This is a genomic window from Rathayibacter sp. VKM Ac-2801, assembly GCF_009834245.1.
Lineage (GTDB): Bacteria > Actinomycetota > Actinomycetes > Actinomycetales > Microbacteriaceae > Rathayibacter.
Genome location: NZ_CP047183.1, coordinates 3,384,352 through 3,496,147 on the forward strand (window position 1 = coordinate 3,384,352; position 111,796 = coordinate 3,496,147).

Here is a 111,796-nt window from a genome sequence, read left to right on the forward strand (position 1 = left end):
GCCGTTCTTCAAGGGCGTCTACTTCTACCTGCTCGCCGCGGTCTTCGTGCCGTTCCCGATCATCATGCTGCCGGTGGTGAAGGAGACGGCCCTGCTGGGCCTGGACAACCAGGCCGGGCTGATCCTGCTCTACGCCGTGTTCGGGCTCTCGATCAACACGTTCATCTACACCGCCTTCATCCGCTCGATCCCGATCGAGCTCGAGGAGGCGGCGCGCACCGACGGCGCCTCGACCTGGCGGACCTACTGGCAGGTGATCTTCCCGCTGCTCGGCCCGATGAACGCGACCGTCGGGATCCTGACCTGCGTGTGGGCGTGGAACGACTTCATCCTGCCGCTCGTGGTGCTCTCGGACCCGTCCGCCCGCACCCTGCCGCTGGCCGAGTACGTCTTCCAGGGGCAGTTCAACACGAACTACACCGTCGCCTTCGCGTCCTACCTGATGGCGATGGCGCCGCTCCTGATCGTGTACCTCTTCGCGCAGCGCTGGGTGGTCAGCGGAGTGATGCGCGGGTCGATCAAGTAGCGGTCGCGGCGAGCGCCGCCTCGAGCAGGTCGGTGAGCACGGTGCCGCGCGAGCCCGCGTCCTCCGGGTGCCACTGCACGCACCAGAGCGGCGCGGACTCGTGCTCGAGAGCCTCGACGGTGCCGTCGTCGGCGCGGCCGACCACGACGAGACCCTCGCCCGGACGGTCGACGGCCTGGTGGTGGGAGCTGCGGACATCGAGCTCGGCGGCGCCGAGGATGCCGGCGAGGGCGCTGCCCGGCTCGAGGGCCACGCGGTGGTCGACCATGCCGGACAGGTGCTCGCCGGGGACCGACCGGCCGACGTGACCGGCGCCGGGCAGGTGCTGCACGAGGTCGCCGCCGAGGGCGACGTTCACCAGCTGCATCCCGCGGCAGATCCCGACCAGCGGGGTCCGCGTCTCGACGGCGCGGCGGACGAGCGCGATCTGCGCACGGTCGGCCGCGGGGAAGGACTGGCCGCGATGCGGGTCGTCGGGTCGGCCGCCGTAGAGGGACGGGTCGACGTCCTCCCCTCCGGTGACCACGACGGCGTCCGCAGCGGCGAGCCGGCGCTCGAGCTCGGCGGTCCCGGCCTGCTCGGCGGCGACCCGGTCGACCACGAAGCCCGCGGCGGTGGCGGCCGAGACGACGCTCGCGGTCAGCAGCTGCAGCTCGATCTCGAACTCGGGATCCTCGCGGCCGCCGTCGGCGACGTCGACGACGAGCAGGACGGGGCGGTCGGAGGCCATGCGGACATCGTGCCACCCGGCCGGCACCTGCAGAACGTCGGCTGAGAGCACGGCCCCGTCGTCGACAGGCGAGGGACCCCGCTCTCGGCCGACGTTCTGCAGGACGCCGAAGACCTCTCCCGGGGTCTGGTCAGGATCCGCCCCCGGGATCTAGGATGTTCACGTTCACATTCCGTGCGAAGACGCACACCTCCGCGGCCCTGCGGATCGTGCCTCGACGCCGCACCCGATCACGAGGGCCATCTGCATGAGACGATCACGATCGGCGGTGAGGACCGCTCTGGCGGTCGCGACCGTCGCCGCCACGGCGCTGCTCGGCGCCACGGTCCCCAGCTCCGCCTTCGGAGCCACCGAGACCCCGCTCCTCCACTACACGTTCGACACCGCACCCACCGGCACCACGGTCGCCGACACCAGCGGCAACGGCTACAGCGCGACGCTGCGCGGCTCCGGTGCCCAGTTCCGCAACGGGCTCATCAGCCTCCCCGGCGGATCCGCCGCGGCCGCCCCCTACCTCGAGATCCCCACCGCCGGCCTCGTCGGCAAGAAGGACCTGACCTTCTCGACCTGGCTCTCCCACAAGGGCGGCACCGGCAACGTCGCCGCCGCGTTCGTCGGAGCGCCGGTCGCGTCCGGCGCCTCGTTCTCCTCCGGCTACTGGCTGCTCAACCCGAGCAACCTCTCCGGCTACACCAAGTCGGTCGTCACCAACTCGGTCAATGCGGGCGCTCCCTACAACACCGAGGTCGGCGCTGGAGCCACCGGCACCCCCACCCTCGGCGCGCGCACCCCCGCGGGCCTGTCGCTCTACACGACCGTCATCGACGGCACGACCGGCAAGCTCACGGTCTACGTGAACGGCGCGCAGATCTCGCAGACGGCGATCGCCCGCGACGTCGCGTCCTTCGGCTCGTCGCTGGTCGGCTACATCGCCCGCTCCACCTACAACGACCCGGGCTGGAACGGCGAGATGGACGACTTCGCCGTCTACGACAGCGCTCTCAGCAGCAGCTCCGTGCAGGCGCTCTACTCCTCGCAGGCCCTCGACCGCGCCGTCGCGTCGGTCACGGTGCCCACGGAGGCGACCGCCGGCTTCACGGTCCCCACCACCGCCAGCGGTGTCGGCATCACCTGGACGTCGAACAGCGCGGCCGTCGCGATCACCAGCGGCACCGCGACCGTCACGCGCCCCGCCGCGGGACAGACGGACGCCACCGCCACCCTCACCGCCACCTACAGGGTCGGCACCGAGACCCGCTCGGTCGACTACCCGGTGCGCGTCGCCGCGCAGCTGGACGACGCGACGAAGGTCCAGCGCGACCTCGCCGCGATCGCGATCCCGAACGTCGGCGACATCCGCACGAACGTCTCGGTGCCCTCCACCGGCACGCTCGGCTCGAGCATCGCCTGGAGCGTCGTCAGCCCGAGCGGAGCGACCGTCCGCGACGGCAGCGCCGCCGGCACCCGCACCATCGACGTCGACCGCCCCGCGACCGGGAGCCCCGCGATCGACGTGGTCGTCCGCGCGACCGCGACCAGCGGATCCACCACCCGGACCCGCGACTTCACCCTGCGGGTGCAGCCGCTGCCCGCCGGCACCGACGACACCGAGGCGTACGTCTGGGCGTTCTTCACCGGAGAGGGCGACGGCGCCGAGCGCATCAGCCTCGCCGCCTCGAAGGGCAACGACGCGCTGAGCTGGAACACGCTCAACGGCGGCAAGCCGGTCTTCACCTCGAACCTGGGGACGATGGGCCTGCGCGACCCGTTCATCATCCGCTCGCACGAGGGCGACAAGTTCTTCATGCTCGCCACCGACCTGAAGATCGACGGGCTCCCCGGCGGCTTCGACACCGCGCAGAAGTCGGGCTCGAAGTACATCGAGGTCTGGGAGTCGACCGACCTGGTGAACTGGTCCGCCCAGCGCCACGTCAAGGTCTCCACCGACTTCGCCGGCAACACCTGGGCCCCCGAGGCGTACTGGGACGACGAGCTCCAGACCTACGTCGTGTTCTGGGCCTCGAACATGTACCCGACCACGAACACGGCCGACCGCACCTCCGTCACCTACAACCAGATGATGTACGCGACGACCGAGGACTTCACCTCCTTCTCGGAGGCGAAGCCGTGGATCGACGTCAAGCGCGGCGCCGGCAAGGGCACCATCGACTCGACGGTCGCGAAGGACGGCGACACCTACTACCGCTTCACCAAGGACGAGGCGTCGATGACCCTCCGCGAGGAGAAGAGCACCGACCTGCTCGCCACCGTCTCGGGCTCGCTGCCCGGCACCGGCGGACCGGCGGACGAGTGGTCGCTGGTCAAGGAGAGGGTCGCCTCGGGCCTGCCCAACGGCGAGCCCGGCAAGACCTTCACCAGCGGTGAGGGCCCCAACGTCTTCCCCGCCAACGAGGGCGACGTGAACGGTCTCGACTGGTTCCTCTTCATCGACCAGCCGAACTACCACGACGGCCCGAACCACTACATCCCGTTCGGCTCGGACGACCTCGCGAACGGCGACTCGTGGGTGCCGCTCGGCAGCAAGCTCCGCACGGGCCTGCCGCAGAACGCCGACGGCGGCAAGCCGCGCCACGGCACCGTCATCCCGGTGACCCGCTCCGAGTACCAGAAGGTGCTCGAGGGCTACGCCCCCGGTCTGGCCGTCGCCTCGGTCGCTCCGCTGACCGCGACGACCACGGCCGGCACCGCGCCGGTCCTGCCCCGCGCCACGATCACGACCGCCGCCGGCACCACCAGCACGGTCGACGTGGCCTGGGACGCCGTCGCGCCCGCCGCCTACGCCTCGGCCGGGACCTTCACGGTCTCGGGCGTCGCGCAGGACGCGTCGCGCATGCCGGTGCAGGTCACGGTCACCGTGCAGTCCTCGCTGAAGGTGAGCGCGACCGCCACGTCGCGCTGCGTCGCCGGCAAGGTCGTGCTGACGGTCGTCGCCAAGAACGGCGACACCGTGCCGATGGACGTCTCGGTCAGCACCCCGGAGGGCGTGAAGACGTTCGCCGGAGTGAAGCCGGGCGCGTCCGCCTCCGCCGCCTACACGGTGCGCTCGACGCAGCTCGCCGCGGGCCAGGCGACGGTCACCGGCACGGCCACGGTCGGCGGCAAGACCGTCACCGCGACGGCCACCGCGCCGTACAGCGCGCGCAGCTGCGGCTGACGCACGGCACTCCCCGGGAGCCCGTCGCACCTCACCGGTGCGGCGGGCTCCCGTCGTTGTGCGGGGTGCGTGCGGGGTCGAGACACCGCCCTCTCGCCGAGACACCGCTCCGTCAACGGCGCCTCGACGTACAGCGCGGCGCCTCGGCGGATCCGGACTCGAGACACCGCCTGCGGGCCGAGACACCGCTCCTTCGACGGCGCGTCGGCGTGCTGCGCGGTGCCTCGGCGCACGGGCGGGCCCGGGGCCGTCCGCCCGGCGTCACCCGGCGACGGGCGCCGGCCCGCCCTCGAGCAGGTCGCGGACACTGCGCGGCTCGCGTCCGAGGAGGCGCCCGAGCTCGGGGCCGGTGCCCGCGAAGAAGCCGCGCTCGGCCGCCTGGTGCATCCCCAGCATGAAGCGCGCGAGGAACTCGGGCTGACCCGCCGCGACGCGCGCGGCCACCCACTCGTCGGCGGGGAGGACGCGCAGCTCGACGCTCCGCCCGCCGACCTCGGCCGCGATCCCGGCGATCTCCTCGAACGTCGGCGCCTCGGTCGCGGTCAGCGTGACCGGCCCGTCGTGAGGGCTCTCCGAGAGGAGGAGCCGGGCGGCCGCCTCCGACTCGTCCTCCCGCGCGGTCCACGAGACTCGGCCGTCGGAGGGGACCTCGATCACTCCCGACTCCCGCCACGGCCCGAGGAAGAAGTGCAGGCTGTGCGCGTAGAAGCCGTTGCGGAGCGACGTCCAGGCGAGACCGGACTCGTCCAGAAGGCGCTCGGTCGCGGCGTGGTCCCGGCTCGGGCCGAAGGGGGTGCCGTCGGCGGCGCCCTGGTGGCTCGTGTAGAGGACCCGCCCGACTCCGGCCGCGACGGCCGCGTCGACGGCGGTGCGGTGGAGGGCGACGGCGTCCGCCCGCGGATCACTCGAGGAGACGAGGAGCAGCTGATCGGCTCCGTCGAAGGCGGCCGGGAGGGAGGCGGGGTCCGCGTAGTCGCCGACGCGCACCTCCACGCCCCGCTCGGCGAAGCGGGCCGCCTTCGAGGCGTCGCGGGCGACGACGGCGATTCCGGAGGCGGGGACGGAATCGAGCAGATGGTCGACGGTGGCGCCGTTCAGAGCGCCGGTCGCACCGGTGACGATGATCATGGAGAGAGCCTTCCGATGAGGGGTATCAGCGATACCACTGCGAAGATAACCATGGAATTCCACCGATAGCAACAGTGCGCTACCGTCGATACGTGACCCCCACTCCTCCGACCGACACGCGGCTGCGCATCATCGAGGCGGCCGCGGGCCTCCTCCGCGATGAGGGCGCCGCGGCCGTCACCACGCGCGCGGTCGCCCAGGCGGCCGGGCTCCAGGCCCCCGCGATCTACCGCCTCTTCGGCGACAAGGACGGCCTGCTCGAGGCGGTCGCGGAGCACGTGCTGACCACCTGGGTCGACTCGAAAGCGCGCACGGTCGAGGCGGCCGTCGCCGGCGGCGTCGACCCGGTCGAGGATCTGCGCGCGGGCTGGGCCGCACAGGTGGAGTTCGGCCTGGCCAACCCCGCGCTCTTCCGCCTCATCGTCGATCCGGGCCGCGCCTCCGCATCACCGGCCGCGCTCTCCGGGAGACGGGTCCTCGCCGCGCGCGTGCAGCGGGTGGCCGCCGCGGGCCGCCTCCGCGTGCCGGAGGACCGCGCCGTCGGCCTCATCCAGGCGGCGGGCGTCGGTACGGTCAGCACCCTGCTCTCGACCCCTGCCGAGGACCGCGACCCCGGCCTCCCTGACGCCGCGCTCGACGTCGTGCTCGCGGGGATCCTCACCGATCCGCCCTCCTCCGGCGACGGCGGGCGCCTCACCGCCCTCGTCGGCGTCCGGGCACTCGCGCCGGAGCTCGCCGGCCTCACTCCCGCGGAGCGCCTGCTGCTCGCGGACTGGCTCGACCGTGCCCTCGCGGCCGCCGCGCAGGAGTGACGGACGCCCTCCCGCCGCAGGAATGACGGAGCCTCCGTTCCGCTGAGGACCGCAGCGATCCGACCGCGCGTCTAGGCGCGCTTGCCGTCGGGCGGGAGGATCGACGCCTGGATGAGCGGCACCGGGAAGTGCGACGCCCGCAGCGGGTCGAGCAGGCTGTCGGTGATCCCGGCGGTGAAGTCCTCCGTCCCGAAGACCTTGAACAGCGCCTCCCGACCGAATTTCGAGCTGTCGGCGACGAAGAACGCCTCGCGTGCGGACGCCATCATCAGTCTCTTGAGCTCGAGCTCGTAGCTGGTGGTGCTGTAGATGCCGTCGTCGCCCACGGTGTCGGCGCCGAAGATCGCGACGTCCACTCGCAGGTTCGAGAGCTGCTGCACCGAGGTGGGTCCCCACATCGAGAAGGCGTTCGGCAGGAGCTCGCCCCCGATGAAGACGAGGTGGATCGTCTGCTTGCGGGCGACGGCGAGGGCGACCCGGAGGTCGCCGGTCACGACGGTGAGGCGCTGGTTCTCGAGGTGCCGGGCGACCTCGAGCGTCGTGGTGCCGCCGTCGAGGAGGATCGTCTGCCCCTCGAGGACGCGCTCGGCCATCGCCCGCCCGATCGCCGCCTTCTCGCTGCGGTGCAGCTCCTCCTTGAAGTGGTGGGGAGTCTCGGACTGCTTCACCGGGATCGCGCCTCCGTGCGTGCGCTTGACCAGGTCCATCGCCTCGAGCCGCTCGAGGTCGCGCCGGATCGTCGACGGAGTGACGTCGAACCGCTCCGCGAGGTCTCGCACCGACTGGAAGCCGCCGTCCTGGAGGGCGTCGACGATCTCTGCTTGACGGGACATCCCACACCTCGATCCTGGTCTCGCCTCCGTCGAGGCTACGGGGCGGAGCGAGCAGGAGGCGCAGACGGCGCGCGGAAACGCGCAGATTGCGCGCATGCGCGGGTGACTGCACGCCGAATCCGCCGGGCGCGCGGGGAACCTGCGCGGTCTGGCGCAGCCGTTGCGCCGGCAATGCGCGATTCGCGCGCTTCTTCCGATGGATGCGCGAAAGAGTGCAGGCATCTGCGCGTTATCGCTTGACGGAGTGCTCGATCAGCGATTAGCGTCGGGCTCCTGCGACGGATTCCGACACAGCAGCGTCAGAACACCGCACCGGATGAAGGCCGAACGGCCGCCATCCTCTCGTTCACGAAGGAGTCAACGAATGGACCGCTCTCGACTTTTCCGAGGCATGACGCTCGCAGCGGGCGCCGCAATCCTCCTCACCGGATGCACGACCGTCGGCGCCGGCTCCGACACCGCCGCCGGCAGCGGCGGCTCGGCCGCCCCCGGCGACATGGTCATGGTGACCGTCGTCAAGGCGCAGACCATTCCGTGGTTCCAGCGCATGGCCGTCGGCGTGCAGGACTTCGCCGACGAGACCGGGATCGACGCCCGCCAGGAGGGCGCCGACGACGTCAGCCCCGAGAAGCAGACCGCGATCGTGCAGGACCTGATCGCGCAGCGCCCGACGGCCATAACCGTCGTCCCGAACTCGCCCGAGTCGCTCAGCAACGTGCTCGCCCAGGCCCGTCAGCAGGGCATCATCGTCGTCTCGCACGAGGCGTCCGGCATCGAGAACGTCGACGTCGACATCGAGGCCTTCGACAACGCGTCGTACGGCTCCGAGATCATGGACAATCTCTCGGAGTGCATGGGCGGCGAGGGGAAGTACGTCCAGTTCGTCGGCGGGCTGACCGCGAAGACGCACATGGAGTGGGTCGAGGCGGCATACGAGACGCAGCAGGCCGACTCCCCCGGCATGACCCGCGTCGAGACCCCCATCGAGAGCACCGACAACCAGGAGACCGCGTACGAGCGCGCGAAGGAGATCCTCGCGAAGTACCCGGACATCGCGGGCTTCCAGGGCTCGGCCGGCAACGACGTCCCCGGCATCGCGCGCGCGGTGCAGGAGGCCGGCCTCCAGGACCAGGTGTGCGTGATGGGCACCTCGATCCCGTCGGTGGCCAACCAGTACCTGGCCGACGGCTCCATCGACAAGATCTTCTTCTGGGACCCGGCCCTCGCCGGTGAGGCCCAGCTGTCGATCGCGAAGATCCTCGCCGACGGCGGCGAGATCACCGAGGGCACCGACCTCGGCGTCGAGGGCTACGACTCGCTCAAGAAGCTCGACGGGTTCGACAACGTCTTCGTCGGGAACGCGTCCGTCGCGGCCGACGCGGAGACCGCCGCGCAGTACGACTTCTGATCCCCCTCCACCCCCGCTCCGGGGCGCGCCGCCCGCGCGCCCCGGAGCACCCTCAGGAAGGTCGACGATGACCGACGCTCCCCCCGGCACCACCGCTCCGATCCTCAGCGCCCGCGGCATCACCAAGCGATTCGGCGGCGTCACCGCTCTCGACGGCGTCTCGCTCGACCTGATCCCCGGGGAGGTGCACTGCCTCGCCGGCGAGAACGGCTGCGGCAAGTCCACCCTGATCAAGATCATCTCCGGGGCCGAGCGCCCCGACGCGGGCGAGATCTCCATCGACGGGGACACCCGCTCCCGGATGGACACCACCTCCGCGATCACGAGCGGGATCCAGGTCATCTACCAGGACTTCTCGCTCTTCCCCAACCTCACGGTCGCCGAGAACATCGTGCTGACCTCGGCCGTCGCGGCGAAGCACCGCCTCTACCGCGCCGGCACCGCGCGCCCCCGGGCGAAGGCCATCGTCGACGAGCTGCAGCTCGACCTGGACCTCGACGCCGACGTCGCCGACCTCTCGGTCGCGGACAAGCAGCTCACCGCGATCTGCCGCGCCCTCGTCAACGACGCGCGCGTCATCATCATGGACGAGCCCACCACCGCGCTGACGCACACCGAGGTGGCGCGGCTGTTCACGATCGTGGAGCGGCTGCGCAGCCGCGGCGTCGCGCTCGCGTTCGTCTCGCACAAGCTCGAGGAGGTCCTCGAGATCTCGCAGCGGGTGACGATCATGCGCTCCGGTCGCGTGGTCACCAGCGGCCCCGTCGCCGACTTCGACCGCCGCTCCATCGCCGAGCACATGACCGGCCGCGAGCTCGACGAATCGCGGATCGTGAGCACGCTCGACGAGTCGGCGCCCCCGATGCTCGAGGTCGTCGGCCTCTCCCGCCCCGGAGCCTTCCACGACGTCTCGTTCTCGGTGCGCCCGGGCGAGATCCTCGGCATCACCGGGCTCCTGGGCTCTGGCCGCACCGAGATCGCGGAGGCCGTCTTCGGCTCCCAGCCCGCCGCCTCCGGGATCATCGCCGTGGACGGAGCACCCACCGCGGTGCGCAGCATCCGCGACGCCGTCCGCGCCGGGATCGGCTACGTGCCGGAGGACCGCCTCTCGCAGGGCCTCTTCCTGGAGAAGCCGATCGCGGACAACATCATCGCGGGCTCCCTCGACGCGCACCGCACGCCGTGGCGCTCGCTCGACAAGCGGCGGATCCGCGCGACCATCGACCGGCTCTTCGCCGAGCTGTCCATCAAGGCCCCGAACCCCCAGGCGCCCGTCCGCTCCCTCTCGGGAGGCAACGCTCAGCGCGTGGTGATCGCGAAGTGGCTGGCGACCGACCCGAAGGTGCTGATCCTCAACGGCCCCACGGTCGGTGTCGACGTCGGCTCGAAGTCGCAGATCCTCGAGCTGCTGCGGCGCGAGGCCGCCCGCGGTATGGCCGTCGTCGTGATCTCGGACGACGCCCCCGAGCTGGTCGCCTGCTGCCACCGCGTGCTGGTGGTCGCCCGGGGCCGCATCGCGCACGAGCTCCGCGGCGACGAGATCACCGCAAAGAACCTCCAGAACAGAATGGCGGTCTGACGTGTCCACGCTCCGATCCCTGCGAGGCGCGAACAACGAGGGCGTCCTCGCCCTGGTCCTGGTCGCCCTCGTGATCGTCATGACGGCCGTGAACCCGGTCTTCTTCAGCGCGACGACGGGTCTGTCGATCCTCCGCAGCGCCACCGTGCCGCTGATCTTCGCGCTCGCGGTCCTGATCGTCATCGTCTCCGGCGGCATCGACGTCTCGTTCGCGGCCGTCGCGATCTTCTCGGCCTACACAGCGGTCAGCGTCACCCTCGCCACCGGGCAGGACCTCCCCGCCCTCGCGATCATCGCGATGGCCGTGGTGATCGGCGCGGTGCTCGGTCTGGTCAACGGCTTCGTGATCGCGCGGTTCCGGCTTCCCACGCTGATCGTCACGCTCGGCACGCAGGGCGTGTTCGTCGGCGTGATGTACACCTTCGTCGGCGCCCAGTACTACGCGCAGCTGCCCCCGTCGCTCGCGGCACTCTCCTCGGTCAACGTCGTCGACGTGGCGACCTCGGGCGGCCGCGCGGCCCTCCACCTGATGACGCTGCTCGCCGTCGTGCTCGCGGTCGTGGTCTGGCTGATGCTGACGCGCACGATGTTCGGACGCTCGCTCTACGCGATCGGCGGCGACATCGAGGCCGCCCGGCGGGCCGGCTTCCGCGTGGTCAGGACCCAGCTCTCGGTCTACGTCCTCGTCGGCGTCCTCGCCGCCCTGGCCGGGATCGCGCACATGGTCCTCGGCCGCAGCGCGAACCCGCAGGACCTGGTCGGCGACGAGCTCGACATCATCGCCGCGGTCGTCCTCGGCGGCGCGTCGATCTTCGGCGGCCGCGGGTCGGTGCTCGGCACGGTGCTGGGCGTCGTCCTGATCCAGGTGATCAACAACAGCCTGCTCCTCGCCGGCGTCCCCAGCGCCTGGCTGCGCGCCGCGGTCGGTGTCCTGCTGATCGTCGGAGTCGGCGTGCAGGCGATCGCCGCGCGCCGCAAGGCGAAGCGGGTCCGGCCTGTCGACGACGACGTGAGCCACGAACGAGAGAGCGCGAGGGTCGCATCATGACCGACGGATCCCGGACCACCTCCGAGCACCCGGCTCGGCGCATGAACGACCGCCTCGACGCGTTCACCCGCGGTGTCGTCGGACGCGCGTCGGGCAACCGCGGGACGGGCCGGATGCTCATCGCGCTCGTCGTCGCGGTCGCGATCTTCGCGATCGCCAATCCCCGCGTGTTCCTCAGCCCGCTCAACCTGCAGAACATCGGCGTCGCGGCTCCCGAGATCGGCGTGATCGCCATCGCGATGATGCTCGCCATGCTCACGGGCGGCATCGACCTCTCCCTCGTGGCGATCGCCAACCTGTCGGCGGTGACGATGGCGACGATCTACTCCCAGGTCGCCGCCGCCGACCCCGCCGCCGCAGAGGCGATGACCGTGCCGATCGTCCTCGCGGGCCTGGTCGTCGGAGTCCTCTGCGGCGCCCTCAACGGGTTCCTCGTGAGCGTCGTCGGGATCACCCCGATCCTGGCGACCCTCGGCACCATGCAGATCCTCAACGGAATCGCGGTGGTGTGGACCGGCGGGACCACGCTCTACGGAGCACCGTCGGCCCTGACGACCTTCGGCATGATGGCCGTCGGGCCCGTCCCGGTGCTGTTCCTCGTGCTGCTCGTGGTGGCCGTCGCGGTCGCCCTGCTGATCAACACGACCTCCCTCGGCCGCAAGGTGCAGCTGGAGGGGGCGAACCCCGAGGCCGCGCGCTTCTCGGGCATCCGCAGCGTCAGCGTCCTCTCGCGCAGCTACATGATCGGCGGGCTGCTCGCCGGCGGCGCCGGGGTGCTGTTCCTCGCCCGCAACCCCACCGCCTCCGCCGACTACGGCTCCTCCTACGTGCTGCTCGTCATCGTCATCGCGGTGCTGGGCGGGACGAACCCGTCGGGCGGCTTCGCCTCGGTCGCCGGAGTCGTGCTCGCCACGCTCACCCTCCAGGTCGTCTCGAGCGGATTCACCGCTCTGCGGTTGACCTCCTACGAGTACGCCATCGCCCAGGGCGTCCTCCTCATCGCCGTCATGGTCCTCGACTCCGTCACCGCGAACCGGCCGCGCCGGCAGCGGGCGACGACCCCGACCCCTCCCGCGCCCGCGCGGCCCACCGTGGACGCGTCCACCAGAACGGAGCACCAGTGAAGAAGATCATCAACGAGCCGAAGGACTTCGTCGACGAGTTCGTCGAGGGCATCCTGCTCGCTCACCCGACCCTGGTGAAGACGCCGGGCACCGACCTGCGGATCCTCGCCCGCGCCGACGCCCCGGTCACGGGGAAGGTCGGAATCGTCACGGGCGGCGGCTCCGGTCACCTGCCGCTGTTCAAGGGCTACGTCGGCACGGGGCTGTGCGACGCGGTCGCCATCGGCAACGTGTTCTCCTCGCCGTCGTCCGCGCAGATCCTGGAGGCGACCAAGGCCGTTGACGGTGGCGCCGGCGTCCTCTACCTCTACGGCAACTACGGCGGCGACGTCTTCAACTTCGACCTCTCGGTCGACATGGCCGAGCTCGAGGGGATCCGCACGCTGACCGCCCTCGGACGCGACGACGTCGCCAGCCAGCCGAAGGAGCGGGCCGCCGACCGCCGCGGAGTCGCCGGCATCTTCTTCGCGTTCAAGGCGGCCGGTGCCGCCGCCGAGCGCGGGGACTCGCTCGACGAGGTCGCGGCCGTCGCCGAGGACATCATCGAGCACACGGCGACCATGGGAGTGGGGCTCTCCCCGACGATCCTCCCGATGACGGCCAAGCCCAGCTTCGAGCTGGCCGAGGACGAGATGGAGATCGGGATCGGGATCCACGGCGAGCCCGGCATCCACCGCGGCGCCCTCGAGTCGGCGGACAGCATCGCCGAGCACCTCACGGAGCGGCTCGTCGCGGACCTCGGCATCGGCGAGGGCGACCGCGTGGCCGTGCTCGTCAACGGCATGGGCGCCACTCCCCTCGAGGAGCTGTACCTGCTCTACCGGCGGGTCCACGGGCTCCTCGCCGAGCGCGGCGTCACCGTCGCGAAGAACTACATCGGCGAGTACGCGACCAGCCTCGAGATGGCCGGAGCGTCGATCTCGCTCCTCGCCCTCGACGACGCGCGCCTCGAGCTGCTGAACGCCCCCGCCCAGTCACCCTTCTTCAGAGAGGTCTGATCACGATGAACGGAACCGAACTCACCTCCGCGATCGCGAAGTGCCTGGTCGTCTTCCCCGAGCACGCCGACGAGCTCGGCGACCTGGACCAGGCGCTCGGCGACGGCGACCTGGGCATCACGGTGTCGCTCGGCGCCAAGGCCGCCCGCGAGGCGCTCGCGCAGCTCCCGGACACGGCGACGCCGACCGAGGTCGTGCTCGCCTGCGCCAAGGCCTTCGCCAACGCGAATCCGTCGACCATGGCCGCGCTCGTCGCGGGCGCGCTGCTCGCCGGCTCCCGGGTCTGGGGCGACGCCGCCACCATCGGCTCCGACGACGTCAGCGCCTTCGCGCTCGCGGCCGCCGAGTCGATCAGCCAGCGGGGCAAGTCGCAGGTGGGCGACAAGACGATCCTCGACGCGATGTTCCCCGCGGCTGAGGCGCTGCGCACGTCGGAGCCCGGCCCCGCCGCCCTCGACGCGGCGATCGCGGCCGCGGAGCAGGGCGTGATCAGCTCGAAGGAGCTGCAGTCCCGCCGTGGTCGCGCGTCGTGGCTGCAGGACCGCAGCATCGGCCTGCAGGACCCCGGAGCCACCGCCTACCTGCGGTTCCTCCAGTCCTGGAGGGCCGCCAATTCGGAGACGACCTCCGACACAGAGATGAAGGTGCACTGAGATGGCGAGAATCGGATTCCTCGGACTGGGGACCATGGGACGCGGGATGGCGGACAACCTCGTGAAGGCGGGGCACGACGTCACCGTCTGGAACCGCAGCGCGGTGCCCGAGGTCGCGGGAGCAGCGACGGCGGAGTCCGTCGCCGACGCGGCGGAGGGCGCCGACTTCGTCCTCTCCTGCTTCGCCGACGACACGGCCGTGCGCGAGGTCGTCCTCGCCGAGGGCGGGCTCGCCGGCCTCGTCGACCCGTCGACGATCGTCATCGACCTGTCCACGATCAGCCCTGAGGCGAGCGACGAGGAGCGCGCGGCGTTCGACGCCCGCGGCGTCCGCTTCCTGGACGCCCCGGTGTTCGGCTCGAAGGGCGAGGCCGCGGCGGGCGGTCTCTGGGTCGTCGTGGGAGGCGACGCCGAGGTCTTCGCCGAGGCGCGGCCCGTGCTCGAGGCGATCAGCGAGACCGTCCACCACATCGGCCCCGGCGGCTCCGGTGCGCGGATGAAGCTGGTCGGCAACCTGATCGTCGCGTCGCAGCTGCTCGCGCTCGGCCAGGCTCTCACCCTCGCCGAGAAGGGCGGGCTCGACCTGCACAAGGTCCTGGAGGTGCTCGCCGTCACCGACTTCAAGTCGCCGATCTTCGACGGCGTCGGTCCCTCCGTCCTCGCCGGCGACTACTCGCCGTCCTTCGCCCTCGCGCTGATGCAGAAGGACGCGGGGCTGATCCAGGCCTACGCGGACAGCGTCGGCGCGCCCGTCCCCGGCGTCGCGACGGCCCGCCACTACATCGACGAGGCGATGGCCGCCGGCTTCGGCGGGGAGAACGCCTCGGCGCTGATCAAGGCGATCGCCGCCGAGGCCGGCGTCGACCTGACCCGGCGCTGACCCTCGGCCCCGGGGGAGCCCCTGCCCGGCCGCCACGGCCGCCGCACGGGCTCCTCCGGGCCCTCCCCGCCCCGGCCGCGCCGCGTGCTTCACTGGACGGATGACCACGCGTGACGACCACATCGCCGACTTCGCCGAGTTCCTGACCGCCTCCCCCTCCTCGTACCACGCGGCAGCCGAGGCGGCACGGCGCCTCGAGGGAGCCGGATTCACGGGGCTGGACGAGACGCAGGCCTGGCCGGCGGACTCCGGCCGCTACTACGTCGTCCGCGACGGCGCGATCATCGCCTGGCACCTGCCCGAGGGCGCCGGGTCGACCACTCCCTTCCGCATCCTGGGCGCCCACACCGACTCCCCCGGCTTCATGCTCAAGCCCCGGCCGACGATCGGCTCGAAGGGCTGGCTGCAGGCCGGCGTCGAGATCTACGGCGGCCCGCTGCTCAACTCCTGGCTCGACCGCGAGCTCGAGCTGGCCGGGCGCGTGGTCACCCGCGACGGCTCGACGCGCCTGCTCCGGACCGGTCCGCTGCTGCGAATCCCGCAGCTCGCGATCCACCTCGACCGCACGGCGAACGAGGGCCTCACCCTCGACCGCCAGAAGCACACCGTCCCCGTGTTCGGCATCGGCGACGCCTCCGAGGTCGACCTGATCCAGCTGCTCGCTGCGCACGCCGGGCTCGACGACGCCTCCGACATCGCCGGGTACGACCTGCTCACCGCCGACACGCAGGCGCCGCGCCGCTTCGGCCTCGACGAGATGTTCCTCGCCGCCGGGCGGATGGACGACCTCAGCTCCGTGCACGCCGGCCTGGTCGCGCTCCTCGCGGCGAGCGCCGATCCCGCGGCGTTGCCCGCGCACATCAGCATGCTCGCCGCCTTCGACCACGAGGAGCTCGGCTCCGCGAGCCGGTCCGGAGCGAGCGGGCCGTTCCTCGAGGACGTCCTCTCGCGCATCGGCTCGGCCCTGGGCGCCGGCGTCGACGAGCGCGCCCGGGCGATCGCCGCCTCCTGGTGCCTCTCGGCCGACGCGGGCCACTCCGTGCACCCCAACTACTCCGAGAAGCACGACCCCGCGAACCAGCCGGTCGCCGGGAAGGGGCCGCTGCTCAAGATCAACGCGACCCAGCGCTACGCGACGGATGCGCGCGGCGCGGCGCTGTGGGCGGGCGTCTGCGAGCGCGCCGGCGTCGGGTACCAGGAGTTCGTCTCGAACAACTCGGTGCCGTGCGGATCCACGATCGGCCCGCTGACCGCGACCCGCCTCGGCATCTCCACGGTCGACGTGGGAGTCCCGCTGCTCTCGATGCACTCGGCGCGCGAGCTCGCCCACGTGGACGACCTGGTCGCCCTGACCGCGGCGATCGAGGCGTTCTTCACTCCCTGAGCCGAGTCGGCGCACGCCGGGCAGCGACGCCGGGCCCGCGCACGCAAGGCTGAGACGCCGGACCTGCGCACGCAAGGCGGGGAGGCCGGATCCTGCTCCCGGCGGGCCCGCGGCCGCTCTCAGCCTCGATCGTGCAGGTCTCAGTCGCCGGGCGGCCGCCGGCGCTGCTGCTTCGTCTCGGAGCGCTGCTGCTTCGCGGCGAGGCGTCGGCGGGTGGAGCCGCGCGTGGGCCGGGTCGGGCGCCGCGGGGCGGAGGGAGGCGCGAGGGCCGCCGTGACGATCCCGCGGAGCATCTCGAGGGCCGTCTCGCGGTTGCGCAGCTGGGAGCGCTCCTGCGCCACCGTGACGGTGACCGCTCCGGAGACGAGCCGCCGCCCGAGGCGCTCGAGCAGGCGGGAGCGCTGCTCGTCCGAGAGGGCCGTCGACTCCTCGACGTTCCAGGTGAGCTGCACGCGGCTGTCGGAGGTGTTCACGTGCTGCCCGCCGGGGCCGGAGGAGCGCGAGAACCGCCACTGCAGCTCCGATGCGGGGACGACCAGTCCCGGCCGCACCTCGAGATCCATGCGACAAGCCTGGCACGCGCCCGCCGCGGAGGGGGAGCGCCCGCGATCCGCTCCCGGGTGCGGTGTCCTCTTCCGGACATGTCCGCTACAGGCTCTTGTCCCCGCGGTGGTCACGTCCGGACACTGGAGAGGTGCCCGGGCGGCGCATCGGCCGACTCCTCATCGCCACCCGAAGGCGTCGAGGGGCCGGCCGCACCCCGTTTGCGACGATGGCGGGCATGACGATCCTCGACGGTCTCCTCGCGCGCCTCGACGAGGAGGGCGCCCGCGACGGACTGCCGCCCGGCGCCGTGGAGGCGGCCCGGCTCGCACTGGCCCGTGCTCGTGACGCGCACGATCCCGAGGAGCGGGCCGCGGCACTCGCGCCGCTCGCCCGGCAGATCTCGGACTCCTGGCCGCACGCGTCGACGCTCGGCCGGGACGTGCTCGGGTACGTGCAGGGACTGCGCCGGTAGCAGGTGCGGCCCGGGCCTCGCGCGGGCCCAGTCCTCGCGGGGGCCGAGGCCTCGCTGGGCCCCGTCCCCGCTGTGGCCCGCGGCGTCTCAGTCCTCGCGCGGCACCGTCTCGGCGAGGTCGATCTCGCCGTCGTGCAGCGCACCCGGCTCGAGCGCCTCCGGATCGTCGAGCACCTGCTCACCGGCACCGGCGTCGCTGTCGCGGTTGTGCGAGTCCGCCGCCCATGCTGTCCCGAGCGCGAAGAGCGTCGCGACGCCGTAGTGCTCCATCGCGGCGGCCACGCGGCGGCGGCCGGTCCGCGGGTTCATGCCGAGCCGGTGCGACGCGGTCTCGAGCGTGACGCCCTGGCGCATCAGCCGGAGCAGCGGGAGCCAGCTCTGATCGACGGCTCCGATCGGCGCGGCCTGCCGCCACAGCACCTCGAAGTACGACTCGACCAGCCCCGCCAGTGCCGCATGGCGCACGCCGAGCACGCTGGTCGGCTTCGTCTCGCCCCACTCGAACGGGACGGCGAGGTGATCGCCGTCGACCCAGAACCAGCTCGGCGGGCTCTCGAGGAGCCGGTACTCGACGCCCGCCGCCTGGTACGCCTGCACCCGGGCGAGCACTCGCGGGTCGCGCGCGCCGGCGGCCGGCATGATCACGCGCACCCGGTCCTTCGCCGCGAGCGCGTGCCCGAAGCGGACCGCCCGCTCCGTCGGCGGGTCGAGGAACCGCTCCACGTTCGGGAGCACCGCCACGAGCGAGCCGGAGTCGCGGCGCACCAGGTCGAACCAGAGGTCCTCGGACGCGTGCGGCCCGTGGCGGAGGAGCGTCGGTACGGGATCCGTCGTGTCCTCGCCGACCCGCCAGGCGCCGAGCAGCATCGGCAGCCCCGCGACCACGCTCTCGATCCCGTCCAGCGACTCCCTGCTCGCCCGCCGCGCCGACTCGGTGTGCCGGGCGATGGCCGCGGCCGCCCACTCCATCGGCGCCGGGAAGTCGAGCTGCTCGCCCTCGCCGCCCATGAGCCCCCGGCCGCGGAGCCGCTCGATCGCCGCGTCGACCTCGGCCTCGTCGATGTGCGTCAGCTCCGCCGCGTCGGCCAGCGTCGCCGGCCGCCCCCGCAGCAGCGCGGCCAGGAGTCCGTCGTCGTCCATGCGTCTCCTTCGCTGTGGGCCGTCACCCGAGGGTGCCGTCTCCGGGGTCCGGGGAGCAAGGGACGCGCGGCTCGTCGAGCGCGACTCCGGGTTCGATGCCCGTCGCGCCGACCTCCGCGTCGAGCGAGGACATCGTGCCGAGCGCCTCACGGCACGCCCTACGCCGGAAGCCGCCGTGCACGCTCGACCCTCGGATCCGGCGTGCACGGCGGCTTCTGGCGTGCACGGGCCAGTCCTCCACAGCAGGCGGGTCGGGCGGGCAGCGGGGGCGGGACACTCGATCCGTCACCTTCAGCCCGACGCGCCTCGAGATGCACCGTCGCGGACGAGCAGGGCCGCGGCGAACAGCCCGCCGATCGAGCCGCCGACGATCCCCACGTCGAGCGGTCGCACCGCTCCTCCTGCTGCCATGTGCGCGACCGTACCGGCGCGCGTGCGGCGCCCGTTCCTACAGACGGCGGAACAGCGCCCCTCAGGCGCGGTCGTCCGCGCGCAGCGACCGGATCATCCCGCGGAGCAGGCGCGCCGCCGCCTGCCGCTCCTCCTCCGCGAGCCCCTCCAGCATCCGCAGCTCCACCCCGCGGACGGCGGCGGAGGCCTCGGCGAGGCTGCGGCGCCCGCGCTCGGTGAGCCGGGCGGGCAGCGCCTTGCCGACCGGAGCCGCATCCGGGCGGGTGACGACCCCGTCGCGCTCGAGGGTCTGCAGCAGCACGTTCATGGACTGGCGCGTGACGAAGGCGCCGCGGGCGAGCTCCGAGTTCGAGAGGCCGGGCCGCTGGGCGAGGAGCTCGAGGCAGGAGTAGTGGGTGACCGTCATCCCGAGCGGGCGGAGCACCGCCTCCATCGCCGCGCGCAGGGCGCTCGACGCCTCCTTGAGGAGGTAGCCGAGCGAGGTCTCGAGGTCGATGCCGTCTTGACTCATGTCAGTATTCTGACATACGCTTTTCCGTGTCAGAAAGCTGACACAACCGAGGAGGAACACCATGCCCGTCACCGGCCCCGACTTCGTCTCGCTCCAGGTCCGCGACCTCGATGCGTCCCAGGCGTTCTACGAGCACTACCTCGGCCTGGTCCGCTCGCCCGCCGGCCCGCCGCACGCCGTCGTCTTCACGACCACCCCGATCGCCTTCGCCCTGCGCGACCTCGCGCCCGGCACCGACCTCGACTCCGCCTCCCGCCCCGGGGTGGGCGCCGCGATCTGGCTGCACGCGACCGGCGTGCAGGAGATCCACGACGCGCTCGTCGCCGACGGGCACAGCGTCGTCGCGGATCCGATCGACGGACCCTTCGGGCGCACCTTCACGTTCGCCGACCCGGACGGCTACCACGTCACCCTGCACGACCGCGCCTGAGCGGGGCGGGGCGCCTCAGACCATCGACCGCAGCTGAGCGGCGAAGAGGTGCAGCGAGCGGTCGACCTCGGGCAGCGCCGGCGTCCGGTTCAGGTGCCCGTGCGGCATGCCGGCGGCCAGGTGCCCGGTCACGGCGACGCCCGCCTCCGCGAGCTGGCGCAGGAGCAGCTCGGCCGACCCGCGCAGCTCGTCGTACTCGTTCACGAGGACCGTGACCGGAGGCAGACCCGCCAGCGGCGCGGAGCCGGGCAGCGCCTCGACGGGGAGGTCGGAGATCCGGCCGAGGTAGGTGCGCACCATGCCCTCGATGCTCGACGGAGGGAAGCGGAGGACCGGCGGCAGCTCCCGCAGCTCGGCCGCGATCGCGTCGTCGACGGCGGGGTTGGGGAAGTGCGCGAAGGGGTAGGCCAGGAGCACGTGCTCCGGCAGCCGCGCGCCGGCATCGCGCTCGCGGAGGACCGCGCCGAGGGCCAGGGCGGCCCCCGCGCTCGCGCCGCCGATCGCGACCGGTGTCGATCCGGCCTGCGTGCTGCGGAGGTGCCGCCAGGCGGCGTGCACGTCGTCGAGGGGGACGGGGTAGCGGACGTCGGGGCCGGCGAGCCGGTAGTCGACGGAGACGACCCGGGCCCGCGCCCGGTCGGCGAGCTCCGCCGCGACGACGTGCGACTCGCTCATGTCGACGCTGCCGGCGGCGAACCCTCCTCCGTGCACCCAGAGCAGAGCGCGCTCGGGCGCGGCGGGCACGTACACGCGTAGCGGGACCGGTCCGTGCGGGCCGGGTGCCGTCTCCGTGACGACGTCGATCCCCTCGGGCAGCGCCCAGGGCCCCGGGTCCTCCTCGAAGGCGGCCATGCGGGCGGCCTGCTCCGCGTCGAGCGGATACGCGAGGCCGTCCAGGAGGGGCAGCCGATCGGCGAGGTACGGATCGAGCGGCATCGGCGCCTCCTGCGGGGTCGGGGTCGCGGACCACGCTAGCCCGACCGCGGCGCCCAGGTCCTCGAGCGGTGCCGGCTCAGCCGCGGCGCTGCAGCAGCAGCACGCCGTCCAGGAGCACTGCGGCCGTGCCGTCGGGGGCGGTCACGGCGCGCTCCCGCGTCTCGACGAGCAGGGCGGTCCACTCGGCCGGGTCGAGGGCGAGCTCGGCGAGCTCCTCCTCGGGGGCGACGAGGTGCGCGGCTCCGTGCCGGTGCTCGTCGGCGCTCGCCCACGGCGGAGGCGCGACGTGCGAGACGACGGCGAGGCGCCCGCCCGGAGCGACGACGGAGGCCGCCCGCCGCAGCACCTCGATCCGCGGGAACTCGGCCATCGAGTGCAGGAAGCTCGCCGTCACCAGATCGAACTCCCCCACGACCGGCCAGCCCTCGGCGAGGTCGGCCTGCACGAGCTCCACCTCGGCGCCGTGCTCGGCCGCGGCCGCGCGCGCCCGGCCCAGCGCCGTCTCGGAGAGGTCGAGCCCGGTCACGCGCCAGCCGAGCGACGCGAGCCACAGCGCGTCCGCCCCCTCGCCGGCGCCGAGGTCGAGGGCGCGGCCCGGCGTCAGCGAGCCGACCAGCCCGACCAGCGTCGCGTTCGGGCGGCCCGACCAGATCCGATCGGAGTCGGCGTAGCGCGCCTCCCACTGCTCGCGTGCGGTGCTCATGCTGCTCCTCGTCCCCGGGCGCAGGGGCACCCGGGTCGAGGATGCCGCGCCGCCGCTCCGGCCGCCAGCGGTCGTGCCGAAGCGGCACGGGCGCCCGCACCCGCGGATCGGACGGCCGGACGGAGCCGGACGCCGCGCGGACCCGCCGGACGCACTTCCCCGACACGCCCCGCGCCGATTAGCGTCGGTGCATGGCCCTCCGACTCGAAGAGATCATCGTCGACTGCACCGACTTCCGCACGCTCGGCCACTGGTGGCAGGAGGCGCTCGGCTGGGACGTCGTCGACGAGGACGAGGACGGCATCGAGCTGCTCGCCCCGTCGGGCCGGGGGCCGAGCCTGCTCTTCCTCGACGTGCCCGAGCGCAAGACCGTGAAGAACCGCCTGCACCTGGATTTCGTGCCGGACGACCAGGAGGCGGAGGTCGCGCGGCTGGTCGGCCTCGGGGCGACGCGGTCCGACGTCGGGCAGGGCGAGCAGTCCTGGGTCGTGCTCGCCGACCCGGAGGGCAACGAGTTCTGCATCCTCTCGGCGCGGGAGTGAGAGCGCTTCCTCTTTCCAGGACGGTTGTCGGGAAAGCGCTTCCATGCGCACGCATCGAAAAAGAATCTGAGAAGTCAAGGGTAGAACGCTCGTTCTCGACTCCCTAGCATCGCCTCCGACGCGTTTCCCGACCGGGAACGCGCGGACCCGAGGAGTCACCGTGACCACCTACGACAGACCCGTCGCCGCCGTCGGCATGACGCAGTCGCAGCAGCAGGGCGAACTGCTCGCCGGCCGCGCCCTCGAGAACCGCGCCCTCGGCCTCTACGCGTACGCCTACCGCCTCACGCTGTCGGACTCCGCGGCGAGCGCCGCCCTCCGCCACGCCGCTGTCACCGTCCGCACCGGACGGCCGCAGGGACTCGACGACACGGGCGCCCTCGACCTGATGCGCGCCGAGGTCGGACGCGCGAGCGTCCAGCGCGGCGGTTCAGCGATGGAGCGCGCCGAGCCGGCCGCCCCGGCGATCCGCGAGGACGACCTGCTGCGCTCGGGCTTCCACCGCCGCCTGCACGCCCTGCCGACGCTCGAGCGCCAGGCCTGGCTGCTCCGCCACACGGGCGGCCACGACGTCGACGCGATCGCGGCGATGCTGCAGGAGCCCGCGGAGCGCGTCCGCTCGGCCCTCGCCTCGGCCGCCCGCACGCTGGTCGCGGGCGAGCTGGCCGAGAGCGAGTCCGCGGAGTAGCGCGGGACGAGGAGCCCGAGAGACGCCGGGTCCAGCCGGCGGCGCCCCTCAGGCGTCTGATACCCGGCCGCGACTCGGCGCGACCGGGAGGTCGGGGTCAGTCGAGGTAGTCGATGTCGTCCCACGGCTGGTGGACGTCACCGGTGTCGCGGTCGTCGTCCGGCACCTCGAGCTCCTCGAAGATCACCGGCACGCCCGTCGAGATCAGCACGCTGACCTGGCGGTTGCCCACGATCACGAAGTCGACGAGGCCTCCTCCGGCCTGCGTCGCCTCGGTGGCCGACCGCTTCAGCTCGGCGACGTCGGTCCCCTGGGACAGCCCGTAGGTCTTGCCCTCGATGGTGACGGTGGTGCGGATCATGTGGCGCTGCTGCTCCTCGGCTCGACGGATTCAGCGTACGAATCGCGGGAGAACGCTGCCAGGCCTTGCGGTGGAGGCCCGCGGCTGGCACGAGGGCTCGTGCGGGCGGCCCCCTCGACCGAGGTCAGGACGAGCGGTCGGGGCCGTTCCGGGCGGATCCGACGCTCCCGGCCTCGGTGGGACACCGAACGGCGGCGGAGTCAACCCGGGGGCGGCGTCCGAGGCGCGCCGCCTAGCGTGGACCTCGTCCGCACGATCCGCACCCAGCGACAAGGAGGATCCGATGACCGAGAAGAACACTCCCGAGGACCCGCAGACCACCGACCCCGAGCACGTCGACCCCGAGACGGGCACCGACCCCGAGGGCGACCCGGTCGAGAACCCGTCGGGCTGACGCCCGCACCGGAACGGCCCGCTGCCGCCGGGACACCGCTGAGAACGCGGCGTCCCGGGAGCAGCGGGCCGTTCCCGCGTCCGGCGCCGCCATACTGGCGGAGTGCAGGCCGAGGACGACGAGCGCAGGGATCTCGAGCGGATCCTGTCGGCCCGACCACGCGACGACGGCGCCGATGGGGACGAGCGGCGCGAGGCGCTGCGGCGGCTCGGCGAGCTGGACGCGCAGGACACGCCTCCGGGAGTGACGCGGTCCGGCGTGCAGACCGGCGCCGAGCTTCCCGGGGCGCAGCCGGGCGCGGCACCTCCCGAGACGGCGACCGACTCGCGTCTCCCCCTGTCCGAGACCGCACCCCCGCTGTCGGCGACCGCCGGATCCGGGACTCCGGAGTCGCCCGCCGAGCACCCCGACCGGCGGGCCCCGCGCGCGCAGCACCCCCGCCGCCGCCGCCTCGTGCTCGCCGCCGCGATCGTCGGCGCAGCCGCGGTGGGCGCGATCGTCCCCACCGCGCTCCTCCTCCCGCCGCCGGCCGATCCCGTCGCGTCGCCGACCCCCTCTGCGGATCCCGCCGACCGCTTCGCCACGCTCGTCGAGGGCTGGGAGCCGACCACCGACGTCCCGCCGGGCCTCGCCCTGCTCGCCGGGGAGGCCGTCGTCTACGGCTCCGGCTTCGACACCGCCGAGAACGACCGCCTGCTGATCACGGAGCCGAACGGCACCACGGTGTGCCTCGCGGTGCAGCGCCCGGACGCGTCCTTCTTCGCCGGCTGCACCGGCTCCGACGCGTTCTTCGCCGGCGAGCCTCTCCGGGTCAGCGGCACCACGCTCCGCAGCGGCGCCCCGGTGTACACGCAGATCCTCCTCCGTCCCGACGGGACGATCGAGGGCGGCTACCAGCTGATTCCGGAGTCGCCGCAGCCCGAGGCGGCGGAGCCCGGAACGGCGGAGCCCGGAACGGCGGAGCCCGGAACGGCGGAGTCCGGCACAGCGGTGCCCGGATCCGCGGAGCCCGCGACCAGCGAGCCCTGATCCGCTAGGCGCGCGTCGCCTCCGCCGCGTCCGCGATGACCGCGGCCGGGGACGCCGTCCGCTCCCACACCGCGCGCTGCCGCTCGGCGCCCGTGCCCCGCGCCAGGACCCTCTCGACGCCGCGCACCGCGACCTCCTCGTCGCCCGCCTCCGCCAGCGCCCGTCCCGCGTGATCCAGCAAGCGCGCCAGCACCGCGGAGGCGGGGGCCGGGCAGCCGTCGACCGGATCGACGAGGTCGCCGGTCGTGCCGTGGCGGCTCGCCAGCCAGGAGGAGACGGCGATCACCGGAGTGGGCAGCGGCACGGGCGGGACCCCGGCGCTCGCGTCGCGGACGGCGGTGTCGGCGAGCGCGCGGATCAGGACGGCGATCAGCGCGGAGTCCTCGGCGTGCAGCGGGACGTCGGAGATGCGCACCTCGACGGTCGGGTGCGCGCGCGAGAGGCGGGCGTCGAAGTAGAGCATCCCCTCGTCCAGCAGCACGCCGCACGAGGTGAGGGACGCGACGACGCGGCGGTACTGGGCCAGGTCGCCCCAGATCCCGACCGGGCCGGCGGTGGGCCAGCGCCCCCAGGACTGGTAGCGCCAGCTGGCGAATCCGGTGTCGACGCCGGCGCTCAGCGGGGAGTTGGTGCTCAGGGCGAGGAGGGCGGGCAGCCAGCCGCGCAGCCGGTCGAGGACCGCGATCCCCTCCTCCGGCGACCCGATCCCGACGTGGACGTGCAGGCCGCAGGTGAACTGCTCGCGGGCGACGAGGCCGAAGCGCTCGGCCATCCGGTCGTAGCGCTCGTCGGCCGAGAGATGCGGCTCGAACGCGGCGGGGCTGGTCGCGACCGCGACGGCCCGGGCGCCGACCTCGCGGGCGGAGTCGTCGGCCAGGCGGCGGCCCTCGCGCAGGCCCGCCAGCAGCGCGTCGTGCGAGCGGGCGGGTGCGCCGACCGCCTCGATCTGCTCCGCCTTGAGCTCGGCGGCCAGGGCGACCGCCGCGGAGCCGCGCACGGAGCCGAGCAGCAGTGGCGCCGCGGGCGTCGGGAGGAACGAGCCGGCGTCGACGAGGAGGTACTCCTCCTCCACCCCGAAGGTGCGGGCGCTCATCGGAGCGCCTTCCGCTCGAGTCCCCCGCCGCAGCCCACCCGGTCATCCCACCGCGCCGGGCGCCCGCCGGGCAACCGTCCTCGGCCGATGTTCAGCGTCGGGGCACGGTCGGGGACCCCCGTCCGCGTCCGGGCTGTCAAGGCCGGGTGCGGCGGGGCGCGGAGCGGCAGGATCGAAGAACACCCAGAACCGGAGGTCCCCGTGCCCGACAGCACTCCCGAGCAGGCCGAGTACGACGTCGCCGTCATCGGCGCAGGACCCGCGGGGACGGCCGCCGCCCTCCGTGCCGCGGAGCTGGGAGCGCGCGTCGTCGTGCTCGAGGCCGCGCGCGTCGGCGGCACCTGCGTCAACACCGGCTGCGTGCCCACCCGCGTCCTGGCGAAGACGGCGCGGATGATGCGCGAGACCCGCTCCGCCGGCGACTACGGGATCGAGATCGGCACTCCCGTGCTCGACTGGGCCGCGACCGTGCGCCACGTGCACGAGCGCGTCGACCTGGTGCGCTCGATCAAGCGCGAGGCGCAGCGGTTCGAGGAGGCGGGGGTCGACCTGATCCACGAGGGCCGCGCCCGCTTCGTCGACGAGAGCACCCTCGTGCTCGACAGCGGGCGGCGGATCCGCGCGCGCTCGATCATGGTCTGCGTCGGCGGGCACTCCCGGCGGCTGCCGATCCCGGGCGCCGAGCTCGCGACCGTGCCGGAGGACGTGCTCGGCCTGACGGAGCTGCCGCGCCGCGTCGCGGTGATCGGCGGCGGCAACACGGGTGCCCAGCTCGTCACGGTCTTCAACGCCTTCGGCTCGGAGGTGACGCTCCTCGACGTCGCCCCGCGGATCCTGATGACCTCCGACTCCAGCATCTCCGAGCACGTCGCCTCCGCCTTCGAGCGCCAGGGCGTCCGCGTCCGCACCGGGATCGAGACGGTGTCGGGCATCGAGCGGCAGGACGACGGCTCGCTCGCGATCGCGTGGCGCGAGGGCGGCGAGGACCGCGCGGCCGAGGTCGACGTGGTGATCATGGCCACCGGCTGGCCCGCCGACGTCGAGGACCTCGGACTCGAGAACGCGGGCATCGAGGTCGTCCGCTCGGCGATCCCCGCCGACCAGTACTTCCGCACCGTCGTGCCGCACATCTTCGCGGTCGGCGACGCGAACGGGCGCGACATGCTCGTCCAGGCGGCGCAGTTCGAGGCGGAGGCCGCCGCCGAGAACGCGGTGCTCGGCGCGAACCGGCGCACGCCCCAGTTCCTCCTGCCCGCCGGCGGATTCACTGACCCGGACTACGCGGGCGTCGGCTTCACGCAGGAGCAGGCCCGCGAGCGCGACCCGCAGTGCGTCGTCGCCTCGGTGCCGTTCTCGCACCTGGACCGCGCCGTCATCGACGACCGCGAGAACGGGTTCCTCACGCTGATCGCCGACCGGCGCCGCGAGCTGCTGCTCGGCGCGCACGCGGTGGGCGAGAACGCGATCGAGGTCGTGCAGTCGGTGACCACGGCGATGGCGGCCGGAGTCGACCTCGCGACCCTCGCGAACGTCCGCTTCGCCTACCCCACCTACAGCGCGGTGATCGGGATGGCGGCGCGCGCGCTGCTGGCCGAGCCGGCGCGGCCGTCCGAGCTGGACTGACCCGCTACCCGATCCCCGGAGCCGGCGCCAGCCCCGAACCGGCACCCCGTCGCCTCCGAACCACTGATGACGGGCACTCCCGCCCGACCCTCCGAGAGGAACCCCTGTGCCGATCCCCGCTGTCGACTACAACCACGTCCGACTCACCGTCCGCGACATCGCCGTCTCGCGTCCGTTCTACGACTCCGTCTTCGGCTTCGACGTCGCCTTCGAGGCGCCGCCGGCCGACGCGTCGCCGGAGGAGAAGGAGCAGCTGGCGTTCGTGTTCGGCGGAGTGATCTACAAGTTCCCGGGTGGACTGCTGGGCCTGCGCCCCGTCGCCCCCGGCGACGACCGCTTCGACGAGGACCGGGTCGGACTCGACCACGTCAGCTTCACCGTCCCCGACCTCGACGCGCTGAAGGCCGCCGCGGCCGTGCTCGACGATCTCGGCATCGCGCACGAGCCGATCAAGGACGCCGGCGGCATGAGCCTCCTCGAGTTCCGCGACCCCGACAACATCGCGCTGGAGATCACGTCCCCGAGCTGATCGGAGCCCGCTGATCAGATAGCGCGCGCAGCGAGATCTCCCCTGCACAAAAAGGGGAGGTCTCAATGCGCCGTCGCACGGCTCCTCGACCAGCGGGGGCGCACAGCCGGCTTCTCGAGATCCGCGGCGGTACGAAGACGGCGCCCGATCTGAGCACGCGCTTGCGCTATGAGGTCGATGGCCCCGGACGCACCGCTGTTCGGTCGAGCGATTCTTCAAGGGGCCGTGCAGAGCTGCGCCAACCCCTCTGCGCCTCGTTCGCGGGTATGGTGCTGCTACTCGCCGGCCCTCCCGTGGGCAGGTCGCCCTCGTTCGTCATCCCCGCGTCCACGGGCGCTCCGGGGTCGGTGGTGACGACCTCGTACAAACGCAACGTGCTCGACGCGACCCGTGATTCGCGTGCAGCTCGCGGGGCCGTGTGGGTGTTCGATCCGCAGCGCGTCGCGGTCGAGCCGTTCCCCTGTTGGTGGAACCTCCTTTCCTCCGTCACCGACGACACCAAGGCCGCGAAGCTCGCGCAGCACTTCGCATCCGGATCCAGCGAGGTCGGCGCCCGCGCGGATGCGCACTTCGAGCCCGGCGGGCGGGAGCTGCTGGCGGCGCTGCTGCTGGCGGCGGCGGCGCTGGACGGGCGCCCGATCACCGACGTCTATGAGTGGACGACCCAGCCGGAGGACGAGACGGCAGCGAAGATCCTGTCGGCAAGCGAGTTCCCGCTGATGGCGCGGAGCCTGCGGGGCTTCCTGCGGTTGGAGCACCGAGAGCGCGGATCGATGTTCTCGACCGCCCGCCGTATGGCGTCCTGCTTGAAGGACTCCGGCACCCGCCAGTGGGTGAACCGGCAGGGTGAGAGCGACACCCGGCCGGAGTTCGATCCGGCGGCGTTCGTGCGCTCCACCGGGACGCTCTACAGCCTGTCCAAGGAGGGAGCCGGCAGCGCCGGCCCCCTCGTCCTCGCGCTGACCGCTGCGACCGTCGAGGCCGCGGAGGAGCTGGCAGCGGTGTCGCCCGGCGGCCGGATGCAGACGCCGATGCTCGGCGTGCTCGATGAGGCGGCGAACGTGTGTCGCTGGCGCGACCTCCCCGACCTCTACAGCCACTACGGCTCGCGGGGCATCCCGATCATGGCGGTATTCCAGTCCTGGTCGCAGGGCATCGGCGTGTTCGGCAAGGAGGGCATGTTCAAGCTCTGGTCGGCCGCGAACGTGAAGCTCTACGCCGGCGGAATCTCCGAGCCGGAGTTCCTGCGCATGGTGTCCGACCTGATCGGCACCTACGACCGCGAGACGACCTCCGCGAGCATGAACAAGGGCGTGCGCTCGACCACCAGCGCGCTGAAGCGCGAACTGATCCTCGACGTCGCGGAACTGGCGAACCTCCCCACACCGAGGAAGGGCCGCAAGATCGGGCGCGCGGTGATGATGTCCTCCGGTAACCGTGCCGCGATCCTGCGCACCGTCCCGTGGTTCGACGGACCTAAGGCGCTGGTGGAGTCGATCAACGCCTCCATCGCGAACCACAAAGCGGGCAAGCCCGCACCGACCACGCCGCCTCTCGTCACTACCGCAGCTATGGAGGAAGCATGACCGCAGAGAGCTTCGACCCGTTCGGCGGCGAGGACTCGGCACCCGCCGCGGAGCACGCTCCGGCGCAAGACGAGGAGGCAGTAACGACGCACTACGGGTCCGCGGATGAGTTCGTGCGCAAGCAGCTCATCAGCACATACCGCCGCCGCGTGATCGCCTACGGCTCCGGGGGCGGCATGCGCTGGAAAGCGGCCTGGTGGGAGAGCAAGGAGGCGGTGCAGCGCATCGAGGCCCTGTGGAGGGCGTGGGAGGGCGTGGGAGGCCGCGCGACGAGACGAGACGGACGGGCCGAGCACCTGGTGGATCAACCACTGCGACCCGCACATGAACGTGCTCCTGTCGATGGAGGGGCCGTTCGCGGACTCTCGCGACGAGAACGACGTCGGGGATCCGCTGCCCTACATGCCGCCACCGGTCGGCATGTTCGAGGACGACAACCAGCCCCCGCACTACACCGAGCAGATTGTCTCCTGAAGTAGACGCGGACCTCGTCGTACCGGGTCTCGTTCACGGCATGAATCAAGAGACAAGCCGAATCGCTTACGACAGCGCCGCACTCACAACGCGAAGACGTTGCTCGACGCCGGCGCGTGATTCGGTTGCGCGGGCTCGCACGTCGGTACCTCTCACCAGCGCGGCCCGTGCGCAGGGCCGCACGATCGAGCCGCCCGAGCAAGAGCCGTCAAGAAGCAGTGCAGGCTGTGGTCCCTGGGCAAGAAAAAGACCCGCCCTCACATGGAGGGACGGGTTGGTGGTGAAACCATACCACGCCCCATCCCGTTTGTCTCACCAAGCAGTAGGTTTGTTGATCCCAGCCACAGGATCGGGGAGTTGGGATTGGTGGAAGGCGGACGCGTCGAGTCGGCGCCACCAGTGCTGTCCAACACCGTCTGAGCTGAGGCCCTTAAGTGCACCGGCGGTCGGCTTCTTCCCCGGGTTCAGCAGCCCCACTGGCACGTGCTTGCGCGCGATGGTGATGGGCAGCGCCAGATCCGAATCGTTCGAGATGACGATGGCCGCGTCAACCTGGCCCTGTAATACGTCGAAGAGGAGATGGGTCGCAACGTTCACGTCAGAACCCTTCTCCTCGCGCTTGCGGACCGTCGCAAACATGGTCCCGTCTGCTTTCCTGCGTACGCGAAGCCCGGGTGACCAGTTGAACTGTGCCTGCGAGTCGACGAGAACAGTCGGGGTCCGGGTGCCCGCCGCCTCGGCCGTCATCACCGATTCCTTCGACCAGGATGCGTAGTACCCCTCTTCGATCACGTCCGCAGAGCCATGGAGCAGCAGAGCCTTCAAGTAGAAGTAATGTCGCTGAATTTGAGCGGGGTCGGTGGCGTCGTTGACGCGGGCGGTGCAGTAGACGACGCGATCAACTACAGCTCCGCTCCAGGACGGTAGCGGGTCGCGAGTGCGCGTAGATCGAGCCACTTCCAGCCAGGCGAGTCGCCGAGGTGCGCCTGTCCGCCGTAGTGAAGCTTGAATCCGTCGACGTAGACACCAACTCGCATGGGCGTCACGCTAGTGCACCGAAAACTTCTAAGCGACTGCTGGGGGGTAGACGATGAGGTGTCTACATACGATGTGACGTCGCAACGCACGTTGGGACTTCGCAACTTGACGTTGAAAGGCTCCAGTTCCTCATGATGCCCGGCGAGCACAACTCAGCTTCCCGGGGTGAGCTCTCGGCTACGGCGGAAGCCGCCGAGGTTGATGAGCTCCGAGAGAAGCTCGATCGCCTGCAGGGCGACAAGGCACTTCTCGAGGATCTGCGAGCAGACGGGTTCGATGGTCGGAAGTACACCGTGTTCGTCACCGTGCTAGCGAAGTATGGGATCGCCGTAATCAGAGGGTGGATCCGTAGCGGTGTGATTCTCGCGAAGGTGCGCGAGCGCGGGTTTGGTGGCTTGCCCCCTGAGCCGCGCCCTAGAGCAATGAACGAGGACGAAGACACCGCCGAGGAGTTGGCGAACGAAACGGTGGCTCTCGCGCTGGTGGCCTTCAAGGACCGCGTGCTCGTGCCAGGTCGATGGGACCCCACGAAGGGCGCCTCGCTGAGCACTTTCTTCGTCGGACAGTGCTTGATGCAGTTCGGGAACGTCTACAAGCGCTGGCACACCGAATACTCCGGCCGCCCCATCGCAGTTGAGCCAGACCACCATGTCCTCGAGTCCCACATCGAGGACATCACGCACCAGACCACCGTTCGAGATGAGGCGCGACGCGTGCTGGTCCTCATCGAGGATCCTCGAGCGCGTGAAGCGTTCTGGCGTCACGCCGTGAACGGCGAGACATTCGGATCGATCGCGACCACCTTGGCGATGACCGAAAAAGCCGTCGAAAAGATGATCGCTAGAGCACGCAAGCGCGTGAGAGATGAGGGAGCAGCATGACAAGCTTCAACGCAAAAATTGAGCAATCGTCGCTGGGGGCCAAGAAGGCGGTGCAAGCTCGTAATACCGTACCGACTCGAACAGCCGCCTCAGTTGTGCACCGGGCCATCGTGATCCGCACATCGAGAAAAAGTCCGTCCGAGCGTGGGGGGAAGTGAGCGGACGACCTACATACACACAAGCGTCAGCACGCGTTGCTGATGGATGTACAACGAAAACCGGCCGCCCCCTTCGCAGTGGGACGGCCGGACGCCCTGAGGATCGTCAGGACCTGTAGCAAGAGATGACGATACCCGGAGTTGTCGGCCACCGCCATGGTGTCCCTCCACCCTCAGGCGGGAGCTCGAGGGAAGGAGGAGCCATGGCAGTTCACCGCCAGACGAGAACGGTCCGACGCGGACCCATCAAGGTCACGACCACGACCACGACCACGACGCGTCGCGTCCCCGTCAAGCGCATCCCGCGCTAAAACGACAACGAAGGAGGCCCGAAGTGGCACGGAACAGTAAGCAGACGAGCAAGCCCGCGGCGAAGGCGGCATCCAAGGTACTGCGCGGCAACTACAGCGCAACAGCCAAGAAGGCGGCCGGGAGCGCTCTGTCGCAGACCCCGGCGCACCGCCGAGGAAAGTAGCACGCTGGGGTGGGGTGGCAAACCGCCGCCTCACCCCAGTTGCGTGCGTAGACACAAATCGTCGATTGCCGGGAGCAGCCCCGACGGCGCCGATAGCAGCGGGGTCCACTCGCCGAAGAACAAAGAGCCTTGAAGCTCATGGCTTCCCGATCGCCGTCTCCAAAACCGCTCGAGAGGTATGGACGTGAAGATGAAATGGAACCCGAACGCCGACCAGATGCTCGGGCAGATGGTGGCTAACATCGCACGCGCGGTCGACGAGGTCGTCCACGAGTACGGCGGAAGACCCGTCGAAGAGATTCGACCCGTACTTGCCGCTCGATGGGCAGCGGCAAACGACGGAGCCTCGATCACTGAGCCAGACTTGACCAAGGTCGCGATTCTCATCAGTCAGGGCAAACGCGTCTGGGTCGAGCCGAACGGCAAGATCATGGCAGACGACTAGAAGCGACACCGGCAAACCAAGCCTCAGCATGGTTTGCACGCCAGTTCAGGCTTCGGGGTGGCATCATTCCACCCCACAGCCGCTCGGGCGCCCTCGCAATGAACAGGCATACGCACCCGCGCACGCGCGCGTCGGCACATCGCAGGATGTAACGCAGCCTCCCTAAGAAGCGGCGTATCGCCGATAACTGATATTATGTCATGTTTCGGTTTGAGCGCGGTTTTTGCTGCTCGCTCCGACCTGTACTCGTGCGTCCTCTGAAATCACCAAAATGTTCTGGCACGGGTGATTCAGCCCTGCCAGCCTCCTGGTGAGGATCGCGCTTCAACGCCGATGGCCGGCGGCCGATAGAGCACGCGTCGTGGATGCACCGTGTAGAGGGCGCTTCACAAGGCGAAAGAAGGACACGAGTGATCCGAAGGTGAGGATGGAGTTTTTATCGTCCGTCGTAGCTCACTGCGTATCTCGGACGTCGCGTGTCTGCGCCGGGCCGGTGTCGTTATCGCTTCAGCAGCGCTGGCGACTGAGCCAAAAACTTAAGGTTCGGGGTGGGCGGTGAGTGGCTCGGAACCGATGACCTCCAGCAGCGCGAGGTTCTCGGCGTCGCGTGAGCCTGCTGGTGCGGTGTAGAGCACGAGGTGCTGGTCGCGTTCGGTGATGGCGAGAGAATCGCAGTCGACGGTGATCGGCCCCACCAGTGTGCGGCGGAACGTCTTCCGCAGGGGTGGCGGCGTCTGGACGTCGTGCCGTTCCCAGAGCCGTGCGAACTCGGCGCTGCCGGTCTGCAGGTCGTCGATCAGTTCCGCGACGACGGGGTCTGAGGGGTACGTGGCTTGAGCGTTGCGGAGCTGCGTGACGACGCCCTCTTGAAACGCGATCTCGTCCGAGATGCCGTAGATCGCTTCCCGTGGCTGCTCTGCGGCGAGGAAGGTCTTCCTCGCGAGGTTGCGGTCGCGCGGCGGCAGCAACGAGAAGTCCTCCATGAGGGCTGCTGCGAGCTCGTTCCACGCGAGCACCTCGAAGGTGGCGGACAGGACGATGCCGGCGGTATGCGGGAGTCGTTCGAGGAGCGCGAGGACGCTCGGTCGAACGTCGCGACGGTGCAAGCCCGACGGGGTCGGAGCGGTGCCGGCGAGCCGGTGCAGGTGGTCGGACTCCTCGGACGTGAGACGGAGAGCACCTGCGATACCACCGAGGACGACGTCCGAGGGTCGAGGAGCGCGGCCCTGTTCGAGACGGGCGTAGTACTCGGTGGAGATGTGCGCGAGAACGGCGATCTCCTCCCGGCGCAGTCCCGGTGTTCTGCGGCGGGGTCCCGATGGCAGTCCGAGGTCTTCCGGCCGAAGACGCTCGCGGCGACTTCGGAGGAATGCTGCGAGCTCACCCTTGTCCATGCCCCCAGTGTGCGCCCGAGCCGGCGATGGATCCTCGTACCGTTCGTGCCTGGATGCGGATTCTTCGGGCGGCGACGGTGTTCGTATGACACACACCAACGAATCCACACCGATCGGCCTGCTGACCGGCAAAGTCATCTTCATCACCGGAGCCAGCCGTGGCATCGGCGCCGCAGCAGCTCGCCTCTTCGCCGGCGAGGGTGCCGCTGTCGTGCTGGCGGCGCGCAGCACCGGAGCGCTCGGCTCGATCGTCGACGAGATCCGCGGTCAGGGCGGCACGGCTGATGCCGTCACCATGGACCTCGCTGACCGGGCGAGTATCCGCGCCGCCGTGGACCACGTCGAGGAGTTCCACGGACGCCTCGACGGCGCCTTCAACAACGCCGGCGTGAATCAGCAGAGCATCGGTCCCCTCGACACCACTTCCGACGACGACATCGACGAGCAGTTCGCGGTGAACTTCCGTGCTCACTGGGTCGCGATGCTCGCCGAAGCAGCCCTCATGCGGAGATCCGGAGGCGGTGCGATCGTCAACACCTCCAGCATCGGCAGCCGCCGCGCCGTTCCGCCCCTGCCCGCGTACGGCGCGATGAAGCGAGCACTGAACAGCATCACCGAGACCGCGGCCGTGACCTGGGCCGGGGAAGGCATCCGCGTCAACGGGATCACGCCAGGTGGAACCGCAACGGAAATGATGGACGAGTGGGAGAAGAGGACGCCGGGCATCATCGAGGCGAACAACGCAGCCAGCCCCCTCGGCCGCATGGCGACCGCCCTCGAGGTCGCCGAAGTCGCCGGATTTCTCCTCAGCGACCGAGCCTCAGCCGTGACGGGCGCCATCGTGCCCGTTGACGGCGGCGCCGGCGCCTGAGGCAGGGGGAACGCGCGTAATAGCTTGTCTGTGCGAGGCGGATCTTCCTGGACTGGCCTCGATGTGGCGTCACGCCTCCCTTCAATCATCTGTTCCTGAGGGGGGCGGTCGACGCTACAGTCGGGCTGATTTGGAGCGTTGTTCAACCTGTGTGCAGGTCCGCAGCTTGCGATGCTGTCAGAGGTCGGGTTTGGTGCCCCTGCAGCAGGAGGAAGATTTTCGCCGTCTCTTCGAGCTCCTCGGTCGCGTCCATAGCGGCGCTCAGTGATGTTCCCGATACCACTGGGCCGTGGTTACTCAGCAGGAGCGCACGGTGGTCGCGAGCGGCACGTTCCGCCAGGCTCCCCAGTGATGCGTCGCCGGGTGCGTGGTAAGGCAGGAGTGGTAGCCGACCAATGCGCATGGCGAAATAGGCGGTGAGCGGGGGCAGCGCGTCGTCGGGATCAATATTGGCTAGGCACGACACTGCCGCCGCGTGCGTCGAGTGCGTGTGCACGACGGCGTTGGCGGTAGGTCGAGCGCGGAGTACTGCAGCGTGGAGGAAAGCCTCTTTCGAGGGCTTCGGGCCGTCGACGTGTGTGCCTTGTGCGTCGATCACTGAGAGCTCGTCCTTGGTGACGGTGCCAAGACTCGACCCTGTCGGGGTTACGAGGATGTTCGCGCCGAACCGGGCGCTGATGTTGCCGGTGCTCCCATGGGTGAGGGATCGCGTGAACAGCGATCGGGCTGCGGCGACGATGGAGCGTTTGACTTCACTCTCAGCGCTCATCGATCGATCCCGCCCTCTTGTGCTCGCGTACGGCTCACGGCGTCGTTGAGCATCTGAGGGTCGCCGAAGTTGCCCGATTTCAGGAGCAGAGCGACCGGTTCCGGATCCGAGGTATAGATCCAGGGAACGCCAGGAGCGATCTCATGACCGATCAGCCCTCCGTCGACTTTGAGGGCCGTCACGACTGATCCTGAAGTCTCTCCGCCGGCGATGACGAGGCGACGGATTCCTCGCTCGACGAGGCCGCGAGCGATAATCCCCATGGCTGCCTCGTTGAGAGCTGACGCGCGATCGCGTCCGAGAGCTTCCTGCGCTCGGCGCAGTTCCTCGGGCGGTAGCGAGGAGTAGATCAAGGGGGCTGTTTCGTCTTCCAGACTGTCGAACCAGGCGAGAGCCGCCGCGGCGAGCGAGGCAGAATCGGGAGTGGTGACGGCATCCAGGTGGAACGATGCGTGTTCGGTCTTCATCTGATGGATCTGCTCAAGGGTGCGTGCCGAGCAGCTTCCGGCCAGGACCGCGGCGGGCACTTCTCCGACGAGATCGAGATCGGCTTCCGCTCGAGTCTGGGCGCTTCCTGATCGGGCGGCATAGGCCGCCCCGAGGCCGCCGGCGAGGCCGGCTGCTCCTGTGATGAGGACGTCGTCGATGCAGGCCGCGCCGATCTCAGCCAGGTCGCGATCGTCGACAGCATCGATGACGACGTACCGCGCGCCCGTAGCGGTCTTGATGTCGAGCTCTGCGCGGAGCGCTACTCGGCCGGCTCGGACTGTTCGATGGTCGATGAGCTCGATGCGCCGCGGGGTCTGCGTTCCCAGAACGCGTGGGATGAAGGAGTCGGTCATGGGGGTGAGGGGGTGGTGCCGCATCGGTGAATCCGACAGCAGCTGCTGGTCGACGAAGAGGTGGCCCATGTACTGGCTTCGGAGGTGTTCGGGCGAGCTCGGGACGACGACGGCGCGAGCGGCGCTGAGGAGATCTGCGAGCGCGTCTGCGACGGGGCCGATGTTGCCGCGCGGGGTGGAGTCGAAAGTCGAGCAGTACTTGAAGTAGATCACTTCGGCACCGTGTTCCTGCAGCCACCGTGCTGCTGCGATCGACTGCTGCACGGCGTCTGCCGGCTCGACTGTTCGAGTCTTCAGAGCGATGACGACGGCGTCATGCGGGGGCAGGACTGTGCCTTCCTCTACTGAGCCGAAGAGAATGACGGTGCGCAGCCCTGCCCGGCGCAACGCGACAGCTACGTCCGTTCCTCCGGTGAAGTCGTCGGCGATGGCTCCGATCACGCGCTGGCCTCCGTCGACTTGGAATCGAGAATCTGGCGAAGCTCCGACACCGCTCGCTGCGGGCCGGCAAGAACAGGAAGCCCGGTGAGATCGGACAGCCGCTCAGCAGCCGGTGCGAGCGAGTACTGGCCGAGAAGAATGGCATCGGGCGACACTGCCGCGACGAGCACGGCGCGATGCACGGCATCCACGAGTGCTTCCACGTCGCCGGAAGCGGCCGCGGCTGCAGCGCGCGGAGCAACCACGCCGACTACATCCAGCAGCACTCCCCCGCGTACCGCGGTCTCGATCAAGCGCTCCTCCGAATCGGCGAGCGGGCCAGGTGCGTTCGAGACGACGAGCACGGTGTCGTAGCCCCCGTTCACGGCCGCGGCGAAGGCAGCGTCGTCCGGCGCGAGGATCGGGATGGACGATTCTGCTGCCATCGCTTGGGCGACGGCACCGTAGACCGAGCAGCTGAGCAGGATGCCGTCCGCGCCTTCCGCCTCCGCATGCTGGATCAGCCGCTTCATCCGCTCGTGCAGTGCAGGTGTGAGGCCGCCGGCGAGATCCGCCTCGGGGAGAAGCCGGTCATCCAGCAGGTTCCACACGTGGGCAGCCGGGAACTCCGCGGCGAAGGCCCGCTCTGCGGGCGGGATTGCGGTGGGCACGGCGCTGATCAGGGCAACCAAGGGGCCATCGACGACGGTGGTCATGGGCGTTTCTCATTTCCGGAACTCGTGCGCGAGCTGCGCGATGTCCCGCTCATCCTCTCTAAATGTGGTCGACCAGTCAACCAGATGAGGTGCGTATCGGAGGGCACCACCAAAAAGGGGCCCCGTGGGGCCCCTCCTTGGCGGTGCTCGTCAGTCCTGATGGTCCTCGAGGGTCGCGATCAGACGAGCGCCGGCCTTCTGCATGTGCGACTCCATTGCGGCGCCAGCTGCGGTCGAGTCGCGGTTGCGGATGGCCGCGAGGACGGGTTCGTGCTCGCGGATCGCGCGCTCGAAGGAGGATTCTTCGTCCATCACTCTGTGGATCCAGACGCGCAGAAGTGAAGAGATGCTCTTGAGCATGTTGGCGAGGACGGTGTTCCCGGAGGCGTCAGCGATCGCGAGGTGGAAGTCGACGTCGGCGTTCACCCATTCGTCCGAGGAGGTCACAGCCTGCATCGCCGCGAATTTGTTCTCGATGTTCGCCAGGTCCTGCTCGGAGCGTCGCGAGGCCGCGAGGCCTGCGGTGACCTTCTCGATGTGCTGGCGGGCTTCGACGAGGTCGATGGTGTGACGCTCGCCCAGCAGCAGGCCCCACTCGATGACACGTGGGAGCAGATCCGAGTTGGCGCCGCGGAAGTATGTGCCGCCCCCGTGCCGGAATTCGATCAGCCCGAGCAGACCGAGGGATTTGAGGGCCTCCCGAATGACCGATCTGCCCACTCCGAACGACTCGCTGAGCTGCCGCTCTGAGGGCAGCTTCTCCCCCGGCCCCACCTGCCCGGAAAGGATGTAGTCCAGTACCGCTCGCGCAATCTCGTTCGAGGGCGGCTCGTTGTGAACGATGTTCACGGAGCGAAGCCCCGTGATCTCACTGCCGTGAGCCCGCGCAGGGCGTCCGACCTTGGCACGCCGAGGGGTAGTGGCAGGTGCGATGTCTTCCGTGGAGGCGGGCTGGTCGGTCGTCACTTGTTCCTCCTGAGCATGATGGACCGATTCTAGGTCGAAGAGGATGACTGGTCGGCCAGTACGTCTTACCCCCTGGTACGAGGCGGCGAGAATTCGAGGCCCGATTGACGTTGCAGCCGGTCGCAGCGTGGGCCCGCTGGCCCTGGTCGAGGCCGTTGATAGCGGACTATACGACGGCTTGAGCTGGTGAGGCGATGCGCCGAGCGACAGAGCCCTCGCTGGAGAACGAGGCTCACGCGTCGTCCCCTTGGCGAGGGCTCTGCCCCGGCCGGCGCCGGGTGCTTGATGAGGTCCGCGGTTAGAACAGCGGGTAGGCGAAGGTGAGGCCACCGACGACGAGCATCACGATCGCGACGATGGCTCCGCGCCAGATGACCTTCTTGAAGTGGTCACCGAGGCTGACGTTGGCGAGGCCAATCAGTAGCAGGAATGAGGCGACGAGCGGACTGGACTGGTGCAGCGCCTGGCCGACGAGCGACGCGCGCGCCATTTCGACAGGCTCGAGGCCGAAGTTCACCCCGGTCGCCGAGAGGATCGGCAGGACGCCGAAGTAGAAGGCGTCGTTGGTCATCACGAAGGTGAGTGGGATCGAAAGGATACCGACGATGACCGCCATGAACGGGCCGAGCTCGTTCGGGATGATGGAGACCAGCCACTGCGCCATTGCGTCGACCATGCCGGTGCCGTTGAGGATGCCGGTGAGGACGGAAGCCGCGAAGACCATGCCGACGACGCTGATGACGCTGTCCGCGTGGGCCTTGATCTGCGCGGACTGCTCCTTGATCTTCGGGAAGTTCACGACCAGGGCGATGCTGGCCGCGGCCATGAAGATGATCGCGGGGAGCACGATGTCCATCACCAGGATGGTCATCACGGCAAGGGTGAGGACGAGGTTGAACCAGACCAACTTCGGACGGGCGTTGGGTCGGGTGGCGATCCCGCCGGTCAGGGTCATGTCAGCAGTGAAGTCGTTCGTGATGACGACACTCGATCCGCTCGGCTGCGGGTCGACGGCGACACCCCGATCACCGTTGGATGCGCCGCGGGTGCGAGCTTGTGCTGTTGCGTTCTCGGTGACGAAAGTCTCCTCGTCTGCTGCGGGGCGGCGCAGGAAGCCTCGGGATTCGCGCAGTTCGAGCTTGCCGATGCGCTTGCGTTCACCGCGGCCGAGGAAGTAGGCGAACACCAGCACGGCGAGCAGGCCGGTGATGATCGAGGGGATCATCGGCACGAAGATGTCGATGGGCGACACGTTCAGTGCGGCAGCTGCCCGGGCGGTCGATCCACCCCACGGAACGTTGTTCAGCACGCCGTTCGACATCGCGGCCACGATCGTGAGCGTGACCGGGCTCATTCCGAGACGCAGGTAGAGCGGCAGGAACGCTGACGTGACGATGATGAAGGTCGTCGACCCGTCACCGTCGAGGGAGACGATCGTCGTCAGTAGGGCGGTGCCGACGACCAGTTTCACCGGGTCATCGCCCACGAAGCGCAGGATCAGTCGGATCAGCGGGTCGAACAGGCCGACGTCGATCATCGTTCCGAAGAAGATGATCGCGAAGAACAGCAGTGCCGCCGTGGGGGCGAGCTTGAGGATGGACTCCTCGATCATGTCGCCCATGCCGAGGCCGGCGCCGGTGAAGGCGCCGAAGATCAGCGGCACGAGGATGAGAGTGACGATCGGAGTCGCCTTCTTGGCCATGACGAGGTACAAGAAGACGGCGATCATGCCGAATCCAAGCAGGACGAGCATCGTTGCTCCTTAGGAGAGGGAGAGGGAGGTGGGGTGCAGGCGTTCCGGGATCGAATCCGGGAAGAGAGGAGAGGCGTAGATGTTGTGCCAGGTGCCGTCGATGACGCACTCCGCGGCGACTTGCTTCCAGGCGGCGTAGTGAGGCGCGGCGCGGTGAGCGATCTCGAAGGACTCGCGGTCCACATAGATCTCGTAGAAGTGGAAGCGGTTCGGCGATTCCTCGGAGCGGTGGACGTCGAAGCGGATGCACCCAGGCTCGTCGCGGAGCGTGGCCTCCGCATTCACGCGGATACCTTCGGTGAAGGTTTCGAGCCGATCGGGATGCACGTCGAGCGTGACGATGACGGTGAACATCAGGAGTCCGTTCCGGTGGAGGAAAGAGGATGTGTCGTGGCGAGTCGCCGACGGAGCTCGTCGGCTGCCGACCCGGCTCCGACGAGCACCGGGATACCGAGCTCCTCCGTGAGGAACGGCACGGCCGGCGCGAGTGAGTAGTTGGCGAGCAGGACCGCGTCGAAGTCGCCGACGTCCCTGCGAAGCACCTGAGCGATTGCGTCAGCCGTGCCTTTCGCGTCCCCCAGCAGGCTCGGTTTGCGGGCATCGAGCGCGAGCAGCGGATTGATCGCGGAAGCGCCCTCGCCGAGACGGTCGCGTGCACGATCAGTGGAATCCTCCAGTGCGAGCGCGACAGAGGACACCAGAGCCACCGACTGGAATCCACGATCGAGGATGTCGGTGAAGGCTGCGTCATCCGGACCGACCACAGGAATGCCGAGGCGTTCCTGTGCCGGCTCCGTCAGCTGGGCGTACAGCGAGCAGCTGAGTAGTACGCCGTCCGCGCCCTCAGCTGCCGCATGATCGAGAAGGCGGTTCATCCGTGCCTGGAGGCCGACGGTCATCCCGCCCTGCTGGACGAGGTCAACGATCAAGCGGTCGTCGAGGATGTTCCACACAATCGCGCCGGGCAGACCGCGGCGTAGAGCCGCTTCCGCCGCGAGAATCGACGCACGGATCGCGCTGACCACGGCGATCAGCGGGGCGCGCTGTGCATCGAAAGTGTGCGTCATTGGACCGTTTCTTGAAGGAGGCGAAAGTGTCGCCCGCCACACTGCGAGCTCAAGGGGGATGAGGAGTGGGGGCGACGACGGCGAGTGTGCCATGTAAGTGGTCCACCAGTCAACCAGTCACTCGCGCCGCTCTCCCAGGCGAGGTGCGCGAAGTGGTTGTCTGGTCGACCACTTGCTGTAATACTGCGGAGGCGCCCGACGTCGGACTCCGAACACGGTCCAGCTGAACCAGGGCGCGACGGATTCGACAAGGAAGAAGCATCATGAAGATCGCCCTGCTGCCCGGAGACGACATCGGCCCCGAGATCTCTGCCGCTGTCCGCACTGTCCTCGACGACGTCGACCGTCGCTTCGGCCTCGATCTCTCCATCGACGAGCATGAGGTGGGCATGGCTGCTCATCGACGCTTGGGGACCACGCTCCCCGACGACGCCATCCAGGCGTGCCTGGATGCCGACGGCGTCATCCTCGGCCCGGGCGGAATGACGCTCTACCCGCCGGTCAGCGAAGGTGGAATCAACATCCCGGGTACCATCCGCAAGCGCCTGGACCTGTACGCGAACATCCGCCCCTCGAAGTATCGGCCCAACATCCCCAAGGCCGTCGAGGGTCTCGACGTCGTCATTGTGCGAGAGAACACCCAGGGCTTCTATGCCGATCGCAATCTCTTCCAGGGATACGGCGAGTTCCAGCCCACGCCCGATTCTGCAATGTCGCTGCGCCTGATCACCCGCGCTGCGTCGGAGAGGATCGCGCGAGTCGCCTTCGAGCAGGCCCGCCGGCGTCGCAAGCACGTCACCGTTGTCGGTAAGCGCCACGTCCTGCAGGTGACTGATGGGCTGTTCATCGGCACTGTCGAGGACGTCGCGAAGGAGTACCCGGATGTGACGCTGCGCGAGATCGACGTCGATGCGATGGCCGCCGATCTCTACACCCGACCCGGCTCATTCGACGTCATCCTGACCTCGAACATGTTCGGAGACATCCTCTCGAACGAGGCCTCCGCCTTCGCCGGCGGTCTCGGTCTGGCAAGTGCGCTGAACGTCGGCGACAACTTCGCCGCCGCCAACGCCGGACACGGCTCGGCGCCGGACATCGCCGGTCAGGGCATCGCGAACCCGACCAGCCTGATCCTCTCCAGCGCTCTGCTGCTGGACTGGTATGGGGCACGGACCGAATCCACCGCGTTCCGAACCGCTGCCGCAGCTGTTCAGAAGGCTGTCGACACCGCTCTCGCGACGCCGAGCCTGCGCACGCGGGACCTGGGTGGGACCACCACCACCGATGAGTTCGCGGCCGGCGTCATCGCCGCCATCCAAGCGGACGCGTAAGCCCAGTCACCAGCGCCCGACCGCCGGTCAGAACGGCCTCGCCGATCCAAGGACTCATGGCCGAGTCAAGACGGCGGGTGCAACGGGATCGAGAAGACGACAAGGACTCCGAGAGGGCTTCACCTCGCGGGGTCCTTGTCGTTGGTGAGAGCGACCGTCAGCATCGGCGCGACCTTCCACCGAGCGTTCACGTCGCTCTGGACTTACTCCGCTCCGTGAGGAGGGCGGCGCCGTTCACTTGTGCCCAGTCGAGTAGTGCTCGGAGCGGAGGTAGCAAGCTCGTGCCCAGCTCCGTCAGTCGGTACTCCACACGAGGCGGGATGGTCGGGAACTGTTCCCTGTGGACCAGGCCGTCCCACCGCGGCTCTCCTCATGCACTCACCGCTGATGCGGCTCGTGTCGCCGGGCCTCTGGCGGGAGCCGGTGCACGCTCTCGCAGCGGAGGCGGTGCTCGACCGGATCCCGTCGGGAGCGCGCGTCGCCGCGTCCAACTCGCTTGCTCCGCACCTGACCGCACGCGCGGACGTCTCCCTCCTCGGGATCCTGCCGGTGGATGCTGTCGCGTCCGAGTACGTCGTCGCCGATACGTCCCTGGCGGCGCAGTGGCCGGTCGGTGGGGACAGCCTGCGGGAGCTGCTCGCTGAGGCTGCGGGCTCGGGTTACCGAGTGGTGGCGGAGGAGGACGGGATCACGTTGCTCAGCCGGGACGACCTGGGGCGCTTGGATGTTTCCGACGGCGGTAGGTGATTCGACCCGGCTTCCCCTCCGGCCGCGGGCTAGCGCTGCTCGACGAATGTCGGAAAAGGTGTCGACGCCCATTCCTGCTGGCGCGCCGGATCCCGGTCGTAGTGTCGCCGCGTGCTGATCCGTGTCCGACGGATCACGAGCCGCGAGGAGTTCCGTCATGTCTGACCACCCCACCATCGTCCTGGTCCACGGTGCCTTCGCCGACGCCGCCAGCTGGGCGCCTGTGACCCTTCGCCTTCTCGAGGAGGGCTACGACGTCCGGGTCCCGCCCGTGTTCAACCGGAGCCTGATCGGCGACTCCGCTTACATTAAGTCCTTCGTGGAGCAGATTGACGGACCGGTCATCCTGGCCGGGCACTCGTACGGCGGCGCTGTGATCACGGTCGCCGGGGTCGCCGAGAACGTAATCGGCCTCGTCTTCGTGTCGGCGTACGCACTCGAGGAGGGCGAGAGCCTGGGTGCGCTGCAGGGCGGCTTCCCGGACTCCGAGCTCGCGGCGAGCCTCGTCTACGCCCCGTACCCGATCGAGGGCGCCGACCCCGGAACGGACGTGTCCGTGAAGATCGAGTCCTTCCCCGCCGTCTTCGCCGCCGGCGTGCCGGAGGACGAGGCGCGCGTGCTCGCTGTCTCGCAGCGGCCCCTGTCCGCTGTCGCGTTCGGAGAGAACGCTCCCGTCGCCGCGTGGAAGACGAAGCCGTCCTTCGGCATCGTGTCCAGCGCCGACCACACCATCAACCCGGACGTCGAGCGCTTCGGCTACAAGCGCGCCGGTGCCCGCACCGTCATCGAGATCGACGCTCCGCACCTGGTCATGCAGACCCACCCGGCTGAGGTCGCCGCGTTCATCATCGAGTCGATTGACGCTTTGGCCTCCGCATGAGCTTCGACCCGCTCGCCTTCGCGATCGTCGAGCCGCGCACCTTCGAGCAGCTGCAGATCGGTGAGGTTTTCCGGGCCCCGAGCCGGACGCTGACGGAGGCTCACGCGTCCGCGTTCCAGGCCGTCTCCGCCGACAATCACCCCGTGCACTACGACGAAGTGTGGGCGAGAGCCCACGGGCACAGTGCTCCGGTGGTCCACGGTCTGCAGGTGCTCGCCTTCACGGCTCCGGGAGCGACCCTGTTCCCTCACGTGATCGGCGAGGTGTTCCTCGCCTTCACCGGCCTGTCGGCGCAGTTCCTCGGAGAGGTGCACGCCGGCGACACGCTGTACTCGCAGCTCGAGATCACCGCGCTGACTCCCGAGGGCCCGAACGGTGTCGTCACGGCGAAGGTCACGGTGCGCAATCAGCGCTCCGAGATCGTCCTCGCCGGCGAGCACACCTACCTGCTCAAGCGTTCGGCCGAGTAGGTCCTAACATGACATCGCCGCAGCTCACCCGCCGTTCCTCGACCCGTCCGGGGCGATTCTCGTGAGCGCGGCGACGTCTGCGGTCGCCCAGCCGGGCGCTTTCGCGCCGCTGCGCATCCGGATCTTCCGCTGGCTCTGGATCGTGTCGACGATCAGCAGCATCGGCAGCTGGATGCAGACCGTCGGAGCGCAGTGGTTCCTCGTCGAGAACAATGCTTCACCGGCGGTGATCGCCCTGGTCCAGACCGCCGCCGCCGCGCCGGCGCTGCTTCTCGGCATCCCCGCCGGTGTGCTCGGCGAGTTCCTGAACCGACGCCACCTCCTGGTCGGGGTCCAGGCGTTCCAGACCCTCGCCGGACTCGCGCTCGTCGTCCTGTCCGTCGCCGGCCTCCTCAACCCTGTCCTGCTGCTGACACTGACCTTCCTGATCGGCGCAGCCTCCACCGTCTGGTTGCCGGCCTACCAGGCGCTGATTCCTGAGCTGGTACCGCGCCCGCTGATCCCGAACGCCGCCGCGCTCTCCTCCATCGGAGTGAACGTGGCGCGCGCCATCGGCCCCGCACTCGCCGGGCTCGTCATCGCGCAGGCCGGGATCCCGTTCGTCTTCGCGGCGAACCTGCTCACGTTCGCCCTGTTCCTCCTCGTCCTGATCGGCTGGCGCGGCTACACGCCGCCCGCCCCTCAGCGAGAGCCGTTCGTCTCCGCGACCCGGGCCGGGCTCCGCTATGTGTTGCACGCCGGCGTTGTCCGACGGATGTACCTGCAGCTGGGCCTGTTCATGATCCCCGCCAACGCGCTCTGGGCTCTTCTGCCGGTCTTCGCCAGCGCGCACCTCGGACTCGATTCCAGCGGCTACGGCATCCTGCTCGCCGCCCTCGGGATCGGATCCGTCAGCGGCGCGTTCCTGATCCCGCGCCTGCGCAGTCGATGGGGAACGAACGCCACGGTGATGATCTCCACCGTCGTCTACGGAGCGGGACTCGCCGGCGCCGCGTTCTCGACGGCGCTCGTCGTCACGCTGCCGATCCTTCTCATCGTCGGCGCTGCCTGGATCGGTGTGATCGCCACTCTGAACGGGACCGTGCAGGCGTTCCTCCCCGCGTGGGTGCGATCGCGGGGACTCTCGATCTACCAGCTCGTACTCTTCGGCGGAACAGCACTCGGAGCCGCGCTCACGGGCGCTCTGGGGACCGTCTTCGGCACGACGCAGACCCTCGTCGGCGCAGGAATCGTCATCATCCTCGTCGGCGGATCACTCCTGATCGCGCCGCTGCTGTCGACGGCGGACAAGGATCGGCGCGTCCTCTCCCTCCCTCTGACGGATGTCCCGCCCGTCATCACACCTTCACAGCCCGACGATGCAGCGTCCGGCCCGGATGACGACGACCGCTCCACCCTCGTGATGATCCGCTACGAGGTGCCCGGCGAAGCCCGCAGTGCGTTCCTCGCCGTGGCACGCGATCTCGAGCGCAGTCGGCGACGGACCGGTGCTCGCAGCTGGCAGCTGTACACGGAGCGCGAGAACGCGAGCGTCCTGATCGAGGTCTTCGGCGTGGGCTCGTGGCGAGAGCACCTGCAGCAGCACGACTCCCGCACCACCGGTTACGACCAGCAGATCATCGAGTCCGCTCGAGCGCTCGCGACGGGCGACCCGGTCACCGAGCACTTCCTGGCCGCGGGCCGGATGTAGACGCGGGGCTCACCACCTGGCGAGAGCCGACGTCAGCCGGCCTCCTGCTCGATAGCGGCAAGAGTGGCCTGGTTCGCCCGAACCATGTAGTGCTGGATCGCCTGCTGCTGCTCGTCCCAGGTTCGTCTGACGATTTTCTGAGGGCGAGTGGAAATCGAGTCGGGGTCGGCATGGAGCTTTTTCCGCAGGAAATCGATGGCGTCGGCGGCGAACGTTCCGGGCGGTGCGAGCCACACCAGCATCAACAGGCCGCCGGGCACGGCGAGGGTCTGCCACGGGAACTCGCCGAACCCGAACCCGTCGACGAACACCGGGGCTGTTCCGTCCGAGAATGGGAACGCCTCGTGCTGCGCCCACATCCTCCGGAAGTCCGCATCGCGCACCGAGAGGTCGCCAACGATCTCCTGAAGCCGAGGATCATGCGGGTTGGCGTGGTAGCGCAGAGCCGCTACGCAGATCCTCGCGACGTTCTGCCAGCTAGCCAGTCCCCGACCCTCAGCCGGCGCCAGGAAGGTCGACTGGACGGTGTTGTAGCCCGGCACTCCGACTGAGGGGATCAATGCCTCGGCCAAAGCGTTCGAGATGAGCACGTCCTGATTCGCATCCACGACGTAGACCGGCAGATCGGACCACCGCTCGACGAGGTGTCTGACCAGGTCGGAGACGGACGGTGCCGACCGCACTGCGGTGTGTGGCGGAGCGGGGAGGGCGAGGCGGTAGAAGTAGGCCGCCGCATCGTCCTTCAACGAGAGGGCGCGGGTCAGTCCGGCGAGTACCTGCTCCGACATTTGATAGGCCCGACCCTGTTCCAGACGGACGTAGTAGTCGAGACTGATCCCGGCCAGGTCGGCGACCTCTGCCCGACGCAGGCCGTGCACCCGTCGGTTCGGGTCGGGCGGATATCCGACGTCTTCGGGCCGGAGCTGAGCCCGGCGAGCCCGGAGGAACTCAGCCAGCTGACGTGCATCCGAGGACATACAGACCTTCGGTCGGAGGTGGCCCGGCGACGATCATCGCTGAGGGCACTCAGCATGACGTCGCTACTGTCGCGCGACATCCCCTGCACCCGGAGCCGATGTCATCTGTTTTCGCGTTCTCCTTGCACCCGCTCGATGAGTGCGCGCCGGCTGGAGATGCCCCACTTGTCGTAGATGCGTCGGACATGCGTGATGACGGTGTTCTGTGTCACCGAGAGGTCCAAGGCGATCTGTTTGGTGGTGACTCCCTGCGCCAGGCGCTCCGCTACCTGTCGCTCGCGAGCGCTCAGCATGCCGTGGTGATCGGCGGCGGCCTTTGGGCGTCGTCGGATGCCGACGGCGCGCAGTCGCTTCAGCACGCGGTCAGCGTCACGGTTCGCTCCGTGCGCCTCGTACAGGTCCGCGGCCTCCTGCCACGGCTCTTCGGATGCGCGTTGTGGCTCTTCGGTGTCCAGGCGTGCACGACCGAGGTCTTCGAGAGCGCTGGCGAGAAGGAGCGGCCGCTCGCCCTGCCGCAAGAGAGCGACACTGCGCTCGAGCTCGGTCACCGATCCGGTGGCGATGCCGTGCACCTGGCTGTCGATGGCGTTGGCGAGTGTGTTCCCCGGGTTCATCAGAGCCCGTTCGTTCGTCACTGCCGAGAGACGCTGCAGCCGCTTCGTCGCACCGCTGCGGTGCCACATCCGAGCGAGCATGGCATCGTCCCCGAAGTCGGCAGGTGTCGTCATCGAGGGGGTCGGTGCCGCCAATGTCTCGTACGCGCCCTCTGTAGTGCGCAGCACGGCTTCGCTATCGCCGTCCGCGTCGGCAGTGAGTGCGAGCAGCCAGGATCCGGCGAGGCGCAGTGACGGGTCCGCGGCCATCTGCTGCACGTCGGCGCGTTGCGCAGCGCAGGCCGCGAAATCACCCTCGACGAGTGCGATCCGATAGAGCACAACGCCGGCGGTGGCGCGGGCGAAATCGCCCAAGCCCAATTCCTCCGACATCGCGATCACGTTCTCCGCGTGCAGCTTCGCTTCGGCCAACTCCCCCAGGTCGAACAGGATCCGGCACCGCACCATGGTCCAGAATGCGAGCGCCACGGCATTGCGCGTGCGTCGCATCTCGTCACTGGAAACCTCGGCCTGGCGGAGAGCTTCGCGGTTCTTACCGACCGAGTTCGCGAGAAACGCCGGCCACAAAATTTCGGGAAGCCACTGCGCGGCGATGAAGCCCGGCAGGTTCATCATGCGAGCCGTCGCTGTCTCGATGAGATCCGCGGCGAGATCGAACCGGTTCTCGTAGAAGCGCAGGACGGATTCGGTGGCGTCCACCGTCGAGAGCGCGGCGGCCTCCCCCGCCGCCTCAGCAGCCGCGCGCGCCTCAATGAGGGTGGACTCCAAGCGCGTGTAGTCGCCGAGATTCGCCAGATTGAGCGCCTTCACGGCGAGAAGCTGAGCGCGGGTGTTGATGGAGACGCCATCGATGAGCAGGGCGGCGGTGGTGGTTCGGACCGCGCTGCTGAACGACGACTCGGTCTGCAGTCGGGCGACGGCGAGCTGCAGACGCGCCGAAGCTTCAAGTGGCAATACACGGCTGACTCGCTCGGAGAACTGCATCGCTACGTCCGGAGAGCCCCCGACCCAGAGGACGGGGACCAGCTCGGACAACAGTTCGTTCTGCTTGTTGGTCGTCGCGAGTTCGAGTGCCCGACGGGCGAGACCGGCGGCACCGATCGCGTCGCTGGCTGCCAGCTCGAGGGCCGCGTCGTGTAGGAGCGCCACCGCTGCGGCATCCCCTCGGTTTGCAGAATCTGCGACGGAAGAAGCGACGGTTAGCAGAGGCTCGCCCGAGCGCAGACGGATGTCCGCGGCGCGCCGACGCAGGTGCGCACGGATGGAGGGGCTGAGCATTGCCTCCGCGGTCTCCCGGATCGCATCGTGCCGGAAGTGCAGCGGAGACCCGTCGACGAGGATGTCGGCCGTGATGGCCTGCTCGACGTCGCGGATGAGATTCGATGTGGTCTCTTCGAGCAGCTCGGCCAGGTCGGTCAGGGCGAAGGCGCGTCCCAGCGTCGCCGCGACCTGAACCGTTCGGGATGTGGAGTCCGGGAGATGCGCGATGCGCTCGCGAATCGACGATCCGAACATCATCGGCAGGGTCGCCTGATCCGCACGAGCAGTGGCGACGTCGCCGTCAACGCTGACGAGGTCCTCTTCGAGCAGCCCGTGCGCGAATTCCGCGATGAGCAGGGGAAGGTTCTCGGCCCGGCTGAGCATCGTTTCCAGGTGATGGTCGGGTCTCGCTCCAAGGATGTCGGCGGCCATTTCCATCGCAGCAGCGATATGCAACGGTTCGACTGTCACCGTCGTTCCTGCTGTGAGCAGTTGATTCATGGTCGCGTGGACCCCAGGTCCGTGCTCGCCCCCGCGAACCGCGAACGCCCACAGGATCGGAAGGTCGCTGAGGGTCGCGATGAGGGACCGGAGGATCGCGAGGGACGCCGAGTCCACCCACTGCAAGTCGTCGACGACGACCAGGACGCAGTTCTCGGCGGCAGCGGATTCCAGGCCGTTACGGAAAGCCTGGGTGAGCCAGTACCGGCTGTCGAGGTTGCCCGTCAAAGCCTCTACGTCGGCCGTGCGCAGAATCGGTGGACGAGCGGCGAGAGCCGCTTCCACGAGAACAGCTGTGGGCAGTAAGTGCGACTCCGGCTCCGGGGCGGCGACGACGGCGCGCCATCCGAGCCGCTCGCTCTTGGTGATGATCTCTCCGAGAAGACGGGTCTTTCCGGCCCCTGGGGCGCCGACGAAAAGCAAAGCGCGGCTCTCGCCCGACGCGACATCCCGGATCGCCTGGTCAACGATTCCTGTCTCCCAGCCGCGGCCTCGCAGGGGAAGCCGGAAGTTGCTGCTGGCGCTTCCAACGAGGACATCGCGCGCACTTGAGAGCTTGTCAGGTGAGGCGTCCGGTGTACTCATTCGTCCATTCAACACTGCTGATCAGACCCCCTCATGCGGCACGGAGCGGAGAGGGCTTTCACCTAATACGAGCCGGACGCCAGGCGCGCGAGGGCGGCCTCAGACCCCGGATCTGCGCCCTGGCCGAGGATGAGGAGATCATCGGCATCGTCGGGGACGGTGAAAATTTGGTAGCGCAACTCGACGTTTCCCACGGTCTCGTGGTGAAGAGTCTGCGTCCCGTTCTGCTCCATCTCAGTGGAGGCGGCCGCCCACTCCGTTGCGAAGTGCGGGCTCAACGACGCCAACTCCCCGACCAGAGCGCGGAACGCATCATCCGGGCCGTGCACGTCGAGGGAGTAGCGCAGAATGGCGGCCACCCGCGCTCTCACGCCTCGCGCGTAAACGAGCTCAGGTGCATCAGCGGCATCAATGAAGGCGCGTCGCGCGAGGTTAGCGCCGCGCGCGAACGTCGGTGTGAGCGCTCGCAAGGCGGCACTGGAAGCGATGACGGTGAGATGCCGATCGACCAGCACCGCCGGCGTTGCACCCATTGCCTCCACGAAGGAGTAGAGGAACGGCCTCGGATCCACCGTGTCGGCAGCTGGAAATCCCGGTTCGGCATCAAGGTTCATGAGTGCTGGCCCTCTCGTCGTTGATTGCGGTCGTCGCGTCGAAATCTCATCGAAGACGATCTCACCTGAGAATGCACACAACATTGGTCGAGCGTGTCTGACAGCTCCGGGCGCGCCTAGAGGGGTGGGACTGAGGGTCCTACCCGGGATCGCGGGCACCGCCCTAGCGTCGCCTCACCATGACGATTCACGATGTAGCTGACCAGCTCGCCGAGACGATCAGACGCCCCGCGGTAATCGATGACCTCCGCTATCAGCCCCTCGTCTCCTCCCGACCACTCGGGCTGCTACGTGAAGAGACGATGTCGGCTCTTCTACACCCGCAACCTGGTGAGCGGCGACAAGCCTTCGCCGACGCGGTCGCCAAGCGCTGGATCCTCCGCGGCGCCCAGACCGCGGTCTGGGCCGTGACCCTCGACGCCGATATCTCGGACTTGGAGCAACACGCCATGGGGCGCCGCCTCGGTGGCAGTCGAGCGACCTCGATGGATTTCCTCCAAGCACGCGACGGACTTCTTCTCTTCCTCGGGTCCCGAGCTCATGCCCATAGCGACGACGACGCCATCCGCCAGGATGCGCAGCAACGCGGCCTGCAGATCCAGTCGATCGGCACCGCTCAGGTCAACAGTCGACACGACGACCTTCTCCCGGCGGTGGAACGCGCGATGACCGCTGCACGCATCACGGCCATCGTCCCTCAGCTCCCCAACACTGCTGACATCACTCAACTCGGCCCGTGGGCGATGCTGTCCATGATCTCCTGCGACCGCTCCTACCTCGAGATCTTCTCTCCCGCAGCTCACGCCCTCAGCGGTCCGGATGATGAAGAACGCCGCAGAACCGTCGAGGTCTATCTCGATTCCGGCTGCCACCCGAGCGTCGCCAGCAGGATTCTGCACATCCACCGCACCACGCTCTACTACCGCATCGAGCGCATGCCGGACGTGGTGCGCGAAGCGCTCGATGACGGAGTCGCTCGCAGTGCTCTGCACCTGTGCCTCAAACTCATCCGCCTCTGGGACAGCGCCGGATGATAGCGATCCTGCACACGGCGTCAGCAACGCGACATTTGTCGGGCGAGGTTGCGACGCGAGGCCAGTGCCCTCAAGGAGGAACCCACTTACCGTCCTGGGTGACCCGATGAAGACCGTCTCACCGCCATCTTCCGAATCGTCCGAAAGGCTTCCCATGTCGATCATCAACCCGAAGAACCATGTCCTTGAACTCGGGGATCACCGATGAGCGCGCAGAGTCCGACCGGCGCCGGAACCGACACCGGGCAGGGCCACCACATCACGGATCTGCCTGTCGGCCTGAGCGCCGAAGGAACCCGCATTGAGTTCGACAGCATGGGCTCCGTCGACGTCCCCGCGAACCGCTATTGGGGAGCTCAGACTCAGCGCTCCCTGCAGCACTTCTCGATCGGCAACGACAAGATGCCGAAGGAGGTGTACCACGCTTACGGCTACGTGAAGAAGGCCGCCGCCCTGGTCAACGAGAAGGCGGGCAGGCTGCCGGCATGGAAGGCCGCCGCGATCGTCCGAGCAGCCGACGAAGCGATCTCCGGTGAGCTGGACGAGCACTTCCCGCTCTACGTCTGGCAGACCGGCTCGGGCACCCAGAGCAACATGAACGTCAACGAGGTGCTCTCCAACCGTGCGATCCAGCTGGTCGGCGGAGAACTCGGCTCACAGCAGCCGATCGGCCCCAACGACGACGTCAACATGGGCCAGTCCAGCAACGACACCTTCCCGACCGCGATGCACATCGCCGCGATCCTCGAGGTCGACGAACGCCTCATCCCGAAAGTCACCGCCCTCGCCGAGGAGATCGAGGCGAAGTCCGCGCAGTGGATGGACGTCGTGAAGATCGGCCGCACCCACCTCGAGGACGCCGTACCGCTCACCGTCGGCCAGGAGTGGTCCGGCTGGGCGGCACAGCTGCGCTCCTGCCTGACCCAGATCCACAGCAGCTGCGTCGGCCTGTACGAGCTCGCCGCCGGCGGCACCGCCGTCGGAACTGGTCTGAACGCCCCTGCTGGCTTCAGCGAGGACATCGCCCGCACCATCGCCGAGCTGACCGACAAGCCGTTCTTCACCGCACCCAACAAGTTCGCGGCCCAAGGATCGCTCGACGCGATGGTCCGTGCACACGCGGCACTGCGAGGCCTCGCCGTCGCGCTGATGAAGATCGCCAACGACATGCGCTGGCTGGCCTCCGGCCCGCGCACCGGGTTCGCCGAGCTGGTACTGCCGTCGAACGAGCCGGGCTCCTCGATCATGCCCGGCAAGGTGAACCCGACCCAGTGCGAAGCGATGGTGATGATCTCCATCCAGGTCCTCGGCGACGACACCGCGGTCGCCTTCGCCGGCTCGCAGGGGAACTTCGAGCTGAACGCGATGCGGCCCGTGATCATCAACAACTACCTCCACTCCGCGCGCATCCTCGGCGACGGCATCGAGAAGTTCCTCACCTATTCAGTGAAGGACACCACCTTGAACGAGAAGAAGATCGCCGAGTACGTCGGCGAGAGCCTCATGCTCGTCACCGCCCTCAGCCCCGTCATCGGCTACCAGAACGCCGCGCACATCGCCGAGAACGCCCTCGCCAACGATCAGACCCTGCGCGAGGCAGCGATCGCCTCCGGCCACGTGACCGCGCAGCAGTTCGATCAGATCGTCATCCCCGTCAAGCTCACCGGCACCGGCGTCCGTGGTGCCTGAGCACGCCACCACCTCTCACCACACCTCACGTCGCAACCGAGAACTGGAGTCGAACATGTCCCCTATCGACCAGAAGCCCACGACCGTGTCCCCCGCCATCCCCGAGGCGCTCACCGATCCGATCAGCAACCGCGGATCCGGGTTCACGACCGCCGAACGCAAGAGCCTCGGACTCACCGGCCGCCTCCCCGCGGGGGTGCTCTCCCTGCAGCAGCAGGCTGACCGCGTCTGGCGCCAGCTCGGCGAGCTCGGCAGCGACCTGCAGCGCAACCTGCTGCTCGAGCAGATCCACGACCGCAACGAGACTCTCTACTACAAGGTGCTCACCGATCACCTGCCCCAGCTCCTGCCGATCGTCTACGACCCCACCGTCGGCGAAGCGATCGAGAAGTACTCCGACGAATACCGAGGTCAGCGCGGCGTTTACCTCTCCATCGACGCGGCCGATGAGATCGAAGAGGCCTTCGCCACCCTCGGGCTCGGCCCCGAGGACGTCGACCTCATCGTCTGCAGCGACGCCGAAGAGATCCTCGGGATCGGTGACTGGGGAGTCGGCGGCATCCAGATCTCCATCGGCAAGCTCGCCATTTACACCGCCGGCGCCGGCATCCACCCCAACCGCGCCATCGCCGTCTCCCTCGACGTCGGCACCGACAACCCCGCGCTGCTGAACGACCCGCTCTACCTCGGCAATCGGCACTCCCGGCACCGCGGCGCCGACTACGACGCATTCATCAAGAGCTACATCGAGACCGCGACACGCCTCTTCCCCAACGCTCTCCTGCACTTCGAGGACTTCGGTCCCGAGCACGCCCGCGACATCCTCGCCACCTACTCCGACGACTACCGCATCTTCAACGACGACGTCCAGGGCACCGGCGCCGTCGTCATGGCAGCCCTCTACGCCGGCGTGAAGACCACCGGCATCCCGATGCGGGAGCAGACCCTCGTCGTCTTCGGCTCCGGCACCGCAGGCGTCGGCATCGCCGACCAGCTGCGCGACGCCATGATCGCCGACGGCGCCACCCGCGACGCCGCCATCGCCCAGATCTGGCTCGTCGACAAGCAGGGACTGCTCTTCGACGACATGGACAACCTGCGTAACTTCCAGACCCTCTACGCCAAGCCGCGCAGCGCCGTCCCCGGCAGCGCAGGAACCGTCACCCTGGTCGACGCCATCCGTGCGGCCAAGCCGACAGTGCTGCTGGGCACGTCCACTGCGCACGGCGCGTTCACCGAGGACGTCATCACGGCCATGGCCGACTCGACTCCCCGACCGATCATCCTCCCGATCTCCAACCCGACCGAGAAGATCGAAGCGGACCCGAAGGACGTCATCACCTGGACCAAGGGGGCGGCTCTGGTCGCCACCGGAATCCCCGTAGACCCCTTCACCTTCGAAGGCACGACCTTCCACATCGGGCAGGCGAACAACTTCCTGGTCTTCCCTGGAATTGGACTCGGCGTCATCGTCAGCGGTGCCCGCCATGTCACCCCCGGGATCCTCGCCGCGGCCGCGAAGGCCGTCGCCGCACGCACCGACGCCACCGCCCCTGGCGCGTCCCTGCTGCCGGACGTCTCGAACCTGCGCGAGATCTCCGCGATCGTCGCGCATGCCGTCTACGACCAGGCCGTCGCCGAAGGCCTCGCGACCATCACGCCGGACGACGTTGTCGAAGCGATTCAGGACGCCATGTGGGCACCTGAGTACGCCGCACTGAGCTGACGGCTCAGGCGCGGGACCGCGAACGTGCGCGATCCCGCGCCGGCCGTGATCGATGAAAGGGAGACGACGACATGACGCCGCACACCAACAAGATCGCCCTGGCTCCAGCAGGAACCGCACGAGCACTCCTGCTGCTGTGCGCCGCTCAGTTCGTGCTGCAGCTCGACTTCAGTGTGGTGAACGTCGCGCTGCCCTCTATCCGCAGCGGCCTGGGCTTCACGGGCTCGAGCCTGCAGTGGATCGTCACCGGCTACGCCCTCACCTTTGGGGCGTTGCTCCTGCTCGGCGGACGCGCGGGAGACCTCTACGGTCAACGTCGAGTGCTGATGCTCGGACTCGCGCTGTTCGGTGTTGCGTCGATCAGCGCCGGACTGGCACCCACGCCCGAGCTGCTGATCACCTCCCGCATCATCCAGGGTGCGGGCGGAGCCCTGGTCGCCCCCGCAGCGCTGTCCTCCCTCGCCCTCTTGTTCCCTGACGGACCTGCGCGCGTTCACGCCCTGGGCATCTGGCAGGGCGCCACCGCTGCCGGCGGCACCGCTGGGATCGTCCTCGGCGGCTTCCTCGTCGAGTTGATCGGCTGGCGCTCGATCTTCCTGATCAACATCCCGATCGTCGCGATCCTGCTCGTCGCCGTCCCGCTCACCCTCCCCCGCCGACCGCCCCAGGGAGCCCGCGGATCCCTCCACGTCGTGCCGTCGCTTCTGATCACCGCGGCGATCGCCACTGTCATCTTCGGTCTCAGCAACCTCGAGCAGTACGGCATCCTTGACCCGCTCACCCTCGGACCTGTCGTTCTCGGCGTCGTGCTCGCCGCGGTCTTCGTGATGATGCAGGCTCGGGCGCACGACCCGTTGATCCCGGTTTCCGTGCTCGCCTCAACCGCGCGACGCGGAGCCCTCGGCGCGATGCTGGTCACGGGAGCCGTCCTCGCCGCCTACGTCTACTTCGTCTCCCTCTACCTGCAGACCGTTCTCGACTTCGACCCGCTCCTCACCGGAATCGGACTGCTGCCCGCGACGGTGACGATCGTCGTCGTCTCCTCCGTCATCACTCGCCGGATCATCGCCCGATACGGGCTGCGGAGCGTCGCGCTCAGCGGCGGCATCCTGGTGGCTGCCGGCCAGAGCGCCTTCGCCTTCGTCAGCACGACCGGCAGCTACGCCGTGAACATCCTGCCCGGACTGCTGCTCACCGCCCTCGGCATCGGCCTGCTCCTCCCGGCGCTCTCCATCGCCGCAACCGCACGGGTCGACGCGTCGGTGCAGGGTGAAGCCGCCAGCCTGCTGACCACAGCGCAGCAGATCGGTGCAGCGCTCGGCGTTGCGACCCTCGCGACGATCGCCGCCTCCTCGACCGCAGGCGGCGCCTCCGTCGCCGGAGGATTCGCCACCGCCCTCGCCGTCTCCGCGATCGCGATGGTCGCCGTCGCGATCCTGATCGGGATCACCTTCCGCATCGAGGCGCCCGCACCGGCTTCGACAGGCGCTGCGGCGGCGGCTGAGTCGGTCGCGGTGGACGAGAGCGTTCAGCGATGACGGGCGAGCAGCTGCCCCCGCCACTGAAGGTGACGGCCGACACATCGGTCGAGGCGCTCGGAGACCGGCCACTCGCGTTCTATAACGCACTGCTCACCGAGCACTTCGTCCTCGAATCCGCGCGCAGCATCACCGTCAGCGAATCCAGTAGCCGAGCGTCGCTGTACCTCATGACGCTCTCCAGCGCACTCGTCGCCTTCGGGTTCCTCGCCGACACCCCATTCGCGCCCGGCTACCTCGCCGTCATCATCCCCGTCGTCGTCATCCTGGGCGTCTTCACCTACGTCCGCCTCGTACAGACCTCCCTCGAAGACGTGGCGGCGCTGAACTCGATCCAACGCATCCGCCGCTACTACGCCGGACTCCTTCCCGGCGCGGAACGGTACTTTCCCATTCCTCCCGGATCCGTACCGAACCAGATGCTCGAGATCGGCCAACGCGGATACCGACGCGGCGTCTTCTTCACCGTGTCCTCCGCCATCGGCGTCGTCAACTCCATCGTCGCGGGCGCGGGCGGCGCCCTTCTGGTCTATGCCCTCAGCAGCGTCTTCGCCGCGGCCATCACCGCGGGTCTTGCCACAGCGCTCCTCCTGGCCGTACTCCACGGCATCTATCAGGAACGCCGATACCACCGGCTCGACACGATCATCCGGGCGCAGAACACAAAGCCAGAAGGCGCGCCCTCATGAAACGACGATTCACTCGCCAGGACGCCGCCTCCGCGATCGTGCTCGGCGTCGCATGTGCCGCCGTATTCGTGCTCCTAAACGACATCGTCGGACCACTGCTGTCCGAACCCTCGGAATCACGCGAGATCGGCGCGATGTGGGCCGTAGTCTCCACCATCTTCGTCTTCCGAGCTCACCTCAGCGACCGACTCCAGGACGCGCGCACCCGCATCACCGCGACCACCGTGAGCCTCGTCATCTGCCTGGCCTACCTCCTGATCTTCCCCGTCACCGCCGTCGGAGTCGGCGCCGTCATAGCCGCAGGAGCCGTCCTCGTAGTACTCGTGGGACGGCCCCAGGACGCGAGCCTCACCGGCATCACCTCGACCGTCGTCCTCGTCGTGGCAGACCTCGGACCGGCGTCGGACCGGTGGCTGCAGCCGCTGCTGCGCATGCTCGACACCACCATCGGCATCGCAGTCGGGTTCCTCGCCGCAGCCGCTTTCACATGGGCCGCCGGGCGCCTCACCCCGAGTACCCGTCAACCACTCGAACGGAGCACATCATGACCGACCAGCACGCCGCAGACGAGGTCCCCCCAACACCGCCCGGCTTCGCGGCTGACATCCGTCCACTCTTCCGCGAGATGGACCGAACCAGCATGCTGAAGGCCTTCGACCTGTGGAGCCATGCCGACGTCGTCCACCATCAGGACGCGATCATCGCCCACCTCGCGGACGGTTCCATGCCCTGCGACGGACCGTGGCCCGCAGACAGGGTCGATCTGCTCCGGAGCTGGGTCGCGACGGGATCTCGGCCGTGAAGCTGTCGCTCGGCACGATCGACAACATCTTCTACTTCGTCCATGAGCTGGACGACGCGGTCGTCTGGTACTCGGCGAGACTCGGCCGAGAACCCGTCCTCCGCGGCGGCGCGCTCGTGGCCTTCGACATCGACGGCATCAAGCTCACCCTGCACCAGGCCGACAACTACAACTCGCCCGGCCCCGCCGGCGTCTCGGCCTACTGGACAGTTCACGACCTCGACGAAATCGTCGCCGAATGGACCGCACATGGTGCGACAGCACACCGTGGACCCAAGACCGTCTTCACCGGCGAGCGGCTCTGCCAACTCCTCGACCCGTTCGGCAACCTCTTCGGTCTTCGGCAGCCCCTGTCGGAGTGAGCTACTCATGAACCCCGTCGGATCGACAGACCAGCACCACCACACCAGAGACAGAGAAAGAAGAACTCATGACTGACCTGACCGTCGTCCTCGTCCACGGCGCCTTCGCCGAGTCCGCGAGCTGGAGCGGGGTCCTCGAAGCCCTGCAGAGCAGAGGCGTCACTGCCATCGCCACTCCCAATCCGCTGCGCAGCGTCGCCACCGACGCGGACAACGTCCGGCGTGCGGTTGAGTCGATCGGCGGTCCCGTGCTCCTCGTCGGCCACTCCTATGGCGGAGCCGTCATCACGGAGGCCGCAGTCGGAAGCGACTCCGTGAAAGGGCTCGTCTACGTCGCCGCCTTTGCGCCCGAGCACGGCGAAACCTCCCTCGGCCTCACCAGCCGATTCCCCGGCAGCACCCTGGGCGAGACGGTGCGGCCCATTGCGCTGGCGGACGGGACGAACGACCTCATCGTTGATCGGGAGCTCTACCCCGCGCAGTTCGCCGGCGACGTCCCCCTCGCCGATGCGGTGATCGCCGCGGCCACCCAGCGCGCGATCCGCGACGCCGCTCTCGACGAGCCGCAGCCCGCCGCGACCCCGGCATGGCGGACGCTCCCGTCGTGGTTCGTCTTCGGCTCGGGCGACCGGAACATCCCCGTCGAGGGACTCCGCTTCATGGCCGAGCGCGCCGGATCGCGCCGAACCGTCGAGATCGACGGGGCCTCCCACTCGGTGATGGTCTCCAACCCTCAGCCGGTCGCTGATCTCATCCTCGATGCTCTCTCTGAGCTGTCCTGACGCCGAGTCCTCGGGCTGTGGCCGGCGAGGAGGGCGATCCGGCCGAGACGTCTCTCCGGCTCATCAGCGCGAATCGGCCGCGGCGATCGAGGATCTGCGGATGTACTCCGCAGGGATCGTGATCGTGCGGTCAGCACCTCGTGGGGTGCTGAGGAGGGTGCCGGCCGCGCGCCCGAGCTCCTCCGGTGGAAGCCGGATCGATGCCAGAGCGGGCGAGAGCAGTGCGGCGGCATCGCTGTCGTTGAACGAGAGCAGCGAGAAGTCCTCCGGCAGCCTGAGAGCCTCTTCCGTCGCCGCGCGGACAACGGCATAGGCCAGTCTCTCGTCGGCGACGATGATCGCAGTGATGCCCTGCTCCTTCCAGGAGCGGAGGAGCCTGCGCGCTCCAACGTCGACCCGCGGACCTACTGAACGGGCGGCACGTCGTCCTCGTGGACACCACCATCGACGTCGTTCTCCCCGACCGGGCGGTCCTGCATTCCCGGGCCGCGCTCGTCGGCCGCGACCACGCGCCCGACGGCGATCTGTCTGTGAACAGGATCACGGCTCGCGTGGAAGGGCTTGATGCCGTCACTGCCATCCCGCCTATCGACAAGACCGAGCTCCCGATTCGGATGCCCCCCGGAACGCGGCATCTTGATTGGAGTTGGAAGGCGTACGGGCAGCCCGACAGCACGCAGACCTGGGCCGACGAGAACGCTGAGGTGGAGATCCGGTTCCTGAACAGCTACTCCGCGTTCGACGCGTACGCGTTCCGTGTTGCCTTCAGCCCGGTCGTACTGATCAGCCCTGCTGCTCCCATGCGTTTCGACGCAGTATTCGGCGACTGGATCGAACCGCTCCGACGCATCATCTCGCTCTCTACCGGTCGCCGCGAACGTCTCACCTTCGTCTCCGTGACGCTGAGCAGTGCGCCAGACCTCGCGGCGGACGAAGGAGAGGAGTTCCAGGTCTACGGCAGCGCTATCCACCAAACCCCCTACGCGTCGCGCGGAGGTGACGTCGGGAAACTGTCTCCGGTGTTCCGCTTCTCTCCCGAGGACATGTCGCTGCTGTCCATGCTCCGCCGATGGCAAGAACTCGCCGACGAGCATCACCCGCTCCTCGAGTCCTACGCATCGCTGATATACGCCCGAGACCAGCACCCTCGCTCGCGGCTTCTACTTCTCATACAAGCGATCGAAGGTCTCTACGGCCATGAGAACCGTGCCGTCTACGATCGCCGGCGAGAAGCGCACAGGGCACGCAGGGAGGAGGTCATCGCCCTGCTCGCGCAGACACACGAGCAGGAGGTATTGACCTTCGTGAAGGACCACCTCATGAAGTCCCCACCGGCAAGTCTGGAGGAGGCGCTCGGGAGGGCGTTCAAGGCCGCGCCGATCAACGTCGTGCCTGCACTGAAGAAGACAGCCCTGCTATCCGAGGGCGATTCAGTGCCGTCAGGGCTGCGTCAGGTACGGAACGATCTCGCTCACGGCAATCGCGGCTACCCGGCCGAGGACCTCTTCGAGGTCGTCGGCCCCCTCGATGGCGTCGTCCGCGCCAACTTGTTGCGCGTGCTGGGCTGCGATGCCGCCGCGCAGCGCGGCGCGCAACAGTGACCTGGTCTCGAATCAAGCTGTCCCAGACACTAGGACGTGCATCAAATGGGAAACGCCGCCTGGCGCTCCCCATTTGATATGTGTTGTGGACCGTCAGCGCCCGAGGTCGCTGCGGTCCGCTCCCTGTCCCCGGCTACGGGTGCGTCGGGTCTGCTGGATGGAGCCGCCCGGGGCGGTGCTGGACACCGCGGCGTTGGCGGGGGTGGCGTGGGCGGCGTCGGCGCTCATGCGCGTCTCGATCGCGTGCGGCGGGACCCCCTTGGCTTCCATCGCCGCGATCATCGCCTGCCGTCGGTGCGCGCTGTCGTAGGAAGCCTCACCGGCTTCGCGCGCCGCTGACGCGCGAGGGTCGGACGCGGGCGGCGTGGAGTCACCGGTAGCCGTCCCGAAATCCTGATTGGCGTCCTGGCGCTCCGTGGTGGCGTCGTCGCGGAAGAGCTGTGCCTGAGCGCGTGCGTCGGCGGCGAGCTCGCGCAGCTCGTCGGGATTCGCGTTGGCAGTGCCTCCGGCTGCCGCATCGCGGTCGTAGTCGTTCGCGCGCTCTTCGAGCTGTGCCGCCATCTCCGCGCGCCCGTTGTCGACGTCGGAGGCGCCGGGGGTTTCTCGAGCGGCGTCCTGGCCGCGAGCGTCGTGCGCGCGGTCGAGCCGGTCGGCTTTCGCGATCTGCAGTTGTGCTTCGGTGACCTCTGCTGCCGCCCGAGCGCGCTCGGGAGCCACCGCGTCCTTCCACTCCTCCACGAGGCCCGCTCGCGCAGCGGCGACGGCCGCGGGGGGGGGGGACACCTGGCCGACGTCGGTCCAGTCGATCGACGTCTGCACGCGGTAGTCCTGGAACCCGGCCGGGTCGGTGTCGCGCTTCCACTCCTCGGCCGCGGAGAGTTCGAGGGTGCCAACGTCGCCCGCGAGCGCGGCGCGGTAGTCGGTGATCAGAGCGCGCTCCGCGTTCACGTCCGGCTCCGCGCGATCGCCCACCCGCATGGTGAGGCGGTCATCGTCGTGGCGGTGGTAGTGCTCTGGCGCGGAGTTGGTGGCCCATTCCTTCACCAGATCCAGCTCCGACTTCCCCTGACCGGCCGCGTCGCGCAGCACGGCGGTGTCAACGCCGTAGCGGTCGAGCACTTCGCGCTGCACGACGGCCGCGGCGCGCTCCGCGATCGGGTCGTGGGTCTTCCACGCCTGCGCCGTTTCTGCGATCGTCGCGATGTCCTGGACGCTCGCCTTCTCCCACCAGTCGGGCCGGTGCACCACCTGCAATGTCGCTCATCAAGCGTCGCGCTCGGCGTCGAAGCGGGCCCACAGCTCGCCCGCCTGCTCAGCGGCGCCGGTGTTCGTCATCCCAGCCACCGCGAGGATCAGCGCGGCGCACGCTGCACTGGAGGCACCGCCGTCGGCCAGAGCGGGGACTCGTTCGTGCGCGGATGCGCCGCGCGGGCGAGCGATCGCGCGGTATCCGTGAACGGCCGCGCGCCGCCGCTACTCCGGCCGGCGCCGGCGGTACGGCGTCGTCGTCGACACCCTCACGAGACCCGCGCGCTCGAGGATGGGGCGCGAGTACTCGGTCGAGTCGCTGTGCACGAGGGTCTTCCCGAGGTCCCGGGCGGAGGCGGCGCGGGCTGCGGTGACCAGGCCGTAGAGGCCGCGTCCGCGGTACTCCGGCAGCGTCGCTCCGCCCCAGATGCCGGCGAAGGCGGTGCCCGGGACGGGCTCGAGCCGGCCGCCGGACGCCATCCGCCCGTCGACCTCGGCCACCCACAACTCCATGCCGTCGCCGCGCGCGAGGCGGGCGACGAGCGAGTCCGCGATCGACACGTCGACCTCCTCCTCGAAGGCGCCGTCGATCATGGCGCTGAAGGCGCGGACGTCCGGCTCGTCGACGACCCGGCGCAGCACGACCCCCTCCGGGACCGGCCGGTCCGAGAGCAGCGCCTCGACCGGGCCGATCATGATCGACTCGGCCTCGTCGGGCGCGAAGCCCTGAGCGACCAGCGCCTCGTGCAGGCCGGGGGCCTCGTCGTGGCCGCGGGTCTTCCACTCCACTCGGGTGATGCCGGGATCGGCGTCGAAGTGCGCGACGGCCGCCGCGACCAGCTCCGCGATCTGCTCGGAGGAGGCCCCGCCGAGGTCGCGGTAGGTCACGAAGCCGCGTCCGCCGGCGAAGGTCACCAGACGCAGAGGCCCCTCGCGCGTCACGGAGACGGCGCTCGGGGTCTCGGCGTCGGAGCGGAGCTGGTCGTCGTAGGCGCGGAGGTAGTCGGAGCTCATCGCCCCGACGCTACCCCCGGACCCGGGCGATCAGGTCCTGAATGAACGGAATGACGTCCTTCGCCTGGTCGACGCTGGCGAATCCAGTCGCGATGAGCGGCCAGATCGAGCCGATGAGCGTCGCGATCACGGCGGCCACTGCGGCGATCCAGGCGAGGGCCGCGTTGCGGGAGAGGAACGAGACCGCGAGGCAGGCCAGGCCGACCGCGTAGCTGATGACGATCGAGAGGACGATCGCGCCGACCGGGACGTCGAGCGCCCCGGCCGTGGTGCCGTCGGCCGCGCCGATCAGCCCGAGGACGGGCAGCAGCACGGCGACGACGACCACGAACGAGAGCACGACACCCGTGCCGAGCGCGATCCAGGCCGCACGCGGCTTGCGTCGCGCGCCGTACGAGCGGGTGCGCACGGGACTACTCCCGGCCGGCGGCGGACGACGTGCGGTCGTCCTCGGAGCGGTGGGCGTCGGCGTCGTCGCGGTCGGACGCGTCGGCAGGGGCCTCGACGTGCTCGGGCTCCTCCGCCGGAGCGACCTCGACGGTCGCGGTGCGGGAGTCGCCGTCGTCGTCGACCGGCTCGACCTCGACGCGGACCACGAACTCGGCCGTCTCGACGACGGCCGGAGCCGCGTGAGTCTCGACGCGGGGGTCGTCCTCGTCGCGCTCGGCGGCGCGCTCGTCGTCGGCCTTCCGCTGGGCAGCTGCGCGCTCGTCGCGCTCATCGGCCGCGCGGTCCAGAGCGTCTGCGGCGTCGTCGGCGGCGTCCGCCAGGCGTCCTCGGGCGGAGTCGACGGCACCGGAGACGGCGTCGCGGGCGTTCCCCGCGGCCTCGACGGCGGAGTCGCGGGCGTCGGACGCGGCGCGCTTGGCGGTGTCGACGAGCGGCTCCTTGTCCTCCTCCGGCTTCTCGATCGGGTCGAACGGGCCGTGGACGTCGGTCGCGGCGACGTTGACGACGACGTGGCCGCCGGCGACCGGCTCCGCCACGCGCTGCACCTGATCGCGCACGGCGTCCAGGACCTCGCGGACGGGGTGGGGGTACTCGACGACGAGGTCGATGTCGACGGTGGTGACGCCGTCGGCCTTCGAGACCGTGACTCCGGGGACGGTGCTGGTGCCCAGCACGCGGCGGGAGGCGCGGTCGAGGCCGCGGGCGACGGCTCCGCCGAGGTGGTGGACGCCGGACACGCGCTGGGCGCTCTCGCCGGCGGCGGTCGCGACCCGGCTCTCGGTCGACTCCGGCTCGGACGGCGTCGCGCTGCGGCGAGCGGACTCGCGCCGGCTCTGCTCGCTCGGGGTCGGCTGCTCGTCGGTGCGGATGCGCTCGACGGTGCCGGGCTCGATCGGATCGGACATGGGGTGCTCCTTCAGAAAGACTTCCATCCCGCCGGAGCGGGGCTCTCCGGCCCTCCCGATCGGGAGGGCCGGACGGTGGTGCCGGCGGCTACTGCACGCGGGCGGTGCCGCTCATCTTCGTCCGCAGACCGCTGACGATCTGGATGACGACGGGCGTCTCCTCGCCGAGGAGGGCGTCCCACTGGCGGACGGCCTGGTCGACCGTCTGCCGGGTGCGGGCGGGCGAGGCGCCGCGGCGGGTGTGCGCGGTGACGCGCAGCACCTTCTGGTGCTTGATCTCGAACGCGGTCACGTCGACCGCGACGATGGACGGCTCCTGCGACAGAGCCTCCTCGAGGACCTGCTCGGCGACCTTCGCGTCGATGGTGACGGATCCGCCCGTGGGCGTCCCCGCTCCCTCTCCGGAGCCGACGCGCAGCAGCGTGGAGGTGCGGCCGCGGCCCTGGCGCACGATGAAGCGCACCAGCAGCAGGATCAGGACGAGCGCGACGACCGCGATGACCCAGAGGATCCACGGGGTGCCGCCCGAGAGGGCCTGGCTCGTGGGGTCTGCCGCGTCCTGCGCGGCGGTGGACACGTTCTCCTGGACCTGCGGGAGCAGCGACCCCACCGCGACGGCGCCGCCGGCGAGGAGGAGGACGAGGCCCACGACGAACAGGAGCAGCCGGTTGAGGAATCGGTTCGTGGTGGTCATCAGCGGACCGTTCCCTTCTCGGACAGGCGCACCTTGGAGCGCAGGCGCGGGGTGCAGTCGAACGTGGCGAGCTCGGCGTCGACGGCCTCGCGGATCGGCGTGACGTCGATGCTGCGGCCGGAGGTGCGGGAGACCGTCACGTCGACGACGCGGGATCCGACCGACACCGACACGTTGTCGGGGTCGACGTCACCGGCGTAGCCGGCGGTGCGGGCGACGGCCTGCGCGATGACGCGGTCGTCGACGATCGCCGCGGTGCGGTCGGTGCTGACCGCACGACGGCCGCGACGGCCGGGCTTGAGCGACACGACGATCAGGACGAGCCCGATCAGCGCGAGCACGGCGCCGGCGGCGGCGGTCAGCGCGATGGGCGCCGCGGCCGCGTTGAGCAGCGAGGACGCTCCGTCCTGCGGGGCCACGAGCAGCGCGGGCTGGCCGAGGACGGCGAGGACCGCCTCCGTGCCCAGCCACGCGAACAGGAGGATGAGCAGGACGGCGAGGACGATCGCCGATCCGGAGCGGGACGAGTGCGTCTCGCGCCGCACCAGGCGCGGGTAGAGCGCCCGGCCGGCAGTGGTGGGAGTCGTCACGACACCCTCCTTCGTTCTCGGAGGTCGGCACCGGTGATCCGGAGGTCGACCCGGCCGATCGTGGAGCCCGTCAGTTCGAGGCAGCGCGAGCGGATGGTCGTCTGCGCCCGGCTGAGTCGGTCCAGCAGCGTCCCGGAGGAGCGGCGGCCCGTCTCGCCCAGGGGCGTGACGTGGATGGGGGCGTGCGCGACGACGTGGAGGCGTCCTCCCTCGTCGTCGAGCTCGACGGAGACGTCGGACGAGTTCACGTCCAGCGCCTCCGCGGTGACGGCCGACACGACTCGGCGCACGGCGCGCGAGCTGATCGTCGTGCGGCCGTGGCTGGCCTCGTCGGCCATCACCGCCGCGGTCACGAGGACCGCCGCCCGCGGAGGGTGTCGCCGAGGGAGCGCAGGTCGAGCTTGCCCTCGACGACCCGCCCGACGCCGTAGCCGATCGCCATGGCGAGCGCGACCCAGAGGAGCGCCCAGAAGCCGAAGACGAGGGCGGTCAGCGCGAGGACCGCGCCGAGGACCAGGCCGATGTGGGACGGAGTCACTTGACGCGGCTCTCGGTCTCGTCGTCCTTGTCGTCCGAGGGGATGAAGACGTCGGAGACGGTGACGTTCACCTCGGCGACCTCCATGCCGACGACCGAGGAGATGGCCTCGGACACGGCGGAGCGGATGCTGTCGGCGAGCTTCTGCAGCGCGACGGGGTACTCGGCGACGACGGTGATGTCGGCGGCGACCTGCTTCTCGCCGACCTCGACGGAGATGCCCTGGCCGCGGTCCTGCGCGTTGATCGCGTTGCGGATGGCGCCGATGGCGCGGGCGGCGCCGTTGCCCAGGTCGTGCACGCCGGGGACCTCGCGGGCCGCGATGCCGGCGACCTTCTCGACGACGCCGTCGGCGATCGTGTTCTTGCCGGCCGAGGTGGCGGTGCCGTGCTTGGCCGAGGAGGCGTTGGCGAGGCTGGTGGGGGTGACGTTGGTCATTGTCTTCTCCTTGTGCAGAGGAACGCGACCCGGGGGCCGTGGTGCTCACGATCCGTGGCACATGATGAAGACGTGGCCCGGGGCCCGGACGTCCCGGTGGCTCAGCCAAGGTGCAGGAAACGTCGAGCGTGGATGCGTTTCGCGGCCAGCGGGCTGCATAGGCCCCCGCGGAGCACTCGCGGAGCGGCCAGCGGAGTGCACAGGGCGCGACATGCCGCGGATGCTGCGACGGTGCGGCCCTCGTGCGCATCGAGCCGATGACCGTCGACGCTTCCAGGGTCGACGGCAAAGTCGAGGACGCGGCGGCCGACGACCGGCCGGCATGCACGCCGACGTCGCCCAGAGACGTCCCGCGAGCGAGGCGGTCGCGCAGTCCGGTCGTGTGCACGTGACGACCGACCGCGGTCGTTCACCTCTGCGATCGCCGGAGCGCGGCGAGCAGGCCCGCTAGTCCCTGTCGGCGGTCCGATCGAGGGCCGCAGCGATCTGCTCAGCGGTCGGCAGCGCTGCCTGCTCGGTCGGCGGAAGTGTGTCAGAGGTGCAACTGAGACGGCCGTCAGCGCGTGGCGCTCATCCCTCGTATCCGATGATCGAGGTCATGTCGGTCTGCTGTGCGGAGGATGCGCGGACGGGATCCCCTGCTACGAGTCCGCGAGTGAGACGCTCTCGACGGAGTGAATGCCTCCTGCCGGGCCGTTCTTGCGTGGAGGCGCGCCAACACGATGCCCCCACCGGCGCCGGAGAGGCCTCGCGCTCCTCGATGAGCGAGAGGACATAAGCTCCCACACGTGGCAGCCGGCGCAGTGATGTACAACTTCGCGATACAGCTGGCTGATGTGGACCGCGGCGTCTACGAGGACACCACGTTGCGAGCCGCTCGGCACCCCTCCGAGACCGACGTGTACATGATGACGCGCGTGCTCGCGTACTGCCTCGAATACGTGGAGGGGATCACCTTCAGCGAGGGGATCTCGTCGACGGCGACCGAGCCGGCGGTGCTGGTCCGCGATCTCACCGGCAGGCTGACCACGTGGATCGAGGTCGGCGCGCCGGATGCCGAGCGACTGCACTTCGGGAGCAAGCTGGCCGACCGCACGACGGTCTACACGCATCGCAACCCGGAGAAGGTGATCGCGGCGTGGTCGGGCAAGCGTGTCCACCAGCTCGAGCAGATCACCGTCCAGAGCTTCGACCAGGGGTTCCTGGATGCCGCGGTCGCGGTACTCGAGCGCCGCAACACGCTGACCGTGTCGGTCGTCGAGGGGCAGCTGTATCTCGAGTTCAACGGCGTGACGTCGAGCAGCGGCATCCACGTGCATCAGCCGGGCTGAGCCGGCGCCGAGTGTCACGAGGTTCGCGTCCAGAAGACCGGTCGGAGGACACGATGAAGCATCCTCCGAGACAGTCCCTCGAGAGGCACCCGGAGACGACGAGGGCCCGGCACCGCCGCGAGACGGGCCGGGCCCTCGGGCTCGCAGGGCTGCGCGTCAGCGGCGCAGCGTGTGGCTCGGCTTCTCGTCGAAGCGCACCTGGTAGGCGCTCGCGAAGCGGCCGAGGTTGCCGAAGCCCCACTCGCGGGCGACCGCGGCGACGGTGGTCGAGCAGGGATCGCCGGCGACCAGGTCGGAGTGGGCGCGGTCCAGCCGCACGTCGCGCAGGTAGACCGAGGGCGACACTCCGAGGTGCCGCTTCGTCGCCTGCTGCAGCGTGCGGGTGTGCAGGCCGGCCGCGCGGGCGGCGTCGGCCGGAGTGATCGGCTCGTGGGCGTGGTGCTGGAGGAAGTCGAGCGCCACTCGGGTGCGGGAGGCGGACGGGCGCCGCAGCACAGCGGGCACGTCCCACGCGCGCCAAGGGAACAGCAGGAGCAGCACGCGGGCGAGGTCGAGCTCGGCGGTGAAGCGCACGAGAGGCGTGATCGCGGCCGTTGCGAGCGCGGCGCTCGCCTCCGTCACCGCAGCGCGCCAGCGGGCGAGGACGCCGGGGTCGGCGTCCGCCCCGTGGTCGAAGGAGACGGGCTGGCGCGGGCCGGCGTGCGTCTCGGTCGCGACATCCTCGAGGAACCCGGGGGCGAAGTGGATGAGGTTCTGCCGGTGCGGCTCGAACTCGAGCCCGAAGTGCCGCTCCGCCGGGAACAGGAACGGGGCCGAGAGCGTGCCGGTGCGGGTGAACGGCGGCAGGTTGAGGCGTCCGCCGCCGGCGCGGAACCAGCCGACGACGTACTCCTTCAGGTGGGGGACCTGGCCGGTGAGGGCGCCGGAGCAGTCGGAGGTGCGCAGGGTCACCCGGTCGCTGCCGCGGACGGCGTAGCGGTAGGTGAAGCCGCGCTGCGAGGGAGCGACTCGGAACTCGCCTCCGCCGTACGCCTCGGAGTAGACGGCGGACGCGGCGGACGGATCGTCGCCGGAGGCTTCGTAGCGCCGGTCGGCCCGCTCGTCGCCCGCGAACGGGCTGCCGAGGGTGAAGGTCGACTCGCTCATGACGTCCGCCCGGGGCGGCGGAGGAGGGAGCAGTGCATGGGGGACTTCTTCCGGATTCGGGGTTCGTGCGCTCGGGGGGGCGCACGGGGGGTACGGAATCAAGACGTGCCGAGGAGCCGGAATGTCACGAATCCGGTCGCGAGCACGTCCCCCATCGGCGGCACTCGCAATCCGGCCAGCGGATTCGGCGGCCTGTTGTCAAGGCTGGTAGTCATGCCGGACGGCGCTCCACACTGAGGGCACCGGCGCGCGGGCACACCGCGGGCGGGACCGCGGAGGAGGCGCTCATCGACGACGACCCCCTCCTGAACGCGTCCGACGCGACCCTCGCCGCGCGTGCCGTCGACGGCGACGTGCAGGCGTTCGAGCAGCTCGCCCGGCGCCACGGCGCCCTCATGCGCGTCTACGCCGCGAAGCTCCTCGGCTCCGAGGCGGAGTCCGAGGACGTGGTGCAGGAGGCGTTCCTCACCGGCTGGCGGCGCCTGGCCGATCTCGACAGCCCGGCGCACATCCGCAACTGGCTGATGCGCATCGTCACTCACAAGGCGATCGACCGGATCCGCGTCCGCCGCCGCCACGACGACATCGACGACTGGGATCCGCCCGCACCTCCCGAGCACTCCCCCGAGCGCATCGTGGAGGCCCGCCTTCAGCTGGACGCGGTCTGGGAAGCCCTGGACCGATTGCCTGCCGATCAGCGACGCTGTTGGCTACTCCGCGAGACCGCCGGCTACAGCTACCAGGAGATCGCCGACGCTCTCGAACTCCCCGTCTCGACGGTCCGCGGTCTCCTCGCCCGGGCACGCCGGTTCCTGCTCCACGAATTGGAGGCATGGCGATGACCGACGACACCGCCGTGCCCGAGGACGACCTCGACGGCCACACGCTCGAGGAGCTGGGCGAGTACCTCGACCGCGGCCGCGAGCCGCGCGACCCCTCGATCGAGAACTCCGCCGCGTGCCGGCTCGCTCTCGCGAACCTCACCCGGCTCACCGAGCTCTCGGCCCGGGCGCTGCGCCAGGAGGCCGACCGCGAGCCCGACCGCGACGAGGTCTGGATCGCCGGCCTGCTCGACGCGATCCGCTCCGAGGTGCGCTCCGGCCGCGACATCCCCGTCCGCCACCCCGACCCGACCCTCCGCCTGGCGCTCACCGAGGCGGCCGTGCGCGGGATGATCCGCCGCGCCGGTGACACGATGGGCGGCGTGATCATGGGCCGCTGCACTCTCGACGGCGACGTCTCGGTCCCCGGCGCCGTGGTGCGGATCGACGTCACCTGCGCTCTCGAGTTCGGCCTGCCGGTCGCCGTGGCCGCCGACCGCCTGCGCGAGCGCATCCGCTACGCCCTGGAGCGCCACACCGAGCTGACCGTCGGCGCGATCGACGTGACCGTCGACGACGTCTACCCCCACCGGGAGGAGCGACCGTGATCGCCGAGCACGAGGACGCCGGTACCGCCGAGCGCGACGACGCCGCCCTGTCCCAGCGGCTGACGGCCGCGATCCGCGACACGGAGGGCGTCGCCGGCGTCTACCCGGCGCAGCCGATCGTCGAGGCGGCGGCCGACGCACTCGCCGTGAAGCTGGCGCTGCGGCAGCCCGACGTGCTGGTCGACATCGACCGGTCGGAGGGGTTCACCACGGTGAGCGCGCACATCGCCGCGTCCGCCGCGCTGCCGGCGCCCGAGACGCTCCGCCTGGTGGGCGAGCGGATGCACGCGCTGCTCGTCGCCGACCCCACCGTCTCCGGCCCCTTCGCCGTGAACGTGAAGGTCCGCCTCATCGAGGACTCGGGGCGCGCCGAGCACTGACCGGGCCCACCGCCGTCCCCCTCCCGCGAGATGCCACTTGGGTACGCCTCGCGCGGCGTGTCGCGTACCGAAGTGGCATCTCGCGGGAGGGAGCAGGGGCGGCGCGGCCGGGTCAGCAGGAGACGAGGCGGTCGAAGCGGGACTGGACGCCCGAGCTGTCGCTGAACTTGCGGTTGATGACGCTCATCTTGTTGCAGCCGCTGTCCGGGCCGTTGTTCCAGATGACCTTCACGTTGCGGGCCTCGCTGCAGTGCCACCACACCGTGACCTGCGCGCGCCCCAGGGAGTCGCGCTGCGAACGGACCTCGAAGCAGTTGCCCGGGCCGCCGTTCTGGTAGACGAGCTGGCCGGCGGAGGCAGGGGTCGCGACGGCGACTGCGCCTCCGAGGGCGAGGGCGATCGCGGCGAGCGTGGCCGTGAGACGACGGTGCATGGTGTTCTCCTTCGAACGGGCGATCGGAGGCGACGGCGGCCGCCCCTCTGCCAGCACCCTAGACCCGGCCGTTCCTCCGGCCCACGTCCCGGAACCCCTCCGCGAGATGCCACTTGGGTACGCCTCGCGCGGCGTGTCGCGTACCGAAGTGGCATCTCGCGGAGGGGATCGGGGGTGGGCGCGGGCGGGGCGGGCGGGGGCGGGCGGAGCGGGGGTCGGCGGTGCTCTTGTGCGCCGAGCCGCCGGGGTCCACCATCGAGCGACGGCCCCCACCCGGGGCGGCCGCAGCCGACGGGTCGGGGGCGCCATGCGGTCGCGAGGTCTGCTCTTCTGCCTGATCCCGCCGATCCTCTGGGGCGGCATGCTCCCGGTCGCGGACAGCATCGCGGCGACGGTCGACTCCTTCTTCATGACCCTCATCCGCTACACGGCCGCCGCCGTGGTCCTGGCCGCGCTGCTCGCCCGGGCGGAGGGGCTCCGCGCCTTCCGGCTCGACGGCCGCGGGTGGCGGCTGGCGCTGCTCGGCGCCTCCGGATTCGCCGGCTTCGGCCTGCTCGCCTTCACGGCTCTGCGGTTCACCTCGGCCCCGAACGTCAGCCTGATGATGGGGATGATGCCCGCGATCGGCGCAGTGCTCGCGAGCATCGGCGCCCGGCGCCTCCCGCCGGCGGCCACTGTCGGCTGCATCCTGCTCGCGCTCGCCGGAGTCGCGCTCGTCGTCACCCGCGGCGACGTCGCCCTCCTCCTCGACGGCGAGCTGGGGTTCGGCGAGCTGCTCGCCCTGCTGGGCGCGATCTGCTGGGTCGTCTACACGCGCGGAGCGGCGGCCTTCCCCGGCTGGTCGGCGCTGCGGTACTCGACGCTCACCACCGCGCTCGGCTGCCCGTCGATCGCCGTCGCGGTCGCCGTGGCGACCGCCACCGGCTCCGCGCACCCGCCGACCGGAGCCGAGGTGCTCGCGGCCTGGCCGCAGCTGGCGTACCTGATCCTCCTGGCCGGCGTCGTCGCCGTGCTGCTGTGGAACACGGGCATCAAGCTGCTCGGCGCCCTCAACGGCACGCTCTTCCAGAACCTCGTCCCGGTCACGACCTTCGCGATCAGCATGGCGGGCGGCTACCGGCCGGGGCCCGTCGCCCTGCTCGGCGCGGCGATCGTCGTGACGGCGCTGCTGCTCAACAACTGGGCGACGCGGCGCGCGGCCTCGGCCGCCGCCCGGCCCGCGGCGGTGCCGGCCCCGGTGCGCTGAGCGCACCGCCCGCACCTCCCGAGACGCCCGCACTGCTCAAGACGCCCGCACCACCCCAGCCGCCCGCACTGCCCGAGACGCCGGCACCTCCCCAGCCGACCGCACCTCCCGCCGGGAGCGGCGGTCACTGGTCGGAGTTGCCGGCCCAGCGGACGGAGCCCTGCGCCTCCTCTTTGCCGATCGGGGACACGGTCCCGCAGTGCGAGCACTCGAGCAGGTAGCGGGTCGAGACGGTCAGGACGGGGACGAAGAAGAGCGAGAGGCGCGTCCGGCGGCGGAGGATCCGCTGCTCGTCGCGCTGCCCGCAGACGCGGCAGACGAAGACGAGCGTCCGGAGGAGGTCCTCGACGGCTCGGGTCCCGAAGATGAGGAGCATGCGTCCGAGCGTAGGGAGCCGGACGCACTCGGCAGAGGGGGTTGCCGGGGCGCCGTCGCCGCGTAGCGCTGGGCGCAGACGATCACCGCGAGCACCGTCTCGAGCACGTCGCCCCCGTAGAACAGCAGGAGCGCGGCCTGTCGACCGACCTCGTCCGGCGCCTGGGCGTACAGCACGGTCGCGAGCAGTGCGTGAGCAGCGATGCCCGCTCCGAGCACGCCCAGGCGCAGGCCGAACGGGGCGCGGTGCGGGTTCGGGTCGACTCCGGCCAGCGCCGCCGTCAGCAGGACGCCGCTGAGCAGGAAGTGGACGCCGAGCACGAGGTGCAGCAGCGGATCGGCGTGCGCGGCGGCGAGCAGCCCGGTCGCGTGCACGAGCCAGAGGGAGCCGGTCGAGAGCAGGAGCGCCGTCACCGGGTGGGCGAGGATCCGCACCGGGCGGCTCCGGAGCAGCCGCGAGAGGCGTCGCGCCGCGGTGACGTCGAGCGCGCGCAGGGCGAGGGTCACGGGCGCCGCGAGCACCAGGAGGAGCGGCGCGAGCATCCCGAGGACGAGGTGAGTCAGCATCGCCCCGCGCGGATCCGCGTGCGACCACTCCGCGAGCGGACCCGTGAAGCAGAGCGCCGCCGTCGCGAGCCCGCCCAGGAGCAGTGCGGTGCGGTGGAGCGGCCACGGCCGTCCGCGCCGCCGCTCGAGTGCCGCGGCGCCCACTCCGAGTGCCGCCGCCGCGGCGAGCGGGACCAGGAGCAGCAGGCCCGGGTCGAGGAGGGGGTGGTCGGCGTGCGGAGTCACGCCGTCGCGCGTCGTCGCCGCGGCAGGAGGAGGAGCCCTGCCGCGAGGAGCACCGCTCCGGAGGCGATCCAGACGGCGTCGTAGAGCAGCAGGTCGACGTCGTACCGCACCTGGTGCACGCGGAGCAGCTTGTGGTCGACCACCCCGTCCCACAGCTGGAACAGGCCCGCCCCTGTGAGCCCCGCGGCCCACGCCGTGCGCGGACGGAGAGCGGATCGGCGCCGGGCATCGGCGAGCAGGAAGCCGCCGCCGACGAGCGCGAGGACCTCGACGGCGTGCAGCAGCCCGTCCGAGAGCAGGCCGATCGCCGGAGTGGAGCGGTCGTAGAAGTGGTGCCAGGCGAGGATCTGGTGGAAGACGATCTCGTCCACGGCCGCCATGAGGCCGACGCCGAGCAGGAAGGCACCCTGGAACGCCCGGTCGCCGCGGAGTCCTCGGCCGCTCCGCCTCATCCGGTCCCCTCCCGATCGAGTGCCGGGGCCTCGGGGTCCCGAGACGCCCCGCGCCTCCTCCCGAGGCCCCGCCATCAGGGAAGCCGACCCGCGCGTCGCGGCCCAGAGGGTTGACTCCTGCGGCCGTCTCGGGTCGAGTTCCACTCCGTTACGGCGTGGGCGGACGAGGCGCAACCCCGCGCGAGGGCCGCCCGCGTTCGGGAGAGTAGGAGCCATGCAGCAGCTGACCTACGCCTCGAAGAGCTTCGTGACGACCGACGCCGTGACCGAGGCCCTCCTGGATCTCGTGACCGCGATCGACCGTCAGGACCACTCGGAGGCGGTCACCGTCCCGGCCTTCACCGACGACGGCGAGCTGATCGAGGCGAAGATGACCCTCGACGCGGGCAGCGAGCTGGTGGCCGTGCCCGTCGAGGTCTCCATCAAGGACGAGGAGTCGACCACCGGCGCGGTTGAGGCCGCCGTGGAGGACATCCGCTCCCGCATCAAGAGCAACCGGGCCACGATCGCGCGTCCCGTGATCGACGCGGACCCGGAGCCCTACAACTACGAGGAGTTCTGAGCCGCACGTCCGGGCTCGCGCACTGAGGTGCCCGGATCGGCTCGCGACACGCCGTAGCGGGCCGCCGATCCGGGCGACTCAGCGGCGGTCCTCCCGATGCGCCTTGACCGGCGGCGCCGCAGGGAGTCGGATGAGGGCGTGCGCGCGCTGGTCCCCGTCTCCGATCCGTGGTCCGTCGTCGGGAGCGGGCGGACGGACGACGGCCCGGTCGACGACCTCTCGGTCCGCGCCGAGCGGGACGGGGGCTCGTACTCGGTCCGCACGCTGCGGCTGACCGGTGTCCGCCTCGGGCCGCGCGGCTCGGTGCACGGAGTGGTCACCGACCCGGTCGCGACGGCCGCGCTCGCGATCGGCTCGCTCCTCCTCTCGGCGATCCCCGCCGGCCTGCCCGGGGACCGGACGCGAGCGGCGATTGTCGCGGCGGAGGCCCGGGCTCAGGAGCTGGCCGCCGACCGGCCCGCGTGGGAGGTGAGCGCCCTCCCCCTCGACGGCGTCGACTACGCGCTCTTCACCCGCACCCTGCCCGAGGGCGCCGTCGCCCACGCCGACCTCGGCTGGGCCGTCGTCGCACTGTGGAGCACAGGGCCGCTCCCCGACGGCCCCTTCCACCTGCTCGACGTCCCCGACGAACCCGTCCGGCGCTGAGTCGCCCGGATCGGCTCGCGACACGCCGCAGCGGGGAGCCGATCCGGGCGACTCAACGAGCGGATCAGCGCGCGTCAGCGCAGGGTCACGCGCCCGCGTCCGTGGATCCGCGCACCAGCAGCTCGGTCGGCAGCAGCGTCACGCGCTGCACCTCCTCGCCGGCCAGGAGGCGCACCAGCACGTCCGCCATCGCCTCGCCGAGTCCCGTGGAGGGCTGGCGGACCGTGGTGAGGCGCGGCTCGCTCGCCTCGGCGAAGTAGTCGCCGTCGAAGCCCGCGAGCGCGATGTCGCCCGGCACCGTGAGGCCGCGCTCGCGCAGCGCCGTCAGGGCGCCCGCCGCCATCTGGTCGTTGGAGGCGAAGACCGCGTCGATCGGCCGACCGGAGTCGAGCAGGCGGCGCATCGCGGTCGCGCCGTCCTCGGGCGAGTAGTCGCCGTACTCGACGAGCGAGTCGTCGAGGCCCGCGGCGGTGACGGCCGAGCGCCAGCCGGCCAGGCGGTCGATCGCTGCGGGCATGTCCTGGCGGCTTGCGATCATCGCGGGGGCCGTGCGGCCGAGGCTCAGGAGGTGCTCGGTGACCGTGCGCGCCGCTCCGGTGTTGTCGACGTCGACGAAGTAGCTGCCGCCCTCCTCCGTCAGCGGCCGCCCTCCGAAGACCACGGGGAGGGAGGCGCCGAGCTGCGCGTAGGAGTGGTCGCCGCTGTGGTGCGAGACGACCAGCGCGCCGTCGACGTTGCCGCCGAGCAGGTAGCGCCGCGTCTTCTCGGGCGCCGCCTCCGACGCGATCACGATGGTGAGCGTGTACTCGGTGCCGGCGAAGGCCATCGCGGCGCCCTGCACGACCGAGGCGAGGAACGGATCCGCGAACACCTTCGCCGCCGACTCCGGCACCACCAGCGCGACGGTCTGCGTGCGGCGGCTTGCGAGGGAGCGCGCGGCGCGGTTGGGCACGTAGCCGAGCTGCTCGATCGCGGCGAGCACGGCCGTCCGGGCGCCGTCCTTCACGCGCGGAGAGTCGTTGACGACCCGGCTGACCGTGGCGCGGGAGACTCCCGCCAGCGCGGCGACGGCTTCGAGGGTCGGGGCGGCAGAGGCGGTGTCGTGGGTCATGCAGGCCTTCCTCGCGGGTGCCTCCGAGGCTAGCCGAGCGCCGGAGGAGCGGGCCCGCGGACCGCGTCCTCGGCGCGAACGGGCGCGGATCGCGGCCATTCGGGGGTGACGCTGGGCGGAGCAGGAGCGCACTGTCGGGGCGGTGGCCGTTCGCGCGGTGGGCGACCGGTCACCCCTCGCCGGCGCCGGGGAGCGCCGCGACGATCAGCGCCTGCGACGGAAGCGCGCGAGGAAGCCCCGGAACCGCTCGGACTGCCGGTCGGTGAAGTCGTTCGACAGCCGGAACGCCTCGCTCGTCGGATCCGCCCCGTTCGCGACGTCGCGGATGGCGCGCAGCGCCTGCTCCGACGGCGACGGCCCGTCCCCCGGACGCTGCGGCGACGAGTCGCCCGAGGTCTCCTCGTCGCGCCGGTCCTCCGCCTCCATGTCGCCTCCTCCGCGTCAGCCTAGGCGGCGGGCACCGGGTCGGGGTGCTCGCCCGCCTCACGCCGGATCGAGCGACAGCGGACGCATCCGCCCCCGACCCCCGGACCCGGAGCACCACGGCCCCGGGCCCGAGGCCCCCGTCCCGCGGATCCGATGTCCCCCGACCCGGTCCCGCGGGAGCCTTCGGGCGTCAGCCCTTCACCGCTCCGCTCATGATGCCCGCGATGAGCTGGCGCCCGGCGAGCAGGAACAGCACCAGCAGCGGGATCACCGAGAGCACGGCGCCGGCGAGCACGATCGAGTAGTCGACGTAGTAGCCCGACTGCAGCTGCGCGAGCGCCGTCTGCAGCGTCGGGTTGGTGGGGCTGAGGACGATCAGCGGCCAGAGGAAGTCGGTCCACGCCATCATGAACGTGAAGAGCCCGAGGATCGCCATGGCCGGCCGCGCCGCCGGCACCGCGACGGTGAGGAACGTGCGGAACTGGTTCGCTCCGTCCACGCGCGCCGCCTCGATCAGCTCGTCCGGGATCACGTCGACCAGGTACTGCCGCATGAAGAAGACGCCGAACGCGGTGACCAGCGTCGGCACGATCACCGCGCCGAGCGAGCCGGTCCAGCCGAGCTGCCGCATCAGGATGAACAGCGGGATGATGCCCAGCTGCGTCGGGATCGCCATGGTCGCGACGACTCCGATCATCAGACCGTCGCGCCCGCGGAACTGCAGCTTCGCGAAGGCGTAGCCGGCGAGCGTCGAGAACGACACGACCGAGAGCGTGATGATCCCCGAGACGAGGACGCTGTTCAGCAGCGCCGTCCAGAACGGGATCGCCGTCAGCACCTGCGAGGCGTTGGCGAGGAAGTTGCCGCCCGGGACGAGCGGCAGGGTCTCGCTGCGGGTCGCGTTCGAGCCGCTCGCCACGACGAACGACCACCAGAGCGGGTAGGTCGAGCCGAGGATGAACGCGCTCAGCAACCCGTAGGTGAGGAAGCCCGGCCGGTCGACGCGGCCGGCGCGGGAGGCACGGACGCGGCGCACCGGGAAGGCGGCGGAGGTGGCGGGGGCGGTCATCGCTCGCTCTCGTTCTGGCCGAGGCCGGTGGTGGTGAGCAGGGGGTCCGCGGCGGCGATCTCGTCGGCGGTCGCGGGGCGGGCGGAGCGCCGCTTCGAGATCCGGTTCTCCACGGAGGCGATCCGCCGCGAGATCGCGAAGTTCAGCAGGCCGATCAGCACGATCAGGAGGAACAGCAGCCAGGCGATCGCGGCCGCCTCGCCGAAGTTCTGGCGGAAGAACGCCATCTCCCAGAGGTAGAGGACGGTGGTCTGGAACTGCCGGTCCGAGCCGCCGATGCCGCCCGCGTTCGACACGTCGAACAGGCGCGGCTCCGCGAAGATCTGCAGGCCGCCGATGGTGGCGGTGATGATCACGAAGATCAGGGTCGGCCGGATGCTGGGGATCGTGATCGAGCGGAAGCGGCGGAACGCGTTCGCCCCGTCGATCGCGGCCGACTCGTGCAGCTCGCGCGGCACGGCCTGCATGGCGGCGAGGAGGATGAGGGCGTTGTAGCCGGTCCAGCGCCAGTTGACCATCGTCGCGATCGCGACGTGGCTGGCGAGGCGGTCGTTCGTCCACTCGATCGGGCTGATGCCCACGAGGCCGATCAGATTGTTGATCAGGCCCTCCTGGTCGCTGAACACGCTCGAGAAGATCAGCGCGACCGCGACCGGCGAGACGATGTAGGGCAGCAGGACGCTCATCCGCCAGAAGGTGCTGGCCCGCAGCGCCTGGTCGAGGGCGGCCGCGAGCAGCAGCGCGACGGCGAGCTGCGGGATCGTGGAGAGCAGGAAGATGCTCAGCGTGTTGACGATCGAGTTCCAGAAGAAGCGGTCGCCGAGCACGGCCGCGAAGTTCGCGAACCCGACGAAGTCGCCCTGGCCCTGCAGCAGCTGCCAGTCGTAGAGCGAGACGACGAGCGTGTAGACCAGCGGGAACGCGCCGGTGAGCGCGAAGAGCAGGAAGAACGGCGAGATGTAGAGGTAGGGCGAGGCCTTCACGTCGAAGCGGCTCGCGCGCTGGCGGAAGGTCAGCGGGAGTCGGGGCGCCGGGCGCCGCTTCCCCGCGGGGGGCGTCGCCGTGGCCGGCGGGGTGAGTGTGCTCGTCATGGCGCTCTCTTCGAGGTCGAGTCGGAGTCGGAGGGGGGTGCGGCGGGGCCGGCCGGTGGAGGTCTCGGGCGGCGGGTTCGCCGGGAGGACGTCTCGTGCGGCGGGGCCGTCCGGGGATCCGGGAGGCCCGGCCGCACGGGGACCGGGAGGTCCGGTGGCGGCCGGACCTCCCGGATCGGGTGGGCGTCGGCCCGGAGGCGTCAGCCCCCGGGCGTCGGCCCGACCGGATCAGTCGACGAGCTCGCCGAGGAGCTGGAGCGCCTCGTTCCAGCCCTCCTTGCCGTCGATCTCGCCGCGGTCGACCTTCTGCAGGACCGGTCCGAAGACGTTCTCCTGGATCAGCGAGTCGTCCGGGCCCTTGTACTGGGCGACGACGCCCTCGGCGCGCTGCGCGAGGATCGCGCCGGTCGGGGAGTCGTTCATGCCGGGGTCGGGAGCGGCCGCCGAGGCGAGCTCCTCCTGCGCGGCGAGGGTGCTCGGGAACGGTCCTGCCGCCTCAAACGCCTTCAGCTGCTGCTCCGGCTCGCTGAGCCACGACGCGAGCGCGGCGGCCTCGGCGGGGTGCTTCGACTGGGTCGGGACCGAGAGGAACGAGCCGCCCCAGTTGGCGGGGCCGCCCGGGAAGACGTCGGCGAAGTCCCAGCCGGTGGCCTCGGCGCTTCCGCCGCCGGCCTCGACGTTGCTCTTCAGCGTGCCGAACATCCAGCCCGGGCAGACGAAGGTGGCGAAGGTCTGGTCGGTGAACGACTTTCCCTTGTTCCAGTCCCACGCCTTCTGCGCGGCCGAGAGGCCGGAGGCGGTGGCGTCGGTCAGCTGGCTCCAGCGCTCCTCGAGCTCCGGGTTGCCCTCGATGTTCAGCTCGCCGTCGGAGGTGTAGTACCCCTCGGGCAGCTGGTTGACCATGGCGTTCCAGACGAATCCGGAGTGGTCGAACCACGCCTTGCCGGTGGCGTCGTGGTACTTCTGCCCGGCGGCGAAGTAGTCGTCCCAGGTCGCGTCCGGTCCGCCGAGCATCTCGGCGACGGCGGCGCGGTCGGTGGGCATGCCCGCGGCCTCGAAGGCGGCCGTGCTGTAGCAGAGGCCCTCGGGTCCGATGTCGGTGCCGTAGCCGATGACGCGTCCCTCGGGGTCGGTCGCCTGCTCGTACTTCCAGTCGACCCAGTCGGCCTTGCGGTCCTCGATGCCGTGGTCGCGCAGGTCGACGAACTGGTCCGAGACCTCCATGACGGAGCCGAGCCAGCCCTCCTCGATGGCGACGACGTCGGCGAGGCCGGAGCCGGCGGCGAGCTTGGTGAACGCGTCGGTCCGGGCGTTGCCGCCGGTGTCGATGTTGTTCGGGACGATGGTGATGCCGGGGTTGGCGGCCTCGTACTCGTCGTAGAGCTCGTCGAAGCCCATGGCGTTGAACGTGGTGACGGTCAGCTCGACCTCGCCGCCCTCGGAGGCGTCGGATCCCGACGAGCATCCGGTGACGATCAGGGCGAGGGCCGAGGCGCCGGCGATCGCCGAGGCGATCCTGGTGCGTCGTGAATAGGGCACGGTCACTCCTTCGTGATGGTGGTGAGGGCACCCCTGGGAGCGCTCTCACGCGTGCTGTACCGCGTATGTGAGAGCGCTCTCACGTGGTGTGCGGCGAGCTTACGCACGGCCCCGCGACGAGGTCAAGCGTTTTCGAGAGAGCGCTCTCATCGGATTGATGGACTCCGCACATCCGAGCGGCTTCCCGCAGCCTCATGCCGATCGAGTAGCCCGCGAAGCGGGCGTATCGAGATCCGCCCCGCCGAACACGCGGGTCTCGATACGCCGCCCTCGGCGCCTGCTCGACCGCCGACGGGTGCAGGCGCCCCGCGACTCCGCAGAAGTCTCCCGCGGCCGCATGCCCCGAGGCGCCGCCCCCTCGCCGAGACACCGCCCCGTCAGCGGTGTCTCGGCACTCAACGCGGTGTCTCGCCGACGGCCCGGGCTCGTCGCCGCCGAGGCGCCGCTCCCTCGGCGAGACGCCCCTCCCCCGAAGGCGCCTCCGCGAGTCGCACGGCGCGGGGTCTCGATACGCCGCTGCGCAGCTACTCGACCACCAAGGGGAGGAGGCGCCCCGCGACAACGCAGAAGTCGCGGTACTCGAACGCGAGTACCGCGACTTCCGAGGGCTCGCGCCCACATGCTGATCGAGTAGCCCGCGAAGCGGGCGTATCTCCGGATGCGCGCGGAGGGTCTCGAGACGCCGCTGCGCGGCTACTCGACCAGCGAGACGCCTCAGCCGATCAACATCGCGAAGCCCTGCGCGGGGAGCTGCACGGCGACGGCGCCGGACGGCGTCGTCTCGCGCACGAGGGCGCCGTCGCGGTCGTAGACGCGCAGCGTGCCGGAGCCGCCCGAGACGCCGATCGCCGTGGTGCGCACACCGTCGGTGGAGTTGCGGATCAGCTCGGTGCGGCCGCCCTCGCCTCCGACCACGAGCCGCGACACCAGCGGGCGCACCAGCAGCGCGTCCAGGCGCGTCTCACCGCTCAGGGGGCGGACCTCGACGCTCGAGGAGCCCGCCGGCACGGTGCGGCGGAGCTTCTGCGGCAGCAGCGCGCCCGACGCCTCCGTGACCCCCTGCGACCCGACGGTCGAGCGGAGCAGGTCGAGCGGGCGCGTGCCCGACGTCCAGACGCTGAGCGGCGTGCGCTCGGTGCCGCGCTGCGGCTGATCGATGACGGCCTCCACGACGCGGTCCTGCGACGACGATCCGATCGGGATCGACACCGCGCGGCGCGGATCCTTCAGCGAAAGGTACGAGCCGCTCCAGCCCGCCTCCCCGGTCCACGACGACTCCGGGGTGACGACGGTGCCGCCGCGGGCGCTCTCGGCCTCGACCAGGGTCAGGCCGTCGCGCGAGCGCTCGGTGGCGACGGAGCGGGCGCGGTCGGCGATCTCGGGCCGCTCGTCGAGCGCGAGCATCGCGAGCAGGCCGTGGATGGTGCTCTCGGCGCCGCTGTTGCGGTTCACGGAGCCGTCGGGCTGCACGCCGTCGAAGACGATGCCGGTCGCCGGGTCGTAGACCGGCGCGAGACTGCGGTTCAGGCCGAAGAACCAGGCGCCCTGCACGGCCGCAAGGTCGGTGAAGGCGCTGGAGCCGGTGGCGTCGGCCAGCGCGAGCGAGTTCTGCAGGCGGGAGTCGGCGCCGTACGCGATCTGCACGCGGTCGGTCGGAGTCGGGTTGTAGCCGTTGTCCGGTCCGCCGGCGGTGAGCAGCTCCGGCGCGAAGCGCGCGCCGTCGACGATCGCCGGGTCGAGGAGGGAGGAGTCGTCCAGCGCCTCGGACGCCGCGGCGAGTCCGCCGGCCATCTGCGACGACCAGGGATGCCAGAGCGTGCGCGACTTCGTCCATGGCAGGATCGCGCCGTACGGCCAGGCGGTGGTGTCCGCCTCCGTGGTCGTGCGGGCGTAGGCGGCGACGCCCTCGGCGAGCTCGGCGGTGCTCGAGCGCACGGCGGTGTCGTCGGGAGCGGCTTCGAGGTAGGCGGAGAGGCCGAGCAGCGCCTCCGCGGTGGCGTCGGCACCGTCGACGATCAGCCAGGCCGGCACCTTCACCCCGTCGGCCTCCGCGTACTCGCCGTAGCGGGTGAGCACCTCGCGGTCGACCGCGCCGACTCCGAGCCGCAGCCGCTCCTGGAGGAAGGCGGCGAACTCCGGATCGGTGTCGCGGAACGCCGCGTAGCCCTCGCCGAGCGCCCAGAGGGTCCGGGCGAGCCAGTAGCTGTCCTCGGAGTCGCTGGGCTCGGGCAGCTCGACCGGCTCGGCGCTCGCGTTGAGCTCGCCGTCGGTCTGCATCCAGAGCACGACGTTCCCGGCGTCCTCGCCCTCGGTGGTCTGGAAGTAGGCGAGGGCGCGGAGTGTCTCGAAGGCCTTCTCGCGGCTCTCGGTCGATCCGGTCCGCTGCCAGTGGCGGAGGTAGACGACCGCGGCTCGCGAGATGTCGTCGGTGTTGTACGCCCCCTGCTCGTAGTCGCCGGTCGCCGGGTCGAGCCGGCCGCCGCCGACCCGCTCGAAGGTGCCGCCGTCACGGGCGTCGGCGTAGGTCCACGGCATGACCAGCTCCGGCTCCTCGGCGAGGCGGTAGGTGCTGTGGCCGGGCTCGGGCGCCGCGATGGTCGCGGTGTCGAGGAGGAAGTCGAGGTGCGCCGTGTTGGTCAGCGGCTCGGCCGCCTGCGCAGGCGTCGCGCCGAGGGCGAGGCCCCCGGCGGTGAGGGCGGCGGCGGCCAGGACGGCCGCCGATCGGGTGAGCAGGTTCGTCATCGAACTCTCCAGGGGTGGGGTGGTGCGGGGTGGTGCGGGTGGGGGGCGTCAGCCGTCGGTCCGGACGAGCCGGGCCGCGCCGATCTTCGAGTCGGCCATGCCGTAGAAGACGTAGTGCTGGCCGTCGATCTCCTCGATGGCCGTCGGGAAGACGACGTTCGGCACGATGCCGCTGCGCTCCTCCTCCGTCTCGGCCTCGAGCAGCGGCTCGGCGGTGCGGGCGATGACCTTCGACGGGTCGTCGCCGTCGAGGAGGATCGCTCCGGCCGAGTAGTTCACGTGCTGCTGCTGCGCGAACGCACTGTCGATCACTCCGGTGACCCCGTGGTGGATCAGCAGCCAGCCCTCGGGCACGCGCAGCGGCACGGGGCCGCCGCCGACCTTCAGCTCCTCGAACGGGAACTCGGGGCCGGCGAGGAAGCGGTGCCGGGTCCAGCGGGTGAGGTTCGCCAGGTCCCGATCGACGTCGTCGACGGGCACGTAGCTGATCCAGATGCTCTGCCGCGGGTCCGTGATCCCGGCGGGGAGGCGGATGCCCTCGCCCCCCTTCGTCTCGCTGAGGTCCCACATCGGCCGGTGCAGCACCGCGAACGAGCGGGTGCCGTCGGGCGCCTCGACGATCTCGGGGAAGAACACGCAGTCCTTGTTGTGGAACAGGCCCAGGTCGATGTCCAGCGCGTCGTCGTAGGCGAAGGTCACCGGGCCGAGCCGCCGCCAGTCACGGAGGTCCTCCGACACGGCGAGCGCCGTCCGGGGCCCGAGCGGCCCGTAGGCGACGTAGGTCATCACGTGCAGTCCGAGCGCGTCGATGAAGGTGATCCGCGGATCCTCGACGCCGGAGTTGCGCGCGCCGCGCTCGAAGCCGCGGTCGGGCGCGAGCACGACGCCCTGGCGCTCGACTCCGACGGGCACGCCGTCCTCGACGACCACGCGCGCGAGGCCCACGCGGGACACGTTGCCGGCGGCGACCATCCGGGGCAGGAGGTACAGCTCGCCGTCGAGGCCGCGGCCGCTGCCGGGGTTGAGCACCCCCTCGGCCTCGAGCGGTTCGCCCGGCACGGGCTCCATCACGACGCCGAGGCGCTCGAGACGGTAGGGGACAGTGGTGGGGGTGGGAGCCATGGTCAGCCTTTCACTCCGGATCCGATATCGGTCGAGACGAAGTAGCGCTGGAACACGATGAACAGCACCACGACGGGGGCGGCGAGCACGACGGCTCCCGCGAGGATCGCCCCGAACGGGTTGTCGGTCGACGACGCCACGTTCGAGATGTAGTTGGCCAGGGACACGGCGAGCGGCTGCAGCGACGCGTCCTTGGTGATGAGGAACGGCCAGAGGAACTCGTTCCAGGGGCCGATGAAGGTCAGCAGCACGGCGGTGACCAGGGCGGGCCGCACCAGCGGCAGCGCGATGGTCCACAGCAGCTTCAGCTCGCCGGCGCCGTCGATCCGGGCCGCCTCGAACAGCTCCTTGGGCAGCTGCAGGAAGTACTGGCGGAAGATGATCACCGCCGTCGAGTTGATGGCGAACGGCACGATCATCCCGAGGTGGGTGTCGGCGAGACCGTAGTCGCGCGCGATCAGCACGTAGAGCGGGATCTGCAGCAGCTGGAACGGGATGACCTGCACGAGCAGGGCGAGCGCGAACACCGCGTTGCGCCCGCGCCACTGCAGCATCGCGAGCGCGTACCCGGCGAGGACGCCGAAGAACACCGTGCACACCAGCACGCCGCCGGTGAAGATCCCGGAGTTGACCAGGCCGGTGAGCAGGCTGATCCGCTCGTTCACGTTGACGTAGTTGTCGAGCGTGAGGTTGCCGGGCTCGGGGATCGCGCCGGCCAGGGTCGGGTCGGGATCGGTCTGCAGCGAGCCGACGATCATGTAGTAGAAGGGGAAGAGGAAGACGATCGCGCCGATGGCGAGCACGACGCCGCGCAGGATCACGGCTCCGCGGCTGGAGCCGACGGGGCGCCTCCGCGGTGTCTTCTCCGGGGCTGCGGCGGCGGGCACGGCCGAGGCGGCGCCTCCGGCACTGGACAGGGTGCTCATGAGTTCCTCTCCCCCGCGAAGCGGTTCTGCAGATAGGCGATGACGAGCACCAGCAGCACCAGGACCACGCCGATGGCCGAGGCCACGTCGGGCTGCCCCTGCTGGATCCCGAGCTGGTACATCAGCAGCACGGGCGAGGCGGACGCGCCGTTCGGGCCGCCTCCGCCGGTGAGGAGGTAGGGCTCGGTGAAGAGGTTCGCGCCGGTGACGGTCGAGACCAGCAGCACCAGGAGGGTCGCCGGCCGCACGCTCGGCACGGTCACCGACCAGAACTGGCGGATGCGGCCCGCGCCGTCGGTCGAGGCCGACTCGTAGAGCTCCTTCGGCACGTTCTGCAGCGCCGCCAGGTACAGCAGGATGTAGAACCCGAGCTGCTTCCAGGTGACGTAGAGCGCGATGATCGGCATCGCGAGCTGCTCGTTGATCAGCCACGACGGGTTCGGCGCCAGCGGCCCGAGGAGGCTGTTGACCAGCCCGTTCCCGTTGAAGAGGAACAGCCAGACGCCGACGACCGCGACGCTCGCCGTGACGTAGGGCACGTAGAAGCTGACGCGGAGGAACGTGCGCAGGTGCACGACCTTGTCGAGCGCCGCGGCCAGCAGCAGCGACAGCACCACGGTCAGCGGGACGTTGATCACCAGGAAGATCCCGATGTTGCCGAACGAGCGGATGACCTGCGGGCTCGAGAACGCCGTGACGAAGTTGTCGAGGCCGACGAACGGCCGCTCCACCTGCACGCCCGGAGCCGCGAAGAAGAAGTCGTGGAACGCGATCCAGACCGAGTAGACGACCGGGAACGCGAAGACCGCGATGACGAAGAGGAGGTAGGGGCTGCCGAACAGCAGCCCGAGGGGCTGGGGCCCGAGGACGCGGTGCAGAAGGCTCCGCTTCCCCGGGGCCCCGGCCGGCGCGGGCCGGCGGGTGAGGGTGGTCACGGCCGGGTCACTGCTGGCCGGCGAGCCCGGTGACGGTCTCGGCCGCTCCGTCGAGCGCCGACTTCACGTCGCCCTCGCCGAAGATGACCGTCTTGCCCCATGCGTCGCGGATCGCCTGCAGCATCTGCACGGTGTTCGGGCCCGACGGCACCTCGATGGTGCGGCTCGCCTGGTCGCCGAAGCGCTGGTAGGCGGGGTTCGCCTCGAAGTAGTCGGCGTAGGTGGTCTGCAGGTCGGTGCGCAGCGGCATCTGGCCGGTGGTCTCGAGGAGGGAGCGGTCCTGGTCCTCGCTGGTCGCGAACTTGAGCACCTCCCAGGCCGTGCCCTTGTTGGCGCAGGCGGAGTAGAGGCCGACGTTCTTCGCGTCGCTGAAGGTCCAGGTCTCCTCGGCGGGCGTGCCGTCGGGCGTGGGCACCGAGACGGAGCCCCAGTTGAGGTCGTCGTAGACCGAGACCGCCCACGGGCCGACGATCGACATCGCGGCCTGGCCGTCGGCGAACGCGTCGCCCTGGTACTGCTCGCGGCCGGCGAGGCCCTGGTCGTAGAGGCTCTTCCAGAAGTCGGCGACCTCGTAGCCCGCGTCGTCGGCGAAGGTGGCCTTGCCGTCCTCGACGAGGCTCGTGCCTCCGGTGGCCGCGGCGTAGAGCGGCATGAAGTCGAACTGCGTCTGGAAGAACTCACTGGTGGGCGCCGGCTGGATCGCGGCAGGAGCGGCTCCCGACTCGACCAGGGTCTTCGAGGTGGCGAGGAAGTCGTCGTAGGTCGACAGCGACGGGTTCTCGGGGTCGAGGCCCGCCGCGGTGAAGATGTCCTTGTTGTAGAAGATGACGACCGGATTGCTCTTCCACGGCATCTGGAAGTACGCGCCCTCGGCGTTCTGGTACTGCTCGGCGAGATCGCCGCTGCGGTTCTCGATGTAGTCGGCGCCTCCGTCGAAGGAGGAGAGGTCGACGAGGCCGCCCTGGCGCTCGAACTGGCCGACCGCGCTCGGGGCCGTGTTGAAGACGAGGCACGGCGCGTTGCCGGCCGTGATCGCCGCTCCGATGACCTCCTCGCTGCTCTTGCCCGCGGGGATCTCCTGCCCGGTGATCTCCTCGTCCGGGTGGTCGGCGTTCCACGCGTCGACCATTGCCTTGCCCCACTGCACCTCCTGCTCGTTGTTCGAGTACCAGATGGTGATCGGGCCGGTGGCGGTGAGGTCGGTCGACGCTCCGCCGCCGTTGCCGCACGCGGTGAGGGCGAGGGTCGCGAGGGAGGCGGTGGCGATCCCGGTCAGCCAGCGTCTCGTCGTCGAGGGGGCCATGGTGTTCTCCTTGTCCGGCGGGCGCGACGGTGCGCCCGCGTCTTCAGTGGGTCGACGGCCGCGGAGGCGCGGTCGAGTGGCGCACGACGAGCCCGGCGGGCTCGAGGTCGACGTCGGGGGCGCTGCCGGTCTCGATGAGATCCAGCAGCGTGCGGGCGGCCGCCTCGCCCCAGCGCGCGGGGCGCGTGCGGGCCGAGGTCAGCGACGGGTAGACGTGGGCGGCGATCTCGGAGTCGTCGAAGCCGGTCACCGAGAGGTCGTCGGGGAGGCGCAGCCCGCGGGTGTGCGCGACGCCGAGGCCGGCGATGGCCATGGGGTCGTTGGCGTAGACGATGGCGGTGGGTGGGATTGCTGCGTCGAGCAGGTGCTCGGTGGCGGCGGCGCCCTGCTGCGGGCTGAAGTCGGTGGCGAGGGGGGTCGTGGGCTCGAGGCCTGCTTCGGTGCAGGCCTGCGTGAAGGCGTCGCGGCGGCGGGAGGAGTGGAGCAGGTGGTCCGGCCCGGCGACGTGGGCGATGCGGCGGTGGCCGAGCCCCGCCAGGTGCCTGACGGCTTCCGTGATCCCCGCGGAGTCGTCCATCACGACGGCGGGCGAGGTGGAGTCGTCGAGGCAGCCGAGGGTGACGGCGGGGATCTGGAGCTCGGCGAGGAGTTCCGGGCGGGAGTCGTCCTTGCGGAGGTCGGTGAGGAAGACGCCGTCGACGCGCCGGTCGGCGGCGAGCGTGCGGTAGACCGCCTCCTCGGAGGCGCCCGGGTCGACGACGCTGAGCACCAGCACACGGCCGCGCTCGGCGAGCACGCGCTCCACGCCGGAAATGAAGGAGGGGAAGAACGGGTCGGCCGCGATGACCTCAGGGTCGCGCGCCACGACGAGGCCTACGGCGAACGAGACGCTGGTGGAGAGGGAGCGGGCCGTGAGGCTCGGGCGGTAGCCGAGCTCGGCGGCGACGCGGAGGATGCGCTCGCGGGAGTCGGGCGAGACCCCGGGTCGGTCGTTGAGCGCGAACGAGACGAGGGCTTTGCTCACGCCGGCTTCGCGCGCGACGTCGAGGATCGTCGGTCTGCTCGCCATCGGAGCTCCTTCGCTCGTCGCCGGGTTCTGAACCGTTGTATAAACCGGTTTAGGGCACCGTAGCAGGGGGACCGGCGGAGGAGAAGCGTGGGGCGATTCGCGACATCGGGCTGGACTCGGGGGTTGTTCCTGTGCTCGGTGTCGTGCCACCTGGGCAGCAAGTCCCGCCTGTCCTTCGTGCGGGGACATGCCTGCCGCGGCCCTTCGCTACGGTGTCTGGCATCTGCGTGGGGGCGTCCCTTCTGATGACTCGAGCCCGCCTCCCTGGGACCCTCGTTGCCGTGCCGAATGCTGTCCCGCTCTGTCGAGGAAGGAAGAACCGTGGCCCCAGGCTTCTTCGGTGGACCGCACTGGCCGAGCAGTCCAGGACGGAGTGCCGAATGGCTGGCCTTCCACGGCTCTCGCGAGGATCAGTGGTGGTTCGCCGCAGTGAGCGAGGACCTGTCCGACGAGGCCTTCGCTCACCTCGCATCTCTCGGCGACCTCGGGATCGCGGGCAGCCTGCTGTCGAATCACTCGACTCCGATGGCGGCCCTCCTGACCATCGCGCGGACGCACCCCGAGCTGCAGGAGATGGTGCGCCTTCACGGCAATGCGCCCTTCGAGCTGATGCTGGAGGCGCCTCTGGGGCACCTGACCCAAACGGCGCTGAATCGGTTTCTGCAGCACGTGCGAGTCGGGGAGGAGGAGCGACTGGCGCTCTTCGCGGCGAAGGATGCGGAGGCCGGCGTCGGCGGCGAGAGCCTGCAGTCCGTCTGGAATCGGATGAGGAGTCACTCCTAGGAATCGATAGGGGGCCCTCTCACGCGGCCCTCGCCCGCGTCAGGCGCTTCCGCGGTGGCGGCGTGCTCCCGCTCGGCTCCCTTCCGCGTCGGTCCTGTCGCCGTGCCAGGTGGGCGGAGCTTCACGCCTGTCCTCACGACAAGGACGTGACGACCGCCGTCCGCCGCTACCATGACTGGCATCTGCGTATGGGCGCCTCCAGCCCTGGCCGCGGAGCGAGTGCGCGTAGGCCGCTCATGGAAGCGAGTGGCTGCGGAGTCTGAGAGCACTCCGCGACCCGGCTCCGGCTCTGCCGCGTGGTGCTGGAGTGTCCCGGTGCCCGGCGACCCCGCGGCACGTCCCCGACCCGAGAGAGAGAACGACCATGGCCCGCCCCAACTCCGCCAGCCGCACCACGAGCGAGCAGCGCACCGAGCACGCCGAGCAGTACTCGGCCGGAGCGCGCTACGCATCGGAGGCGTTCGGCACCTTCCTCCTGGTCGCCGGCGGCGTCGGCACCGCGGTCTTCGCCTCCGCCTTCCCCGACTCCGGCAACGCGCTCGGAGTCGGCTTCCTCGGCGTCGCCCTCGCCTTCGGCCTCACCGTGATGGCCGGCATCTACGCCGTCGGCCACATCTCCGGCGGCCACTTCAACCCCGCCGTCAGCATCGGCCTCGCCATCGCCGGCCGGACAGAGTGGAAGCACATCCCCGGCTACATCGTCAGCCAGATCGTCGGCGGTCTCACCGGAGCCGGAGTGGTCTTCCTCGTCGCCGCCGACGGCCCCGCCGGCTACCTCGCCGCCGCCCGCGACTCGGGCTTCGCCTCCAACGGCTACGGTGCGGGATCGCCTGGCGGCTTCGGCCTTGGCGCGGTGCTGCTGACCGAGATCGTCCTGACCGCCGTCTTCGTCGCCGTCATCCTCTCCGTCACCGCCAAGAGCGAGTACAAGGCCGTCGCGCCCCTGGCCATCGGCTTCACGCTGACGCTCGTGCACCTGATCAGCATCCCGGTGAGCAACACGTCGGTGAACCCGGCGCGGTCGATCGCCGCCGCGGTGTTCGCGGGGCCGGATGCGCTGGGGCAGGTGTGGGTGTTCATTGTGGCCCCGATCGTCGGAGCGGCGATCGCCGGGGTGGGGACGAAGGTGCTGAACCGGCGGAAGTGAGGGGTTGAGGGGGCGCGCCGCGACGGGCATCTCCCCTCGAACCAGTGCGCACTGACTCTTCCACGCACCTCGAAGGACGGCCGGCTGAAGCCGCGCTCCCTGAGCAAGGAGGCGGCGTTGAGTAGAGCGATCGAGATCCGGCCGCATCGGTTGATGCGCCACACGAAGGCGGCGCCTCGCCCTACGGCTCACTCGAGGCGCACCTTCACCCGGCAGCCCTCAATCGCGCTCTTGCTCCCCGGGGTCACGACGACGGGCTTACCGCTGTTACACCCCTCCGGTGAGGGGCGCGTCGAACTGCAGCCGAGCGCAACGAATAGCCCAACGTGCACCCGGAACCAGGCAGCTGTGGTGCCGCTCCACGTCAGAAACCCCCTAGCGGACACAAAGCGAGACATCTCGCCACGAGACGTCTTCCCGAGACGAACGTGTGCTAAAGATCCGACGAGCGCGTGGAATCGCCTGCGAGGCGACCACGTGCCCATGAAGCTAGTGTTTTTGAAATGATGGAAGACATAGCTCCTCCTTCCACGGAGGAGAGGCGTTTTCGAGTTGCACCTTGGGGCGTCGGCTTCGCTGGAGGAGGGCCTTGCGTCGAGTGGGCTCCTTGCTGGGAAGGAAGATGACGAGGAAGTCGTCGATCTTCTTCACCATGAAGCGGAGCACACTAGCGCGACGTTGGGGTCCACCTCTCTCAGCAGCATCTCGATCAGCGAGATCTCCAATGCGACCTCCGCGAGATCAACGTGCAAGCGCGTCTAGATGGCATCGAGCCGCTTGACTCGGTTCTACTCGCTACTCGCAACCGATCGTTTTAGTAGGAGAGGACTGTGCCAGGGAAGCGGTCACCGCTCAGATCCAGGCAGGGGTAAGAAGGTGCGGGCGCGCGGCCGGCATGGAGAAGGGTTGGACGAACACAGATTCCGCGAGTGGCGCGGCAGTTTTCAGGTACGGCAGCCCATCATGTGCCTCAGCCCCCGCGCTACGCCCTTCGGCCGTGAACGCCCGCTAACCGGCTGCTGCCCACTGACGCAGAGGCTGGCTTGAAGAGGCGGTACGGAAGGTCGGTGGCGAAGATATGGAGCGCGAGCCACGACGCGGCTGACGCGAGTCCGGCAGATTTAAATCTGTTGCGCATGTTAAGTACCTGGCGTTGCGGCTGCGGCAGAGAGGTTTTTGGCTGATAGTGCGCCAAAACGCCACTATTGAGTGGAGGTTGGACGGCGTGGAGGCCGTCAACCCCTGGGGACGAATCGTCTGTCTTCGCTGCATGGACGACTGCGGCGCTCGACGAGTCGATTCCGAAACGCGGCCTGGAGTTCCCCAGCTTCACGTACTTCGTGTGATCGCCGTCGAACTCGTAGTACTCGAGGAAACGTTGCCGGATTTACGAGTGGATCGTCGCGCTGCGGTGATGGATGAGTTTTGCTGCCGCGCTCAGGCTGTAGAAGTCGTTTGCCTTTTCGTTGAGCGGGCGGGGTGGCATCCCAGTCCTCTGCCGTTGTCCACATGCGCGGCTTCGTATGACGCTCCATTGGCGCCAAGCCAAACTCCGATCAATGGCATGTCTGGCATCTCCAGCCAACCGGCGGCGTGGTGCGGACGGAAATGACGAAGCGGGACGGCTAGCTCTTCTTGGCAGAAGGCGGGGGCGTGATCTTCCCGGCCGATGGCCGTGTTGGTACGGGGCGCTGCACCGGCGCTGGCCGAATTCCGAACTCGCCCGACCGCTTACCGTCGTCGCGATCGTTGGTCATCGCTTGGATGCGGGCGGCGGCTGGATGCGCGCAGGCGCGGGGCGCACCGGAGGCTGGTACTGCACCCGCGCGGGTTGCAGGCCCTTCTCTACCAGCGAGCTCGAAGAGTCGCCGGTCGTCCGCCACTGACCGTTGAGCTTGTCCGCCATGATGAACCTCCTACGTCTGATTATGCCCCCCCCCCGGAGGAACCAGTGCCCACGTCTCTCTGGGAGATCGCCATCTACGTCTTCGCCCTCTTCCCTGGCGTCGCGTTCATCTTCGCTCGAGAAGGGCACCGCCCGGCCGGTAAGCGCTCCGCGATCCGCGAGACGGCGACAGTTGTCTTCGTCAGCACCCTCTGCGACGCCGCCCTCGCCCTCGTCTTGACCGTCCTCGCCAGCTTCCTCCCCGGGCTCCAGGAGCTACTCGTGCAGCTGGTCCGAGGGGACTTCACGTTCGTTGCGGAGAACCTTGTACTGGCGACCTTCAGCGCGACCGTGGCGCTGATTCTGGCGACCCTTCTCGGATACCTCCTCGGCTCTCAGTGGGCGCACGAGCACGGCCTGAGCATGATCTGGAAGGCGGCCATCCCTCGCGACTCGTCCGCATGGACTCAGCTCTTGCACCCCGACCAGAAGGTCGTCGTGCAGGTGGCGCTGACCCTCCGATCCGGAGCATGGATCTCCGGGATGCTTGCCAACTTCGACGACGATCCGGACCCACACCCCCACCGCGCAATGCTGCTCAACGGCGAGATCCTGATGCGCGCGGCAGGCGACGATGAGGTGGCCGTCATCGATGCGGACTGGCTCGTCATCGAAGCAGGCGACATCGAGATGCTGCAGGTGACCCACTCACTGCCGAACGCTGGTCAGACTGTCGAGGCCGAGTCCGTCACTCCGAGTTCGGGCCGACGGGAGCGCGCGTGGGGACTTTTGACCGTGGCCGGGTTCAGTGTGCTCATACCCGGGAGCGTTGTGCAGATCACCCCGTCCACCTGGATCATCGACGCTGGCGCGCTCCTTCTCGGCCTCTTCGGTCTCGGTCGATGGCTTAATCACCGGCGGAGGAGAACCCAAAAGGCGACTGCCTCGAGTCCCTCGAGTAGTGACTGACGGGTCGAGTGGAGCCGAGGGGCTGCCGATGTCGAAAGCGTCGCCCTACCGGCCATCAGCGGCGGTGGCGTTGCTTCCTCTGTTGGGGAGCGGGGTGCTTCCTGTCGAGCGCGGCTTCACGATCTCGGTACTGCGACATCTCGACCTCATTTGTCGGCATCGGCGGCATGCCGTCTAAATCGAAGGCGTTAAAAATCTTCGATCCTGCACGTACCGCAGCACCGATGAAGAGCATCGCCGCGTCCACGAGGCGGCTCTGGTCCCACGGTTGTTTAGCGGCGCGACGGGCACCTGCCTCGAGGGCCCATTCGCTAAGACCGTCGGCACCGTGGTGGGCGGCAGCCGTGTTCCTGATGCGTTTGATATCAGCCATCAGAGTGGCGTCGTCCAGCACAGGTCTCATCTCGGCGGTGAAGGTCTTCCTCGCGTCGTCGATCGCATCCTGATCGATGACCGTACTTCCCGAATCCCTGACACGACGAGCCTCCTGCGAGACCTGGGACATCATCTTCGGGAACGACCGGAGTCCCTCATAGAGGTGCAACACCAGATATCGCTCCCAGACAAGACGCGCCTCCGGGTAGCGGCGAAACGCCATCACCAGCGCCACGATGTCAGCGGAAGAGTTGAGCGCATTCACCGTCACGTCGGCCATCAGGGCGATCGCCGTTCGTTCGCGTACATCCCGGCGAAACACGCCGCGGTCCTCCGCGAAGGCCTCGAGCCCGAGGACGTACTCCTTCAACCGCTTTTCTAGCTCGGCGTCGCGCACGTCCTCTGCTGTCACGGTGATCCTCTCCTCATCGCGACCCTAGGGCATCCCCAACGGGTCCATCCCGGACGCAGAAAGGGTTGACGGACGGTCCAGTCCAGGCGCGAGAGGCAACGGTGGTGGCCGTCGGGTAGGTCCTAGTGGCGGGGTGGGAGCTGTCTGTTTTAGGTGTCCCATGAGTTGTGTCGTCGTCGGCGCGATCGCTGCTGTGCGATCGAAGAACGCCGCCAGCTAGCGGGTACTCCACACTTCAAGCCCAAGAATCTCACGGCTCGCCCGACTCTCTGCACGTGAAACGCCTCGACTGGAAAACGGCATGACGATGAACGAAGACACCGAACGGGCCGCTCCGTTCCGACGTGCGCTGCGCTGGTACCCGCCGACATGGAGGGCACGGCACGGCGAGGCACTGCTGGGCATCCTCCTGACGAAATAGACGATGCGGGCAGGTCTAGTCCCACCCTGGGACAGCGCACTACCCTCGCGGTCGGTGGGACGCGTCACCGCTTCCGTTCGCACGCAGGCCGGTCACCGGCAGCCATCGTTGCGCTGGCTCTCGTCGCGGCGTTCTTCCTCTTCTACCTCACCGTGACCGGGTCACCAGGCATCAGCTATCCGGGCGCGATGGGCCCCTTCACCAACCCCTCCGTCTTTGCCGGCGCCGCATTCGGCGTCGCGCGCGCGCTCGCAGTATCCGGACGGACCGGCGGCGCCCGCGTCACCGCCTGCTCGCGTCCTCGGCAGAACTGGTCATCGCCCTCAACTCAGCATCCGAGGGATGGCTCGGGCCCGGACTCTGGACAGCGGTACCCATCGCGGCCCTCGGCCTTCTGACAGCGCTCCCTGGCGAGGGCGTGCCGCCACTGCAATTTCGATGCTCGTGCTGGTCGGGCTGCCTCTCCTGTTGATCCGTCAAAGTCCTCGGAGCGATCGTCCTCTCGATGTACCCGGCACTACGGATCGGACTTTAGCGTGCTCCTTGCGATCGGGCCCGCCGATAGTCGAGCGGACCCACTCGAACAAAAAATTGCTGAGCTCGTTCAACCCGTGACTGCCTCACTACGCACCTAAGAGGCCTCAGAAGGCGTCCGACGCCCGCCAGCTTCGCTGGATTAGTCGCGGCCCGGTCACCTCGGGCAGCTTAAACGGCTCGGCGGTCGATGGTTCCACAGCCTGCCGGCTGCTCAGCGGTGCGACACTCAGATGATCGGCTCCACGTAGATCCCCTCGTCCGCGGCGCGGTCGATGCGTAACGTCGAGAGGCCGCCGGGGATGACGTACTCGCCCCGACGCCGGCAGGGCCATTCCGGTCCACTCCCACCACTGGGCGACGGTGCCGGTCATCACCTGCGACCGAGGCGCGACGTCGAGAACCGTCGCGCCCATCCGCACGAGCGCGCGGAGCCACGGATCGAGTGGAAGCTCGTCCTCCCGAGTCCCCGCCGCGTAGACGTCGATCGGAGTCGACGGGTACTGCGGCTTCATCGTCGGGCGCAACGGCTCGATTACATGCTCGTAGCGGAGTGGTGGCTTGCGCGTGCGTACTGTGTGATCGCCGCTCAGTAGTGCTTAAGGATGTATGCCCAGGCGGAGTTGAGGAGCTCACCGGTGAGGGGCAGCTTGTACTTCCGAAACAGCTGCCGAAGCTGGCGGCGGATCTCCTTTTTCGAAGCGTCCTTCGACGCCCAGTTCGGGTGGACGGCCTGCTTCACGAGCGCGTCCACTTCGGTGACGACCTGCGAAACGAGCACGGTCATCCCGACCGGGCGGTGCTCCTCGAAGATGCGGGTGAGCATACCCACGTTAGGGTCTGGCAGGTCGGCTAAGACGGTGCCGTCATCCTCCGCTTCGGTTGTTTTCAGGTCAGTGGCGACACCGAACAGGGTGGTGAGGAAGTCGATGGAGTCTTCGGCGGTGGCGATGACCTTCTGCCGAAGCTGGTCGAGGCGTTCCGCGATCGACGAGTAGCGGAGCGCGTCCTCACCGCCACAGTCGAGTTTCCGTTGGATGCGTGCGGTGAGGGAGTCAAGGATCTCTTGCGCCGACTTGCCCTCATACTCCGTCGGAACCAATGGGAGCCGCCCTGACTCGCTCATCTTCCGGATCGTCTCCGCATCCGCGATGACGACCGCGATGTTCCGGTCCGTTATCCGAACGTTTCGCATGTGCTCGTGGACAAGCTGCCGGGTTTTCGGTCCGAGACGTTCCCACAGCAGGTCGTCTTCGTCAGACTCCGCGGGGACCGCGGCGTACACCTGCGCGTACCAGCGGTAGTCGTCCGACCAGTCTTCGAGGGCAGCGTCCGGGGCGATCGTCTCCCATAGGCCCTGCGCGAGAGCGAACTCGGCACGGAACTCCGCCCGGTCCTCGGTGTCCGCCGGTACACGCTCGAGCGCGGCCTGCAACGAGTCCATGGACCCGTCGCGTTGTATGCCGACGAATCGGCGGCGGATCTCCTTCAGCGCCTCGCCGAGGGTTACCAGCAGCGCTTCCGTGTCGATCTGCCGCTGTGCGTGTTCCGGGTTAGAGGGCGCTATCGCGCGAGCGAACCCGTCGCCGAGGCCGACGTAGTCGACGATCGTGCCGTACGCCTTCATGAACCCGGTGTCGGGGTGCCGCCACGGCCGGTTCGTGCGCGTGATCGTCTGGAACAGGGTGTGCAGCTTCATCGGCTTGTCGAGGTACAGGACACCCTCGATGGGCGCGTTGAAGCCGGTCCCGAGCTTCGCGGTGACGATGAGGAACTTGAGCGGGTCATTGACGTCGCGGAACCGGTCGAGGACTGCTCCCTCTTCACCATCGGTGAGCTTGTACGCCTCGTATTCGCTCTTCCCTGTCGCGGAGATGACGACCGCGACCTCATCGTCACGTCCGGCGCCGGTGAGGGCGCGACGGATGGCGGCGTCGTAGTCGAGGCAGAGTTCCTGGTCGGCGACGACAATCTGAGCCTTCATCCCCAGCGGGTCGATCGACTTGTAGAAGTGATCAATCATGTCCGCCGAGACAGCGGCGATCCGTTCCGGGTTGTGGAAGATCGCGCGAGCGTTCGCCACCCGGCGGGCGAACGCCTCCTTCTGCGTCTCCGTCAGCTCCTCCTCATCGGCGAGGGCGTCGAAGGCGGAGTCGAGCTCGTCTTTAGCGATGTCGAACTTCACCGGTCGCGGGATCACCCGCAGGGGAACGGTGGTGCCGTCGGCGATGGACCGGTCCGAGTCGTATGTCCCGAGCGCCCACCCGAGGTCTCGTTCGTCTCCGAATAGCTGGTACGTATTCCGGTCAAGGTCGGCGACGGGGGTCCCGGTGAACCCGTATCGATGCGCGTTCGGGAGCGCCGCCCGCATCGCCTCCCCGAGAGTGCCCTCCTGGGTGCGGTGGGCTTCATCGATGAGGAGGACGATGTTGTCTCGCTCGCTGAGGACGCCGGCGTCGGCGAACTTGTGCACGGTGGTGGCGATGATCCCCCTCTCCCCCTGCTTCAATGCCGTCTGCAGAGAGGCGAGCGTGGCCGCTTTTACGGGCGCGGGAACACCAGCGGATGCGAACTGGGTGAACGTCTGCGTGACGAGCTGGGTACGGTCGGCAACGGCGACAATCGTCGGGTTGTGCATCCGCGGGTCAAGGTACAAGCGGGTCGCCACCCACGACATCGTGAGTGTCTTCCCCGAACCCTGCGTGTGATAGATCAGGCCGCGGGAGCCGTGCTCGCTGGCGGCGCGGGCGACGATCTTCTCCACCGCTTCGTACTGGAAGTACCGGGGCAGCAGCTTAATTGTCCGGACTACCCCGTCATTGTTGTGCACATCGAACATCGCGTAATGCTCGATGAGGTTTAGGATCACGCTTGGGGTGAGGAGACTAGTGACGGTCATCTTCACCCGATCCCACCCCTCGATGGTCGCGGGTACGTCCGCGGCACCCCACCGGTGCCAATGGTCGAGGGGTGTGCGGACCCCGGCATACCTGAGGTCTTTCCCGTCGGTGGCGAACGACAGCAGGTTCGGGGTGAAAAACACCGACTGCCCCGCCTCGTACGCCATGTAAATGTCTTTCGCGCCGTCCTTCCACGTCACCGTCGTCGACACGGGCGTTTTCGTCTCCCCAACGACAACGGGGATGCCGTTGACGAACAGGACGATGTCGAACCGGGCTCCCTGGTAGGTGACCTCGTCGGTGACGATGAAAATGTTCCGTTCCGGGTACGCGTAATCGAATACTTCGTACGGCTCGTCATGGTTCGTGTCCGGCATCGTCACCGTCCCACCACCACGCAGTAATCGCGTGAACGCCTGATTCGCGGCCATCAGCCCTTCGTCGGAGGCGGTCAGCGCCACACGCCGCAGGTCACCGAGCACCGCGTCCGTCCGCCCCACGAGCGCCGGGTTGAGGTCTTCGATCGCGGCGCGCAGATCAGATTCGATGAATACCTGCGACGCCGTCCGCGGCAGGTCCTTCCCGGGAATATACGTCCACCCGGCGTCGATGAGCAGCTGCACGAGCCCGGACTGAACCGTCCCCTTCTCCGTATACCCCTGGCTCATGCGCCCTCACCCAGCAACGCGTCATACGACGACGGAATCTCATGCTCCCCCGATAGCAGCACCGTCAGCAGATCGGAGCGCAGCGTGCGGAGAGCGTCTGCAGTAGCGCGGGCTCCATCGGCAGCAGCGTCAGCCGCAGACGCCGCACAGAGCTCATCCGGCAGAGTCTCGGATTTGCTGATGCGAATACGCATAGATCGCGCGCGCCCGAGGCCGATGTTCGGAATTCCGGAGCCAGTCGGTCGGAAGCGCCCTTGCTCGTGGCACCACCTTGCCCAGTGGCTGAGGTACTCCGTTGGATACGAATCTTGTGCCACACGGAGTCGGAGTACATGGTTCTGGTAGGCCACCACGCCTGGGACCGTCGCTTTCCAGATCGCCGACTTTCCGAATCCGTTACCGCCTTCGACCACCACGACATCCCCGTCTCGGAGCGCCAGTTTTGCGCGCTCTGGCTGAGTCAGGGACATCTCCTTCATGACGCTTAGATCGAGGCTACCGCTCGCGATGTTGCCCGCCCGCAGGTAGGGAGTAAGTTCGCCAACAGCTGAGCCCGACTGGAGCTGCTTCCCAGCTGTCACCTCAGCGACTTCGCTCAGCGGCATCGTCGCGGCATCATCAGCGAAGTAGACGTTGCGAAGATCGATCGCCGACGCAACCGCCGCGGCCGCCTCAGCCGCAGCCGTATTTGAGGCGTCGTCGACGGCCGCGATCAGATCCACGATCCGCCGTTGCTCTTCGAGCGGTGGGAGGGCGAGGGGAATCGACTCGAAAGCGCTCTGGTTGAGTGTCTTTCGCCTTAGAACCGACCCGACGCACCGCGTCGACATTGCCTCATGGAACTCGGGCGCCGTCGTCAAGAGCGCCATGTACCCGGGTAGCAACTGCTCACGGTTGATCGCGTAGGTCGGGAAGGTCTGAGGCGTCACGAATGCCCCATTAAACTCGCTCGACACGACCGCGCTCGGCGCTTCGAATGCGGTGATAGTCCGATAGACCAGATCATCAGAGTGAAGTTCCAACAGCTTGTCGAACTTCATCGAGTCGCCGCGAACCGGGTCACGGTCGACAAGGCCCCACCCGCTGCGTTGCACACCGACGACCCTATACCGCATGTCCGCGACTACAGGTGTGAAGTCCTTCCGCCGCCTGGCCACTTGTCCCAGCGTCGTCTGTCGCCATCCCCTAAACATCGAAGCCTGCTTCCTTGAGGCGGAGGTCGAGGGCGGCGCGGGCGGTGTCCATGCGTTCCTGTGCTTCGCGGAGGGCGGTGAGGGCCGCGTCCACGTCGGCGTCGGCTTTGGTTTCGGTCTGGATGTAGTGGCCGATGTTGAGGTTGTAGCTGTTCGCTTCGATGTCGGCGTGCGGAACAAGGCGGACGTTGACGCTGTCGTCGCTGTCTCCGTCATCGCCGCTCATGTACGTGGCCGTGATGGCGTCGACGTCGTCAATGCCGAGGGTGTTCTGGTTCTTGCCGGGCTTGAACCGTGCTCGCGCGTCGATGAGCAGGACGTGCCCACGACGCTCCTCCGGCTTGCGTGCTCGGAAGATAAGCAGGCACACGGGGATAGTGGTCGAGTAGAAGAGGTTGTTCGGGAGCCCGATGACTGCTTCGAGCAGGTCGTTCTCGATAACGTGCTTGCGCATGTCGGCTTCGCGACCGCCTCGAAAAAGCGTCCCGTGGGGCATGACGACCCCGACCCGGCCCGTCTCGTCCCGCATCGTTGCCAGCATGTGCTGAATCCACGCCCAGTCACCGTTCTTTGCAGGCGGGACGATCCCACCGAGCCCGCGCTTGTGCGGGTCTTTCGCCCAGGTCGCCGAAGGCCAGCTGTCGAGCGAGAACGGAGGGTTGGCGATGACGATGTCGAACTTTCTGAGGCGGCCGTGCTCGTCGAGGAGCTTTGGCTCCCGGAACGTATCGCCGCGCTTGATCTCGAAGTCCTCGAGCCCGTGGAGGTATAGGTTCATGCGCGCGATCCCCGCGGTAGTTAGGTTCTGCTCCTGCCCGTACAGCATCAGCGACTCCGGGTTCCCACCGGCAGACTTCACCGCCCCCACGGTCTCGACGAGCATGCCCGCTGACCCACACGCCGGGTCGCAGATGGAGTCGCCGGCCTGCGGGTCAAGGATCTTCACGAGTAGTTGGACGACATGGCGGGGTGTGAAAAACTCCCCCGCCTTCTTCCCGGACGCTTCCGCGAACTCACGGAGCAGGTACTCGTACGCTGACCCGAGCATGTCCCCGAAAAGGTGTGCCGGGTCGAGAGTGAGCCGGTCGAACACGCCTATAAGCGCTTTCAGCGCCGACTCGGGAATGCGTTCTGTGTTCGCCCAATTCACGTCGCCGAACACTCCCGCGAGCTTCCCCGGATTCGCTTCCTGGATCGCGACGAGCGCTTTGTTCAGGGCAGAACCGGGGTTCTTAGTCACCTTGTACGTGTCGTTCCAGCGTGCACCGTCGGGGATGAGGAACGTCTGGTAGTCCTCATCTTCGATCTCCTGCGTCCAGTCGCCCCCGAGGTCCTCGGTCGCCTGGTCGTGGTGGTAGTCGTAGGCGTCGCTGATCCACTTGTAAAAGAGGACCGGGAACACGTACGCCTTAAAGTCACCCGGGTCGACCGGCCCACGCAACGCGTTCGCCGCCGCCCACAGCGCCTGTTCGAGCTCCCGCTGGGTGAGGTGGTCAGGGTGTGCGGAAGTAAGAGTCAAGAGGGTCTCCGAAGGGGGTGGAGCGCCCCGTGCGCTCCTGGATTCAAGCTACTGGAGTCTGCTCCGGTCAGCGTTCGGTGCGCGCCTCCCCCACGGTCCCCACCCTGGGCAATATTGGCTAGGCTGCCGGCGGTGTACGTCGCGGCCGTGCTGCTGTCGCAGTATGTGCTTTGGTGGATGACGTCCTCGAGCTCGTCGTCTGTGTCGACGGCGTACGCCGGCTACTCATTAGCGGATCATATGGTGTCGAGCGTGTGGACGTCGGCCTCGGAAAAGACGATCGACGTCGCCGTGCCGATCGCTTTCGCGAGCTACGCCTGGTGGGTCATCCGCGCGCTCCGAGCGACGTCCGGCACGCTCGTCGGTCTGCCGGTGCGGGCGTCGGCGTGGTAACTAGTGGCTGCGGAGTTCGGGCTCGTGACGCGATACCTCGATCACCTGTACCAGGGCATCGATACGGTGATGGCCCTCGTTGCGGTGGGCCTTGGCGCTGGGGCTTTGTTCACCTGGGGCGGGACAGCACTGCTACTGATCGTCGGGCACTTTGTCTACGACTTCGCTGTTGCGTCGCGGCCGGTACTGCCCTCGCGGCAGTTTCCCGACGCCGAGCTGAACGGGGTGGTCCTCGTGCTGGTGCTCGCGCGGACGTGGGTCCCAGCGCTACTGAGCCGCCGGTCTGTGCGCGGTCATTAAAGAGCCCTTGTCGACCGAGGGCGCTAGCTACGGGGAGGGCCGCCACTAAATGACGAGAACGTCGCTGGGTTCGCCGCTGGTGCCGTATCGCAACGACATGGCCTCGTCGGGAGGGAGGTGTCTGTAGTCGAGGCGCTTCCGCGGCCGCATGGAGGCCGATTTCCCCGATGCCCACTACCTCCTCGGTCCAGTCGAGCTCGACCTCGAGACCCGGACGGTCGCCGAGCTCCTCGAGGAGTGGCGCCCCGCCTGAGGAGCACCGGTTCCGGTCTTATGCCGATCGAGGGATCGCCCCTAATCTCAGGGCTACCACCGCCCCGGGTAGGAGGGCGAGGGTCACAGATGCGCACGGCATCCGACAGGAGCAGGGTGCGATTACCTCCGGCCTCCATCGGCCGCGTCCGCGCGAGACGGGACGCCGGAGTCCGCATCTCAGCAGGAAAAGTCTCGTACCATCGCCGGCCAGATGATTGGAGAATCGATGAACTCGACCCTCGACAACACCCTCCTGCTGTCGCCGCTCATCGTTCCGCCCGCGGCCGAGATGAAGAAGGCCCTGCTGCTGAGCGAACGGTTCTCGACGATCGCTCCGCGAGGATTCCCGCCCACCGAGGCCCTCGCCGAGATGGAGGATCGAGGCTGGTGGATCCCTGCTGACCTCGACGACCTCGACGAGCACACGCGAGAGCTGGCCGTCCGCGAGTGCATCCGCGCCGCAGAGCGGTACACGTTCACGACCGACGACTGGAAGCAGTCCGACAGGCTGTTCGCCCGCAAGCTCCCCTACGAACTGGAGCACTGGCTCCTCGCGAACGACTACCTCAGGCCGGCTTCTCGCGACGGCTCCCAGTTCCGAGCGACCAGAGAGAACCTGGTCCCCGCGCTCCTCGCGATCTGCGGCCGGCGCCTGTGCCAGGCGAAGGGCTGGCAGTACGGCGTGGCCACGACCGCGACAGCCCGGCAGGCGCTGTTCCCGGTCGACGACACGACCGACCAGCGCGCACTCGCCCTCACGCTCTACGACATCCCGGAGCCGCATCCTGATGCGACCTTCGACGACATCGTGGCCTTCCGGCAGAGCAAGGAGAAGCTGCTCGCCCGGTACATCGACGGCCTCCGAGACGTGCGGCTCGCCGTCGCCGAGGCGGAGGACGGCCGGGAGCTCGAGGACGCGCTCCTCACCTACAAGGCGCGGGTCTCCGAGCTGCATCGAGCGTCCGCCCCCCTGAAGGGCGAGGCCGGCGGACGACTCGATCCGATGACTCTGCTCATCCCCATGACCGAGGTCGGCGTCGCGGTCGGAGACTGGTTGACCTCAGGGCCGAGCTTCGCTCCGATCGTCCTGGCGGTGCGAGCCGTCGCCTCGGTCGTCACCCTGCGCCGGCACGACGCGACGTCCTACCTCTCCGCCGCAGTGGCGAAGAACCTGATCGAGGCGCCGGAGAGCCGGGCGGTGACGGTCGGCCTGCGGGACTGACCGCCTCAGCACCTGCATGACCGCCTGTCCGGTGCGCGGCCGAGCAGTCGACCCGATCTCTCACAAGACCTGTGGTGTCGCCGAGATCGTTTCTGTCGTGACGACAACCGCGAGAATCGTGTGAACATTCGAGAATCTGTCCGTCTAGACGAACGTCGACCCATGGGACGGGGCGTCGGATGCATCGCTGCGGACGACGTCGCGTCAGAAGCCGCGAACGACGACGGCGACGTTCCAGAGAAGCGCTTCCACCGCTGTCTGAAGGCGCTCACCCTCGGCTTCGAAGATCGCCTCCTGACTCGGACTGGACCATCGCGCCTGGGGCCAGAAGCCGCGACTCCAGAACTCCTGCCACTCCCTCAGATCCTGCGCGACTGCAGGCGGGATTCCGATGGCGTCGGGCTCATGAACGGCGTCGTTGTCCATCCACAGGGCGTACGGGGTCGTGTAATCCGGACCGATGACGACGCGGGCGAGCTCACCCTCGCGAGCCTGTGCAGCTCTGGCGAGAGTGCTCTCGACCGTCGCGAACGGGGGGACCACCCATTCGACCTGCGTGACAGGATCCACGACGACGAGCACCGCGCATCACTGCCTTTCTCCTTCTCCGACCGCACGGGACATTCTCGCTCCGTCGATTCCGGTGGTGAACCGACTGTCGCCATCGGGACCGCCGCGGGCACGCGCGCCGGCGCATCACCGCGACTCGCACCTCCTCCGCTACCGCAGCGGTCGTGTCCGGCGCCCTCACGGCGACCATCCCGGAACCGTCTCGGGCCGACCCCTGGTTCCTCTCCAGGAGTCCGCTCCGCCCCGTTCGGTACCGTCTCCCTCATGCCCGACCCCACTCCCGACACCCCCGAGGTCGCCGCCGAGCACCTGCGTGCCGAGCTGCAGCTGAGGCGCTTCGGGCGGCTCCGACTCACCATCGACATGGCGCTGGGCACCGGGATCCTCGCGCCCTACGACCTCGTCGTCCTCCGCCTCGACACGGGAGCGGAGATCATCCGTGTGAAGGCCGATCTCACCGATCCCCACTACCTCCTCGGGCAGGTCGAGCTCGACCTCGAGACGAAGACGGTCGCCGAGTTCCTCGAGGAGTGGCGGCCCGCCTGAGGAGCGCCGCCGCCACGCCCTACGGCTTCGTGTAGTCCGCCGAGAAGGTCGACGGGCTGCCGTTCGCCGGGGTGATCGTCTGGGTGACCTTCAGCGGCACCCAGGTCACGGTGAGCTGGTCGCCGTTCACGCCTCCGCCGCTGATCGTGCCGGAACGCCGAGCCGTCAGGTCGACGGTGCTCGTCGTCCCGGTCGAGGAGTCGGTGGTCGTCAGGACGACGCGTCGGGTGGAGCCCTCCGCGACGCTCAGGAGATCGCCCCGGGGGTCGGCGATCGTCGTCCGCAGGGGCTGGAGGATCGTGGTGCCCGCCGGAGTGAAGTCGAAGCACTCGGCTCCTCCGAGGACGGCGGTGGACAGGATCGGCTTCGTCGAGCCGACCGAGGACACCGTCAGGGTCCGGACGATCCCCTCGGACGGACGGCACGACACCCCCAGGCCGCCGCGGGACGTCGAGTTCCCGTTCCCGGCCGCGTCGACGACGGGATCGAGGCGGGAGCCCTCCTTCGAGACGGTCATCTTCTCCCAGATGAGGGGGAACGTGGCGGATCCGTCTCCCGTCGTGCTGATGCTGATCGCGTCGACCGTCACGGAGTCGAAGGCGTACGTCATCCCGCCGGGCCGCCTGCACGGCGCCGTGGAGGCGTCGCACGTGCCGACGGCGCCGAGCTGCACGGTCACGTGCGGGATCACCGATCGGGCGTTCAGCGCCTTCTCGAACTCGGTCGCGATCGTCGCGGTGTCGATGTCGACGACGGTCGTCGTGTCGGCCCGCCCGCCCAGGTACTCCGTCAGGGAGCAGAAGCCCTTCCCGTCGACGGCGATGGTCCTGGTGTCGAAGGCGAAGGTGATGAGCGGGGAGCCGGCGGGAGCGCAGCCGTCGGGGAAGCCGAGGGAGGTGTCCTCCGGCTCGGCGCCGACGGGACCTGCGGGGCCCTGGGGTCCGGTCGCGCCGGTGTCGCCCTTCACGCCCTGGGCGCCCGACGGACCGGCGGCACCGGTGTCGCCCTTGACCCCCTGCGGACCGGCGGCGCCCGTGTCGCCCTTCACTCCCTGAGCGCCGGTCGCGCCGGCAGCGCCGACCGTGCCGTCTGCGCCGCGCGCGCCCTGGAGTCCCTGGAGTCCCTGCAGACCCTGAGGGCCGACGATGCCCTCCGGACCTCGCGCTCCGGGCGCCGCGATCTGCACCCAGGCACCGGTGCCGGCGGCCGGGGAGACCGCGCGGTTGTCGGTCACGGCGACGTAGGCGCCGCCCCCGAACGCGACGACGCTCGACGGCGGGCCGGCTCGGTACGCGGTCCGGTCGCTCCACTGCGTCACCGTCGACCAGGCCGCGGTGCCGTCAGCACCGGCCGCGCCCTGGGCGCCGGTCGCGCCTGTCGCGCCGGTCGCGCCCTGGGCACCGGTCTCGCCTGTTGCTCCGATGGCACCCTGCGCTCCGGTCGCTCCCGTCGCTCCGGTCGCGCCTGTTGCGCCTGTTGCGCCGGTCGCACCGTCGGCACCGGCCGGTCCCGCCTCACCGTCCGCGCCGGTCGCGCCGGTCGCGCCGGTCGCGCCGTCGGCACCCGCGGCTCCAGTCGCCCCGTCAGCGCCAGTCGCTCCGGTCGCTCCGTCGGCACCCGTCGCTCCAGTCGCTCCGTCGGCACCCGTCGCACCGGTCGCGCCATCGGCACCCGTCGCACCGGTCGCGCCATCAGCACCCGTCGCACCGGTCGCGCCATCAGCACCCGTCGCACCGGTCGCGCCGTCAGCACCCGTCGCTCCGGTCGCGCCGTCGGCACCCGTCGCACCCGTAGCCCCCTCCGCTCCCGCGACTCCCGCCGGACCCTCCGCGCCCGCAGGCCCGGCAGCTCCGTCCACACCTGCCGCACCCGTTGCGCCCGTCGCGCCCCGCGGCCCCGTCGCTCCCGTCGATCCCGTCGCCCCCTTCGCGCCGGTCGCGCCGGTCGCGCCCTTCGCGCCCGGAGCACCCTTCGCCCCCTGAGGACCCGTCGCTCCTCGCGGGCCCGTCGCGCCCCGCGGACCGGTCGCTCCACGCGGACCGGTGGCTCCGCGCGGACCGGTGCTCACCGTCGACGACGCAGCCACCGTGCGGGCATCGGCCGACGACGTCGGATCCGTCGTCCAGGCGACCGCGATCTCCCCGGCCGAACCGCAGAGCACCGACGACGCGACCGGACGCAGGGCGCCCGAGGACGGATCGAAGCATCCCGTCTGTGCTGCCGCGGCGGCCGGAGTGACGGAGGCGAGCGCGCCTGCGCCCACCAGGAGCAGGGCCGAGACGGCGGCCACTGCTCGAGCGGCTCGGGGGTGCTTCCAGGAAGCGAAGGGCAGCGTCACGTCGGTCCTCGTCGTCGGGGGCCTCGCGGCCTCGTCTCGTGCTGGCGCCTGTGCCGGAGCATCGACTCCACGACGGGAGCGGCGACCATTCGCGCGCTGTGTGCGAGCAGCGTCACTGTCTCAGTGGAATACAGTTCAAGCAAGACCCCCGAACGGCCGATCTGCTCGCGGCAGGATCACGGATCCGTTCCCTTCGTGCAACGCTCGAGCCCCACCCGGCCATGTACTCGGTAGACGCTCGACCGACGAAGGATGGACCCGATGACGCGACGCACACTCGACGACCTGCTCTCCCGCAGCGACCCCGCGACCGACGACCGGGCGCCCGGCGTCCGCACCGCCCTGAACGCCGTGATCGCCGAGACCCGCGAGCGCGCGCCCCGCAGGCCCGCGCGCTCGAAGGCGTGGTGGCTGGCGGCTCCCGTCCTGATCGTCCCGGGTCTCGTGCTGGCCACCAGCGCCGGCACCGATGTCCGCTCCGTCCCCGACTTCACCATCCCGATCAGCTACACCACCGAGTCCGGTGCGGCCGTGACCTGCTCGATCGACTACTTCAACGGCGAGATCGACTACCGCGAGGTCACCACCTCCGCGACCGACTACCTGCGCGCGCAGGACTGGAGCGGCGTCGGCCAGCGGATCCATGACGACGCGGTCGCCTATACGACCGACCCCGCCTGGCTGGCCTCGGACATGAACAGCGACGGCCCCGGCCTCTCGGACGAGACGATCCGCTGGCGCGCCTGGATCACCGCGGCGGACGACCACATCCTCGACAGGATCCCCGACGGCGTGATCGTCGAGGGCGACGGCGGGCTCGGCGGCAGCACCGACTGCACGGGAGAGCTGTGATGAGCGCCGGCGAGGCGGCCCCGTCGATGGCCCGGAGCGTCGTCCGCTCGCCCGCCCGCGATCGGGAGGCCGAGATCACGGCCCTCGTCGAACGGGAGGCGCCGGATCTGCTCCGCTACTTCGCGCGGCGGACGGCGAGCCCGGAGGACGCGGCGGACCTCCTCAGCGACACGCTGCTGATCCTCTGGCGGAAGGAGCGGTCGATCCCCTCGGACGAGACGCGCGCGCGGATGTGGGCGTTCGGCGTCGCGCGGCGGGTGCTCTCGGGCCAGCGCCGCACGGCGACCCGGAGGAGCGCGCTCGTCGAGCGGCTGGCGGAGGAGCTGCGCGTCACCCCGCCCGCGCCGGCCGACGACGCGGCCGAGGACGTCCGCGCCGCGATCGCCCAGCTGAAGCCCGTCGACCAGGAGATCATCACCCTCGTCTACTGGGACGGCTTCTCCCTCGCCGAGGCGGGCGAGATCCTCTCCCTCCGCGCCGCGACCGTGCGGAGCCGGCACGCTCGGGCGCGCGCGACCCTGCGGGAGGCGCTGGGGGCGGCGGACTGACGATCGGGGCGCGGGGACGTGGGTGACGGGACGGTCGCGAGTCGATCCCGCGTTCCGGCCCCGGCCGGCGCGCTCGCACCGTCAGCTGAGCCAGGGAGACCTCCCCCAAAAGCCGACGCGCCCTCCTCTCAGCTGGCGTCGTGCGCGCCAGCCGGCGCCGCCACAGACACCGATCGATTCCCCGATGACGCAGGCCGACGGAGCGCCCGGGCGCACAGCCGGACCCCCAGGACGACGCTCGCAGCGCCTCCCGCCATCGCCGCAGCGCCGACCGCGGTCCAGGTCGTCATGTTCGAACTCGGCACGCCGTGCAGCCCGAAGAAGAGCCCCACTCCGCTGCCGACCAGCGCGGCCGCGACCAGGGGGATCGCCAGCGCCGACCTCTTCTCGGCGCCGGTCCACCACGAGCTCCACAGGACCAGAACGGCGCCGATCGGCCAGCCGACGCCGGGGATCAGGAGCCAGCCGAAGGCGAGGAGCAGGGAGGCCGTGACCGCGAACCACCGACGGGCGAGGATCCCCCGCACATCGCCGTGCTGAACTCCGGCCTGGACCCGATCAGTCATGCCCCGGAGCTTAGGGAGACGGCCGGGGCCGCGGCACGAACTGGCGCAGGATGCTCCACGCTCCGGCACACGGCGGAGAAGCTCCTGCAGACGCCGGCACCGGGCCTCAGTCGACGCGCTCCTCCGGTGCGCCGCCGCCCACCCTCCCGATCGATTCCCGGGCGACGAAGGTCGCGGCGAGCAGCTCCGCGTCCGACTCCGTCCTCCCGCTGAGCAGGCGGAGGATCGTGCGGCCGGCCGCGACACCCACGTCGTAGATCGGCTGCGAGACGACCGACAGGGGCGGATCGATCAGCTCGGCCCACGGGAAGTCGTCGAACATCACGAACGAGAGGTCGTCCGGGACGCGCAGCCCGCGCGCCCTCGCGGCACGGAGAAGATCGAGGGCGATGAGGCTGTCCGAGGCGAGGATCGCGGTGGGCGGCTCGGGGAGGGCGAGGAGGTCGTCGAGAACGGCGGCCGCCTCGGCGAAACCGATCGCGCCGAAGTGGATGAGCTCCCGGTCGGGCGCGATGCCCGCCGAGCTCAGCGCCGCGGAGATGCCGGACAGGCGCTCGGTCACCGAGGACACGCGCAGGGGCTCTCCCGGCGTCCAGCGGCCGGGGTCGGCCAGCGCCGTCACGAACGCCACCCGGCGGTGCCCCGCCTCGAGCAGGGCGGCGGTCGCCTGCTCGGCGGCCACGGCGATCTCGACGCCGACCGAGGGGACCGGGAGTCCGTCGATCCGCCGGTCCAGCAGGACCAGAGGGCGGCCCGTGGCGTGGACGTCGTGCAGGTGCTGCGTGTGGAAGGACGACGCGGGCGAGACGATCATGCCGTCGACGCGCTTGTCGAGGAGCACCCTCACCGCGTCGACCTCGGTGTCGACGTCCTCGGACGTGTTGATGAGGACGACGTCGTAGCCCGCTCCGGCGACGGCGTCGGTGATGCCTCTCATCGCGAGGCCGAAGTAGCCGTTCTCGATGTCGCCGACGATGACGCCGATGGTCTTCGACTTCCCCGTGTTCATGCTCCGGGCGAGCTCGTTCGGCCGGTAGTCGAGACGCTCGGCGGCGGCCAGCACCCGGTCGCGGACGCTCTCGCTGACGGCGCCGTAGTTGCCCAGCGCGCGCGCCGCCGTGGCCTTCCCGACGCCGGCCTCCCGGGCCACATCGGCCACGGTCACCTCGCGCCTGCGGTTCGTGATCTCCGCCACGACGCTCCTCCCGATCGGTCTTCGAACTGCTCTTGACACCCATTCGGAGCGCGGGGTAGCTTCCTACACACCTCGTTGGGTCCGGTCTCAACCTAACGGATTGGGACCGGACTCACCAAGAAGAAGCCCGGATCCTCCGCCTCACCTCCGACGAATGGACAGCGATGAAGAAGCGCATCATCCCCGCAGCGATCGCCACGCTGGCGGCGGCACTACTCACCCTCACGGCGTGCGGCAGCAGCGGAGCAGGCGGCGGAGCGACCTCCGCCGAGAACCCCTACGGCCTCATCACCCCGGGCCAGATCCGCGTCGCCAGTGTCGGCGACATCAAGCCCTACGCGTTCACCGACGCCGACGGGAAGTTCAGCGGCTTCGACATCGAGCTGTTCACCGACGTCGCCGCCCGCGAGGGCATCACCGACGTGGTGTTCACCGGCCAGGACTTCTCGAGCCTCCTCGCCGCCGTGGCGAACAAGCAGTACGACGTCGGCGTCGCCGCGATCGGCATCACTCCTGATCGCGAGAAGACGGTGGACTTCAGCGACGGCTACCTCGCCGGCTACCTCACGGTGCTGAGCACGAAGGACAGCGGGATCTCCTCGGCCGACGACCTCGGCGCGGGCACCCGCCTCGGTGTCGTGCAGGGCACCCTCCAGGAGACCTACGCGGTGAAGAACTTCCCCGAGGCGGAGCTCGTGCGCTTCCCCGACAACAACGCGGCGATCGCGGCGCTCAACAACGGCACGATCCAGGCGCACTTCCTCGACTACGA

110 protein-coding genes and 2 pseudogenes (2 of these 112 running past the window's edge) are annotated in these 111,796 nt (G+C 69.7%); 55 read left to right on the forward strand and 57 right to left on the reverse strand.

Features of this window, described 5'->3' with window-relative positions:
• Positions 1-526: the 3' portion of a carbohydrate ABC transporter permease gene (locus tag GSU45_RS15775; protein WP_347877594.1), read on the forward strand. Its footprint begins 365 nt before the window's first position; the window shows 526 of its 891 coding nt (coding positions 366-891); its start codon lies beyond the left edge, outside the window; it ends in the stop codon at positions 524-526.
• On the opposite strand, the gene GSU45_RS15780 is transcribed toward GSU45_RS15775, so the two are convergent.
• Positions 519-1,256 carry a gamma-glutamyl-gamma-aminobutyrate hydrolase family protein gene (locus tag GSU45_RS15780; RefSeq protein ID WP_159916373.1) on the reverse strand — a complete coding sequence of 246 codons (738 nt, stop codon included), beginning with the start codon at positions 1,254-1,256 and terminating at the stop codon, positions 519-521. The genes GSU45_RS15775 and GSU45_RS15780 overlap by 8 nt on opposite strands.
• A 268-nt stretch (positions 1,257-1,524) precedes the next feature.
• Here GSU45_RS15780 and GSU45_RS15785 point away from each other — a divergent pair, with 268 nt between their 5' ends.
• Complete coding sequence (locus tag GSU45_RS15785; RefSeq protein WP_159916374.1) at positions 1,525-4,431, forward strand: immunoglobulin-like domain-containing protein; 2,907 nt, start codon at positions 1,525-1,527, stop codon at positions 4,429-4,431.
• A gap of 261 nt (positions 4,432-4,692) precedes the next feature.
• Here the strand turns inward: GSU45_RS15785 and GSU45_RS15790 are convergent, their stop codons facing one another.
• On the reverse strand, positions 4,693-5,559 hold the full coding sequence (locus tag GSU45_RS15790) for an NAD(P)H-binding protein (RefSeq protein WP_159916376.1): 867 nt from the start codon (positions 5,557-5,559) through the stop codon (positions 4,693-4,695).
• A gap of 92 nt (positions 5,560-5,651) precedes the next feature.
• On the opposite strand from GSU45_RS15790, the gene GSU45_RS15795 reads away from it, so the two are divergent.
• Positions 5,652-6,371 carry a TetR/AcrR family transcriptional regulator gene (locus tag GSU45_RS15795; RefSeq protein WP_208543457.1) on the forward strand — a complete coding sequence of 240 codons (720 nt, stop codon included), beginning with the start codon at positions 5,652-5,654 and terminating at the stop codon, positions 6,369-6,371.
• Positions 6,372-6,442: 71 nt separating this feature from the next.
• Here GSU45_RS15795 and GSU45_RS15800 read toward each other — a convergent pair whose 3' ends face one another.
• The gene (locus GSU45_RS15800; RefSeq protein ID WP_159916380.1) at positions 6,443-7,204 is read right to left on the reverse strand and encodes a DeoR/GlpR family DNA-binding transcription regulator; all 762 of its coding nucleotides are present in this window, start codon (positions 7,202-7,204) and stop codon (positions 6,443-6,445) included.
• Positions 7,205-7,595: 391 nt separating this feature from the next.
• On the opposite strand from GSU45_RS15800, the gene GSU45_RS15805 reads away from it, so the two are divergent.
• From GSU45_RS15805 to GSU45_RS15840, 8 genes are all read left to right on the forward strand, one after another.
• On the forward strand, positions 7,596-8,612 hold the full coding sequence (locus tag GSU45_RS15805; RefSeq protein ID WP_244248143.1) for an autoinducer 2 ABC transporter substrate-binding protein: 1,017 nt from the start codon (positions 7,596-7,598) through the stop codon (positions 8,610-8,612).
• Positions 8,613-8,679: 67 nt separating this feature from the next.
• On the forward strand, positions 8,680-10,191 hold the full coding sequence (locus GSU45_RS15810) for a sugar ABC transporter ATP-binding protein (RefSeq protein ID WP_159916384.1): 1,512 nt from the start codon (positions 8,680-8,682) through the stop codon (positions 10,189-10,191).
• A gap of 1 nt (position 10,192) precedes the next feature.
• The gene (locus GSU45_RS15815; RefSeq protein WP_244229522.1) at positions 10,193-11,239 is read left to right on the forward strand and encodes an ABC transporter permease; all 1,047 of its coding nucleotides are present in this window, start codon (positions 10,193-10,195) and stop codon (positions 11,237-11,239) included.
• Positions 11,236-12,363 (forward strand): ABC transporter permease, encoded by a 1,128-nt coding sequence (locus GSU45_RS15820; protein ID WP_244248144.1) that lies wholly within the window; start codon positions 11,236-11,238, stop codon positions 12,361-12,363. The genes GSU45_RS15815 and GSU45_RS15820 overlap by 4 nt, the downstream gene beginning before the upstream one ends.
• A complete protein-coding gene (locus GSU45_RS15825; RefSeq protein ID WP_159916386.1) occupies positions 12,360-13,361 on the forward strand; it encodes a dihydroxyacetone kinase subunit DhaK in 1,002 nt (333 codons plus the stop codon). The genes GSU45_RS15820 and GSU45_RS15825 overlap by 4 nt, the downstream gene beginning before the upstream one ends.
• Before the next feature lie 5 nt (positions 13,362-13,366).
• Positions 13,367-14,014, forward strand: coding sequence for a DAK2 domain-containing protein (locus GSU45_RS15830; protein WP_159916388.1), 648 nt, complete (start codon positions 13,367-13,369; stop codon positions 14,012-14,014).
• 1 nt (position 14,015) lies between these two features.
• On the forward strand, positions 14,016-14,894 hold the full coding sequence (locus tag GSU45_RS15835) for an NAD(P)-dependent oxidoreductase (RefSeq protein ID WP_159916390.1): 879 nt from the start codon (positions 14,016-14,018) through the stop codon (positions 14,892-14,894).
• A gap of 100 nt (positions 14,895-14,994) precedes the next feature.
• Positions 14,995-16,278, forward strand: a complete 1,284-nt coding sequence (locus GSU45_RS15840; protein ID WP_159916392.1) for a M18 family aminopeptidase — start codon at positions 14,995-14,997, stop codon at positions 16,276-16,278.
• 140 nt (positions 16,279-16,418) lie between these two features.
• On the opposite strand, the gene arfB is transcribed toward GSU45_RS15840, so the two are convergent.
• A complete protein-coding gene (arfB, locus tag GSU45_RS15845) occupies positions 16,419-16,841 on the reverse strand; it encodes an alternative ribosome rescue aminoacyl-tRNA hydrolase ArfB (protein WP_159916394.1) in 423 nt (140 codons plus the stop codon).
• Positions 16,842-17,059: 218 nt separating this feature from the next.
• Here arfB and GSU45_RS15850 point away from each other — a divergent pair, with 218 nt between their 5' ends.
• Positions 17,060-17,296: a hypothetical protein gene (locus tag GSU45_RS15850; protein ID WP_159916396.1), complete on the forward strand. Its 237-nt coding sequence runs from the start codon at positions 17,060-17,062 to the stop codon at positions 17,294-17,296.
• A gap of 87 nt (positions 17,297-17,383) precedes the next feature.
• On the opposite strand, the gene GSU45_RS15855 is transcribed toward GSU45_RS15850, so the two are convergent.
• Positions 17,384-18,436: a hypothetical protein gene (locus tag GSU45_RS15855; protein WP_159916398.1), complete on the reverse strand. Its 1,053-nt coding sequence runs from the start codon at positions 18,434-18,436 to the stop codon at positions 17,384-17,386.
• A 472-nt stretch (positions 18,437-18,908) separates the two neighbouring features.
• A complete protein-coding gene (locus tag GSU45_RS15860; RefSeq protein WP_104225858.1) occupies positions 18,909-19,358 on the reverse strand; it encodes a MarR family transcriptional regulator in 450 nt (149 codons plus the stop codon).
• A gap of 61 nt (positions 19,359-19,419) precedes the next feature.
• Between GSU45_RS15860 and GSU45_RS15865 the strand changes: the two genes are divergently transcribed.
• A complete protein-coding gene (locus GSU45_RS15865; protein ID WP_159916400.1) occupies positions 19,420-19,788 on the forward strand; it encodes a VOC family protein in 369 nt (122 codons plus the stop codon).
• 15 nt (positions 19,789-19,803) lie between these two features.
• Here the strand turns inward: GSU45_RS15865 and GSU45_RS15870 are convergent, their stop codons facing one another.
• Positions 19,804-20,724: an alpha/beta fold hydrolase gene (locus GSU45_RS15870; RefSeq protein WP_159916402.1), complete on the reverse strand. Its 921-nt coding sequence runs from the start codon at positions 20,722-20,724 to the stop codon at positions 19,804-19,806.
• 76 nt (positions 20,725-20,800) lie between these two features.
• Positions 20,801-21,427, reverse strand: a complete 627-nt coding sequence (locus GSU45_RS15875) for a class I SAM-dependent methyltransferase (protein ID WP_159916404.1) — start codon at positions 21,425-21,427, stop codon at positions 20,801-20,803.
• Positions 21,428-21,618: 191 nt separating this feature from the next.
• On the opposite strand from GSU45_RS15875, the gene GSU45_RS15880 reads away from it, so the two are divergent.
• Both GSU45_RS15880 and GSU45_RS15885 read left to right on the forward strand, forming a co-directional pair.
• A complete protein-coding gene (locus GSU45_RS15880) occupies positions 21,619-21,969 on the forward strand; it encodes a VOC family protein (protein WP_104224051.1) in 351 nt (116 codons plus the stop codon).
• Positions 21,970-22,129: 160 nt separating this feature from the next.
• A complete protein-coding gene (locus GSU45_RS15885; RefSeq protein WP_159916406.1) occupies positions 22,130-22,657 on the forward strand; it encodes a hypothetical protein in 528 nt (175 codons plus the stop codon).
• Positions 22,658-22,754: 97 nt separating this feature from the next.
• Here the strand turns inward: GSU45_RS15885 and GSU45_RS15890 are convergent, their stop codons facing one another.
• Positions 22,755-23,018: a hypothetical protein gene (locus GSU45_RS15890; protein WP_104224053.1), complete on the reverse strand. Its 264-nt coding sequence runs from the start codon at positions 23,016-23,018 to the stop codon at positions 22,755-22,757.
• A 496-nt stretch (positions 23,019-23,514) separates the two neighbouring features.
• Between GSU45_RS15890 and GSU45_RS15895 the strand changes: the two genes are divergently transcribed.
• A complete protein-coding gene (locus GSU45_RS15895) occupies positions 23,515-24,441 on the forward strand; it encodes a hypothetical protein (protein WP_159916408.1) in 927 nt (308 codons plus the stop codon).
• A 4-nt stretch (positions 24,442-24,445) separates the two neighbouring features.
• Here GSU45_RS15895 and GSU45_RS15900 read toward each other — a convergent pair whose 3' ends face one another.
• Positions 24,446-25,534 carry a glutamate--cysteine ligase gene (locus tag GSU45_RS15900; RefSeq protein ID WP_159916410.1) on the reverse strand — a complete coding sequence of 363 codons (1,089 nt, stop codon included), beginning with the start codon at positions 25,532-25,534 and terminating at the stop codon, positions 24,446-24,448.
• A gap of 201 nt (positions 25,535-25,735) precedes the next feature.
• Between GSU45_RS15900 and GSU45_RS15905 the strand changes: the two genes are divergently transcribed.
• From GSU45_RS15905 to GSU45_RS17425, 4 genes and pseudogenes are all read left to right on the forward strand, one after another.
• Positions 25,736-27,157, forward strand: coding sequence for an NAD(P)/FAD-dependent oxidoreductase (locus GSU45_RS15905; protein WP_244248145.1), 1,422 nt, complete (start codon positions 25,736-25,738; stop codon positions 27,155-27,157).
• A 106-nt stretch (positions 27,158-27,263) separates the two neighbouring features.
• Positions 27,264-27,686 (forward strand): VOC family protein, encoded by a 423-nt coding sequence (locus tag GSU45_RS15910; protein ID WP_159916414.1) that lies wholly within the window; start codon positions 27,264-27,266, stop codon positions 27,684-27,686.
• 65 nt (positions 27,687-27,751) lie between these two features.
• Positions 27,752-29,272 carry a TraM recognition domain-containing protein gene (locus GSU45_RS15915; RefSeq protein WP_159916416.1) on the forward strand — a complete coding sequence of 507 codons (1,521 nt, stop codon included), beginning with the start codon at positions 27,752-27,754 and terminating at the stop codon, positions 29,270-29,272.
• Between the two features lie 261 nt (positions 29,273-29,533).
• Positions 29,534-29,746, forward strand: a pseudogene (locus GSU45_RS17425) (DUF4913 domain-containing protein); the annotation flags it as partial.
• A 312-nt stretch (positions 29,747-30,058) separates the two neighbouring features.
• On the opposite strand, the gene GSU45_RS17080 reads toward GSU45_RS17425, so the two are convergent.
• A complete protein-coding gene (locus GSU45_RS17080) occupies positions 30,059-30,571 on the reverse strand; it encodes an NYN domain-containing protein (protein WP_167302032.1) in 513 nt (170 codons plus the stop codon).
• A gap of 344 nt (positions 30,572-30,915) precedes the next feature.
• Here GSU45_RS17080 and GSU45_RS15925 point away from each other — a divergent pair, with 344 nt between their 5' ends.
• The 3 genes from GSU45_RS15925 (at position 30,916) to GSU45_RS15930 (ending at position 32,743) form a co-directional block, all read left to right on the forward strand.
• Complete coding sequence (locus tag GSU45_RS15925) at positions 30,916-31,665, forward strand: sigma factor-like helix-turn-helix DNA-binding protein (RefSeq protein ID WP_159916418.1); 750 nt, start codon at positions 30,916-30,918, stop codon at positions 31,663-31,665.
• A 492-nt stretch (positions 31,666-32,157) separates the two neighbouring features.
• Positions 32,158-32,298: a hypothetical protein gene (locus GSU45_RS17085; RefSeq protein WP_167302062.1), complete on the forward strand. Its 141-nt coding sequence runs from the start codon at positions 32,158-32,160 to the stop codon at positions 32,296-32,298.
• Positions 32,299-32,482: 184 nt separating this feature from the next.
• The gene (locus GSU45_RS15930) at positions 32,483-32,743 is read left to right on the forward strand and encodes a hypothetical protein (RefSeq protein WP_159916420.1); all 261 of its coding nucleotides are present in this window, start codon (positions 32,483-32,485) and stop codon (positions 32,741-32,743) included.
• A 536-nt stretch (positions 32,744-33,279) separates the two neighbouring features.
• On the opposite strand, the gene GSU45_RS15935 is transcribed toward GSU45_RS15930, so the two are convergent.
• Positions 33,280-33,849 carry a hypothetical protein gene (locus GSU45_RS15935; RefSeq protein WP_244248312.1) on the reverse strand — a complete coding sequence of 190 codons (570 nt, stop codon included), beginning with the start codon at positions 33,847-33,849 and terminating at the stop codon, positions 33,280-33,282.
• A 48-nt stretch (positions 33,850-33,897) separates the two neighbouring features.
• Positions 33,898-34,137, reverse strand: a pseudogene (locus GSU45_RS17330) (helix-turn-helix transcriptional regulator); the annotation flags it as partial.
• 7 nt (positions 34,138-34,144) lie between these two features.
• Here GSU45_RS17330 and GSU45_RS15940 point away from each other — a divergent pair.
• Complete coding sequence (locus GSU45_RS15940) at positions 34,145-35,008, forward strand: SDR family oxidoreductase (RefSeq protein WP_244248146.1); 864 nt, start codon at positions 34,145-34,147, stop codon at positions 35,006-35,008.
• A gap of 142 nt (positions 35,009-35,150) precedes the next feature.
• Here the strand turns inward: GSU45_RS15940 and otnC are convergent, their stop codons facing one another.
• The 7 genes from otnC to GSU45_RS15975 all read right to left on the reverse strand — a co-directional run bounded on the left by otnC (position 35,151) and on the right by GSU45_RS15975 (position 41,541).
• The gene (gene otnC, locus GSU45_RS15945; RefSeq protein ID WP_159916424.1) at positions 35,151-35,777 is read right to left on the reverse strand and encodes a 3-oxo-tetronate 4-phosphate decarboxylase; all 627 of its coding nucleotides are present in this window, start codon (positions 35,775-35,777) and stop codon (positions 35,151-35,153) included.
• Complete coding sequence (gene otnK / locus GSU45_RS15950) at positions 35,774-37,060, reverse strand: 3-oxo-tetronate kinase (protein WP_159916426.1); 1,287 nt, start codon at positions 37,058-37,060, stop codon at positions 35,774-35,776. Before otnK ends, otnC begins: the two co-directional genes overlap by 4 nt.
• Complete coding sequence (locus GSU45_RS15955) at positions 37,057-37,755, reverse strand: aspartate/glutamate racemase family protein (protein ID WP_159916428.1); 699 nt, start codon at positions 37,753-37,755, stop codon at positions 37,057-37,059. Before GSU45_RS15955 ends, otnK begins: the two co-directional genes overlap by 4 nt.
• Positions 37,756-37,905: 150 nt before the next feature.
• On the reverse strand, positions 37,906-38,721 hold the full coding sequence (locus GSU45_RS15960; RefSeq protein ID WP_208543459.1) for a FadR/GntR family transcriptional regulator: 816 nt from the start codon (positions 38,719-38,721) through the stop codon (positions 37,906-37,908).
• A gap of 298 nt (positions 38,722-39,019) precedes the next feature.
• Entirely contained in the window at positions 39,020-40,474 is a 1,455-nt protein-coding gene (locus tag GSU45_RS15965) for an SLC13 family permease (protein WP_159916430.1), read from the reverse strand.
• 9 nt (positions 40,475-40,483) lie between these two features.
• A complete protein-coding gene (locus tag GSU45_RS15970; protein WP_159916432.1) occupies positions 40,484-40,828 on the reverse strand; it encodes a putative quinol monooxygenase in 345 nt (114 codons plus the stop codon).
• Positions 40,828-41,541 (reverse strand): aspartate/glutamate racemase family protein, encoded by a 714-nt coding sequence (locus GSU45_RS15975; protein ID WP_159916434.1) that lies wholly within the window; start codon positions 41,539-41,541, stop codon positions 40,828-40,830. Before GSU45_RS15975 ends, GSU45_RS15970 begins: the two co-directional genes overlap by 1 nt.
• 263 nt (positions 41,542-41,804) lie before the next feature.
• Here GSU45_RS15975 and GSU45_RS15980 point away from each other — a divergent pair, with 263 nt between their 5' ends.
• Positions 41,805-42,872, forward strand: a complete 1,068-nt coding sequence (locus tag GSU45_RS15980; protein WP_159916436.1) for an isocitrate/isopropylmalate family dehydrogenase — start codon at positions 41,805-41,807, stop codon at positions 42,870-42,872.
• 187 nt (positions 42,873-43,059) lie between these two features.
• Here the strand turns inward: GSU45_RS15980 and GSU45_RS17430 are convergent, their stop codons facing one another.
• Positions 43,060-43,221, reverse strand: a complete 162-nt coding sequence (locus tag GSU45_RS17430) for a winged helix-turn-helix transcriptional regulator (RefSeq protein WP_159917205.1) — start codon at positions 43,219-43,221, stop codon at positions 43,060-43,062.
• Between the two features lie 23 nt (positions 43,222-43,244).
• Here GSU45_RS17430 and GSU45_RS15990 point away from each other — a divergent pair, with 23 nt between their 5' ends.
• From GSU45_RS15990 to GSU45_RS16005, 4 genes are all read left to right on the forward strand, one after another.
• Entirely contained in the window at positions 43,245-43,619 is a 375-nt protein-coding gene (locus GSU45_RS15990) for a DUF2079 domain-containing protein (RefSeq protein ID WP_159916438.1), read from the forward strand.
• A gap of 157 nt (positions 43,620-43,776) precedes the next feature.
• Positions 43,777-44,499, forward strand: a complete 723-nt coding sequence (locus GSU45_RS15995) for an alpha/beta hydrolase (RefSeq protein ID WP_159916440.1) — start codon at positions 43,777-43,779, stop codon at positions 44,497-44,499.
• On the forward strand, positions 44,496-44,969 hold the full coding sequence (locus GSU45_RS16000; RefSeq protein ID WP_159916442.1) for a MaoC family dehydratase: 474 nt from the start codon (positions 44,496-44,498) through the stop codon (positions 44,967-44,969). Before GSU45_RS15995 ends, GSU45_RS16000 begins: the two co-directional genes overlap by 4 nt.
• A 61-nt stretch (positions 44,970-45,030) precedes the next feature.
• A complete protein-coding gene (locus GSU45_RS16005; RefSeq protein ID WP_159916444.1) occupies positions 45,031-46,659 on the forward strand; it encodes an MFS transporter in 1,629 nt (542 codons plus the stop codon).
• A gap of 32 nt (positions 46,660-46,691) precedes the next feature.
• Here GSU45_RS16005 and GSU45_RS16010 read toward each other — a convergent pair whose 3' ends face one another.
• The 3 genes from GSU45_RS16010 to GSU45_RS16020 form a co-directional block, all read right to left on the reverse strand.
• The gene (locus GSU45_RS16010) at positions 46,692-47,636 is read right to left on the reverse strand and encodes a helix-turn-helix transcriptional regulator (protein WP_159916446.1); all 945 of its coding nucleotides are present in this window, start codon (positions 47,634-47,636) and stop codon (positions 46,692-46,694) included.
• A gap of 101 nt (positions 47,637-47,737) precedes the next feature.
• Complete coding sequence (locus GSU45_RS16015; protein ID WP_159916448.1) at positions 47,738-50,596, reverse strand: LuxR family transcriptional regulator; 2,859 nt, start codon at positions 50,594-50,596, stop codon at positions 47,738-47,740.
• Between the two features lie 62 nt (positions 50,597-50,658).
• The gene (locus tag GSU45_RS16020) at positions 50,659-51,210 is read right to left on the reverse strand and encodes a hypothetical protein (RefSeq protein WP_159916450.1); all 552 of its coding nucleotides are present in this window, start codon (positions 51,208-51,210) and stop codon (positions 50,659-50,661) included.
• A gap of 179 nt (positions 51,211-51,389) precedes the next feature.
• On the opposite strand from GSU45_RS16020, the gene GSU45_RS16025 reads away from it, so the two are divergent.
• The 10 genes from GSU45_RS16025 to GSU45_RS16075 all read left to right on the forward strand — a co-directional run bounded on the left by GSU45_RS16025 (position 51,390) and on the right by GSU45_RS16075 (position 61,433).
• A complete protein-coding gene (locus tag GSU45_RS16025; RefSeq protein WP_159916452.1) occupies positions 51,390-52,244 on the forward strand; it encodes a PucR family transcriptional regulator in 855 nt (284 codons plus the stop codon).
• Positions 52,245-52,448: 204 nt separating this feature from the next.
• The gene (gene fumC / locus GSU45_RS16030; protein ID WP_159916454.1) at positions 52,449-53,933 is read left to right on the forward strand and encodes a class II fumarate hydratase; all 1,485 of its coding nucleotides are present in this window, start codon (positions 52,449-52,451) and stop codon (positions 53,931-53,933) included.
• A gap of 55 nt (positions 53,934-53,988) precedes the next feature.
• Positions 53,989-55,659, forward strand: a complete 1,671-nt coding sequence (locus GSU45_RS16035) for an NAD-dependent malic enzyme (protein ID WP_159916456.1) — start codon at positions 53,989-53,991, stop codon at positions 55,657-55,659.
• Between the two features lie 71 nt (positions 55,660-55,730).
• The gene (locus GSU45_RS16040) at positions 55,731-57,197 is read left to right on the forward strand and encodes an MFS transporter (RefSeq protein WP_159916458.1); all 1,467 of its coding nucleotides are present in this window, start codon (positions 55,731-55,733) and stop codon (positions 57,195-57,197) included.
• On the forward strand, positions 57,194-57,886 hold the full coding sequence (locus GSU45_RS16045; protein ID WP_159916460.1) for a hypothetical protein: 693 nt from the start codon (positions 57,194-57,196) through the stop codon (positions 57,884-57,886). Before GSU45_RS16040 ends, GSU45_RS16045 begins: the two co-directional genes overlap by 4 nt.
• Positions 57,883-58,434, forward strand: a complete 552-nt coding sequence (locus tag GSU45_RS16050; RefSeq protein ID WP_159916462.1) for an FUSC family protein — start codon at positions 57,883-57,885, stop codon at positions 58,432-58,434. Before GSU45_RS16045 ends, GSU45_RS16050 begins: the two co-directional genes overlap by 4 nt.
• Positions 58,431-58,688: a hypothetical protein gene (locus tag GSU45_RS16055; protein ID WP_159916464.1), complete on the forward strand. Its 258-nt coding sequence runs from the start codon at positions 58,431-58,433 to the stop codon at positions 58,686-58,688. Before GSU45_RS16050 ends, GSU45_RS16055 begins: the two co-directional genes overlap by 4 nt.
• On the forward strand, positions 58,685-59,050 hold the full coding sequence (locus GSU45_RS16060) for a VOC family protein (protein WP_159916466.1): 366 nt from the start codon (positions 58,685-58,687) through the stop codon (positions 59,048-59,050). Before GSU45_RS16055 ends, GSU45_RS16060 begins: the two co-directional genes overlap by 4 nt.
• A gap of 68 nt (positions 59,051-59,118) precedes the next feature.
• Positions 59,119-59,832 (forward strand): alpha/beta hydrolase, encoded by a 714-nt coding sequence (locus GSU45_RS16065; RefSeq protein WP_159916468.1) that lies wholly within the window; start codon positions 59,119-59,121, stop codon positions 59,830-59,832.
• A 431-nt stretch (positions 59,833-60,263) separates the two neighbouring features.
• A complete protein-coding gene (locus GSU45_RS16075) occupies positions 60,264-61,433 on the forward strand; it encodes a HEPN domain-containing protein (protein WP_159916470.1) in 1,170 nt (389 codons plus the stop codon).
• Positions 61,434-61,526: 93 nt separating this feature from the next.
• On the opposite strand, the gene GSU45_RS16080 is transcribed toward GSU45_RS16075, so the two are convergent.
• The 9 genes from GSU45_RS16080 to GSU45_RS16120 all read right to left on the reverse strand — a co-directional run bounded on the left by GSU45_RS16080 (position 61,527) and on the right by GSU45_RS16120 (position 67,309).
• Entirely contained in the window at positions 61,527-62,678 is a 1,152-nt protein-coding gene (locus GSU45_RS16080) for a hypothetical protein (protein ID WP_159916472.1), read from the reverse strand.
• 228 nt (positions 62,679-62,906) lie between these two features.
• On the reverse strand, positions 62,907-63,695 hold the full coding sequence (locus GSU45_RS16085; RefSeq protein WP_159916474.1) for a GNAT family N-acetyltransferase: 789 nt from the start codon (positions 63,693-63,695) through the stop codon (positions 62,907-62,909).
• A 10-nt stretch (positions 63,696-63,705) separates the two neighbouring features.
• The gene (locus GSU45_RS16090; protein ID WP_159916476.1) at positions 63,706-64,104 is read right to left on the reverse strand and encodes a hypothetical protein; all 399 of its coding nucleotides are present in this window, start codon (positions 64,102-64,104) and stop codon (positions 63,706-63,708) included.
• Positions 64,105-64,108: 4 nt separating this feature from the next.
• Positions 64,109-65,050 carry an Asp23/Gls24 family envelope stress response protein gene (locus GSU45_RS16095; protein WP_159916478.1) on the reverse strand — a complete coding sequence of 314 codons (942 nt, stop codon included), beginning with the start codon at positions 65,048-65,050 and terminating at the stop codon, positions 64,109-64,111.
• Between the two features lie 88 nt (positions 65,051-65,138).
• Positions 65,139-65,744, reverse strand: coding sequence for a hypothetical protein (locus GSU45_RS16100; RefSeq protein WP_104238125.1), 606 nt, complete (start codon positions 65,742-65,744; stop codon positions 65,139-65,141).
• Positions 65,744-66,334 (reverse strand): DUF6286 domain-containing protein, encoded by a 591-nt coding sequence (locus GSU45_RS16105; protein ID WP_104225847.1) that lies wholly within the window; start codon positions 66,332-66,334, stop codon positions 65,744-65,746. The genes GSU45_RS16100 and GSU45_RS16105 overlap by 1 nt, the downstream gene beginning before the upstream one ends.
• Positions 66,331-66,687: a hypothetical protein gene (locus tag GSU45_RS16110; RefSeq protein WP_244230558.1), complete on the reverse strand. Its 357-nt coding sequence runs from the start codon at positions 66,685-66,687 to the stop codon at positions 66,331-66,333. Before GSU45_RS16110 ends, GSU45_RS16105 begins: the two co-directional genes overlap by 4 nt.
• Positions 66,684-66,872 carry a DUF2273 domain-containing protein gene (locus GSU45_RS16115; protein WP_104223990.1) on the reverse strand — a complete coding sequence of 63 codons (189 nt, stop codon included), beginning with the start codon at positions 66,870-66,872 and terminating at the stop codon, positions 66,684-66,686. Before GSU45_RS16115 ends, GSU45_RS16110 begins: the two co-directional genes overlap by 4 nt.
• Complete coding sequence (locus tag GSU45_RS16120) at positions 66,869-67,309, reverse strand: Asp23/Gls24 family envelope stress response protein (RefSeq protein ID WP_159916480.1); 441 nt, start codon at positions 67,307-67,309, stop codon at positions 66,869-66,871. Before GSU45_RS16120 ends, GSU45_RS16115 begins: the two co-directional genes overlap by 4 nt.
• Before the next feature lie 788 nt (positions 67,310-68,097).
• Here GSU45_RS16120 and GSU45_RS16125 point away from each other — a divergent pair.
• The gene (locus GSU45_RS16125; protein ID WP_159916482.1) at positions 68,098-68,640 is read left to right on the forward strand and encodes a YaeQ family protein; all 543 of its coding nucleotides are present in this window, start codon (positions 68,098-68,100) and stop codon (positions 68,638-68,640) included.
• Between the two features lie 156 nt (positions 68,641-68,796).
• Here GSU45_RS16125 and GSU45_RS16130 read toward each other — a convergent pair whose 3' ends face one another.
• Positions 68,797-69,786: a helix-turn-helix transcriptional regulator gene (locus GSU45_RS16130; RefSeq protein WP_159916484.1), complete on the reverse strand. Its 990-nt coding sequence runs from the start codon at positions 69,784-69,786 to the stop codon at positions 68,797-68,799.
• 353 nt (positions 69,787-70,139) lie between these two features.
• On the opposite strand from GSU45_RS16130, the gene GSU45_RS16135 reads away from it, so the two are divergent.
• The 3 genes from GSU45_RS16135 to GSU45_RS16145 are packed head-to-tail and all read left to right on the forward strand — an operon-like array spanning position 70,140 to position 71,595.
• Positions 70,140-70,628, forward strand: coding sequence for a sigma-70 family RNA polymerase sigma factor (locus GSU45_RS16135; RefSeq protein WP_244248147.1), 489 nt, complete (start codon positions 70,140-70,142; stop codon positions 70,626-70,628).
• Positions 70,625-71,215: an Asp23/Gls24 family envelope stress response protein gene (locus GSU45_RS16140; protein WP_159916486.1), complete on the forward strand. Its 591-nt coding sequence runs from the start codon at positions 70,625-70,627 to the stop codon at positions 71,213-71,215. The genes GSU45_RS16135 and GSU45_RS16140 overlap by 4 nt, the downstream gene beginning before the upstream one ends.
• Positions 71,212-71,595 (forward strand): hypothetical protein, encoded by a 384-nt coding sequence (locus GSU45_RS16145; protein WP_159916488.1) that lies wholly within the window; start codon positions 71,212-71,214, stop codon positions 71,593-71,595. The genes GSU45_RS16140 and GSU45_RS16145 overlap by 4 nt, the downstream gene beginning before the upstream one ends.
• A 112-nt stretch (positions 71,596-71,707) precedes the next feature.
• Here GSU45_RS16145 and GSU45_RS16150 read toward each other — a convergent pair whose 3' ends face one another.
• Entirely contained in the window at positions 71,708-72,028 is a 321-nt protein-coding gene (locus GSU45_RS16150) for a hypothetical protein (RefSeq protein ID WP_104238104.1), read from the reverse strand.
• Positions 72,029-72,335: 307 nt separating this feature from the next.
• On the opposite strand from GSU45_RS16150, the gene GSU45_RS16155 reads away from it, so the two are divergent.
• Positions 72,336-73,274 carry a DMT family transporter gene (locus GSU45_RS16155; RefSeq protein WP_159916490.1) on the forward strand — a complete coding sequence of 313 codons (939 nt, stop codon included), beginning with the start codon at positions 72,336-72,338 and terminating at the stop codon, positions 73,272-73,274.
• A gap of 234 nt (positions 73,275-73,508) precedes the next feature.
• Here GSU45_RS16155 and GSU45_RS16165 read toward each other — a convergent pair whose 3' ends face one another.
• Positions 73,509-74,441, reverse strand: a complete 933-nt coding sequence (locus GSU45_RS16165; protein WP_159916494.1) for a cytochrome c oxidase assembly protein — start codon at positions 74,439-74,441, stop codon at positions 73,509-73,511.
• The gene (locus tag GSU45_RS16170; protein ID WP_159916496.1) at positions 74,438-74,893 is read right to left on the reverse strand and encodes a DUF2243 domain-containing protein; all 456 of its coding nucleotides are present in this window, start codon (positions 74,891-74,893) and stop codon (positions 74,438-74,440) included. Before GSU45_RS16170 ends, GSU45_RS16165 begins: the two co-directional genes overlap by 4 nt.
• A gap of 214 nt (positions 74,894-75,107) precedes the next feature.
• On the opposite strand from GSU45_RS16170, the gene GSU45_RS16175 reads away from it, so the two are divergent.
• Together GSU45_RS16175 and GSU45_RS16180 are read left to right on the forward strand one after the other, a co-directional pair.
• Entirely contained in the window at positions 75,108-75,455 is a 348-nt protein-coding gene (locus GSU45_RS16175) for a hypothetical protein (protein WP_159916498.1), read from the forward strand.
• A gap of 138 nt (positions 75,456-75,593) precedes the next feature.
• The gene (locus tag GSU45_RS16180; protein ID WP_159916500.1) at positions 75,594-76,100 is read left to right on the forward strand and encodes a hypothetical protein; all 507 of its coding nucleotides are present in this window, start codon (positions 75,594-75,596) and stop codon (positions 76,098-76,100) included.
• Positions 76,101-76,185: 85 nt separating this feature from the next.
• On the opposite strand, the gene GSU45_RS16185 is transcribed toward GSU45_RS16180, so the two are convergent.
• From GSU45_RS16185 to GSU45_RS16235, 11 genes are all read right to left on the reverse strand, one after another.
• A complete protein-coding gene (locus GSU45_RS16185) occupies positions 76,186-77,211 on the reverse strand; it encodes a LacI family DNA-binding transcriptional regulator (protein WP_159916502.1) in 1,026 nt (341 codons plus the stop codon).
• A 204-nt stretch (positions 77,212-77,415) separates the two neighbouring features.
• Entirely contained in the window at positions 77,416-77,637 is a 222-nt protein-coding gene (locus GSU45_RS16190) for a hypothetical protein (protein WP_159916504.1), read from the reverse strand.
• Positions 77,638-77,827: 190 nt separating this feature from the next.
• Positions 77,828-78,706, reverse strand: coding sequence for a carbohydrate ABC transporter permease (locus GSU45_RS16195; protein WP_159916506.1), 879 nt, complete (start codon positions 78,704-78,706; stop codon positions 77,828-77,830).
• On the reverse strand, positions 78,703-79,797 hold the full coding sequence (locus tag GSU45_RS16200) for a sugar ABC transporter permease (RefSeq protein WP_159916508.1): 1,095 nt from the start codon (positions 79,795-79,797) through the stop codon (positions 78,703-78,705). The genes GSU45_RS16195 and GSU45_RS16200 overlap by 4 nt, the downstream gene beginning before the upstream one ends.
• A gap of 228 nt (positions 79,798-80,025) precedes the next feature.
• Positions 80,026-81,336, reverse strand: coding sequence for an extracellular solute-binding protein (locus GSU45_RS16205; RefSeq protein ID WP_159916510.1), 1,311 nt, complete (start codon positions 81,334-81,336; stop codon positions 80,026-80,028).
• Between the two features lie 714 nt (positions 81,337-82,050).
• Positions 82,051-84,078: a hypothetical protein gene (locus GSU45_RS16210; protein WP_159916512.1), complete on the reverse strand. Its 2,028-nt coding sequence runs from the start codon at positions 84,076-84,078 to the stop codon at positions 82,051-82,053.
• Positions 84,079-84,126: 48 nt separating this feature from the next.
• Complete coding sequence (locus GSU45_RS16215) at positions 84,127-85,200, reverse strand: glycosidase (RefSeq protein ID WP_159916514.1); 1,074 nt, start codon at positions 85,198-85,200, stop codon at positions 84,127-84,129.
• A gap of 2 nt (positions 85,201-85,202) precedes the next feature.
• A complete protein-coding gene (locus GSU45_RS16220; RefSeq protein WP_159916516.1) occupies positions 85,203-86,126 on the reverse strand; it encodes a carbohydrate ABC transporter permease in 924 nt (307 codons plus the stop codon).
• Complete coding sequence (locus GSU45_RS16225) at positions 86,123-87,004, reverse strand: sugar ABC transporter permease (protein ID WP_244248313.1); 882 nt, start codon at positions 87,002-87,004, stop codon at positions 86,123-86,125. Before GSU45_RS16225 ends, GSU45_RS16220 begins: the two co-directional genes overlap by 4 nt.
• A 64-nt stretch (positions 87,005-87,068) precedes the next feature.
• Complete coding sequence (locus GSU45_RS16230) at positions 87,069-88,364, reverse strand: extracellular solute-binding protein (protein ID WP_159916520.1); 1,296 nt, start codon at positions 88,362-88,364, stop codon at positions 87,069-87,071.
• Positions 88,365-88,407: 43 nt separating this feature from the next.
• The gene (locus GSU45_RS16235; protein WP_159916522.1) at positions 88,408-89,433 is read right to left on the reverse strand and encodes a LacI family DNA-binding transcriptional regulator; all 1,026 of its coding nucleotides are present in this window, start codon (positions 89,431-89,433) and stop codon (positions 88,408-88,410) included.
• Between the two features lie 321 nt (positions 89,434-89,754).
• Between GSU45_RS16235 and GSU45_RS16240 the strand changes: the two genes are divergently transcribed.
• Both GSU45_RS16240 and aqpZ read left to right on the forward strand, forming a co-directional pair.
• Positions 89,755-90,216, forward strand: a complete 462-nt coding sequence (locus tag GSU45_RS16240) for a hypothetical protein (RefSeq protein ID WP_159916524.1) — start codon at positions 89,755-89,757, stop codon at positions 90,214-90,216.
• A gap of 364 nt (positions 90,217-90,580) precedes the next feature.
• A complete protein-coding gene (gene aqpZ, locus GSU45_RS16245) occupies positions 90,581-91,363 on the forward strand; it encodes an aquaporin Z (protein WP_159916526.1) in 783 nt (260 codons plus the stop codon).
• 1,753 nt (positions 91,364-93,116) lie between these two features.
• Here aqpZ and GSU45_RS16250 read toward each other — a convergent pair.
• A complete protein-coding gene (locus GSU45_RS16250) occupies positions 93,117-93,269 on the reverse strand; it encodes a hypothetical protein (protein WP_159916528.1) in 153 nt (50 codons plus the stop codon).
• 45 nt (positions 93,270-93,314) lie between these two features.
• Between GSU45_RS16250 and GSU45_RS16255 the strand changes: the two genes are divergently transcribed.
• Positions 93,315-94,217 carry a DUF6338 family protein gene (locus tag GSU45_RS16255; RefSeq protein WP_159916530.1) on the forward strand — a complete coding sequence of 301 codons (903 nt, stop codon included), beginning with the start codon at positions 93,315-93,317 and terminating at the stop codon, positions 94,215-94,217.
• Between the two features lie 55 nt (positions 94,218-94,272).
• Here GSU45_RS16255 and GSU45_RS16260 read toward each other — a convergent pair whose 3' ends face one another.
• From GSU45_RS16260 to GSU45_RS16275, 4 genes are all read right to left on the reverse strand, one after another.
• Entirely contained in the window at positions 94,273-95,004 is a 732-nt protein-coding gene (locus tag GSU45_RS16260; protein WP_159916532.1) for a hypothetical protein, read from the reverse strand.
• Between the two features lie 1,544 nt (positions 95,005-96,548).
• Positions 96,549-99,527, reverse strand: coding sequence for an HsdR family type I site-specific deoxyribonuclease (locus GSU45_RS16265; RefSeq protein ID WP_159916533.1), 2,979 nt, complete (start codon positions 99,525-99,527; stop codon positions 96,549-96,551).
• Positions 99,524-100,720, reverse strand: coding sequence for a restriction endonuclease subunit S (locus GSU45_RS16270; RefSeq protein ID WP_159916535.1), 1,197 nt, complete (start codon positions 100,718-100,720; stop codon positions 99,524-99,526). The genes GSU45_RS16265 and GSU45_RS16270 overlap by 4 nt, the downstream gene beginning before the upstream one ends.
• A complete protein-coding gene (locus tag GSU45_RS16275) occupies positions 100,713-102,239 on the reverse strand; it encodes a class I SAM-dependent DNA methyltransferase (RefSeq protein WP_159916537.1) in 1,527 nt (508 codons plus the stop codon). The genes GSU45_RS16270 and GSU45_RS16275 overlap by 8 nt, the downstream gene beginning before the upstream one ends.
• A gap of 132 nt (positions 102,240-102,371) precedes the next feature.
• On the opposite strand from GSU45_RS16275, the gene GSU45_RS16280 reads away from it, so the two are divergent.
• Positions 102,372-102,632 carry a hypothetical protein gene (locus tag GSU45_RS16280; protein ID WP_159916539.1) on the forward strand — a complete coding sequence of 87 codons (261 nt, stop codon included), beginning with the start codon at positions 102,372-102,374 and terminating at the stop codon, positions 102,630-102,632.
• A gap of 766 nt (positions 102,633-103,398) precedes the next feature.
• A complete protein-coding gene (locus GSU45_RS16285; RefSeq protein ID WP_159916541.1) occupies positions 103,399-104,409 on the forward strand; it encodes a hypothetical protein in 1,011 nt (336 codons plus the stop codon).
• A gap of 204 nt (positions 104,410-104,613) precedes the next feature.
• Here GSU45_RS16285 and GSU45_RS16290 read toward each other — a convergent pair whose 3' ends face one another.
• Positions 104,614-104,991, reverse strand: coding sequence for a hypothetical protein (locus GSU45_RS16290; RefSeq protein ID WP_159916543.1), 378 nt, complete (start codon positions 104,989-104,991; stop codon positions 104,614-104,616).
• 252 nt (positions 104,992-105,243) lie between these two features.
• On the opposite strand from GSU45_RS16290, the gene GSU45_RS16295 reads away from it, so the two are divergent.
• Positions 105,244-105,525 (forward strand): hypothetical protein, encoded by a 282-nt coding sequence (locus GSU45_RS16295; RefSeq protein ID WP_159916545.1) that lies wholly within the window; start codon positions 105,244-105,246, stop codon positions 105,523-105,525.
• A 19-nt stretch (positions 105,526-105,544) separates the two neighbouring features.
• On the opposite strand, the gene GSU45_RS17335 is transcribed toward GSU45_RS16295, so the two are convergent.
• Positions 105,545-106,843: a collagen-like protein gene (locus tag GSU45_RS17335; RefSeq protein WP_244248315.1), complete on the reverse strand. Its 1,299-nt coding sequence runs from the start codon at positions 106,841-106,843 to the stop codon at positions 105,545-105,547.
• Between the two features lie 1,281 nt (positions 106,844-108,124).
• Here GSU45_RS17335 and GSU45_RS16305 point away from each other — a divergent pair.
• Together GSU45_RS16305 and GSU45_RS16310 are read left to right on the forward strand one after the other, a co-directional pair.
• The gene (locus GSU45_RS16305; protein ID WP_159916547.1) at positions 108,125-108,715 is read left to right on the forward strand and encodes a hypothetical protein; all 591 of its coding nucleotides are present in this window, start codon (positions 108,125-108,127) and stop codon (positions 108,713-108,715) included.
• Positions 108,715-109,263, forward strand: coding sequence for a sigma-70 family RNA polymerase sigma factor (locus tag GSU45_RS16310; RefSeq protein ID WP_208543461.1), 549 nt, complete (start codon positions 108,715-108,717; stop codon positions 109,261-109,263). Before GSU45_RS16305 ends, GSU45_RS16310 begins: the two co-directional genes overlap by 1 nt.
• A gap of 128 nt (positions 109,264-109,391) precedes the next feature.
• On the opposite strand, the gene GSU45_RS16315 is transcribed toward GSU45_RS16310, so the two are convergent.
• Both GSU45_RS16315 and GSU45_RS16320 read right to left on the reverse strand, forming a co-directional pair.
• Positions 109,392-109,829: a hypothetical protein gene (locus tag GSU45_RS16315; protein ID WP_159916549.1), complete on the reverse strand. Its 438-nt coding sequence runs from the start codon at positions 109,827-109,829 to the stop codon at positions 109,392-109,394.
• Between the two features lie 106 nt (positions 109,830-109,935).
• Entirely contained in the window at positions 109,936-111,024 is a 1,089-nt protein-coding gene (locus GSU45_RS16320) for a LacI family DNA-binding transcriptional regulator (protein ID WP_159916551.1), read from the reverse strand.
• A 164-nt stretch (positions 111,025-111,188) separates the two neighbouring features.
• On the opposite strand from GSU45_RS16320, the gene GSU45_RS16325 reads away from it, so the two are divergent.
• Positions 111,189-111,796, forward strand: the 5' portion of a protein-coding gene (locus GSU45_RS16325) for an ABC transporter substrate-binding protein (protein WP_159916553.1). The gene runs 253 nt beyond the window's last position; the window shows 608 of its 861 coding nt (coding positions 1-608); the start codon lies at positions 111,189-111,191; its stop codon lies off the right edge, out of view.

What these genes read in the sequence shown, in the direction of transcription:
- GSU45_RS15780 (WP_159916373.1), bottom strand. Translation starts at nt 1,256, where the DNA reads ATGGCCTCCGACCGCCCCGTCCTGCTCGTCGTCGACGTCGCCGACGGC.
- GSU45_RS15790 (WP_159916376.1), bottom strand. Translation starts at nt 5,559, where the DNA reads ATGATCATCGTCACCGGTGCGACCGGCGCTCTGAACGGCGCCACCGTC.
- GSU45_RS15800 (WP_159916380.1), bottom strand. Translation starts at nt 7,204, where the DNA reads ATGTCCCGTCAAGCAGAGATCGTCGACGCCCTCCAGGACGGCGGCTTC.
- GSU45_RS15805 (WP_244248143.1), top strand. Translation starts at nt 7,596, where the DNA reads ATGACGCTCGCAGCGGGCGCCGCAATCCTCCTCACCGGATGCACGACC.
- GSU45_RS15810 (WP_159916384.1), top strand. Translation starts at nt 8,680, where the DNA reads ATGACCGACGCTCCCCCCGGCACCACCGCTCCGATCCTCAGCGCCCGC.
- GSU45_RS15820 (WP_244248144.1), top strand. Translation starts at nt 11,236, where the DNA reads ATGACCGACGGATCCCGGACCACCTCCGAGCACCCGGCTCGGCGCATG.
- GSU45_RS15830 (WP_159916388.1), top strand. Translation starts at nt 13,367, where the DNA reads ATGAACGGAACCGAACTCACCTCCGCGATCGCGAAGTGCCTGGTCGTC.
- GSU45_RS15835 (WP_159916390.1), top strand. Translation starts at nt 14,016, where the DNA reads ATGGCGAGAATCGGATTCCTCGGACTGGGGACCATGGGACGCGGGATG.
- GSU45_RS15840 (WP_159916392.1), top strand. Translation starts at nt 14,995, where the DNA reads ATGACCACGCGTGACGACCACATCGCCGACTTCGCCGAGTTCCTGACC.
- arfB (WP_159916394.1), bottom strand. Translation starts at nt 16,841, where the DNA reads ATGGATCTCGAGGTGCGGCCGGGACTGGTCGTCCCCGCATCGGAGCTG.
- GSU45_RS15850 (WP_159916396.1), top strand. Translation starts at nt 17,060, where the DNA reads ATGACGATCCTCGACGGTCTCCTCGCGCGCCTCGACGAGGAGGGCGCC.
- GSU45_RS15855 (WP_159916398.1), bottom strand. Translation starts at nt 18,436, where the DNA reads ATGGACGACGACGGACTCCTGGCCGCGCTGCTGCGGGGGCGGCCGGCG.
- GSU45_RS15860 (WP_104225858.1), bottom strand. Translation starts at nt 19,358, where the DNA reads ATGAGTCAAGACGGCATCGACCTCGAGACCTCGCTCGGCTACCTCCTC.
- GSU45_RS15865 (WP_159916400.1), top strand. Translation starts at nt 19,420, where the DNA reads ATGCCCGTCACCGGCCCCGACTTCGTCTCGCTCCAGGTCCGCGACCTC.
- GSU45_RS15870 (WP_159916402.1), bottom strand. Translation starts at nt 20,724, where the DNA reads ATGCCGCTCGATCCGTACCTCGCCGATCGGCTGCCCCTCCTGGACGGC.
- GSU45_RS15875 (WP_159916404.1), bottom strand. Translation starts at nt 21,427, where the DNA reads ATGAGCACCGCACGCGAGCAGTGGGAGGCGCGCTACGCCGACTCCGAT.
- GSU45_RS15880 (WP_104224051.1), top strand. Translation starts at nt 21,619, where the DNA reads ATGGCCCTCCGACTCGAAGAGATCATCGTCGACTGCACCGACTTCCGC.
- GSU45_RS15890 (WP_104224053.1), bottom strand. Translation starts at nt 23,018, where the DNA reads ATGATCCGCACCACCGTCACCATCGAGGGCAAGACCTACGGGCTGTCC.
- GSU45_RS15900 (WP_159916410.1), bottom strand. Translation starts at nt 25,534, where the DNA reads ATGAGCGCCCGCACCTTCGGGGTGGAGGAGGAGTACCTCCTCGTCGAC.
- GSU45_RS15915 (WP_159916416.1), top strand. Translation starts at nt 27,752, where the DNA reads ATGCGCCGTCGCACGGCTCCTCGACCAGCGGGGGCGCACAGCCGGCTT.
- GSU45_RS15925 (WP_159916418.1), top strand. Translation starts at nt 30,916, where the DNA reads ATGATGCCCGGCGAGCACAACTCAGCTTCCCGGGGTGAGCTCTCGGCT.
- otnC (WP_159916424.1), bottom strand. Translation starts at nt 35,777, where the DNA reads ATGAGCGCTGAGAGTGAAGTCAAACGCTCCATCGTCGCCGCAGCCCGA.
- GSU45_RS15955 (WP_159916428.1), bottom strand. Translation starts at nt 37,755, where the DNA reads ATGACCACCGTCGTCGATGGCCCCTTGGTTGCCCTGATCAGCGCCGTG.
- GSU45_RS15965 (WP_159916430.1), bottom strand. Translation starts at nt 40,474, where the DNA reads ATGCTCGTCCTGCTTGGATTCGGCATGATCGCCGTCTTCTTGTACCTC.
- GSU45_RS15970 (WP_159916432.1), bottom strand. Translation starts at nt 40,828, where the DNA reads ATGTTCACCGTCATCGTCACGCTCGACGTGCATCCCGATCGGCTCGAA.
- GSU45_RS15975 (WP_159916434.1), bottom strand. Translation starts at nt 41,541, where the DNA reads ATGACGCACACTTTCGATGCACAGCGCGCCCCGCTGATCGCCGTGGTC.
- GSU45_RS15980 (WP_159916436.1), top strand. Translation starts at nt 41,805, where the DNA reads ATGAAGATCGCCCTGCTGCCCGGAGACGACATCGGCCCCGAGATCTCT.
- GSU45_RS15990 (WP_159916438.1), top strand. Translation starts at nt 43,245, where the DNA reads ATGCACTCACCGCTGATGCGGCTCGTGTCGCCGGGCCTCTGGCGGGAG.
- GSU45_RS15995 (WP_159916440.1), top strand. Translation starts at nt 43,777, where the DNA reads ATGTCTGACCACCCCACCATCGTCCTGGTCCACGGTGCCTTCGCCGAC.
- GSU45_RS16000 (WP_159916442.1), top strand. Translation starts at nt 44,496, where the DNA reads ATGAGCTTCGACCCGCTCGCCTTCGCGATCGTCGAGCCGCGCACCTTC.
- GSU45_RS16010 (WP_159916446.1), bottom strand. Translation starts at nt 47,636, where the DNA reads ATGTCCTCGGATGCACGTCAGCTGGCTGAGTTCCTCCGGGCTCGCCGG.
- GSU45_RS16015 (WP_159916448.1), bottom strand. Translation starts at nt 50,596, where the DNA reads ATGAGTACACCGGACGCCTCACCTGACAAGCTCTCAAGTGCGCGCGAT.
- GSU45_RS16020 (WP_159916450.1), bottom strand. Translation starts at nt 51,210, where the DNA reads ATGAACCTTGATGCCGAACCGGGATTTCCAGCTGCCGACACGGTGGAT.
- GSU45_RS16025 (WP_159916452.1), top strand. Translation starts at nt 51,390, where the DNA reads ATGACGATTCACGATGTAGCTGACCAGCTCGCCGAGACGATCAGACGC.
- fumC (WP_159916454.1), top strand. Translation starts at nt 52,449, where the DNA reads ATGAGCGCGCAGAGTCCGACCGGCGCCGGAACCGACACCGGGCAGGGC.
- GSU45_RS16035 (WP_159916456.1), top strand. Translation starts at nt 53,989, where the DNA reads ATGTCCCCTATCGACCAGAAGCCCACGACCGTGTCCCCCGCCATCCCC.
- GSU45_RS16040 (WP_159916458.1), top strand. Translation starts at nt 55,731, where the DNA reads ATGACGCCGCACACCAACAAGATCGCCCTGGCTCCAGCAGGAACCGCA.
- GSU45_RS16045 (WP_159916460.1), top strand. Translation starts at nt 57,194, where the DNA reads ATGACGGGCGAGCAGCTGCCCCCGCCACTGAAGGTGACGGCCGACACA.
- GSU45_RS16050 (WP_159916462.1), top strand. Translation starts at nt 57,883, where the DNA reads ATGAAACGACGATTCACTCGCCAGGACGCCGCCTCCGCGATCGTGCTC.
- GSU45_RS16055 (WP_159916464.1), top strand. Translation starts at nt 58,431, where the DNA reads ATGACCGACCAGCACGCCGCAGACGAGGTCCCCCCAACACCGCCCGGC.
- GSU45_RS16065 (WP_159916468.1), top strand. Translation starts at nt 59,119, where the DNA reads ATGACTGACCTGACCGTCGTCCTCGTCCACGGCGCCTTCGCCGAGTCC.
- GSU45_RS16085 (WP_159916474.1), bottom strand. Translation starts at nt 63,695, where the DNA reads ATGAGCTCCGACTACCTCCGCGCCTACGACGACCAGCTCCGCTCCGAC.
- GSU45_RS16095 (WP_159916478.1), bottom strand. Translation starts at nt 65,050, where the DNA reads ATGTCCGATCCGATCGAGCCCGGCACCGTCGAGCGCATCCGCACCGAC.
- GSU45_RS16100 (WP_104238125.1), bottom strand. Translation starts at nt 65,744, where the DNA reads ATGACCACCACGAACCGATTCCTCAACCGGCTGCTCCTGTTCGTCGTG.
- GSU45_RS16120 (WP_159916480.1), bottom strand. Translation starts at nt 67,309, where the DNA reads ATGACCAACGTCACCCCCACCAGCCTCGCCAACGCCTCCTCGGCCAAG.
- GSU45_RS16130 (WP_159916484.1), bottom strand. Translation starts at nt 69,786, where the DNA reads ATGAGCGAGTCGACCTTCACCCTCGGCAGCCCGTTCGCGGGCGACGAG.
- GSU45_RS16140 (WP_159916486.1), top strand. Translation starts at nt 70,625, where the DNA reads ATGACCGACGACACCGCCGTGCCCGAGGACGACCTCGACGGCCACACG.
- GSU45_RS16150 (WP_104238104.1), bottom strand. Translation starts at nt 72,028, where the DNA reads ATGCACCGTCGTCTCACGGCCACGCTCGCCGCGATCGCCCTCGCCCTC.
- GSU45_RS16155 (WP_159916490.1), top strand. Translation starts at nt 72,336, where the DNA reads ATGCGGTCGCGAGGTCTGCTCTTCTGCCTGATCCCGCCGATCCTCTGG.
- GSU45_RS16170 (WP_159916496.1), bottom strand. Translation starts at nt 74,893, where the DNA reads ATGAGGCGGAGCGGCCGAGGACTCCGCGGCGACCGGGCGTTCCAGGGT.
- GSU45_RS16175 (WP_159916498.1), top strand. Translation starts at nt 75,108, where the DNA reads ATGCAGCAGCTGACCTACGCCTCGAAGAGCTTCGTGACGACCGACGCC.
- GSU45_RS16185 (WP_159916502.1), bottom strand. Translation starts at nt 77,211, where the DNA reads ATGACCCACGACACCGCCTCTGCCGCCCCGACCCTCGAAGCCGTCGCC.
- GSU45_RS16190 (WP_159916504.1), bottom strand. Translation starts at nt 77,637, where the DNA reads ATGGAGGCGGAGGACCGGCGCGACGAGGAGACCTCGGGCGACTCGTCG.
- GSU45_RS16195 (WP_159916506.1), bottom strand. Translation starts at nt 78,706, where the DNA reads ATGACCGCCCCCGCCACCTCCGCCGCCTTCCCGGTGCGCCGCGTCCGT.
- GSU45_RS16200 (WP_159916508.1), bottom strand. Translation starts at nt 79,797, where the DNA reads ATGACGAGCACACTCACCCCGCCGGCCACGGCGACGCCCCCCGCGGGG.
- GSU45_RS16210 (WP_159916512.1), bottom strand. Translation starts at nt 84,078, where the DNA reads ATGACGAACCTGCTCACCCGATCGGCGGCCGTCCTGGCCGCCGCCGCC.
- GSU45_RS16215 (WP_159916514.1), bottom strand. Translation starts at nt 85,200, where the DNA reads ATGGCTCCCACCCCCACCACTGTCCCCTACCGTCTCGAGCGCCTCGGC.
- GSU45_RS16220 (WP_159916516.1), bottom strand. Translation starts at nt 86,126, where the DNA reads ATGAGCACCCTGTCCAGTGCCGGAGGCGCCGCCTCGGCCGTGCCCGCC.
- GSU45_RS16230 (WP_159916520.1), bottom strand. Translation starts at nt 88,364, where the DNA reads ATGGCCCCCTCGACGACGAGACGCTGGCTGACCGGGATCGCCACCGCC.
- GSU45_RS16235 (WP_159916522.1), bottom strand. Translation starts at nt 89,433, where the DNA reads ATGGCGAGCAGACCGACGATCCTCGACGTCGCGCGCGAAGCCGGCGTG.
- aqpZ (WP_159916526.1), top strand. Translation starts at nt 90,581, where the DNA reads ATGGCCCGCCCCAACTCCGCCAGCCGCACCACGAGCGAGCAGCGCACC.
- GSU45_RS16250 (WP_159916528.1), bottom strand. Translation starts at nt 93,269, where the DNA reads ATGGCGGACAAGCTCAACGGTCAGTGGCGGACGACCGGCGACTCTTCG.
- GSU45_RS16265 (WP_159916533.1), bottom strand. Translation starts at nt 99,527, where the DNA reads ATGAGCCAGGGGTATACGGAGAAGGGGACGGTTCAGTCCGGGCTCGTG.
- GSU45_RS16270 (WP_159916535.1), bottom strand. Translation starts at nt 100,720, where the DNA reads ATGTTTAGGGGATGGCGACAGACGACGCTGGGACAAGTGGCCAGGCGG.
- GSU45_RS16285 (WP_159916541.1), top strand. Translation starts at nt 103,399, where the DNA reads ATGATTGGAGAATCGATGAACTCGACCCTCGACAACACCCTCCTGCTG.
- GSU45_RS16295 (WP_159916545.1), top strand. Translation starts at nt 105,244, where the DNA reads ATGCCCGACCCCACTCCCGACACCCCCGAGGTCGCCGCCGAGCACCTG.
- GSU45_RS16305 (WP_159916547.1), top strand. Translation starts at nt 108,125, where the DNA reads ATGACGCGACGCACACTCGACGACCTGCTCTCCCGCAGCGACCCCGCG.
- GSU45_RS16310 (WP_208543461.1), top strand. Translation starts at nt 108,715, where the DNA reads ATGAGCGCCGGCGAGGCGGCCCCGTCGATGGCCCGGAGCGTCGTCCGC.
- GSU45_RS16315 (WP_159916549.1), bottom strand. Translation starts at nt 109,829, where the DNA reads ATGACTGATCGGGTCCAGGCCGGAGTTCAGCACGGCGATGTGCGGGGG.